The organism is Streptomyces sp. 3MP-14 (genome assembly GCF_006334905.2).
Taxonomy (GTDB): Bacteria; Actinomycetota; Actinomycetes; order Streptomycetales; family Streptomycetaceae; genus Streptomyces; species Streptomyces triticirhizae.
The window spans coordinates 114145-225930 of the sequence record NZ_VDLZ02000009.1 but is presented as its reverse complement, the minus strand read 5'-3'; the positions used below and the strand labels follow the sequence as shown (position 1 = coordinate 225930).

Genomic DNA, 111786 nt, shown 5'->3' with positions numbered 1-111786 from the left:
TCCGACCGACCTGATCACCCAGCTGATCACCGACCAGCCGCCCCCCGAGGCGGAGAAGGCGAGCGCCGAGCTGGAGGCGCTCGCCGAGCAGGGGGTGCGCGTCTCCGTGGTGGGCGCCGGGGTGCCGCCGGCGGCCAAGTCGGCCACCGAGCGGGGCGATCCGGTCCGCCGCGATCTGCCGCTGCCCGCGCCACGGGCCACGGGCCATCCGGGGCTCGGCGGCTCGACGCCGCCGATGGGGCAGCGGGTCTCCGACCTGGCTCCCCGCCGCCGGTAGCCTCCGGCGGTTTCGCGGACGCCGCGCGGCCCTGGGGGCCGCGCGGCGGTGACGCTGTGCGGCGGTGCGGGCTGGTTGTCGACGGGTCGGTTGCTAACGGGCTGGCCGCCCGGGCGGGTTGGGCGGCGGTTGGTTTGGCGACGGGCTGTCGTTGGACGGTTCGCTGCGCGGCGGTTCGCTGCGCGGGGGTGGGGCCGGTCAGGTGTGTTGGCGGATGCTGGCTGGCCGGCGGTCTTTTCCGGCGTGATGGCGGCTGGCCGGCAACGGGGCGGCTGCCCGGGCCGGTTGGGCGGCGGTTTGGTTGGGCGACGGCCTGTCGTTCGGCGGTTGGTTGCGTGGCGGCGGGGGCCGGTCAGGCGCCATGGCGCTTGGTCGGGTGGCCTGGGGGGCGACGTCCGCGCAAGGGCCGTGCGAGCCTGGGCAGTTGAACGAATCGTTCAACTCTCGACGGGCACCTAGTAAAAGGGTCCCTCACCCCCTGCCCGGAAGCCGACAAGGCGCGGACTACCCCACCGGCAGGCGATGTTCGCGCGGCAGCGTGGTCGTTGACCGAACTCCGCAAAGCGCCGCACCCGAAACGACGACTGGCACGGCCCCGTTGAGTCGTCCGACGATCGGTCATGTCCGAGACGGGCGACATGCCGGGGCAGGCCGGCGAAGCCGGTGCGCGCTACGCACGCCCCCAGCGGCCGGCCGTCCCCCAAAGAACGCCGCGGTCCCGCGCCCGGAGGGCACGCACCGCCAGAGCTGACCCCCGTTCGGCAACGAACCCCACCTCCCGGAAGCCGCGCCCCCCTTCCCAGCCAGCCTCCTGCCGCTATTCGTTACGCCCGCACCCGGCTGGTCGTGTGCCATGTAGGCCCGGCGTCGTGGTCCGCGCCAGAGCCCCCACCACACCGCAGGGTCTCGTCGACCAACAAACGGCCAGTCGGGCTGCCCCGCACCGGCCACCGGCCCGCAGACAAACCCCGCACCACCCGCACCCCCGGCGCCTGGCCATCCGGCCAGGCGCCGGCGTCAACGGGGCCGTCTCCTCGTCAGTCCTTGATCTCGCAGATCACCGCGCCCGCCGAGAGGGAAGCGCCGACCTCGGCCTTGAGGGCGCCGACGGTGCCGGAGCGGTGCGCGTTGATGGGCTGCTCCATCTTCATCGCCTCCAGGACGATCACCAGCTCGCCCTCCTCGACCCGCTGCCCCTCCTCGACCGCGACCTTCACCACCGTGCCCTGCATCGGCGAGGGCAGCGCGTCGCCGGTGGGCGCCGCGCCCCCGGCGCGCTTGCTCGCCTTCCGGCGCGCGGGGCGCGCGCCGCCGGCCACGGCCGCCCGCGCCAGCGGCATCGCCAGCGTCGCCGGCAGCGACACCTCAAGCCGCTTGCCGCCGACCTCGACGACCACCGTCTCCCGGAACCCGTTCTCCTCGGCCTCGCCGGGAACGGCCTGGAACGGCGGCAGTTCGTTGACGAACTCCGTCTCGATCCACCGGGTGTGGACGGAGAACGGCTCGCCCTCCCGCCCGTTGACCTCGGGCGCGAACGCCGGGTCCCTGATCACCGTGCGGTGGAACGGGATCACCGTCGCCATGCCCTCGACCTGGAACTCGGCCAGCGCCCTGGCCGCCCGCTCCAGCGCCTGCCGGCGGGTGGCGCCCGTGACGATCAGCTTGGCCAGCATCGAGTCCCACGCCGGGCCGATCACCGAACCCGACTCCACGCCGGTGTCCACGCGGACGCCCGGCCCGAGCGGCGGCACGAACGTGCTCACCGTGCCGGGCGCGGGCAGGAAGTTGCGCCCCGGGTCCTCGCCGTTGATCCGGAACTCCAACGAGTGCCCGCGCAGCGGCGGGTCGTCGTACCCCAGCGCCTCGCCCTGCGCGATGCGCAGCTGCTCGCGGACCAGGTCGATGCCGGTGACCTCCTCCGTCACCGGATGCTCCACCTGGAGCCGGGTGTTGACCTCAAGGAACGAGATGGTGCCGTCCTGGCCGACCAGGAACTCGCAGGTGCCGGCGCCGACATAGCCGGCCTCGCGCAGGATCGCCTTGGACGCCCGGTACAGTTCGGCGTTCTGCTCGTCCGTCAGGAACGGCGCCGGCGCCTCCTCGACCAGCTTCTGGTGGCGGCGCTGGAGGGAGCAGTCGCGGGTGGAGACGACGACCACGTTGCCGTGCGTGTCGGCCAGGCACTGGGTCTCGACGTGGCGCGGCCGGTCCAGGTACCGCTCGACGAAGCACTCGCCCCGGCCGAACGCGGCCAGCGCCTCGCGCACCGCCGAGTCGTACAGCTCCGGGATCTCCTCCAGGGTGCGGGCCACCTTCAGGCCGCGACCGCCGCCGCCGAACGCCGCCTTGATGGCGACCGGCAGGCCGTTCTCGCGGGCGAACGCCACCACCTCGTCGGAGCCGGAGACCGGGTCCTTGGTGCCGGCGACCAGGGGCGCGCCGGCGCGCTGCGCGATGTGCCTCGCCGCGACCTTGTCGCCCAGCGCGCGGATCGCGTCCGGGGACGGGCCGATCCAGGTGAGCCCGGCGTCGAGGACGGCCTGGGCGAACTCCGCGTTCTCGGACAGGAATCCGTAGCCCGGGTGGATCGCGTCCGCCCCCGCGACGGACGCGGCCCGCAGGACCTTGTCGATATCGAGATAGCTGGCGGCGGGCGTGTCACCGCCGAGTGCGAACGCCTCGTCGGTCGCCCGGACGTGTAGCGCGTCCCGGTCCGGCTCGGCGTAGACGGCCACGCTGGCGATGCCTGCGTCGCGGCAGGCACGGGCGACCCGCACGGCGATTTCGCCACGGTTGGCGATGAGCACCTTACGCACGATGGCTCCCTCCTTGGAACAAAGCGATTTTAGGTACTGGCGACACCCCGCAACGAGTCGCCCACAGGGGTGACCTTGCCCACACGGACGGTGAGAGGCAGCGGCCAAGAGCGCTTGCAACCTTGCTATACCAAGGTACGCGCCGTTTTCGGGGCCATCGGGTGGCCGGTTCGCGGGACCTCGCGCGGCACCCGAGGTCAGGGCGCCGCGCCACCCGATGTTGTAGGAATCCCATAACGGTTGACGGGATTCTTTGCCGCCGCGCGGGGGCTTGTCGGTGGCGTTACCCGGCAGTAGCGTGCGCGGCGTGCACCGAGGCAGACGAAGCGTGACGGCAGTGGCGGCCGTGGTGGTCATCGGGTTGGCGGCGGGTCTCGGCCTGCTGCACTGGATACTCGGGCTGGCGGCCGACCGCCAGGAGATGTCGATCGCCGGGCTTTCGCCCAACGCGATCAGCGCCGGCGCGTGGGCCGGCGGCGGAACGCTGGCCGCGTTCCTGCTGTGCTGCGGCGCGCTGTTGGCGCGGATGGCGGTCAGCGACCGGCCGCCGGGTCGGGTGGCGCGGGCGGCGCTGGTGGGCGCCGCGTGCCTCCAACTGGTGCTGGGCGCGCTGGCCGTTGGCCTGGTCGGCTGGGTGGCGTTCACGGGACTGATGGTGGTCTTCGGCCTGTTGGTGGCGAGCCTGCTGCTGTACCCGGCCGAGGGGCTGGCCGGGCGGCGCTCAGCTCGTCCACAGGTCCGTGACGGCGATCCCGGCGCCGGCCAACAGGCGGCGCAGCAGCGGCAGGGAGAGCCCGATGACCGTGCCGTGGTCGCCCGTGATGCCCTCGACGAACGGGGCGGACCTGCCGTCGAGGGTGAACGCGCCCGCGACGTACAGGGGTTCGCCGCTGGCCACATAGGCCGCGATCTCCGCGTCTGACGGCTCCCCGAAGTGGACGGTGGTCGAGGCCACCGCGCTCGCGCGGTGCCCGCCGGCCGTGTCGATCAGGCAGTGGCCGGTGCGCAGCACCCCGTCCCTGCCGCGCATCGCCTTCCACCGGGCGGTCGCCTCCTCGGCGTCCGCCGGCTTGCCCAGCGCGACGCCGTCGATGTCCAGTACCGAGTCGCAGCCGAGGACCAACGCGCCGGCCGCCTCGGGGCGCCGGGCGACCGCCTCCGCCTTGGCCTCGGCGAGCAGTTGCGCGAGCGCCTCCGGCTCCTCGACGGCCAACGCGTCCTCGTCCACGCCGCTGACGATCACCTCGGGCGCGAGGCCCGCCTGTCGCAACAGGCCCAGTCGGGCCGGCGACTGCGAGGCCAACACGAGGCGTCGCGCCGGGCGGTGCGGGCCGCCGGTGCTTTCGTTCTCCGCGTTCATGAGCCCGAGGTTAGCCGCTGCCGCTCGACGGACACTTGGGCCTTGCCGGCCGGCCCGCAGTCGACCACGCGCCGTGGCTGTCCCTGGACCGTTGTCGTCCGCCCCCCGTCCCGGATGCTTCGCGCAGTTCCCCGCGCCCCTCAGCGCCCACGGACCTCAGGGGCGCGGGGAACGGTCGTCGGGGCCGGAGTCGACGATGCGCCGTGGCCGCCCGTGGACCGTTGTCGTCCGCCCCCCGTCCCGGATGTTTCGCGAAGTTCCTCGCGCCCCTCAGCGCCCACGGACCTCAGGGGCGCGGGGAACGGTCGTCGGGGCCGGAGTCGACGATGCGCCGTGGCCGTCCCCGACCCGAGGCGGGCCACCACCGCAGGTCGTTCCCAGCCACGTAGTCGACGCCGACAACCGCAACTCCCGTGCAGGATGGCTCTATGTCCCAGAGGTCGGCAGCAGCCTCCGAGAGCATGGGATGCGCTCTCGCAGGCATAGGTGCAGCGATAACGGCAGTCCTGGCAGCGCCACGGGCTGAGTTCAGCTTCGACGGAGGGTTCGAGAACCATGCCCGTGATCTGGGCGTGGTGTTCGTCGAACTGCCGCTCATCGTGCTTGGGGGCGCTCTGGTTCCGCTCTTCGCCTGGATGCTGACCAAGCGATGGGTGCATCAACCCTGGCTCGCGGTCATCGCAGCCGTGCTCACGCTCTCGCTCGGGATCTTGGGAGTCTTGGAGTGGTGGACTCCCCGCCAGCATCCGGACCCTGGCTACGGCCCCGGGAGCTGATCCAATCGCAGGGAGCTTGACGGGCACCGTTGTCGTCCGCCCCCCGTCCCGGATGCTTCGCGCAGTTCCTCACGCCCCTAAGCCGCCACGGACCTCAGGGGCGCGGGGAACTGCGCGAGCAATCGGGGGTGTCCCGCACTCGACCACGCGCCGGGACCGCCCCGGACCGTTGTCGCTCACCCGGCAAGGGCCCCATTGACCTCGGTGGTCAGCCGGTCCGCCGCGTCCAGGGTGGTGGCCAGCGCAGCGACCCCGGTGCCGGGTGCGCCCAGCAGGCCATGGACGCGGGGGGCGAAGTCGACCGGCGCGCAGGGGAGTTGGCCGGTGGCGGCCACCGCCCCCTTCTCGTTGAGCAGCCACGCGCGGGCGTGCGCGTGGAGGGCCTGTGTCCACAGGCCCACCGCCCGGAAGAGGCACCCCGCGACATACGCCGCGTCGCCCCGCGCCGCGCCCTTGCGGGCGCCGGCGAGGATGAACGGCGCCTCCCAGCGGGCGTTCTCGATCAGCGCGGCCCGCAGCGGCTCCGGATAGGCGAGCCCGCGCCGCAGCGCGGCCAGTTCGCCGGTCGGGTCGGCCAGGACCCGGGCCACCGCCAACTCCCCGACGTAGGCGTGGGAGTAGACGCCGAGCGGGTGCCCGGCCTGGTGGCCGACCTCGAACCGGCCGGCCCGGCACTCGGCCAGGGCGCGGCGCACCCGGTCCAGGTCGCGGTAGATCCAGTCCACCGCCGCGCCGTTCACCGTGAGCCACGCGCCGCCGTCCACCCAGGGGCCCCAGCCGCCCGGCTCGGTCACCTCGACCTCGCCGCCCGTCGCCTCGGCGGCCAGCGCGCGCAGCGCGGCGGTGTCCAACGGCGGCCGGTAGTACAGGCCGAGGTCCCAGTCCGAGCCGGGGGAGTGCGTTCCCCGCGCCCGGCTGCCGCCCAGGCAGACCCCGACGACGCCGTCCACGGCGGCCAGTCGGTCCGCGAGCGCCGCCAACGCGTCCAGGGGTTCAGGGTGTTCCGGGTGCTCCGGCTGTTCCATGGGGCCCAGACTGCCCAACGGGCACGGCCGGCGCGAGCCGATTAGCCGGGCCGTCCCCCGGCGGGTGACGCCGGCTCCGCGCCCCAGTCCCAGAGGGCCTGGAGGACCGGGCCGAGGCGCCGGCCGTGCGGGGTCAGCCGGTAGCTGACGGTCGGCGGCCAGCCGGGCCTGCGGTCGCGGATGACGACGCCGGCGGCGGCGAGTCGGTGGAGCCGGTCGGTGAGCACCTTGTCGGAGAGCGCGGGCAGCGCGGCGGACAACTCGCGGTAGCCGAGCGGCCGTTCGGCGGCGAGCAGTTCGCGCACCACCAGGGTCGTCCACCGGCCGCGCAGGGCGGCCAGGGCGATCTCCACCGGGCAGTCGGGTCTTGGGCGTCGGGTCGCGGCCCGCGCGTCGTCCGGGAGTCCCGGGCGGTGGCGCACCGTTGGGTGAGTCACGAGGCGGCCTCCTACGGTGCCGGTATGAGCGAACGAGCAGTGGAACGAGCCGAGGCGCGGCGGGACGACGGTAGCGCGCGGTGGTCGGTGGCGCGGGAGGCGGAGCAGGTGCCGGAGGTGTTCGCGGCGCGGTTCAACGGGCCCGAGCCGGCCGCCGCCGTGGCCGGGATGTACGAACCCGAAGCGGTGTTCGTCGCCCCGGACGGCCAGGTGGCGCGGGGCGCGGCGGCGATCGCCGAGGCCAACGCCGGCTTCCTGGCGCTGCGTCGGCCGATCGCGGTCCGGCCGCGCAGCGTCACCGTGGCCGGCGAGGTGGCGTTGCTGGTCGTGGACTGGGAGTTGGCGGGCGAGGGGCCCGGCGGCCGGGTCGGCGGAACGGCGACCGACGTCGCCCGGCGCGGGCCGGACGGGATCTGGCGCTATCTGATCGACCACCCCACCGGCGGCGGGACCCTGGACGGGCCGGCAACCGGCTGAGCGGCCGAAACGCCGCGCCGCGCGGCCGGTCAGCCGCGCGGCGCCACGCTGTCGCGGACGACCAGCGTGGTCGCCAGCTCCACGCGCGGGCTCTCCAACTCCTCGCCGTTCATCAGCCGCACCAGGGTGCGCAGCGCGCTGCCGCCCATCTCCTTCAGCGGCTGGCGGACCGTGGTGAGCGCGGGCGCGACCCAGCGGGCCTCGGGCAGGTCGTCGAAGCCGACGACGCTGATGTCCTCGGGAACGCGCAGCCCGGCGCCGGCGATCGCCTCGTAGCCGCCGATCGCCATGTGGTCGGAGCAGATGAACAGGGCGGTCGGTCGGGGGCGGCGCTCCAGCAGGGCCCGCACCTGTTCGGCGCCGCTGGCCCGGTCGTAGGTGCCGTGCCGGACCAGCTCCGGGTCGACCTCCAGGCCGGCCGCCGCCATCGCCGAGCGGTAACCGGCCATCCTGGCGCGGGAGTAGAGGTGTTCCGGCGGGCCCGTGACCAGCGCGATCCGCTGGTGGCCGCGCTGGAGGAGGTGCTGGGTGGCCTCGTAGGCGCCGGCCCAGTTGGTGGTGCCGACGGACATCACGTCGGGCGGCGGGTCGCTGAGCGGGTCGATCACCACGCACGGCACCCGCGCCTGGGCCAGCCGGCCCAGCTGGTCGGGGGTGGGCTCGATCAGCCCCAACACCACGCCGGCGCTGCCGCGTTCGAGCACCCGGTCCACCCAGTCCTGCGCGCGGTGGTTGGTCGCGGAGGCGGAGGAACGGGCGACCGAGATCGCCACATGGACGCCGGCCTCGTAGGCGGCGGCCTCCATCCCGCTGGCGACGCTGGCCGGCCAGGACCCGTCGAGGCCGCTCATCACCAGGTCGACGGTGCGCACGGCGGTGGCGTCGGGCGCCGCCGTGCCGCGCCGGACGTAGTGGTGCTGGCGCAGCGCGGAGTCGACCTTGGCGCGGGTGTCGCGGGAGACGTCGTCGCGTCCGTTGAGCACCTTGGAGACGGTGGAGACGGAAACGCCCGCCATCTCGGCGATGTGTGCCAGCGTAGGGCGGGTCATACTACTCTCCGTCACGGGTCCCTGCTCTGCTGTTCTGTTCTCAGCGGTTCCGTTCTCAGCCGTTCCGTGGTCTGCCGTTTCGTGGTCTGCTGTCCCGACACCTTTCGCCTCACTGTAGCCCCCGGGTTGACGGCCCCCGCCCGTCCCTCTAGCTTCCCTACCGGTTCTTTGCGAAAACTGCCCGGCGGGATCGCCGATGACGGGAGAGCCCATGTCGTCCCAGCCCACACACCGGCCCGACCCGCTGCGGGTGGTCGTCTGGTGCGAGGGCCGGCCCGAGCGGGTGGACCCCGAGGTGGCCAGGCGGTATCCGCACGGCATGAACGGGGCCATCGCCGAGGGCGTCGAGGAGCACCTGGGCGCGCGGGTGCGGGTCACCACCGCCGATCTTGACCAGCCGGAGCACGGGCTCGACGAGGAGACGCTGGCCGCGACCGACGTGCTGACCTGGTGGGGGCAGCTGGCCCACCGGGAGGTGTCCGACGAGGTGGTCAAGCGGGTCCACCGCCGGGTCCTGGCCGGGATGGGGCTCGTGGTGCTGCACTCCGGTCATCTCTCCAAGATCTTCCGCAGGTTGCTGGGCACCTCCTGCACGCTGCGCTGGCGGGACGCCGCCGAGCGCGAGCTGGTCTGGACGGTCGATCCGACGCATCCCGTCGCCGCCGGCGTTCCGCACCCGCTGGTGATCGAGGAGCAGGAGACCTACGGCGAGTTCTTCGACATCCCCGCGCCCGACGAGCTGGTCTTCGTCAGCTCCTTCGCGGGCGGGGAGGTCTTCCGCAGCGGCTGCGCGTTCCGGCGCGGGCTGGGCCGGATCTTCTACTTCAGCCCCGGCGACCAGGCGTATCCCGTCTATCACCACCCGGACGTGCGGCGGGTGATCGCCAACGCGGTGGCCTGGGCTGCGCCCGAGGCCGTCACCGAGCCGCCCCGGCTGACGCACAGCGAGGCCGGCTGGTTCGAGAGGTCGTCCGGCGCGTGAGCGCCGGGGCGGCGCCCGCCCCGGGCCGATGCGGGGCGGGCGCCGCGCTGTGGGTCCGCACCCGAGGTGTGGCCACCCGTGCCTGCGGGTGGCCACACCGGTGGGCCGGGTGAGGCCCGTCACCGCGCCTTACGGCTCGGTGACGCCCTGACCGATGAACTCGACCCAGTTGACGTTGAGTTCACCGCTCGTCTTGACGAAGTACAGCGGCCCAGAATCGGTGAGCGAGTCGCCGCCGAGCGCGCCGGTGAAGTCCTGGTAGACCTGCCAGTCCCCGGTGGACTCCATCTCGATGGTCGCCACGGTCGGCCCGGTGTCCGGGTTCCCGGTGCGGACCTCGACCGTCGCGCCCAGCTGGTTGGTCGCCGCGCGCAGCCCGACCTCGTCGATGTTGGTGAGGTTGGTCGGCTCCCACGCCCACCAGTCGCCGTTGTCGATGTGGCCGATGTTCTTGCCGCCGCCGGCCGAGTCGCCGGTGTCCTCGACGGAGACGCCCGGGTCACCGCCGCCGCCGGCCGACTCCAGGCGCCCGGTGGCGTCGAAGTGCTCGGCCTCGCGGTGCTTGGGCTGGAGCACCAGCACCTCGGTGGTGGTGAGCGGCGGCGCGTCGCCGTTGCCCTGGTCGGTGTAGGTGACGGTCACGGTGCCGAAGATGTTGGCGCCGATGTGCCCCTCGTCGCCGGGCAGCGGGAACGTGCCGGAGCAGCCACGGTGTTGCTCGTAGCCGTGGGAGTGCTCGTCGTGGCCGAGTGCCGGCTGGACGACCACGTTCTGGCAGTCGATCTCGCCGTCCTCGGGGTCGGTCACCGTCACGTCGTAGGCGATGGTGTCGCCGAACGAGAAGAACCCGCCGTCGACCGGCCCGTTCACCGTCACCTCGGGGGCGGTGTTGCCGGAGGTGATCTCCAGGTTGGAGACGGCGGTGCGGCCGTCCGCGTCGGTCACGGTGAGCCGGGCGGTGTACTTGCCGGGATCGGTGTAGGTGTGGCTGGCGGTCGGCCCGGTGGCGTCCTCGGTGCCGTCCCCGTCGAGGTCCCAGGAGAACGTGACGTCCGAGCCGTCCGGGTCGTGCGAGCCCTCCGAGTCGAAGGCCACCTCCAGCGGCGCCGGGCCCGAGGTCCGGTCGGCCGTGATCCGGGCGACCGGGGAACGGTTGCCCTGCACGTAGTCGACCCGGTAGACGCCGGAGTCCGCGTTGTCGCCGCCGAAGCCGCTGCCCCACTCGATGACGTAGAGCGCGCCGTCGGGCCCGAACTGGAGGGCGTGCGGCCGGTTGAACGACATCTCCTCGAAGATCCGGGTCACCGAGGAGACCTGGTCGCGGCCCTCGTCGAGGGTGACCTGGAAGAGCCGGCTGTCGTTCCAGTCGGCGAAGACCACCGAACCGTCGAACTCCTCGGGCCACTTGCGGTCCGAGTCCAGCTCCGCGTCGAACTGGTAGGCGCCCGAGGTCATGGGCGCGCCGCTGCCGCCGATCTCCGGGGAGCCGGTGGTGGACTTGCCCATCCACAGCTCGGCGGGGATGGCCGGCGGCAGCTCGGCGACGCCGGTGTTGTTCGGCGAGTCGTTGACCGGCGCCGAGCAGTCGAACGTGTCACCCGAGGTGCCGGTCGCGAAGTCGTAGTCGTTGTAAGGGGTGTTGTCGCCCACGCAGTAGGGCCAGCCGTAGAAGCCGGGCTCGTTGACGATGTTCCACTCGACGCGCCCGTCCGGGCCACGGTTGGGATCGACATTGCCCGCGTCGGGTCCGTAGTCGGCGACATAGAGACCGTCCGTGGTCGGGTCGATCCCGATCCGGAACGGGTTGCGGAAGCCCATGGCGTAGATCTCGGGCCGGGTGTTCTCGGTGCCCTCGGCGAAGAGGTTGCCGTCCGGAACGGTGTAACTCCCGTCGTCCTGCGGGGTGATCCGCAGCACCTTCCCGTTGAGGGTGTTGCTGTTGGCCGAGGTGCGCTGGGCGTCCCAGGCGGCGCGGCCCTCCTGCTCGTCGATCGGCGCGTAGCCGTCCGAGGCGAACGGGTTGGTGTTGTCGCCGGTCGCGATGTACAGGTTGCCCTGGGTGTCGAACTCCAGGGCGCCGCCGGCGTGGCAGCACTCGTCGCGCTGGGTGTCGACGGTCAGCACGACCTGCTCGCTGGCCAGGTCGAGGGAGTCGCCCTCGACGGTGAACCGCGAGACCCGGTCGACCGGCTCGTCGGCGGCCGGCGAGTAGTAGAGGTAGAGCCAGCCGTTGTCGGCGAAGTCCGGGTCGAGGGCCAGGCCCAGAAGGCCGAACTCCTGCCCGGTGTAGACCGGGACGGTGCCGGCCGTCGAGGCGGCGCCGTCGGTGCCGATGACCTTCACGTCGCCCTTGCGGTCGATGTAGAAGACCCGCCCGTCCTCGGCGACGGCCAGCTCCATCGGGTTGCTGGTGTTGTCGTCGAGGGTGACCTTCTCGAAGTCCTCGGCGAGCGGCTGTTCGCCGCCGCCCGGTTCGCCCTCGCCGCCGCCGGCGTCGCCCGAGCAGTCGGCCTCGACCGCGCCGGCCGCCGTTTGGATGCCGCCCAGCAGGTGCGCCAGGAACTCCGGCTCGGCGTAGGACTCCTGGGTGTGCCCCATCCCGGTGTACCAGGCGCGGCCCGCCTCGACGTCCTGGCACCAGGAGATCGGGTGGTCCTCGCCCATGGTGCCGCCGCTGTAGCTGCCCTCGTCGAGGGTCGCCAACACATGGGCGCTCTCCCGGGGGTTGGGCGCGTAGTTGTACCACTCGTCGTGCCGCTCGAACTCGGCGGGCAGCGTGGCGGTCGAGGGGTGGTCCGGGTCCTCGACGGTGACGGTGGCCTGCTGCGGCTCGGGGTGGCCGGCGAAGTAGCCGCCGACCAGCTCGCCGTACCAGGGCCAGTCGTACTCGGTGTCGGCCGCCGCGTGCACGCCGGCGTAGCCGCCGCCGCCCGCGATGTACCGCTCGAACGCGGCCTGTTGGTCGTCGTTGAGGACGTCGCCGGTGGTGGACAGCCAGATGACCACCTCGTACTGGGCCAGCTCCTCGTCGGTGAAGACCGCCGCGTCCTCGGTGGCGGTCACGTCGAACCCGTTCTCCGCGCCGAGGGTCTCGATGGCCTCGATCCCGGCCGGGATGGAGTCGTGCCGGAACCCCTCGGTCTTGCTGAACACCAGGGCGTTGAAGGTCTCTTCGCCGTGCCCCGGGTGGGCGACGGCGACGCCGGCACCGACCGCCAGGGCGACCGCGACGGCGCCGACCCGCGCCGTCGGTCTGAGGATGCGTCTTCCGAGGGATCGCCCTCCGAAGACCTGCTTCGCTTGTGGTTTCAACACGGCTCCTCACAGGAGGTGGGGGTGGTGTGCGCTCTCCTTGCGGTTCCGGGGCGGGTCCCCGGACGTTCGGCCCCTGTGGTGCGCCGGGGCTCCCCGGAAGGGGAGCGGCCCGGTTCCCCGCGTGCGGCGGGTGCCGCGTGCGGGAAGCTCAACGGGTGGGTGGCGTGGGCGGGTTGGGCTGGTCGGGCGGGTTGGACCGGTTCCGGGTGGCCGCCGGGCGGCGGGTTGGGGGTGGCCGGCCGTTCATGGGTGCTCGGGCGTTCGTCGGCCCTCGGGTGGTCAACGGCTGGCCCACAGCAGGCCCCTCTCGACGAGGGCGCGCGCCTCGGGGACGCGCAGGTCCTCCGGGCCGTGCCCGACGGTGGAGACGAAGACCCGGCCCCGGCCGAAGCGCCGCGTCCACACGGCGGGGATGACGGCCGGCCGTTCGCGGGTCTCGTCGGGCGGGAAGGTGACGGTGGCCAGCACGTCGTTGAGTGGGTCGCCGTGCACCCAGTAGGGCGGGCTGTTCACCTCGAACGGGCCGAGGCCGGCCGCCACCGGGTGCTCGGCGTGCTCGGCCGTCGGGGTGACCAACTGGCGTCGCGGCGCCGGGACTTCGGGCACCCGTTGGCCGCCGACCAGCAGCGGGTAGCCGGGGTCCTCGCGGAAGGCGTCGACGATGCCGCCGTGCCAGCCGGCCAGCCCGGTGCCGGCGCGGACGGCGGCGGCCAGGCCCGCGCTCTCGCCGGCGGTGATGTCGCCGCCGGTCCAGCACTGGACGATCAGGTCCGTGCCCGCGAGCAACTTCTCGTCCTCGTAAGCCTCCAGGGTTTCCTCGACGAGCACATGGAAGCCGTGGGAGGTGAGGAACGGCAGAAAGAGGTTGGTGGTCTCCCTCGGCCGGTGGCCCTCCCACCCGCCTCGGACCACCAGCGCCTGCCGCCTTCCGGGAGCCATCGCCCCGCTCCATCCTCGAAAAGTTTCGAAAGAAATCGCTTCAGGTCGGAAACGATAGGAACGGCCGTGACGCCCGTCAAGACGCGGGACGGACCCGGGATGGAAAGTTTTCGAAAACCGGTCGGGGCGCCGCGCGGGAGTGCGCGGGCGTGCGCGGACCTGGGTGCTTGTGGGGGTGGTCACGGGTCCTGGGACGTGAAGGGCTAGAGTGCCCGCCCGTGACCGAACTCTCCGCCCACCTTCCCGCCCACCTTCCCGCCCACCTCCGCGCGACGGCCGACGCCTACGACGGCGTCGCCGCCCGCTACGCCGAACTCTTCCGCGACGCGCTCGACGGCCAGCCGCTGGAACGCGCGGTGCTCGCCGCGTTCGCCGACCTCGTGCGGGCCGCCGGCGGCGGAGGTGGCGAGGGCGGCGAAGGTGGCGAGGGGGGCGGTGAACGGCCGGGCCCGGTCGCCGAGTTGGGCTGCGGGCCGGGGGCCGTCACCGCGCACCTGCGGGACCTGGGTCTCGACGCCTTCGGCGTGGACCTGTCCCCCGCGATGATCGACCTCGCCCGCGAGGCGTACCCCGACCTGCGGTTCGAGGTCGGCTCCATGGACGAGCTGGACGCCCTGGGCGTGGCCGACGGCGGGCTGCGGGGCGTCGTGTCCTGGTACTCGCTGATCCACACCCCGCCGGCCGAAGTGCCCCGGTTCCTCGCCGAGTTCCGCCGCGTTCTCGTGCCCGGCGGCCTCCTCCTCCTCGGGTTCTTCGGGTCCGAGGACGAGTCCGTGACGCCCTTCGACCACAAGGTGACGACGGCCTACGGCTGGCCGCTCGACGCCCTGGCGGAACGGGCCGGGGCGGCCGGCTTCACCGAGATCGGCCGCCTCCGCCGCGAGCCGGTCGGCGAGGAACGCCGCCTTCCCCTGGGGTACCTGCTGCTGCGCGGGCGCTGACGCGCGGGGTTGGGTCCGGCGTCGCTTAACGGGGAGCCTCGAACGCGAGCCTGGGGTTGGAGGCGGGCGGCTGGGGTGAGGGTGTAGAGGGCTTCGAAGCCGGCCTGCCGGTGCCGGGTGCGTGTCGAACGCGTCCCCAGAGCACGCCGTGGGTGTCGCGGTCGGCGGCGGTCTTGTCGGCGTAGCGGTGCCGGCGAGATCGGGCCGGAGTAGCACGCGGGATACGGTGACCTCCTCGCCGGCCCAGTGGGTGGCGGGGCGGGCCGATGGTGGGTGCGGGGTTTTTCCGCGCGCCGGTGGCCGGTGCGGGTAAGCCCGACTGGTCGCCGTCGGTCGACGAGACGCGCCACGGGGTGGAGGCTCTGGTGCGGACCACGACGCCGGCCTACGTGGCGCACGATCGGCCGGGTGCGGGCGTAACGAATGGCTGCGATGGGCTAACTGGGAAGGGGAGGGCGGTCTTCCGAGGCGTGGGTTCGTTGTCGCAGAGGGCGGTGGGTGATGCGGTGCGTGCCCTCCGGGCGCAGGGACCGCGCCGAGTTCGAGGGACGACCGGCCGGTGGGGGCGTACGTGGCGCGCACCGGCTTCGCCGGCCTGCCACGGCGCATGGCCCGTCTCGGATGTGACGACGCGTCGGACGACTCACGGCGCCGGTGCCGGTCCTGGGCTCAGACGGGCGGTGGATGGTGCGTTCTGCCAACGACCACGCTGCCGCGCGAACAACGCCTGCCGTCCTGGTAGTCCGCGCCCTGCCGACTTCCAGGCGGGGGGCCTCCTTTCCTGGGTGCCCGTCTGGAAGTGAACAGTTCGTTCGACAACCGAGGCTCGCACGGTTCACCCGGCCGACCAGGACGTCTCGTTGGGATCTTCGTGGAGCCGCGCCCCCGCTGCCGGCTGGACGGGGGCGCTTTGTCGGCTTCCTATCCTCAGCCCGGCCAGAAGCTGGTGCGCCAGGCGTGCGGGCCCGGCGCGGGGAGCGGGCGCGGCGGCCTGGGCGCCGCCCAGGCGTTCGCCCGCGCCGGCTCGGGCGCCGCCGCGCGCCCGCGCAACGCCGCCAGCGTCGCGGCGATGGCGGCGGCCAGTTCCTCGGGCGTGGGATTGCCCCGAACCACAGTGATCACAACGGGTCCCTCCTGACGGTTACCTGTGCACCTGTGAACGCGCGAGAGCGAAAGCGGCCCGCTGACGCGGGTCCCCCGGCCTCCGGCCGAACATCCTGATCCCCGGCGAACTCGGCCGACGACCCAACGGCCACCGGGTCCTTGGCCCCGCCCCGGCCGGCCGACCCGGCCGCCAGCCCGCATCGGCGACCGGGTCGGCCGGCCGCAAGGCAGCCCCCGGCCCCGGCCGGGCCGCGCCACCACCCAACTCGGTGGGAAGGCCGCTGGCCGCGAGGCCATGCCCGCCCTGGGCCGGCAGGCCACCCACCAGCATCCGGCCACGCGCGGCGACCACCCCGCCACCACCACCGACCCGTCCGGCCGCCAGCCCGGCACGCCTCCCGGCGACCGGGCCGCCACGCCATCCGCCGGCCGCAGGCCCGCCGGCCCTGGCGGCCAGCCAGTCCGCACCGGCGACCGGGCCAGCCCGGCCGTCCGGCCGCAGTGCCACCGGCCCTGAGCGCCAAGCCGCCAAGCCGCCAAGCGTCCGGCCGAACTGCCGGTCGCAGCCCGCCCGTCCACCAGACCGGCCGCCAGGCCCACTTGCCGGCCGCAGGTCCGCCGCCCTCGGCGGCCAGCCTGCCACCACCACCGGCCCGTTCGGCCGGCACACCGCCGGCCGGAGGCCCCGGTGACCGGGTCGCCGGGCCCATCCGCTGGCCGCAGGCCCGCAGGCCCGCAGGCCCTGAGCGCCAAGCCGCCAAGCTGCCAAGCCTCCGGCCGAACTGCACCCGCCGCCCCGGCGGTACTCCCGGCCCAGGCCACCCTGGCTCCGGCCGCAGCCCGCCGGCCCGTCCGTCCAGCAGACCGGTCGCGCTGCCGGCCGCCAGGCCCATACGCCCGCCGCAGGTCCGACGTCCTCGGCGGCCAGCCAGTCGGCACCGGTGACCGGGCCAGCCCGGCCCGCCGGCCGCCAAGCCTCCGGCCGAACTGCGGCCGCAGGCGATCCCGCCGGTCGCAGGCCGCCCCTGTCCCCCGGCGGCACTGCCGGCCACCAGGCCCACCGGCCCCGGCCGGGCCGCCAGACTGGCCGAACTGCCGCCCGGCCGCCACGCCATCCGCTGGCCGCGGGCCCACCGGCCCGGGCGCCAAGCCCCCGGCCCCGCCGAACTCCCGCCGGCCCGGCGCCACGCCCCCGGCCGCCGGGCCATCCCCGGCCCTGCCGAACCCCCGGCCGCCAGGCAGAAACGGCCCGCCGGCCTCCGGCCGCACCGCCGGCCGCAGGCCCACCGCCCCCGGCCGCCAGGCCGGCACGCCTCCCGGCCGCCAGGCCGAAACGGCCCCCCGGCCGCCAGGCCGGCACGCCTCCCGGCCGCCAGGCCACCGCCCCCGGCCTCCGGCCGAAACGGCCCCCCGGCCGCCAGGCCGAAACGGCCCCCCGGCCGCCAGGCCGAAACACCCCCCGGCCTCCGGCCGAACCCCCGGCCGCCAGGCCGGGCAGCCGGCCGGCCCGCAGGGCCGGGCGTCCCCGAAAGCCCAACGGCAGTGTCACAGCGGGATGTTGCCATGCTTCTTCGGCGGCAGCTGCGCCCGCTTCCCCCGCAGCGCGCGCAGCCCACGCACGATGTGCCGCCGGGTGTCGGACGGCGCGATCACCGCGTCCACATAGCCGCGTTCGGCCGCGACATACGGGTTGAGCAGCGTCGCCTCGTACTCGGCGGTCAGCCGGGCCCGTTCGGCCTCCCGCTCGGGGCCCTCCTCGATGGCGGCCAGCGTTCGGCGGTGAACGATGTTGACCGCGCCCTGAGCGCCCATGACCGCGATCTGCGCGGTGGGCCAGGCCAGGTTGAGGTCGGCGCCCAGGTGCTTGGAGCCCATCACGTCGTAGGCGCCGCCGAACGCCTTCCGCGTGATCACCGTGATCAGCGGCACCGTGGCCTCCGCGTAGGCGAAGATCAGCTTGGCGCCGCGCCGGATGATGCCCTGGAACTCCTGCTCGGTGCCGGGCAGGAAGCCGGGCACGTCGACGAAGGTCAGCACCGGGATGTTGAACGCGTCGCAGGTGCGCACGAAGCGGGCCGCCTTCTCGGAGGCGTGGATGTCCAGGCAACCGGCGAACCGCATCGGCTGGTTGGCGACGATCCCCACCGAGTGGCCCTCGACCCGGCCGAAGCCGGTGACGATGTTGGGCGCGAACAGCGGCTGGGTCTCCAGGAACTCGCCGTCGTCCAGCACCCGTTCGATGACCTCGTGCATGTCGTACGGCTGGTGGTCGAAGTCGGGGATCAGCGCGTCGAGTTCGGCGTCGTCCTCGGTCACCTCGGTGACGTCGCCCGGCTCGGGCCCGGCGTCGGCCGGCAGGACCGGCGGCTCGCTGAGGTTGTTGGACGGCAGGTAGGACAGCAGCGCCCGGACGAACTCGACGGCGTCCTTCTCGTCCCCGGCCATCTGGTGGGCGACGCCGGAACGGGTGTTGTGGGTGCGGGCGCCGCCCAGCTCCTCGAAGCCGACCTCCTCGCCGGTCACCGTTCTGATCACATCGGGACCGGTGATGAACATGTGTGAGGTCTGATCGACCATCACCGTAAAGTCCGTGATCGCCGGCGAGTAGACCGCGCCGCCCGCGCAGGGCCCCATGATCAACGAGATCTGCGGCACCACCCCGGAGGCGTGCACGTTCCTGCGGAAGATCTCCGCGAACAGCCCGAGCGCCGCCACGCCCTCCTGGATGCGGGCCCCGCCGCCGTCGTTGATCCCGATCACCGGGCAGCCGGTCTTCAGCGCGAAGTCCATCACCTTGACGATCTTCTCGCCGTAGACCTCGCCCAGCGAGCCGCCGAAGACCGTGAAGTCCTGCGAGTAGACGCAGACCGGGCGGCCGTCCACCGTGCCGTAGCCGGTGACCACCCCGTCGCCCAGCGGCCGGTTGGCGTCCATCCCGAAGGCCGTGGAGCGGTGCCGCGCGAACTCGTCCAGCTCGGTGAACGAGCCCTCGTCCAGCAGGAGTTCGATCCGTTCCCTGGCCGTCAGCTTGCCCTTGGCGTGCTGGCGTTCCACGGCCCGCGCCGAGCCGGCGTGGGTCGCCTCGCTCACGCGCCGGCGGAACGCGGCGATCTTGCCGGCGGTACCGGTGACCTCGGGTTCGGCCTCCACGCGGGTCCTCCTCGTGCTTGCTCGTGCCCCTCGTCCGGCCAGGCCAGGGGCCCGCCGGGCGGCGAACGTACGGCGTTCGGCTACCGCAGCGTAGGTTAACGGGCCCGGCCGCCGACCGTGGGTGCGACGTTGGTCACCGCAATAGGCTGACGACCATGAGCACATCTCCCGGCCGCTGGTCCGACCTCGACCGCCCCCCGCTGCGCGCCGAAGCGCTGCGCTCCGCGCTGATCCGCCCCGGCGGCCTGTGGACCCGGCTGCGGGTGGTGGAGACGACGGGATCGACCAACGCGGACCTCGCGGCCGCTGCCGCCGCCGGCGAGGCGGCGCCCGGCGAGGTGCTGGTCGCGGAGGAACAGACCAGCGGGAAGGGCAGGTTGGGGCGCGGCTGGAGCGCGCCGGCGCGCTCCGGGCTGTTCTTCTCGGTGCTGCTCGACCCCGGTCCCGAGGTGCCGGCCGAGCGGCTGCCCTGGCTGCCGCTGCTGGCCGGCGTGGCGGTGGCCGGCGCGCTGTCCCGCGCGGCCGGCGTGGACACGGCGCTCAAGTGGCCCAACGACGTGCTGGTCACGGTCGAGGGCGAGGAGCGGAAGCTGGGCGGCATCCTCGCCGAGCGGACGCCGACCGGCGCCGTGGTGCTGGGCGTGGGCCTCAACGTCTCGCTGCGCGCCGACGAGCTGCCGGTGCCCGGCGCCGGCTCGTTGACGTTGGCCGGCGCCGCAGGCACCGACCGCGACCCGCTGCTGCGCGCGGTGCTCCGCTCGTTGGACGCCTGGTATACCGGCTGGGTGGCGGCCGGCGGCGACCCGGCGACCGGCGGCGACCCGGCCGTGGGCCCGGTCCGCGACGCCTACGCCGCCGGCTGCGCGACGCTGGGCCGCGCGGTGCGGGCCGAGCTGCCGGGCGGCGGGGAGCTGCGCGGCACGGCCGTGGCGCTGGACGGCGAGGGCCGGCTGGTCATCCAGGAAGCGGACGGCGCCCGTCGCCCGGTCGGGGCCGGTGACATCGTGCACCTCCGGGCGACGTGACTCAGGGCACACCTGCCGTAGGGTTGGTGGTCGGGGACCCCGGTTGCTCCTCGGGGGGCCGGGGGAGACGGATCGTCCCCGGTCGCCGGGGGTGTGCGGCGGGGGTCCCGTGAGTACCCGAGCACCACAGGACCGCGCCAGCGGGGCGCGGCGAAGCGGAACGGTAGGACAGTGCGCGACGTAGGGAATGCCCCACTCCCCGCGAGTCTCCCCGCGAGGCCGGGCGGTGACCGTGGCCGGGTCTGACCCTGGTCCGCCAGAGCCTGCCGAGGGCGAGGACCCCCTCGCGTTGCGCATCGAGCAGTTGATCCTCGGCGCCGAGCGGCAGTACACCCCGTTCCAGGCGGCGCGGGCCGCCGGCGTTCCGATGGATCTGGCGTCCCGGTTCTGGCGCGCGATGGGCTTCCCCGACATCGGCCAGGCCAAGGCGCTGACCGAGGCCGACGTGCTGGCGCTGCGGCGGCTGGCGGGCCTGGTGGAGGCCGGGCTGTTGAGCGAGCCGATGGCGATCCAGGTGGCGCGGTCCACCGGGCAGACCACGGCGCGGCTGGCTGACTGGCAGATCGACTCGTTCCTGGAGGGCCTGACCGAGCCGCCGGAGCCGGGGATGACCAGGACCGAGGTGGCCTATCCGCTGGTCGAGCTGCTGCTGCCGGAGTTGCAGGAGTTCCTGGTCTATGTGTGGCGCCGGCAGCTGGCGGCGGCGACCGGCCGGGTGGTGCAGGCGCAGGACGACGTGGAGATGGTGGATCGCAGGCTGGCCGTCGGCTTCGCCGACCTGGTCGGCTTCACGCGGCTGACCAGGCGGCTTGAGGAGGAGCAACTCGGCGAGCTGGTCGAGGCGTTCGAGACCACGGCCGCCGACCAGGTGGCCGCGCACGGCGGGCGGCTGATCAAGACGCTGGGCGACGAGGTGCTGTTCGCCGCCGACGACGCGGGCACGGCCGCCGAGATCGGGCTGCGGCTGGTGGAGACCCTCGGCGAGGACGCGACGATGCCGGAGCTGCGGGTGGGGATCGCGTTCGGCACGGTGACGACGCGGATGGGCGACGTCTTCGGGAACACGGTGAACCTGGCGAGCCGGCTGACCTCGATAGCGCCCAAGGACATGGTGCTGGTGGACGGCGCGCTGCGCGAGGAGCTGACGGGCGCCGGGCTGGCGCCGCGTTCGGAGAAGGCGGCGGCTGACGCGGGGAACGGGTTCCGGTTCGCGCTCCAGCCGCTCTACCAGCGGCCGGTGCGGGGGCTCGGCATCGTGGAGCCGTGGCTGCTGACCCGCAGGGAGTGAACGGGCCGGGCGGTGGCTGGGGGCGTGGCCCGGCGGTGGCGGTGGCGCCCGGGCGTCGCGGGGGCGTGGCCCGGCGGGGCGCGGGGGCCGATAATGCCGCCCATGGTCGAGGAGCGGGTTGAGCGGTACGGGGAGTGGATCGAGCTGCGGCGCGACGCGGAGACGCGGGTCGCGACGCTGCTGCTGGACCGGCCGGAGGCGATGAACGCGCTCTCCGCCGAGCTGGCGGCGCGGCTCGCGGAGGCGTGCGCGGCGCTGGCCGCCGACCGCGTGACGCGGGCGGTGGTGCTGGCCTCCACGCACGAGCGGGCGTTCTGCGTGGGCGCCGACCTCAAGGAGCGGAACCAGCTGGACGACGCGGGGCTGCGGCGGCAGCGGCGGGTGCTGCGGGCCGCCTTCGGCGGGCTGCTGGCGCTGCCGATGCCGGTGATCGCGGCGGTGCGGGGCTATGCGCTGGGCGGCGGCTACGAACTGGCGCTCAGCTGCGACCTGATCGTCGCGGATGAGGGCGCGGTGGTCGGGCTGCCGGAGGTCTCCGTCGGGGTGCTGCCGGGCGGCGGCGGGACGCAGCTGCTGCCGCGCCGCGTCGGGGCGGCCAGGGCCGCCGAGTTGATCTTCACGGCGCGGCGGGTGCCGGCGGCCGAGGCGCTGGAGCTGGGCATGGTGGACCGGCTGGCGGCGGCCGGGGCCGAGCGGGCGGAGGCGCTGGAGCTGGCCGGTCGGATCGCCGCGCACTCTCCGGTGGGCGTGCGGGCCGCCAAGCGCGCGCTGCGGCTGGGCCACGGGCAGGACCTGGCCACCGGCCTGGAGATCGAGGACGCGGCCTGGAACGAGGTGGCGTTCTCCGCCGACCGCGTCGAGGGCGTCGCCGCGTTCAACGAGCGCCGCACCCCCGACTGGCCGGGCCTGGACGGCTGAGCCCCGGGGACCGGACGGCTGAACCTCCCCGAACCGGGCGGCTGAACCTCCCGGAACCGTTCGCAAAGCGGACAGGGAGTAGCTGAAGGTAACAAAGCGGGGGAACGCGCCCTAGCCTGGCTGCATGGCTGAGCAGAGGCTGTGGGCGGTGGTCGATCTGGCGCGCGGGATGGCCGCCGAGCGCGGGCTCGCGGAGGCCGCACGCGCCGGCGCGGAGCGGGCGTTGCGCGCCCTGGACGGCTCCTTCGCGGCGATATCCGTGCGGGAGCGCGAGACCGGGCGGGCCGGCACCACCCGGCTGCGGGTGCTGGTCAACGTGGGGGAGCTGGCCAGGGGCGAGGAGCCGTTCCCCGAGGCGGAGTTCCGGGCCGGGGAGGTGGGGCTCAGGCCGGCGGGGGAGCGGGCGGTGCTGACGGAGGCGGGCGGCGCCGGCCCGGAGGCCGACTGGCTGCGGGCGCGGGGGCGCGGCTGTGCGCTGGTGGTGCCGATCCTGGTGCACGGCGGGGTGTGGGGCGAGCTGGTGATCGCCAGGGGGCGCGAGGAACCGGCCTTCACCACCGAGGAGTTGGCGTTCGCGCCGGCGCTCGCCGCCGTGCTGGCCGCCGGGCTCGCGCAGTACGAACGGCTGGTGGAGATACGCAGGTTGGCGTTCACCGACGCGCTGACGGGGCTGGCCAACCGGCGCGCCGTCGACCACGCGCTGGCCGAGGCGCTGCGCGGCCACCGGGAGCGGGGCGCGGTGCTCACCCTGGTGGTCTGCGATGTCAACGGGCTCAAGCGCGTCAACGACACCCATGGCCACGCGGTGGGGGACCGGCTGCTGATCCGGTTCGCCGGCGTGCTCTCCCGGGCCGCCGAGCGGCTGCCGGGGGCCCTGGCCGCCCGGCTGGGCGGGGACGAGTTCTGCCTGTTGGCGGTGGACGCCGACCCGGCCGAGGTGGAACGGGCGGCCGCCGAGGTCTGCCGGGGCGCCGCGGCGCTTGAGTTGAGCGAGGGCGTGGCCTGCGGCGTCGCCTCCACCGTCGCGGTGCCGGGGCGGCTGCGCTCGGGGCGGCGGCTGTTCCGGCTGGCCGACGCGGCGCAGTACCGGGCCAAGGCGGCCCGTTCGCCGGCGCCGGTGGTGGCCGGGCGCGGCGACTGGGAGCGGGTGGTGGCGCTGGCCGGCGGCCCGGGCGGCGCCGAACGCCGGGCGTTCCGGGGCCGCCACCGGCCGCCGGTGCCGGACCGGCGGGGGAACCCGTGAGCCGGCCCGTTCCGTGGTCAACCGATTCACTCTTCTAGGCTCGTGAATATGAATATGCCAAGCGCGCGTATGCCCAGCGTGGTGCTCCACTCCACCCCTCCCACCGCCGCCGAGGTCCTCGCCGTCGCCCGGGGGAACGTCCTCGTCGAGCTGGCCGACGACGCGGTGGCCGCGATGGACGCCTCCCGCCGGGTCATCGACGAGCTGGCCGCCGCCCCCGAGCCGGTCTACGGCGTCTCAACGGGCTTCGGCGCGCTGGCCGTTCGCTCCATCGCCCCCGAGCTGCGCACCCGACTTCAGAGGAACATCGTCCGCTCGCACGCCGCCGGGCTCGGCCCCCGGGTCGAGCGCGAGGTGGTCCGGGCCCTGATGTTCCTGCGGCTGAAGACCCTCGCCTCCGGCCACACCGGCGTCCGCGCCGAGGTGGCCCACGCCATGGCCGCGCTGCTCAACGCCGGGATCACCCCCGTCGTCCACGAGCACGGCTCGCTCGGCTGCTCCGGCGACCTGGCGCCGCTGGCCCACTGCGCCCTGACGCTGCTCGGCGAGGGCCAGGCCGAGGGCCGGGACGGCGAACTCCACTCCGCCGCCGAGCTGTTGGACCGGCACGGCATCGCCCCCGTCGAACTCCGCGAGAAGGAGGGCCTGGCGCTGCTCAACGGCACCGACGGGATGCTCGGGATGCTGCTGCTGGCCTGCGAGGACCTCGGGCGGCTGCTCACCAGCGCCGACGTCACCGCCGCCCTCACCCTGGAGGCGCTGCTGGGCACCGAACAGGTCCTCGCGCCCGAGCTGCACGCCGTGCGCCCCCACCCCGGGCAGGCCGCCAGCGCCGCCAACATGCGGCGGGTGCTGGCCGGTTCCGGCCTCACCGGCCACCACCAGGACAGCGCGCCCCGCGTGCAGGACGCGTACTCCGTGCGCTGCGCGCCCCAGGTCGCCGGCGCGGGCCGGGACACGCTGGCGCACGCCCGCGCGGTCGCCGAGCGCGAACTGGCCGCCGCCGTCGACAACCCGGTGGTGGTGGACGGCCGGGTCTCCTCCAACGGCAACTTCCACGGCGCCCCCGTCGGCTATGTGCTGGACTTCCTCGCCATCGCCGTGGCCGACCTGGCCTCCATGGCGGAACGCCGCACCGACCGGCTGCTCGACCGGCACCGCTCGCACGGCCTGCCGCCGTTCCTCGCCGACGACCCGGGCGTGGACTCCGGGCTGATGATCGCCCAGTACACCCAGGCCGCCCTGGTCAGCGACCTCAAGCGGCTGGCGCAGCCGGCCTCGGTCGACTCCATCCCGTCCTCCGCGATGCAGGAGGACCACGTCTCGATGGGCTGGTCGGCGGCGCGCAAGCTGCGCACCGCGCTCACGCTGCTGACCCGGGTGCTGGGCATCGAGTTCTACGCCGCCACCCGCGCCATCGAGCTGCGGGCCACCGCCGAGCTGCGCCCCGCGCCCGCCACCCGCGCCGTGCTGGCGGCGGCCAGGGGCGGCGGCCTTGAGGGCCCGGGCGCCGACCGCTTCCTGGCGCCGGAGCTGGCGGTGGCCGAGCACCTGGTCGCGGACGGCTCCCTGGTGCGCGCCGCCGAGTCGGTGACCGGCCCCCTGGCGTGACCGGAACGCCGGGCCGGCGCGGGTCCGTTGTACCCGTTTCGGCAAAGCGTCGGCAAAATCTCGGCATCGGCCGGCAAAGTTCGCCCGGCGAAAGGCCCGGCCCTCGAACGGGAGGGCCGGGCCTGCGGGTTGGGGGTCTGCGGGGGTTCGGGGGGCGATGTCCGCTTCGGCTAGCGGCTCCCCGGGTCCAGCGGCTGGTCCAGCGGGATGACGGGAGAGGTGGAGGCGGCGTCGTCAGCCTCCGAGTAGGCCGACGGCAGGAGCCAGACGATGCCCAGGATCAGGGCGGCCACCATGCCGCTGACCAGGGATCGGCGGTCCAGGCCGCGAGTTTGACCGTCCACGGGGTGCTCCGATGTGTTGCTGCGTACCGGCGGCGTGGAATGCGATGTTACGGCCCGGTGCGGGTCGCGGGGAAGAGCCGGGGGCGCGGGGTCTTACGCTCCCCGTCATGAGCGAAGAGCTGTCGCCAGGGGCGCGTCACGTTCGGGTTCGGGTGGAGATGGTGCTGGAGATCGCGGAGCCCGACGAACTCGTGTCCGCCGCCTGGTCCCGGATCGAGAGCGACGAGCTGATGCCGGCCGAGGAACGGGAGGAGGCCGCCCGTGCCGTCTCCCGCGACGAGGCGGAGGCGGTCGCCTACCTGATCGACCCCGTCGACCTGGTGGACGAGGTGCCGGGCGTGGTGCTGGCCCAGGCGTCCTGGAGCAGCGAACGGGCCGCGTTCGACCCGGACCTGGCCTGGGACGGCGCGGACGCCGACCTCGACGGCGACCTTGACGAGGACGCCGACCTGGACGGCGATCTGGCCGGCGGCCTCGACGAGGACGGCCTCGACGCGCTGGGCGAGGGCCCCGACGACGGCGGGCTCGACGAGGACGCCCTGGACCACGAGGAGTGGGGCGACGAGCCGGCCGCCGATCCGTTCACCGACCGGCCGGGCCGGCCGGACCGGCTCGACGGCCTCGACCGCCCCGAGGGGCACGAGGAACGGGGCCGCTAGCCGGTCCTACTCCTGCTCCCCCGCGGTGGCGCACAGCGCGCGGTCCACGAGCTCGCTGGCGGCCTGCTCCTGGGCCAGCATCGTGTCGGGCGAGCCGGCCAGGGCGGTGGACATGGAGACGGTGACGGCGCGCTCCCCGTCCCCGGTGGCCCCGTTCAGCGTGATGTAGCCGCTCTCGCCGCCCTCGTGGCTGAAGTAGCTGCCCCCGCAGGACAGCGGCCGCTCGACCAGGCCGAGGCCGTAGCGCCCTTCGGGCCAGAACGTGAGCATCTCCTCGTTGACCGGGACGGTCTCCCGCATCTCGGCCAGCCGCTCCGGCGGCAGCAGCTCGCCGCCGAGCAGCGCCAGGAAGAAGCGGTTGACGTCGGCCGTGGTGGAGACATGGCCGCCGGGGTCGGGGACGAGCGCCTCGGTGACGTCGACCCGCTCGCCGGACGGGAAGACCTCGTAGGCGCGGGCGTGGGGCTCGCGGAGGGTGGGGGTCTCGCCCGGCAGATAGGTGTGGTCCATGCCGAGCGGCGCCAGAATCCGGTCCTCGACCTCCCGGTGCCACGGGCGGCCCGTGACCTCCTCGACGATCAGATCGAGAAGGACATAGCCGGTGTTGGAGTAGCCCCACCCCTCGCCGGGCGCGAAGTCCGGGGCGTGGCGCGTCGCCCGCGCGACGATCTCCCGTGGGGTGTACGTGTCGTACCGGTGCGCGCGGTACTCCTCCGGGGTGGCGTGCCCCGGCAGGTCGTCGTGGAGACCGCCGGTGTGCTGGAGGAGCTGGCGGACGGTGATCCGGCGGCCGTCGTTTCCGTTGCCCGCCACCAGGCCGGGCAGCCAGCGGTCCACGGTGTCGTCGAGCGACAGCGCGCCCTCGTCGACCAGTTGCAGGACCACGGTGGCCACCAGCGCCTTGCCGGTGCTGGCCATCCGGAAGTAGCCGTCGGCCGGCACCGGGCGGTCCGTGCCGACCTCGGCGACGCCGCTGATGGCGACCAGGTCCGCGCCGGCGCCGGTGCTGACCCGGGCCTGGACGCCGGTCACGCCCAGGGCGTGGAGCGCTTCGGTGTCCCGGCGCAGGTCGTCCGCCCCGTAGCCGGCGGCGGGCGGCTCCCGGTCCGCGCCCGTGGCCCGGGCTGTGTCCTGGGGGGAGTCCTGAGCTGGTTCCGCCGGCAGTTGGAGGGCGACCGCCGTCCCGACGGCGAGCAGGGCGGCGGTGGCGGCGGCGAGCGACCACCGGCGGCGGCGAGGTGTCGGTGTGGATCTCATGGCGCCACGCTAGGTAGGCGCCCGGTCGCCAGTCGCTACCACCGGCTGCCGAACGAAGGCTACAGCTGGCTGTAGTGCCGCACCGACGCCCGTTACCTAGGGTGAAACGCACGGGGCCGCTCAGGGCCCCACAGGTCACGACAGAGGGGACAGGTCACGTGCTCAGCGCGGCTCGCGAACGCCTGGCCGGAACGTGGCGCGCCGCGCGCTACCTGCTGGGCACCCTGGTGGCCGCGACGGCGACGCTGCTCGCGGCGCCCCTGCTGTGCGTTCCCTCGCTGGCGCAGCCCTGGGCGGAGTGGCATCGGCAGCGCGCCGGGGCGCTGCTGGGGCGGCCGGTCGAGCCGCGCCCGCGCGCCACCCGCCGAAACCTCCTGTGGCTGGCGACCCAGGTCGGCACCGGGCTGCCGGCCGGCCTCCTCGCGCTGCTCCTGCTGGGCAACCTGCTGCTCACGCCCGTGGTCGCGGCGCTGTGGTGGGCGTTCTCCCCGGCGCCCTGGCTGCCCGTGATCAGCGTTCCCCTCACCGACTGGGGCACCGCGCTGTCGCTCGGCCTGCTCAACCTCCTCGCCCTGGCGGCGCTGGCCGCGCTCGTCCTGGCGCCGCTCGCCCGGGCGCACGCCAGGATCTGCCTGGCCGTCCTGGCGCCGTCGCCGGCCGAGCAACTGGTCGAGCGCGTCGGCGAACTGACCAGGACCAGGGCGGACGTCCTCCAGGCGCACAGCGCGGAACTCCGCCGGATCGAACGGGACCTGCACGACGGCACCCAGGCCCGGCTCGTCGCCATCGCGATGCGGCTGGCCGTGGCCGGCGAGAGCCTCTCGAAGAGCCAGGAGGCCGCCGCCGTCCTGGTGCGGGAGGCGCACGCCGAGACCGAGGACGCGATGACCGAGCTGCGGTCCGTCATCCGCACCATCTATCCCCCGGTGCTGGCCGACCACGGCCTCGCCGGCGCGCTCAGCACCCTGGCCACCAGGGCCGGGGTGCCGACCCGCCTCGACGTCGGCCCGCTCGGCGAGGTGCCGGCGGCGGTCGAGGCGGTCGCCTACTTCGCCGTCACCGAGGCGCTGGCGAACGTCGCCCGGCATAGCCGCGCCACCCGCGCCTCGGTGCGCGTCACCCGCGAGGGCGCGCTGCTCCGGGTGGAGATCGCCGACGACGGGGCCGGCGGGGCTGACGCCGCCCGGGGCTCGGGCCTTGACGGAATGCGCCGCCGCGCCGCCGCGCTGGACGGCGGCATGGAGATCAGCAGCCCGCCGGGCGGGCCGACCGTCGTCACCGTGGAGTTGCCGTGCGCGTAGTGATCGCCGAGGACAACGTCCTGCTGTCCTCGGGGCTCGAACTCCTGCTCAACTCGCAGGGGTTCGAGGTCGCCGCGATCGCGGCCGACGGCCCCGGCTTCCTGGCGGCGGTCGAGGTCCACCGCCCCGAGGTCACCATCGTGGACGTGCGGCTGCCCCCGACCTTCCGCGACGAGGGCATCCGGGCCGCCGTCCAGGCCCGCCGCGACCATCCCGGGCTGCCGGTCCTCGTGCTGTCCCAGTACGTCGAGCAGGTCTACGCGGGCCGGCTCCTCGCCGACGCCGGGGGCGGCATCGGCTATCTGCTCAAGGACCGGGTGAGCCGGGTCGGGGAGTTCACCGACGCGCTGCGCCGGGTGGCCGGCGGCGGCACCGCGATGGACCCCGAGGTCATCGCCCAGCTGCTCGCCGCGCGCGGCGATCCCGTCGACGCCCTGACGGCGCGGGAGCGCGAGGTGCTGGCGCTGATGGCCGAGGGCCACGACAACGCGACCATCGCCCGACGGCTCGTCATCACCGAGAACGCGGTCCACAAGCACATTGGCAATGTTTTCCTCAAACTTGGCCTGGCGGTCGGCGACAGCGGCCACCGCCGCGTCCGCGCCGTCCTGGCCTATCTGCGCCACCACGGCGGCGGTGCCGCGCCGGAGCCGGGCACCGCGCGCCCACCGGCCTGAACGGGCCAGCGGCGGGCGTTGCCCCCGGCGGCGAGCCGGCGTGAGCGGGTGGTGGCGGCGGTGCGGTGCCGCCTCGGCCCACCGCGTCGGTTCCTGCGGGGCGGTCGAACGGTGCGTCGACCGTCGACGGTGCGTCGACCGGCCCGAACCGGTCGACGGCCGGAACCGGTCGGCGGCCGGAACCGGTCGGCGGCGGCCGGCAGTTGCTCGCCCGGCGCGCGTGCGGGGCTCGCGCGCCGGCGCGCTCCGTCGAGGCGCCGGCGCATGGCGGTGGCTCGCGACTGCCCGCAACAATTCACCCCCGAGCTTTCACTTATGGTGGAACAGGCTGCCGCTTTACCGCGTTCTTTCCTACGTGCCCTCCCTCGTGTCCTCCCGGGAGGCGCGGCAGCGGACGACGAGCGATGCGGATGAGTTCTGATGGTTGATGTCATGCGGCGCAGGGGCCTCACAGCGGCGGCGGCGCTGCTCTGCGGGGTGCTGGCGCTGACGTCCTGCGGCGGCGGAGGCGACGACTCGGACGGCGCCGAGCAGACGGAGCAGTCGGAGGCCGACCAGGCGGCCGAGGACGCGAACACCTCCTCGGCGGTGATCTCCATCACCCCGGAGGACGCGGCCGAGGGCGTCGGGATCAACGACGACGTGGCGGTCGCGGTCGAGGACGGGACGCTGGACGAGGTGGTACTCACCGCCACCGAGGCCGGTACCGAGGTACCGGGCACGGTCTCCGAGGACCAGACCTCCTGGCAGCCCGACGAGCAGCTGGACCGCGCGACACGCTACGAGCTGTCCGTGCAGGCCAGCGACGCCGAGGGCCGCGAGGCGCACCAGGTCGCCACCTTCACCACCATCGCCCCGGAGAACAGCTTCATCGGGTACTTCACGCCCGAGGACGGCGCCGAGGTCGGGGTGGGGATGCCGGTCTCGCTCAACTTCGACCAGGAGATCACCAACCGCGCCGCCGTTCAGCAGGCCGTGACGGTCACCGCCAGCAGCGGCCAGGAGGTCGTCGGCCACTGGTTCGACGGCACCCGCCTCGACTTCCGGCCCGAGTCGTACTGGGAGGCCGGCACCACGGTCAACGTCTCGCTGGACTTCGACGGCGTGGAGGGCGCCCCCGGCATCTCCGGCGTCCAGGACCGCGACTTCAGCTTCACCGTCGGCCGCGCCCAGATCAGCACGGTCGACGTCGAGGCCAAGCAGATGGAGGTCGTGCGCGACGGCGAGCCGCTGCGCACCGTGCCGATATCCGCCGGCAGTGAGGAGAACCCGACCTACAACGGCCAGATGGTGATCTCCGAGAAGTACGAGGAGACCCGGATGGACGGCGCGACCGTCGGCTTCACCGACGACGACGGCGAGGGCGAGTACGACATACCCGACGTCCCGCACGCCATGCGGCTGTCCACCTCCGGCACCTTCGTGCACGGCAACTACTGGGCGCCGGACAGCACCTTCGGCTCCGCCAACACCAGCCACGGCTGTGTGGGCCTCAACGACGAGCAGGGCGCGGACGACCCGGACCAGGACGGCGCCTGGTTCTTCGAGGAGTCCCTGATAGGCGACGTGGTCGTGGTGATCAACTCCCCGGACGAGCTGATCACCCCGGAGAACGGCCTCAACGGCTGGAACATGAGCTGGGACGACTGGGTCGCGGGCAGCGCGATCTGATCCACCGGAGCGCGGCCCGCGAAGCGGGGCGGGGCCGCCCGGAGGGCGGCCCCTCGACGGGGCGGCCCGCCGGGCAGCGGGGCGCGTCGCCCGGCGGGGCCGGGGCCCCGTGGCCTGATCTGCCGGGCGCCCGCGCCGACTTGACGCCCCTGACGGGGCCGGGCACCCGCCGCCCGTGCCGGACTCGCCGCCCGTGAAGTCCCCGGCGTGCCCGTGCCGGCCCCGCTGACCCGGGGCCCGCGAAGGGCCCCGGCGCTCCCGCGATGGCCCCGGACCCGGGGCCCGCGAAGGCGCTCGTGCCGGACTCGCCGCCCGTGAAGTCCCCGGCGCTCGCGCCGACTTGGCGCCCTGACGGAGCCGGGTCCCCGGGGCCCGCGCCGGACCCGGGGCCCGCGCCGGACCCGGGGCCCGCGCTGGGCCCGGGGCCGTTACGGGGGGCCGGAGGCACGGATGGCGTTTCGCCCGATGTCGGACACGAGCGGTACGCCCCCCGTTCATCGCGTCCGGATGGGGTGCCCTGGTGATATCCAGAACCAGCCCACCCCCCGCCCTCGTCGCCGCAACCCGCCGCCGCTTCCTGACCGTTACCGGTGCCGCCGCCGCCCTCGCGCTCACCGGTGCCCTGCCCGGCATCGCGTCCGCGTCGGCCACGACCGGCGCCTCCCGCCTCCCCGCCGACCCGTTCACCCTCGGCGTCGCCTCCGGCGACCCGCTACCCGACGGCGTTGTCCTGTGGACCCGCCTGGCCCCGGACCCGCTCGCCCCGTTCGGCGGCATGGACCAGCGGGACCACCGGGTGGACTGGGAGGTGGCCGCCGACGAACGCTTCCGGCACGTCGTGCGGCGCGGAACCACCACGGTCCGCGCCCAGTTCAGCCACACCGCGCACGTCGACGTCCGGGGCCTGCGGCCGTGGCGGGAGTACTTCTACCGCTTCCGCGCCGGCGGGTTCGTCAGCCCGGTCGGGCGGACGAAGACCGCGCCGTCCCGCGACCAGCTCGTACCGCGCCTCTCCCTCGCCTTCGCCTCCTGCCAGGCGATCTGGGAGGGCTGGTACACCGCGCACCGCGACCTGGCCGCCCGCGCCCACGACGTCGTGCTGTTCCTCGGCGACTACATCTACGAGTTCGGCATCGACCGGGGCATCCGCCCGACCGACGGCGACGAGCGCAACACCCGCGAGTCCGTCACCCTCGACGACTACCGACAGCGGTACGCCGCCTACAAGTTGGACGCCGACCTCCAGGCCGCGCACGCGTCCGCCCCGTGGATCGTCGTCTTCGACGACCACGAGGTCGTCGACAACTGGGCGGACCTCAGCGCCGGCAGCGCCCCCGCCGACGAGTTCCTGGTCCGCCGGGCCAACGCCTTCCGCGCCTACTGGGAGCACATGCCGCTGCGCGCGCCCCAGTTCCCCGAAGGCCCCGACATGCGGCTGCACCGGCGGCTGCGGTACGGGCGGCTCGCCGAGATCTCGATGCTCGACACCCGTCAGTACCGCGACGACCAGGCCAACGGCGACGGCACCAAGCCGCCCAACGAGGCGACCGCCGACCCGGCCCGCTCCATCCTGGGCTTCCCGCAGGAACGTTGGCTGCTCGACGGGCTCACCGCGTCGCGGTCGCGCTGGAACATCCTCGGGCACCAGACCGCCATCACCCTGCTCGACACCGTGAGCGGCCCCGACGTGGCCGTCCCCATGGACACCTGGGACGGCTACAGCGCCTCCCGCGACCGGCTGCTCGGCGGCATCGCCGAACGCGGCATCAGCAACGTCGTCAGCCTCGCCGGCGACCTGCACCGCAACATCGCCGGCGACCTCGCGCTCGACTTCACGGACCCCGACTCCCGCGCGGTGGCGACCGAGTTCGTCGGCACGTCCATCACCTCGGCGCTGGACGGCGAGGACCTCGACGCCGGCGGCCGCGTCCTCCTCGACGAGAACCCGCACATGAGGTTCGGCAACTTCCAACGCGGCTACGTCAGCTGCGAGATCACCCCGGACCTGTGGCGCTCCGACTTCCGGGTCTGCGACCGGGTCACCGTCCCGGACGGCACCGTCAGCAGCCGCACCGTCCTCGCCGTCGAGAACGGCGTCCCCGCCGTCCAGCAGGCGTAAAGCCCGAGGAGCCCACCATGCCCAGCACCGTCCGCACCACCGTCCGCACCACCGCCCGCACCACCGCCCGCACCGCCAGCCTGCTCGCCGGCGCCGCCACCGTCGCCCTCACCGTCACCGCCGCCGGCCCGACCGCCACGGCGGCGGGCGCCGGGCGTTCCGACGTCGTGCTCTCGGCCGCGCCGACCAGCCTGACCGCCAACGAACTCCCGTGCCTGCCCACCTCGTTCGACGTCACCCTCACCAACACCGGCCGGCAGCCCGTCTTCGCCGATGCGACGCTGGCCGCCGACGCGCCGATCGACCTCAGCCACACCGTGTTCTCCACCTACCTCCCGGCCACCGACCCCGACCAGCCGGTCTCCCGCACCGTGGACGTCCGCGTCCCGTCGGGCACCGAGGCCGGCAGCTACGACGTGACCGTCACCAGCGGCCGGCAGCGCGTCGTCGTCCCCGTCACCGTCGAGCCCGTCCCCGAGCCGGGCCCCGGCGCCAACCTCGCCTACGGCCAACGGGCCACCGCCTCCTCCACCCATGGCAGGTTCACCGCCTGCGGCGCCGTGGACGGCGACAGCGACTACCTCAACTGGTCGACGAAGACCGGCTGGAACGACGCCGACAGCGGCAAGTTCCCCGACTGGCTGGCCGTCACCTGGCCGGAGCCCGTCGAACTCGGCCGCGTCGAGACCGTCACCTACGGCACCCCGTCCCGGCCCGCCGCGCTCCAGGGCATCAAGGACTTCGACGTCCAGATCAGCTCCGGCGGCGAGTGGCTGACCGTCGGCACCCACCGCGACAACACCCTCGACCGAGTCGTCACCACGTTCGACCCCGTCACGACGGACGCCGTCCGGGTCCTCGTCCACGCGTCGAACAGCGGCGACTACTCCCGCATCCTGGAACTGGAGGCGTACGCACCGCAGTAGCGACCGGTGCCCCGGCCGGCGCCGGGGCACCGCCCGCGCCCTCTCGGCCACCGGTCCCGCTCAACCGTCGGCCGCCGGGCCAGCGGCGCTGACGAGCCCCGACTCGTAGGCGCTGATCACCAGTTGCGCGCGGTCCCGCGCACGCAGCTTGCTCAGCAGCCGACCGATGTGGGTCTTGACGGTGCCGCTGCTGAGGTGGAGATAGGCGGAGATGTCGGCGTTGGACAGGCCACGTGCCACCAGCACCAGGACTTCACGCTCGCGCTCCGTGAGGCCGTCGAGCGAGGAACCTGGCGCGCGGTGGGTGGGGGGAAGACGGGCGAACTCGGCGATCAGGCGCCGGGTCACCGAAGGGGCGAGAAGGGACTCCCCGGCGGCGACGGTGCGGATGCCGGCCAGCAAAACCTCGGGAGAGGTGTCCTTGAGGAGGAAGCCCGCCGCCCCGGCCCGCAACGCGCCGTACACGTACTCGTCGAGGTCGAAGGTGGTGAGGACGAGCACCCGGGTCCCGGCCGTCTCGGCGGCCCCCACGATGTGCCGCGTCGCCTCGATGCCGTCCATGCCGGGCATCCTGATGTCCATCAACACCACGTCCGGGCACAGCCGCCGGGCACCCTCGACGGCCTCGGCTCCGGTGCCGGCCTCGCCCACCGCCGTCAGCCCGGGAGTGGTGTCGACGAGCACCCGGAAGCTGCCTCGGAGCAGGGGCTGGTCGTCGGCGACGAGTACCCGGATCGGTTCGGTCACGCGGTCGGCTCCTTCCGGCTCCCGGCCGTGCCGTGCGCGGGTTCGGGCGGGAGAAGCGCCGACACGGCGAACCCGCCGCCCGGCCGTGGCCCGGCGGCCAACGTCCCGCCGTACAGCATCACGCGTTCGCGCATCCCCACGAGTCCGTGACCACCCGCGAGTTCCGCCCGGTCGGGCACGGCCGCGCTCCCGGCACCGTCGTCCGTCACCTCTACGCGGGCCTCGCCTCTCGCGTCGACGGTGATCGTCACCCGGCAACGCGCTCCGGGACCCGCGTGCTTGACCACGTTCGTCAGGGCCTCCTGAACGATCCGGTAGACGGCCAGCGCCCTCCCCGTCGGCAGGCCGACCGCGAGTCGGGTGCGGAGTTCCGCGTGGACGCCCGCCCGCTCGGCACGCCGGACGAGGGCCGGCAGGTCGTCCAGCCCGGGAGCGGGAGCCGTCTCGGCCAAGTCCGGTTCCCGCGTTGCCCGTTCAACGGTGTCGCCGCGCCCCCCGGCGGTGTCGCCGCGCAGCACTCCCAGGGCGCGGCGCATCTCGGTGAGCGCCTCCCGGCCGGTCCGCTCGATCGCCCGGACGGCGTCGCGGGTCTCCCGAGGGCGGGTGTCGGCCACATGGTTGGCCACCGCCGCCTTGACGACGATCACGCTCAGGCTGTGCGAGACGATGTCGTGCAGTTCCCTGGCGATGCGCAGCCGTTCCCCGGCCAGTGCCTCCTCCGCGAGACGACGGTCCCTCCGGGCCGCCCGGGATCTCCGCTCGCGCACGACCCGCCCCGCGACCCACGCGGCCCCGACGATCAGCCAGACGACGGCGGCGGTTCCGGCGGCCTCCGTCCACGGGCCCGACGGCGTCAGGACCCCCTCGCCGGTGATGACCGCGGCCGCCGCGACGACCCAGGTCAGGGCGAGCGCCGCCGAGGCCCGGCGGGTCGGCTCGACGAGCGCCACCGGGTAGACGGCCAGGGCCGTGGCGAGGTACGGGTCACGCGTGATGTCGAGCAGGGTCGCCGTCGCCGAGGCACCCAGGACCACGGCCAGGACCGGCAGCGGCCACAGGCGCCGAACGGCCAGCGGCACTCCGACACAGCCGGCCACCAGCCAGCCCAGCCACCACGGCCCGGAGAACCGGGGCAGACCGTCCGAGGCACCCTGGCCGGCCAGCGCCACATAACCGGCCGTCACGACGGCCGCCGCGCAGGCGTCGACCCCCAACAGGTGCGCCCCGCCCGGCCGATGTCGCCCCGTTCCCCGCTCCGTTCCCCGCTCCGTTCCCCGCATCGCTCGACGATAGCGACCGCCGCTCATCCGGCCCGCCCGAGGAGGAACATCGCGACACCCACGGCGGCCAGCAGGAGAAGCCTTCCGGCGACCGTGGTCGCCCGTGGGGTCCTTCCGTCGCGCAACGCGGCCACGCCCAGCGGAACGAGCGCGACGCACAGTCCGGCGGCGGCGGCGATCGACAGGGGAGTCGTTCCCTTGAGCACCCCCAGCGGCATCGCCGACGCCAGAGCCAGGGCCGCCGCACCGGGCAGCCGCAGCACCCCGGAGCGGTAGGCGCCGACGGCCAGCAGGAGCCAGCCGCCCATGACGGCCGCGTTCAGCGTGCTGAAGAGGTGGAAGGCGCCGTAGGTGTCACCCACCGTTCGCGTCGCCGCTGCCGCCCCCCGCGCGGCCACCAGCTGGAAGGCCAGATGGTCCACGCCGGCGTGGAACGCCCGGGCGAAGAGTCCGAGGACCGTGAGCACGCCGCCCCACAGGGCGAGTTCCCGGAACCTCTCGCCGATCCTGGCGGCGAGCAGCACAACTCCCGGCCAGAGCAGCACCCACCCGGCGGACACCAGGGCGTACGAGGCCGCCATGAGGTCCGGATGCCGTTCGTACGCGCTCAGTTGCGCGGGAAAGAAGAAGTCGAAGCGCAGGCGCAGCACCATGCCGGTGAGCAGCAGCGGCGGGCCGATGACGAGGGAGGCGCCGCCCACCCAGCGTCCCGGAAAAACGGGGTGCGGAGCGGCGGTTGACGCGGTCGTGACGGTCGTGACGGTCATGGGGCAACGATGCGCCCGCCGCACGGGCCGCGTCGTCGGAGCCAGGTCCACGGTTCCGGATCGGACCGTGGTCCTACCTGCCCGGCCTCGGGTCCCCCTCCGGTCCGACGCCCGGTGCGCGGCACCCGTTGGAGTCGTCTTGGTCAACGGGCGGCGGCCGGGCGGGAGTTGTCCAGAGCGAGGTGGACGGCCAGGCCACCGAGCACGCTGCCCATCACATAGCGCTGGGCGCGCAGCCAGCCCGGACGCCGGCCGAGGAACACCGCGATGGCGCCGGCCGCCAGCACGCACGAGCCGTTCACCGCGACGCCGACCACCACCTGGACACTGCCCAGCACGAAGCCCTGCACCATCACATGACCCGCCTCCGGGTCCACGAACTGCGGGATCAGGGACACGTACATCAGGGCGATCTTCGGGTTGAGCAGGCAGGTCATCAGCCCCATCGTGAACAGCCGCCGCCGCGACTCGGCCGGCAGCTCCCGCCGCGCGAACACCGAGACCCCGCCCGGCCGCAGCGCCTGCCACGCCAGCCACCCGAGATAGCCGGCGCCGGCCAGCTTCACCGCGAGATACAGGCCGGGAACGACGGCGAAGACGACGGAGAGGCCGAGGTTCGCGGCCGTGAGATAGATCAGGAACCCGAGCGCCACCCCGCCGAGGGACGTCAGCCCCGAGGCGCGGCCCTGGGTGATCGACCGCGACACGAGGTAGAGCATGTTCGGCCCGGGCGTCAACGCCATCCCGAGCGCGACCGCGGCGACCCCCGCCAGTGCGCCTGTTGTGATCATGTGCCCAGAATCCCCGAGGTGGGTGGCTTGCACCAGTGAAATCTTCTGCGGGGGATGCGGAAGCACTGCTTAACCCTCCGGGGTTTCGGGGGTGTGCGCCGGCCGGTGGCAGCCGGCCGGCTGCCACCGGGGCGGGGTGCCTGGCGGCGGGCGCGGGTTGGTCCCACCCACCCACCCTGCTGTCCGCCTCCGGCGGGGGCCTGCCGCCTCCGGCGGGGGTGTTGGCCTGCGGCGGGGAGCGGTTGCGCCTGCGGCGGGGTGTTGGCCTCCGGCCGGGGTCGGGGGCCGGCCGGGGGTTTCGGCCTTCGGCCGGGGAGCGGGGCCGCCTCCGGTGGGGGAGTGGTCTGCCTCCGGCGGGGGCCTGCCGCCTCCGGCGGGGGTGTTGGCCTGCGGCGGGGAGCGGTTGCGCCTGCGGCGGGAAGCGGTCCCGCGTCCGGCGGGTTGGCCTTCGGCTGGGGTCGGGGGCCGGCAGGGGGTTGGCCTTCGGCCGGGGAGCGGGCCCGCCTCCGGTGGGGGTCTGGGTCAGGGGCCGGTGGGGGCCTTCGGCATTCGGCGGGGTTGTTGGCCCCCGGCGGGGAGTGGTCCGGCCTCGGTGGGGAGTGTTGGCTCGCGACGGGGGGTGTTGGTCCCTGGCGGGGGCTTGCCCTTCGGCCGGGGCCGGGGCCTGCGGGGCCTTCGGCGTTTGGCGGGGAGCGGTTGCGCCTGCGGCGGGCTCTTGGCCTTCGGCCGGGAGCGCCGTGCGGTGTGTGTCGCGGGTCTTCGGCCGGGAGGTTGGCGTCTGGCTCGGCCTTGGGCCGGGGTCGGGGGCCGGTGGGGGCCTTCGGCGGGAAGCGGTTCGCCTCCGGCGGGGGGCGGGGTCGGAGGGCCGGTGGGTGCCCTCGGTCTCCGCAGGGGGAGCGGTTGTGCCTCCGACGGGGGGTTGGCCTGCGGCGGGCTTTCGGTCTTCGGCCGGGGGCGCCGTGTGGCGTTCTGTTGGGGGCCTTCGGCCGGCGGGTTGGCGTCTGCCGGGAGACTCGCCCTTCGGCCGGGGAGCGGTTCTGCCTCCGGCGGATGTTGGCCTTCGGCCGGGGCGCCGTGTGGTCGGCCGCCGGGGGAGGTTCGCCGGTTGGCGTTGCGCTGCGGGCCTTCGGCCGGGGAGCGCCGTGCGGTGTTGCCTTGCGTGGCTTCGTCCTTTGATCTCCGGCGGTCCGTTGTGCTCGCCGGTTCGGTCCGGTGGGCTAGGTTCAACGCCCCTTCGGAGGACCGCCGTTCGGCGTTGCCACCGTGCCGGCGGGGGCCCCTTCGTGGCGCCTCCGGCCAGCGGTGGAGGCATCCGCTCATGTCCGGGGACAACCCTTCGGTCGAACTCCGCCTCTGCACTGATCTGTTGGCCGGCTCTCACCCGCGAGAGAGCGGCGCCAGGGTCCGAACCTCCGGTCGGCCGGCGCAACGGCCCGGCCGCAGGCCGCTGTTGTGTCGCGGCGCGACAGGGGTCCCGTCACCGGGCCGGCTACCAGGCTCCGGCGGGCCAGGCGTCCGACCGGGCCGAAGGCCGGTACGCGGCTTGCGCCATAATGAGCCGCCATGATGAGCCGACGGCCTGCCGGGGTCGGCGGCGCCGGCGGTACCGGCAGTGCCCGGGAACGCTCCCCGTGCCCGGCACGTTGCGGCCCCGCCGGGTAACAGCCGCCTGCGGCACGGGCGTTGAGCCCACCGGCGGCCTCCCCTGACGGCGAGTGGTCGCCGCCCCGCCCCTCACGCCCGCGCAGCGGGAGGATCACCTCGCTTGCCTCGCCGTCGGCGAGCACGGGGGCCGGGGTGCACACGGTCTCCCCGGACGGCAACGCGTGGCGCGAGGATCGCCACGCCCCGTCCCAGGGGGGAGTCCGACGCCCAGATGGCGTGATCCCCGTCTCTGCCGCGCACGACCGTGAGGCTGGTCAGCCAACGGCACCGCGCTCCTGAAACGAACCGGCCGCGCCCAGACGCCCAAGCCGCACTACCGGCCGCGCCCAAGGCCCCCCACCGGCCGCCCGCCCCCGGCGGGCCGGCCGGCCGTCCCCGAAGGCCCAGCGCCCAGCGCCCAGCGCCCAGCGCCCAGCGTCACCGCTGGGAGAACGACCGCTCCCCGTGCACCGCCAGCTCCGCCAGGACCGCCTCGGGGTCACCCGCCTCCACCAGGTCCAACAGGTGCCGGTGGCGGGCCACATGGACGTCCAGGTCCTCGTAGTAGCGTTCCCGAACGTACAGGTTGCGCGCCATGCACAGCAGCAGCTGCCGGTGCAGCGAGGCGTAGATCTCGTCGATCCTCCGGTGCCCGGCCAGGGCCACCAGCGAGGCGTGGAAGGCGTAACCGTTCTCCACCAGCGCCGCCCGGTCCTCCCGTTCGGCCGCGCGGTCCATCCGTTCCAGGGCCGCCCGGCAGGCGGCGAGGCGTTCGGGGAAGCGGACGGGCACGCCGAGTTCGACGGCGGTGCGTTCCAACGCCGAGCGCAGCGTCAGGATCTCGTAGACGTCCTGCTCGGTCAGCGTGGTCACCGTCGCGCCCCGGCGGGGCTGGACCAGGATCAGGCCCTCCTGCTGGAGCAGCCGCATGGCCTCGCGCAGCGGGGGCCGGCTGATGCCCAGGCGTTCGGTGAGGCTCAGTTCGATCAGCCGCTCGCCGGGCCCCAGCTCGCCGGAGAGGATCATCTTGCGGATCGCCCCGGCGGCGAGTTGCACCAGGCTGGGCGGGTCCAACTGGCCGTTCCCCGGAGGGTCTTCGGGGGACGATGCCTGGGGGCTGACACGGGAGGCCATGGGCAGCCTTTCTGGGCTTCAACGGATCTCACATTGTGCCGATCGCGTGGCCGGCGGCAAGGACGCCCACGGCGGCGGCACTTCACCGCGACCGGCGCGCGCCGCCCGGAAGGGTGGCCCGGGCACGCCGCGTTGGTGCGCGGTCACGCCAAGGATTACATCGTTCCAGGGGCTTGTCGCCGGTCCGTGCCTATTGTAGACAATAGGCCAGCCAACGGGATTCGAGTCGACTGAGGACTGAGGACTGAGATCGATGGAGAAAGCTGAGCTGCTGCGCCTCTTTGACGGCCTGCGCGTCGCCGACGTGCGGGACGGCATGGACTGGGCGGGGCTGCACGCCAAGGGGACCGTCTCGCCCGAGATCACCCCGCTCTACCAGGGCGCGAGGTTCACGGGCATCGCGCGCACCATGAGGTTCCGGCCGACGGAGAAGGCGGTGCCGCCGCTGACCCCCGAGGAGTACACCGAGTGGGCCGGGCGCTGGTACCGCGAGCTGTACCCCAACAAGATCACCCCGACCATCGAGCAGGGCGACATCGTGGTCGTCCAGTCCGCCGGCCTCCCGGTGGGCGAGATCGGCTCCAACAACTCCCTGGAGTGGCACGCCGCCGGCGCCACCGGCATCGTCACCACCGGCGGCGTCCGGGACACCGACGAGTGCGTGATGCAGCAGGTGCCCATCTTCTGTCGCTACCGCGCGCAGCCGATGGTGCAGGGCCGCGTCGAGTTCGACGCGCTCCAGGTGCCGGTGGACGTCGGCGGGGTGCTGGTGCGGCCCGGCGACATCGTGGTCGCCGACGGCGACGGCGTGATCGCCGTTCCCGTCGAGCACGCGGTCACCGTCGCCAAGTACGCCCGGCAGGAGTTGGAGAACGACAAGATCGGCCGGCGGGCCCTCTACGAGAAGCTCGGCCGCCCGCTGGACGACACCGTCCGCTGAGGCCACGCCCCGGCGGCGATCCGTCCGCCGGGGCCCGCCCGCAGGACCGTTCCGACGCAGCGGTCCACGCACCGGTCCGCCCAACCGACCCGCCCAACCGCCCCGTTCCCGTGAGGAGTTCACCATGGCAGCACCCGAACGCGCCCACGCCCGCGTCGGCTTCGTCGGCCTCGGCAACCTCGGGCTGCCCATGGCGCGCACCCTCGCGGCGGACGGCTGGCGGCTGGCCGTGCACGACGTGGCGCCCGGCCGCGAGGTGCCCGAGGGCGCCGAACGGGTCACGTCGGCAACGGAGTTGGGCGACTGCCAGGCGGTCTGCCTGGCGGTCCCCGACGACGCCGCCGTGCTCGGCCTGCTGGACGGCCCCGACGGGCTGCTGGCCCGGCTCGCGCCCGGCTCCCTGGTGCTGGTGCACAGCACCGTGCTGCCGGCGACCGCCGGCGCGCTGGCGGAACGGGCCGAGGCCGCCGGGATCGGGCTGCTCGACGCCCCGGTCAGCGGTGGCGCCGAACGGGCGGCCGACGGCACGTTGACCGTGATGGTCGGCGGCAGGGCCGAGGTCGTCGCCGACGCCCGCCCGCTGCTGGAGACCGTCGGCGACGAGGTGCGCCACGTCGGCCCGGCCGGGGCGGGCGCGGCGGTCAAGCTCGCCAACCAACTGATGATGTTCGCTGCCCTGGCCGGCGCCCACGAGGCGCTCGACCTGGCGGCCGCCCACGGCGTCGCCGCCGAGGAGGTGCTGGCCGTCGTCGCCGGCTCGACGGGGGACTCCTGGGTGGCACGCACCTGGGGCTTCTTCGACCGGGTCGCGCACGCCTACGACGCCGGCGCCACCCCGGTGAGCGAGCGTCCCTGGAGCAAGGACCTGTGGGAGGTGACGGCGGCCGCCCGCGCGGCCGGCGTCCGCCTCCCGCTGGCCGGGCTCCTCGCCCAGACCATGGCCGACCGCGTCGAGGAGCACGCGCGCGCGGCCGAGGAGCGCGACCGGCCCTGAGCCGGCGCGCCCTCCCGACCCCACGCCGATGTGGAGGTTTCTCGATGCGGCAACACGACCCCGGCGCGGCCGGGACCCCGGTGACGGCCGGGCCCCCGGACCCGCCACAGGAAAGGCCACCGGCCAGACGCACCGGCCGCCGCGCGGCGGCCGACAACCGGGCGGCCTACGCCTTCCTGACCCCCTGGCTGATCGGGATGCTGGTCTTCACCATCGGCCCGATGCTCTTCTCGCTCTATCTGGCGTTCACCCGCTACGACCTGTCCTCGGCCCCCGAGTGGGTCGGACTGGCCAACTTCGAGCGGATGTTCACCACCGACCCGCGCTACTTCGACTCGGTGAAGGTGACCCTCACCTATGTCGCCTGGTCGGTGCCGCTGCTGCTCGCCGTCTCGCTCGGCCTGGCGCTGCTGCTCAACCGGGGGATGCGCTTCCTGACCGGCTACCGGGCGCTGTTCTACATGCCCTCGCTGATCGGCGGCAGCGTGGCGGTGGCCGCGCTGTGGCGGCAGATCTTCGGTGAGGAGGGCATCGTCAACAAGGCGCTGTCGCTGGTCGGGATCGAGCACAGCAGCTGGGTCGGCGATCCGAACTCGGCGCTGCACACCATCGTGATCCTCCAGGTGTGGACGTTCGGTTCGGCGATGGTGATCTTCCTCGCCGGGCTGCGGCAGATCCCGCAGGAGCTGTACGACGCGGCCTCCGTCGACGGCGCCGGCACGCTGCGCCGCTTCCGCAGCGTCACGCTGCCGATGCTGTCGCCGCTGGTCTTCTTCAACCTGCTGCTCAGCGTCGTCAACGCGTTCCAGGCGTTCACCAGCGCCTACGTGGTGAGCAACGGCACCGGCGGGCCCTCGGACTCCACCCTCTTCTACACCCTCTACCTCTACGAACAGGGCTTCGCCCAGCTGAACATGGGGTACGCGGCGGCGATGGCCTGGGTCCTGGTGCTGGGCCTGGCGCTGTTCACCGGGTTCCTCTTCCTCAGCTCCCGCTACTGGGTCCACTACGGAGATGAGCGATGAGCGGCCACGCCAGCACGTTGAAGGGGCCGCGAGCGAGACCGCGCCCGGCCGGAAGGCCGCGTCGCCCGCTCTTCGGCAACCGGCCCACGCGCAGCCCGCTGCTGCGGGCCCTCGTCAAGCACAGCGTCATGATCATCACGCTGACGCTGATGCTCTACCCGCTGCTGTGGATGTTCGGCGCCTCGCTGCGCCCCGACAACCAGGTCTTCACCACCCTCGGGCTGTGGGGCTCCGACCTCACCCTGGACAACTACGCGAACGGCTGGTCCGGCGGCGACCAGTTGAACTTCTCGCGGTTCTTCTTCAACTCGCTGACCATCACGGTGCTGTCGATCGTCGGCAACCTGCTGGCCTGCGCGCTGACCGCCTACGCCTTCGCCCGCCTCGACTTCCGTTTCAAGAAGACGCTGTTCGCCCTGGTCATCGGCACGCTGCTGCTGCCGTACCACGTGACGCTGGTGCCGCAGTACATCCTCTTCAACCAGCTGGGCTGGGTGAACACGATCCTGCCGCTGGTGGTGCCGAAGTTCCTGGCCACGGACGCGTTCTTCATCTTCCTGATGGTGCAGTTCATCCGCGCCCTGCCGTCCTCGCTGGACGACGCCGCCCGGATCGACGGCTGCGGCCACTGGGGGATCTTCTGGCGGGTGGTGATGCCGCTGTCGATCCCGGCGCTGGGCACCTCGGCGCTGTTCACGTTCATCAACACCTGGAACGACTTCCTCGGTCCGATGCTCTATCTGACCGAGCCCGACAGCTGGACCGTCTCCCAGGGGCTCGCCTCGTTCCTCGACGCGACCGGACAGTCCGCCTACGGCTCGCTGTTCGCGATGTCCACGCTCTCCCTCGTGCCGGTGCTGGGCTTCTTCGTCGCCGCCCAGAAGCTGCTGGTCGAGGGCATCGCCACCAGCGGGCTGAAGTGAGGAGAAGACCCATGGCACACGCGACGCTCCGCACCCGCCCGCTGCTGGGCCTCGGCCTCGGGCTGCTGATGACGGTCCTCGCCGGCTGCGGCCAGTCGCTGCCCGACCACAGCGCCGACGAGCTGAGCGGCCGGGGCGACGTGGCCGGCGGCATCCGCTTCTCCTGGTGGGGCTCGGCCAGCAGGAACGACCGGACCAACGCCGTCGCCGACCTCTTCGAGGCCGAACACCCCGGCGTCGAGGTCAAGCGCGAGGCGGCCGACTTCGGCAACTACTTCAAGCGCCTCAACGTCCAGGGCGCCGGCCGCAACATGCCGTGCGTCACCCAGCTCCAGGCCCGCACCCTGGGCGACTTCACCGCCAGGGACGCGCTGCTGCCGCTGGACCCGATGATCGAGTCGGGCGCCATCGACGTCAGCCACATCCCGGAGGCCGTGCTGGACACCGGCCGGGGCGAGGACGGCAAGCTCTACATGCTGCCGACCGGCGCCGCCTACGACGCGCTGATGGTCAACGAGACCCTCGCCGAGGAGGCCGGCGTCACCCTCCCCGAACCCGGCTACGACTGGGACGACTACGTCACGTTCCTCCGCGACGCCGCCGAGGGGCTGCCCGACGGCGTCCCGGCGACCGCGCTGCGCGGCGGGCTGCCCAACTACTTCATCGCCTACGTCCAGGGCCTCGGCGAGCAGATGTTCGACGGGAACCAGCTGGGCTTCTCCCGTGAACTCCTCGTCGAGTACTGGGAGATGTGGGAGGAGATCCGCGCCGAGGGCCTCACCAACAGCCCGGCGGCCAACGCGGAGGAGCCGCCGTCGCCCGAGGCCAGCTATGTGGCCAGCGGCGACGTCCTCTCCGACAACCGGCCGGGCAACGCCCTCACCCCGATCCAGGGCACCCTCGACGGCCAGGGCGAGGGCCAGCGGATGACCAGCCTGCCGCTGCCCAGCGGCCCGGCCGGCCAGGGCAACGTGCTGATCACCTCCGGCCTGTCCATCCCCCGCAACTGCGCCAACCTGCCGACCGCCGCCGCGTTCCTCGACTTCTGGGCCAACGACCCGCGCAGCGGCGACACCTACGCCTCCGACAACGGCGCGGTCACCAACACCGAGCTGCTGCAACGGCAGTTGGACGACCCCGAGCTGCCCGACCTGAAGAAGCGCGAACTCGCCCTCTACCAGCGGATCGTGGCCGACGACCCGTCCATCGTGCTCTACCCGCCGGGCTATCTCGCGGTCTTCGAGTCCGCCTTCACCCGCGCCTACGAGGACGTGGCGTTCGGCAACCAGACCGTGCCCGAGGCCGTCGACACGTTCTTCGCCGAGGCCAACGACGGCTTGGCCCGCTAGCGGTGGCCGGCCGCCGGGACCCCGCCCGGCGGCCGGCCACCCGACCAGCCACGGGCCGAACCAGCGCACCGACCAGGAAGAGACCTCATGTCCGATCACGCCAGGGACGACGACACCGCCGCCAGGGACGACACGGCCGCCAGACACCACGCGGCGAACGAAAAGCGGCCGCGCGGCGCCGCGTTGGCCGGCATCCGGGTGGTCGACCTCACCCAGGTGATGGCGGGCCCGTTCTGCACCATGATCCTCGCCGACCTCGGCGCCGATGTGATCAAGGTGGAGAACCCGGGCGGCGGCGACCAGACCCGCCACTCCTGGGGCGAGACCGACGACGGCCGGGACAGCACCGCGTTCTTCGCGCTCAACCGCAACAAGCGCAGCGTGCTCCTCGACCTCAAGACCGAACGCGGCCTCGCCGACCTGCACCGCATGGTCGCCACCGCCGACGTGGTGGTCCACAACTGGCGCCCCGGCGTGGCCGAACGCCTCGGCGCCGACCACACCACGCTCAGCGCCATCAACCCGCGCCTCGTCTACGCCGCGATCTCCGGCTTCGGCACCACCGGGCCCTACGCCGACCGCCCCGGCTACGACCTGATCGCCCAGGGCATGGCCGGCGCCATGTCCGTCACCGGCGAGCCCGACGGCAGGCCGGTCAAGAACGGGCTGCCCGTCGGCGACCTCGGTGCCGGGATGCTGCTGGTCAGCGGGATACTCGCGGCCCTGCTCCACCGGGAGCGGACGGGGGAGGGGCAGCGCGTGGAGACCTCGCTCTTCGAGGCGGTGCTGGCGATGTCGGTGTGGGAGTCCACCGAGTACTGGGCCACCGGCGCGCCACCCCGCCCGCTGGGCTCAGCCAACCGGATGTCCGCGCCCTACCAGGCGCTGCGCACCGCCGACGGCTACCTCACCATCGGCGCCAACAACCAGCGGCTGTGGCAACGGCTGTGCGCCGCGCTGGAGTTGACGGAACTGGTCGACGATGCGCGGTTCGTCACCAACATGGACCGGATGCGGCACCGCGACGAGTTGGCCGCACTGCTGGAGGAACGCCTCGCCGCCGACACCACCGAACGGTGGGTGGACGCGCTGCTGGCCGCCGGCGTCCCGGCCGGCCCGATCCAGGACTACGCGCAGGTCCTCGACCACGACCCGCAGGTCGCGGCGCGGGAACTGGTGCGGGAGGTGGACCACCCGGTCGCCGGCCGCGTGAAGGTGCTGGCCCCGCCGCTGCGCCTGAGCGCCTCCCCGGCGGCCATCCGCCGCCACCCGCCGCTGATCGGCGAACACACGGACGAGGTACTGGCGGAGCTGGCCGACCGGGCCGCGCAACGGCCCGACCGGGACGGGGAGGAGGCGCCGTGAGCCAGGCGCGGCCCGAAGACGCCGTACACATCACGCGACGGGACGCCGTCGTCGAGATCCTGCTCGACCACCAACCACGGCGGAACGCGCTGACGTTCCGCATGTACCAACAGCTCGCCGCCGCCTGCGAGATCGCCGACCGGCCCGACGTGCGGGCCGTGGTGCTGCGCGGCGCCGGCGGGGCCGCGTTCGCCGCCGGGACGGACATCCGGCACTTCACCGAGTTCCCGACCGAGCCGGAGGCCGCCGCCGAGGCCGGCCTCGCCTACGAGCGGCGCGTCGGCGCCGTGTTGGCGCGGCTGCTCGCGCTCCGCGCCCCGCTGGTCGGCGTCGTCGAGGGGCCCGCCATGGGCGGCGGGCTGGCGCTGGCCGCCGCCTGCGACCTGCTGCTGGCCACCCCGGACGCCACCTTCGGCGCCCCCGTCGCCCGCACCCTCGGCAACTGCCTGCCCGCGCCCGTCGTCGCCCGCCTCGCCGACCGGCTCGGCACCGCGCGCACCATGGCGCTGCTGCTGACCGCCCAACGCCTCGACGCCCGCGAGGCGTTGACCGCCGGCTTCGTCCACCGGCTGGTGGCGCCCGAGGAGCTGCCGGCCGCCCTGGACGAGCTGCTGGAACGGCTCTGCTCCCAGGCCCCGTTGACCCTCGCCGCGCTCAAGGAGACCGAGCGCAGGCTCGGTTCGGCCGCCGCCCGGGTCGACACCGACGACCTGCTGCGCCGCTGCTACGGAAGCCGCGACTTCCGGGAGGGCGTCGCCGCCTTCCTCGACCACCGCACGCCCCGTTGGGAGGGCCGCTGACCCATGCCGACCATCGACGCCCACCACCACTTCTGGCGCGTCGCCCGCCAGGAGCAGCCCTGGCGCGACCCGCACCACCACGCCGCCATCGCCCGGGACTTCGAGCCCGAGCACCTGGCCGGCGAGCTGGCCGCCGCCGGCGTGGACGCCACCGTGCTGGTGCAGTCCGTCGACTCCGCCGACGAGAACGACCGGCTGGCCGCCTACGCCGCCCGCGCCCCGTTTGTCGCCGGGCTCGTCGGCTGGCTGCCGCTGGCCGAACCGGCCGCCGCGCACCGCGAGTTGGACCGGTTCCGCGCCGACGCCCTGTGCGGCGTACGGACGTTGGTCGGCCGCGACCCGCTGCGCTGGCTGCGCCACCCGGCGACCGTCGAGCTGTGCGAGCGGCTCGTCGAGCGCGGCCTGTGCTGGGACGTGGTGCCCGTCACCCCGGAACAGGTCAGCGCCGTGGGGGAGTTGGCCGAGGCGGTGCCCGGCCTGCGGATCGTCGTCGACCACCTGGCCAGGCCGCCCGTTGAGCGCGGCGCGCCCGGCGAGGCGGCCGACTGGTCGGCCCGGCTGGCCGCGCTCGCCGCGAACCCGGGTGTCGCGCTGAAGGTGTCCGTCGGCATCGACGTCCTCACCGCCTGGGAACGCTGGGACGCCGCAGCGCTGCGCCCGTTCGTCGCCGAGGCGGTGCGGCACTTCGGCCCGGATCGGCTGATGCTCGCCAGCAACTGGCCGGTCTCGCTGCTGCGCCGCGACTACGGCGGAACGCTGGCCGACCTCACCGCCCTGCTCGCCGACGCGGGCCTCGACGAGGACGGGCTGGCCCAGGTCCGTGGCGAGACGGCCGCCCGATGGTATGGGGTGGCCGCATGACAGAACGAGACTTCTCCCAGCGGCAGCTCGTCACCTTCGACGGGCACACCCCGCGCGTCGCCGACTCCGCCTGGCTGGCGCCGAGCGCCACCCTGATCGGCCGGGTCACCGTCGACGAACGGGCCTCCGTCTGGTTCACCAGCGTGGCGCGCGCCGACGCCGAGACGATCGGGATCGGCGCCGGCTCCAACGTCCAGGACGGCTGCGTGCTGCACGCCGACCCCGGCTTCCCGACCCGGCTGGGCGCCGGGGTCTCCGTCGGCCACCGGGCGGTGGTGCACGGCACCGTCGTCGAGGACGACGCGCTGGTCGGGATGGGCGCGGTGCTGCTCAACGGCTGCCGCGTGGGCCGTGGCGCGCTCGTGGCGGCCGGCGCGGTGCTGCTGGAGGGCACACAGGTACCCCCGGGCAGCCTGGTCGCCGGCGTCCCTGGAAAGGTGCGGAGGGAACTGACCGAGGAGGAGGCCGCCGGCCTCCGCGCGACCGCCGAGCACTACCGGCGGCTCGCCGAACGCTATCGGGCCCTGGGCCCGGGGAACGAGGGGGAACCCCCATCATGACCGACACGTCGCCGCAGCCCGCCGAACTGCCCACCCCCACCAGCGAGTCGACGCCCGCCGGCGAGTCGACGCCCGTCGGCGAGTCGACGCCCGTCCCGGAGACGGCCGCCGCCACCGCCGACACACCGGCGCCGTTCGAACTCGGCGCGCTGCTCCCGCCGTTGCTGCCCGAGGACGCCGACCGGGCCGTGCTCGTCGGCCGGGTGTGGGACCCGGCCGTCGCCGGCCCCTGCGTCGTCACGCTGCGCGGCGACCGGCTCGTGGACCTCACCCCGCAGGCGCCCACCGTCAGCGAGCTGCTGGAGCGCCCGGACGCCGCCGCGTTCGTCCGCGCGGCGGGGGAACGGGCCGACGCCGGGCGCTCCTTCGACCTCGACGCCGTGCTGGAGGCCACCCTCGCCGGCGACCGCGACCGGCCGCGCCTGCTCGCCCCCTGCGACCTCCAGGCGCTCAAGGCGTGCGGCGTGACGTTCGTCCGCTCCATGGTGGAGCGGGTCATCGAGGAGCGCGCCAAGGGCGACCGGGGCGGCGCCGCCGAGGTGCGCGAGCGGGTGCTGGCCGCGATCGGCGGCCGGCTGGAGCACCTGGTGCCGGGCTCGCCCGAGGCCGCGCGGGTCAAGGAGGTGCTGACCGCCGAGGGCCTGTGGTCGCAGTACCTGGAGGTCGGCATCGGCCCGGACGCCGAGGTCTTCACCAAGGCGCCGGTGCTCTCCGCCGTCGGCGCCGGCGCCGAGATAGGCGTCTGGAGCCGCTCCGAGTGGAACAACCCGGAGCCCGAACTCGTCCTCGCCGTCGACTCCGTGGGCCGCGCCGTCGGCGCCACCCTCGGCAACGACGTCAACCTCCGCGACGTCGAGGGCCGCAGCGCGCTGCTGCTCGGCAAGGCGAAGGACAACAACGCCTCGACGGCCGTCGGCCCGTTCCTGCGGCTCTTCGACGAGGAGTTCACCCTCGACGACGTGCGGTCGCTGGACATCACGCTCACCATCACCGGCCGCGACGGCTTCCAGTTGGAGTCCGTCAGCTCGCTCTCCGAGATCAGCCGCGACCCGCTGGACCTCGTCGCCCAGACCATCGGCCGCCTCCACCAGTACCCGGACGGGCTGCTGCTGTTCACCGGGACCATGTTCGCGCCGACCCAGGACCGGGACGCGCCGGGCGAGGGCTTCACCCACCACCTCGGCGACGTGGTGCGAATCGCCACGCCCCGGCTGGGTGCCCTCGTCAACGTCGTCACCCACTCCGAGACCGCCGACCCCTGGACGTTCGGGGTGCGCGCGCTGATGTCCAACCTCGCGGAACGGGGGCTGCTCACGTGACCGCACAACCCAGGGTGGTCGTCGCCGACCAGGCGTTCGGCCAGGTGACCCACGAGCGGGCGGCGGCCGAGCGGTTCGGCGCCGCGTTCGCCGAACACCACTGCACCGACGAGGCCCAGACGGTGAACGCGGTGCGCGGCGCCGATGTGGTGTTCCTGAACTTCGCCCCGATGGGCCGCCCCGCGCTCGCCGCCCTCGCCCCCGGCGCCACGGTGATCCGCTACGGCATCGGCTACGACAACGTGGACGTGGCCGCTGCCCGCGCGTTGGGCGTGCGGGTGGCCAACGTGCCCGACTACGGGACCGAGACCGTCGCCGACCACGCGGTGGCCTGCCTGCTGGCGCTGCTGCGCCGGCTGCCGGCCTACGACCACGCGATCCGGGAGTCCGGCTGGGCCAGGCCGGCCGACGTCGGCTCGTTGCCGAGCCTGGCCGCCACCACCGTGGGGCTGGTCGGCACCGGCTCCATCGGCCTGGCGGTGCGGGAGCGGCTGCGCCCGTTCGGCTGCCGCGTCCTGGCCAGCGACCCGTACGCCGACCCGGCGGCGCTGGCCGCCCGCGACATCCAACGCGTCGAGCTGCCCGAGCTGTTGGCGGCCTCCCACGCGGTGACCCTGCACGCGCCCGCCACGCCGGAGACGGTCTCGCTGCTCGGCCGGGAGAACCTGGCGCTGATGCGGCCCGGTGCGGTGCTGGTCAACACCGCGCGCGGGGCGCTCGTCGACCACGCGGCGCTCGCCGAGGCGCTGGCCGCCGGCCGGCTGGCCGGGGCCGCCCTCGACGTGCACGACCCGGAGCCGCTGCCGGCGGACTCGCCGCTGCGCGGGCTGCCGCAGGTGATCCTCACCCCGCACGCCGCGTTCTACTCGGACGAGTCGCTGGACGCGTTGCAGCGGCTGGCCGCCGAGGAGGCCGCCCGGGCGCTGGCCGGCGAGCCGCTGCGCTGCCGCGTGGCGTGAGACGGGGTGGGGTGCGGGTGGTGTGTTGGGTGCGGGGTTTGTCTGCGGGCCGGTGGCCGGTGCGGGGCAGCCCGACTGGTCGTTTGGTTTGTTGACGAGTGTTGTGGGTGGGGGGTTGGGGTTCTGGCGCGGGCTACTACGCCGGGCCTAGATGGCGCACGATCGGCCGGGTGCGGGCGTAACGAATGCCGGCAGGAGGCTGGCTGGGAAGGGGGGCGCGGCTTCCGGAGGGTGGAGTTCGTTGCCGCCGGGGTGATCGGGAATGGCGGTGCGTGCCCTCCGGGCGCGGGGACCGCGCGGAGTTCGGGGGACGGCCGGCCGCTGGGGGCGTGCGTAGCGCGCACCGGCTTCGCCGGCCTGCCCCGGCATGTCGCCCGTCTCGGACGTGACCGATCGTCGGGTGTCTCACGGGGCCGGTGCAGGTTGTTCTGGTGGGGCGGGCGGTGGGTGGGGTGTGCGGTCAACGACCACGCTGCCGCGCGAACATCGCCTGTCGTCTCGGTATCCCGCGCGCCGCCGACTCCCGAAGGCGGGCGCGCGGGGGTGGGGGACTCTTTTTCTAGGTGCCCGTCTGGAGTTGAACAGTTCGTTCAATCCGGGACGGGCCCGTTCTTGAGGTGGTTGACGAACGCGGTCCAGGCGGTAGGGGCGAAGACGAACGCGCCACGCGCGCGGTCCTTGCTGTCCCCCACCGCGATGTCCCCGGCCTCGACGGTCTGGATCTCGACACACTCACTGTTGTCTTCGCTGTACGACGAGCTGCGCCAGCAGTTCACGGGGAGGTGGTGCCGGATCATGTCGATTCCCGTCCTTGTTCCGATGGTCCCATCAGGCGTTGAACGCCCCGGACTTCGCCGCGTTGATGAACGCGGTCCATGCGTCAGGGGAGATGGCGGTGTGGCCGGCAGCCCGGTCCTTGGTGTCGCGAACGGCGACCGCAGGCCCGTCGGCGATCGTTGCCACCTCGACGCAGTTGCCGTCGCTGGCGTGTAGCTGCTGGTGCGCCACCCGGTGGCGCCGGAGGTGTCGATCGGCTTCGTCATCTCGAACCAACTCGCTTTCGTGACCGGTGAACCAGCTCAGCACCATTGCGCGACAGCCGCCGGCGGCGGTCAAGGCGCGAAGTGGACGAGTTGTTGAACGACCAACGCGGCCCCACCCGTTGGTGGGGCCGCGCGGTGTTGGGTTGTCTGTCGTGGGGCGCCGAGGGTCAGTCGGCGTCCCGCTTCAGGTGGTTGACGAACGAGGTCCAGGCGGTGGGCCCGAGGACGAACGCGCCTCGCGCGCGGTCCTTGGTGTCCCGCACGGCGACGATGCGTTCGCCGCTGAACCTTGCTACCTCGACGCAGTTGCTGTTACTGGCCGTGTAGCTGCTCGTGCGCCACTCGGCGTCCTGGGGTGCGACCGGGGGTGCGTCGGCCGACTCTGTCATCTCAGACCAGCTCGCTTTCGATACGTTGAACCAGGTCGAGGGTATCGCGTGGCGGGAGAGCCGCAGCGGTCAAGTTGCGGAACAAGCGGTTGAGCCGCCTGGTCACCATCAGGTCATCATGCGTTCGGAGGGTGGCCTCGGCGGACTCCGTGAACGCCACGTCCCCGTCCTCGTCCTTCTCGGAGGTGAAGAGCGTGAACGCACCGGTGCTGGTGGCCTTTCCTCCCGCCTCGAACGGGATCACGCGCAGCTCCACATGGGGGAGTTCGGCAACTTCACGAAGCTTGCGAAGCTGTTCTCGCATCGCCTCGGGACCACCGACCTGGAGGCGCAATGCCGCTTCGGTCATCACCACTTCGAGGAATAGAACGTCGTCCTCGTACAGACGCCTCTGCCGACGCATCCGTACTTCGACCAACTCTTCCACCTGGTCAGGACCCAGGGCGGCATAGCCGCCGGCGGTGACCGCGTGGGCGTATGCCTCGGTCTGGAGAAGGCCAGGGATGATGACGGTCTGATACTCGCGGCATCGACTCGCCTCCGCCTCGTACGCGATGAACTCGCTGTAGTTCGTGCTGATCACGTCGTTGTAGGCGTGCCACCACGGTGGCACGCGCTGCCTCGCGCGCTTCATCAGAGCTTCGAGCTCCTCCGCCTGTGTGTCATCCACCTCGTACAGCTCCATGAGGCCCTTGAAGTCCTTGGGTGTGCAGGCCCGCTTGCCCAACTCAATCCGGCTGACCTTCGAGTTGTGGCACTCCAGGTGCGCACCCACCTCCTCGGTGGTGAGCGCGTGGTCGTCGCGGAGCTTCCGCAACGCCGCGCCCAGGCGACGGCGAGCCGTGAGGGGGCTGACCTTGGAAACCGCAGCCATGTCCGAACTTCCTCCCATGAGTTGGAGCGCTTGCAGCCTACGCAGCCGCAACCGTGTTGGGGGCCTTTCTCACTCTAACGAGGGAATGCCAGACGGAGATTTGGCAGATTGCCAAACAGTCCGTTGACGGGCCGCCACGAAGCTGCGCATGATGGCGGCACGACGCTGCGCGCTCACCGGGTGACTCCCCGAAGTGGGCCTTCGTTGGCGCGCCTTGGAGGTGTTCTCATGCTCGTTCCTGTACGTCGTCCCGCTTCCGGCCAGTACGACCACAGCTGGTCGTTAACGGTCCACACCACCGAGATCGAGCGGTGGCGTCACCGGGTCGGGATGGCTCTCACCGACTGGGATGCCTCGCGGGAGGCCGTCGAGTTGGCGCGGTTGGGGGTCAGTGAGCTCCTCGCCAACGTGGTCAAGCACACCGTGAACCAGCGGTGTTGTCTGCGGCTGGTGCGGGTGGGGGGCGATGTCGTGGTGCAGGTCTTCGACGAGTCGAAGGAACTGCCCGTGCTGCGGACGCCGGAGTGGTGTGCGGAGGCGGGGCGGGGGTTGTGGCTGCTGCGGGAGATGGCGGACGGGTTCGGGTTCATGCCGATGCCGTTCCGCAGTGGTGGGTCCTGCCGGTTGGGGAAGGTCGTGTGGTTCGCCTGCTGGGGCGCTGTCCCGGAGGGTCAGGGCGGGTGACGGCGGCCGATTCCGGGTGGGAGTTCATGCTTCCGCTGCCCGGGCGGTGGGGGACCAACGCGTGGGTGGTGGGGCCGTGTTGGTTCTTCTGTGGTCATCAGGTGACGGCGGTGGTGTGGATCGGGGCGGTCTCCACCGTGGGGGCGCACGCTCCGCTGTACGCCTGCGGGACCTGTCTGGACTAACTGCACGCGATGGTCTGGGACTTCGCCGAGTCGGGGTGGAAGGCCCGCTACCGGCGGGCGCGGACGGTGTTCGGGCGGCGGCTGCGGCGGTTGGCCGACGTGTATCAACCAACGGAGACGAAGGGGAGCGGCGGGGGATGACCGAGATTGTTCGGGGCGCGGAGTGGGTGTTGTGCCGGGAGCGGGGGCCGGGGGTGCCCGAGGGCATCTACGGGGCGGAGTGCATGAGCTGCGAGGCCCGCTCTCCGCTGTTCGACGACGACGAGCTGCCGGTGGCGGTGTGGTCGCTCCAGCACACGGCCGAGTTTCCGGAGCACACGTTGTTCCTGGCGCGGACCGAGCGGCACTGGCGGGTCGTGCCCCGCCCACACGACCCGGCCCCGGCCCAACGCCCGGACACCGGCGGGGTGTTGGGGCCGGCGTTCGTCGGGCTGATGTGCCTGCTGACGGCGCTGTCCGGCCTGCTGCCGGCCCTCACCAACTGACCAACCAAGTCCAGCAAGTCAACTCATCTACACGAGACAAGGGTTTCTCATGCGTACGACGATTGTCCGCTCCACCGTTCCGTTCACCTTCCACGTGTTGGCGACCACACAGTCCAACCACGTGTTGATGGTGCGGGGGAAGCGGGAGGGGATGGACGACGGGTGGGTACTGCCGCACGGCACCGTGCCCCAGGGCCGCTGCGTGATCCTGGCCGCCCGGGAGATGCTGATGAAGCAGACCGGATGCGACCGCTCCCTCGCCGAAGTCCTCGCCATGACCCCGACGACCGACGAGGACGGCACGCTCGACGGCTTCTCCTACGTCCTGGACGGCGGAGTGCTGCCGGAGGTCCCCGACAACGACCCCACCGAAGGCGCGAGTTGGGTGCCCATGCGGGAGCTGCACGAACCGCCCGCGCTCTACCAGTACGCCATCATCGCCGCCGGACAACGCCGCCGACTCCCCCTCCTGATCAACGCCGACCGCCCCGAAGCCGCCTTCAGCTGACCAACCAGCCGAACCGGCACGCCGCCGGGGCCCGCCCAACCGGGCCCCGACCGGCAAAACCTGGACCCCCCGGCGCGCCCGCCTTCGGGAGTCGACGACGCGCGGACTACCACGACGACAGGCGATGTTCGCGCGGCAGCGTGGTCGTTGACTGGCGCCCCGTCCTGCCGGCGGAGTGGAGCGGCGGGGGCCGTCCCTTTCAGTCGCCCGACGATCGGCCACATCCGAGACGGACGACATGCCGGGGCAGGCCGGCGAAGCCGGTGCGCGCCACGCGCGCCCCCAGCGGCCAGCCGACCCCCGAACAAGCCGCAGTCCCTGCGCCCGAAAGGCACGGTCGCCAGAGCTGGCCCCCGTTCGACAACAAACCCCACCTCCCGGAAGCCGCGCCCCCCCTCCCAGCCAGCCTCCTGCCGGCATTCGTTACGCCCGCACCCGGCCGATCGTGCGCCATCTAGGCCCGGCGTCGTGGCCCGCGCCACAACCCCAACCCCCCACCCACAACACTCGTCAACAAACCAAACGACCAGTCGGGCTGCCCCGCACCGACCACCGGCCCGCAGACAAACCCCGCACCCAACACACCACCCGCACCCCACCACCCGTTCCCCCCATTCCCCGACGCCGGCCATGACCCCGGAGGTCATCGACACCCCGGGCCCGCCGCCCGCAGGATGGGGCCATGTCCGGGGGAGCGACCCCGGGACCACCCGGGGACACCCGGCGAACGACCCAGTCCAGGAGGCCACCATGACCGCCTACGCCCTCGCCCGGCTGCTGCCCACCGAGCAACACCCCGACGTCATCGCCTACATCGAGCGCGTCCAGGCCACCTTCGCGCCCTACGGCGGCCGGTTCCTGGTCCACGGCGCGCAGGTGGAGGTCGTCGAGGGCGACTGGGAGGGCGACGTGGTGTTGGTCGCGTTCCCCGACCTGGACGCCGCCCGCGCCTGGTACGCCTCCGACGCCTACCAGGAGATCCTTCCGCTGCGCACCCGCCACATCCCCGGTGACCTGATCTTCCTGCCCGGCGTCCCCGAGGACTACGACGCCTCGAAATTCGCCGCCAAGCTGCGCGCGAGCCTCCCCGCCTGAGGCGCCCGCCGGAACCCGCCGGAACCTGCCGGAACCCGCCGGAACCTGCCGGAACCCGCCGGAACCCGCCGGCCCGCCCAGAGAACCCCGTCCCCACTCCAGCCCTGGTCAAGCGCGGGCAAACCGCCGGCCAGGGCTTCACTTCGCGTCGATGAAGTCGGCCCGCCGGCCCGCCCGTCATCCCGCCGGGGCGGTGAGTGTCGGGCGAGTCTCCGTCGAAATCCGCCCGCAGGGCAGAAGGGTGGCGCCTCGTCAGCACTCCCTGCACAGACGGGCGAAACCACCTGATGGATCTCACGCGACGTCGTCTCCTCGGCCTGGCCGGCGCCTCCCTCGGCGGAATCGCCCTGCACGCGGCGGGTTTCAGCGCCGGCACCGCCTGGGCGGCGCCCCGGTTCGCCGGCGACCCGTTCGCCTTCGGCGTCGCCTCGGGCGACCCGCTGCCCGACGGCGTGGTGCTGTGGACCCGGCTGGCGCCCGACCCGCTGGCGCTGGACGGCCGGGGCGGGATGCCGGAGCGCGTGGTGGCCGTCGAGTGGGAGATCGCCGAGGACGAACGTTTCACCCGACGCGTCCGCCGGGGCGTCGAACAGGCCACGCCCGAACTCGCCCACTCCGTGCACGCCGAGGTCACCGGACTCGCCCCGGGACGGGAGTACTTCTACCGGTTCCGCGCCGGCGGCGACCTCAGCCCCGTCGGCCGCACCCGCACCGCGCCCACCGACCCGGCCGCGCTCACCTTCGCGTTCGCCTCCTGCCAGTGCTGGTACGAGGGCTTCTACACCGCCTACCGCCACATGGCGGCCGAGGACCTGGACCTGGTGCTGCACCTGGGCGACTACCTCTACGAGTACGGCGTCGGCGAGACCGGCGGGGTGCGCGGCGTCACCCTCGACGCCTCGTTCCAGCGCGAGACGTTGACCCTGGTCGACTACCGCAACCGGCACGCCCTCACCCGCCTCGACGCCGACCTCCAGGCCGCGCACCAGGCGTTCCCCTGGGTGTTGACCTGGGACGACCACGAGGTCGAGAACAACTGGGCAGGAGACTTCGCCCAGTTGGACACCGACGGCTACCCCGACCAGGACCCGGAGGCGTGGCGGGCCCGCAAGGCCGCCGCGTTCCAGGCGTACTACGAACACCTCCCGCTGCGGCTGCCGCAGCGACCCAACGGTGCCGAGGCCCGGATGTACCGGCGGCTGGCCTTCGGCCGGCTGCTGGACCTGCACGTCCTGGACACCCGCTCGCACCGCGACGACCAGGTGTGCGGCGACGGCATCAAGTCCGACTGCGACGTGGAGCGTTCGGCGCCCGAGCGCAGCATCCTCGGCGCCGAGCAGGAACGTTGGCTGCTGGACGGCGCCGGCCGCTCCGGCGCCACCTGGAACGTGCTCGCCAACCAGACCCTGGTCGCCCAGGTCGACCAGAACCCGGACCCGTTCGTCCACGCCTCTGGCCTCGACATGTGGGACGGCTACACCGCCGCCCGCGACCGGCTGTTGACCGGCCTGTGGGAGCGGAACGTCGCCAATCCGGTGGTCGTCACGGGCGACATCCACCGCGCCGTGGTCGCCGACCTCACCCTGGACTTCGCGGACGAGAACGCCCCGGTGGTGGCGACCGAGTTCGCCGGCACCTCGATCAGCTCCGGCAAGGACGGTGCCCCGACCGACGAGATCGGCGCGGCGTGGATGACCGGCGGGGTGAACCCGCACCTCAAGTGGCACAGCGCGCAGCGCGGTTACACCGTCGTGCACGCCACCCCGCAGGCGCTCACAGCGAGTTACCGGGTGACGCCGGTGGTCACCGTGCCCGGCTCCGGAATCCAGACGGTGGCCGCCTTCGGGGTCGCCGCCGGACGCCCCGGCGCGCAGCCCCTCTGAGCCGGCGACGCCGACGCCGCACCCGGCCCGCCGGAGCACCGAAATCGTTTGCCGTCCGTCGAAGTCGTTCGCGAACGTGTCGAACTCCGCGCGGCCGGTTTCGCTGACATGTCCACGGGTAACGGGCACGTCAACTATGGGAGCGCTCCCGTGACTTGAACCCCCCACGACGGAAGGTGGCGACCGAGGATGAACCGAGAACGAGGCGGAGGCGGCGCCGGCGGAGCCCGCGCCGGGCGCCGTTGGACCGCGCGTGTGGTGGGGCTGGTCTCGGCCGTGGCGATGCTGCTGCTGGTGCCCTGGGCCGGCGGCGCCTCCGCGCACGGCTCCGTGATCGACCCGCCCTCGCGCAACTACGGCTGTTGGGAACGCTGGGGCGACGACTTCCAGAACCCGGCCATGGAGCAGGAGGACCCGATGTGCTGGGCCGCCTGGCAGACCGACACCAACGCCATGTGGAACTGGAACGGCCTCTACCGCGAGGGCGTCGCCGGCGACCACCAGGGCGCCATCCCCGACGGCCAGCTGTGCAGCGCTGGCCTCACCGGCGACGGCCGCTACGCGGCCATGGACACCCCGGGCAACTGGAAGACGGCGAACGTCGGGACCAACTTCACCGTCGACCTGCACGACCAGGCCCTGCACGGGGCCGACTACCTGCTGGTCTATGTGACCAAGCAGGGCTTCGACCCGACCACCGACGAACTCGGCTGGGGCGACCTGGAGTTGCTCGCCGAGACCGACCGCATCGCGCCCAGCTCCCACATGCTGGTCGACGTCTCGGCGCCGGGCCGCAGCGGCCACCACATCGTGTACACGATCTGGCAGGCGTCGCACTCGGACCAGTCCTACTACATCTGCTCGGACGTGAACTTCGGCTGAGCCAGCGCCTGTTGACCGTTCGCCCCGCCGGCCCGGGTCACGGCCGGCGGGGCGAACGCGCGTCTGGCCGGCCGGAGGTTCACCGGGCGTAGTTCTCGGCGAACTCCCCGCTGGGCGGGATGGGCGTGATGACGTCGACCAGCACGTCGTTGGGGTCGGCCACGATGAAGTGCCGCTGCCCGAAGTCCTCGCTGCGCAGCTCCAGCACGGGCTTGAGCCTCTCGGTGACCACCAGCCGTTTCCACTCCGCGTCCACGTCCTCGACCTCGAAGTTGAGCAGCAGCCCCCGCGCCGGCGCCCGGTACGCCTCGGGCAGCGTCGGGTGGGTGTGGTCCAGCAGCGCCAACTCGTGCCCGGCGCCCGCCGGATGGCGCAGGCTGACATACCAGTCCGTCTCGAAGGTGGTCTCGAAGCCCAGCAGCCGCGTGTAGAACGCGTGGGACTCGGCGAGCCTTGCCGTGCAGATCACCGGATAGAGGCTGGTCAGACGCATGATGAACCCTTTCGCATACCGTCGGTATGTGAAGCAGGCTAGGGGCGTACCATCGGTATGTCAACGAGGGGGAACGTCAGCGAGGGGAGTGCGCGATGGAGCGGCCGGGCGTGCGGGCGCGGCAACGGGAGCAGACCCGGCGGACCCTGCTGCGGGAGGCGGAGCGGCTCTTCGCCGAACGCGGCTACGCCGCCGTCGGGTTGGCGGAGCTGGTCAGCGCGGCCGGGGTGACCAAGGGCGCGCTCTACCACCACTTCCCGGGCGGCAAGGCCGACCTCTTCCGGGCCGTCCTCGCCGAGGTGCAACGGCAGGTCGGCGACCGGGTGGCGGCCGCAGCCGAGGCCAGGACGGACGCCTGGGAGCAACTGGTCGCCGGCTGCGAGGAGTTCCTGGCCGCCGCCACGGCACCCGGCACGGAGCGCGTCATGCTGGTGGACGGCCCGGCCGTGCTCGGCTGGGCCGAGTGGCGCGCGATGGACGAGGCCGCCTCCGCGCGCCACCTCGGCGAGGCGCTGACCGCCCTGGTCGAGGCGGGCCGCATAGCCCCGCAGCCCGTCGCGCCGCTCGTCCACCTGCTGTCCGGGGCGATGAACGAGGCGGCGCTCTGGCTGGCCTCCGCCGCCTCCGGGCCCGAGGACCTGGCCGCCACCACGGCCGCGCTGCGCCGGATGCTCCGGGCGCTGCGCGCCGACTGACGGCGCGCGGCGTCAGGCGGACTGGACGGGCCGGATCGTGGCGTACCCCTGCCCGGGCCCCGGCCGGAGCAGGGACTTGCCGGAGAAGACCAACTCCGCCAGCGGCAGCGGCCGATGGTAGAAGTTCAGCGAGGTCGGCGCGCCGAAGATCTCCGCCGATGCCAGGAAGAACGGCAGCTCGGCGAGGAGATACCGCACGGCCCGCCGCAGGCGCTCGGTGGTGAACGGACCCTCGAACCCCTTGAGCGTCAGCACCTCCCGGCTCATCTCCGCGCAGGTGTCCCACAGGACCTCGTCCTCGGCCAGCGCCTCCTCGCACTCCACCAGCCGCTCCCGGTAGACGGGATGGGGCACCAGCTCCGACATCCGGTGCAGGCCGTCGCCGGCCCGCCGCCCGCCGACGCTGTCCCAGGCCCGGGTGACGCGGTTGTGGAGCACGTTGGTCTCGGCGCGCGCCTTTCTCGCCGCGCGCCGCGCGTCGTAGTCGAGGGCCAGATAGGTGTGCTCCAGCGCGGAGTCCGGCACGACGACGTCGACGCGGGCGAACTCCGCGCGGAGCCAGTCGAGCAGGACGGCCAGCCGTGCCTCGTTGAAGTAGCTGTTCCCCGGGCTCACCCCGAACACCACGTGCTGCCGCCGCTCCCAGACCGCGCCACACGCCTCCGAGAACGGCTCGACGACAAACGAACGCCGGTGTAATCGCGGCCGGTTGGGCCCGTTGCGGTGTGCGTCGCCGCCCGGCCCGTTCCGGTCCGCGTCGCCCGGCCCGTTCCGGTCCGCGTCGTCGGCCGCGTCGCTGGCCGTGTCGTCGGCCGTGTCCCCGTGGGCCGCCATCAGGTCCACCGACCGCTGCCGGGAGGCTCGGTCTCCCCGAGGTGTCGCCGCCGCAGCTCCTCCCGGACGATCTTCCCGGTGCCGGTGCGCGGCATGGCGTCGGACGCGATCACGACCGGCTTCGCCAGCGCGGGCAGCCCGGCCGTCGCCCCGGCCCAGCGCTCCTCGTCGAGCGTGCCGTCGGGCGTGCCGACGACGGGGACCGGCGGCCCTTCGGGCACCGTCAGCAGCGCCACGTCGTGCCCCGCCGGCAGCCGGTCCACGAGGATGTCCTCCTGCTCCAGGTAGCTCATGCCGGGGACGTGATTGACCTCCCGGTCCAGGAGCCGCAGGCTGCCGGTCCTGCTTCTGATGCCGATGTCACCGGTGTTCCACCACTCGCCCCTGACCTTCTCCGCCCAGCGCTCGGGCTCGCCGTAGTAGCCGACGCACCGGGCCTTGGTGCGCGCCAGGACCAGCCCCGGCTGGCCGTCGGGCACCGGCGCGAACGTTTTCGGGTCCACCACCCTCAGCTGGGTGAACCCGGGCATCGGCCGCCCGACCTTCCGGGGCCCCGGCAGCTCGTCGCGCCGCCGGTTCGCGGTCCGGCGCGAGATGAACGTCATGCCCATGCCGCCGGTCTCGGACTGCCCGTAGCCCTCCCGCCACACGGGGAACCGGTGGCGGGAGGCGTTCAGGAACGTGCGGATCAGCGGCCAGCGCACCGCGTCGAAGTTGCCCACGAACATGCGCACCGACGCGAACGCCCCGCCGCGCCGGTCCCCGGCCAGCCCCTCCAGACGGGAGTAGTCGATCGGCAACGCCTCGATCACCGTGGGCCGGTGCCGCTCGAAGAGCGGGCCGACGACCTCGGGATCGCTCTCGCTCATCACCAGGACCTTGGTCGGCGCGAGCGTCAGCACGGAGTAGATCCAGGTGAACGCGCGGGCGTGCACATACGGGCAGAACATGGCCACCGTGTCGTTCCGCCGGAACGTGATCGGCGGCAGATGGCGGCACTCCAGCCGGGCCATCTGGCCCTGGAGCTTCTCCGGGGTGTACATGATCAACTTCGGCACGCCCGTCGTGCCCGACGTGTGGGTGAGCATCATCAACTCGTCGTCGGGGCGCGGGTCCGGGGGCGGATCGGCGCTCCCGTACAGCTCGGCGAAGGGCGTCGCGCCCGGCACGCCGCCGTCGAGCGACACGGTGCGCTCGGCGAAGGCGGTCAGCGAAGCCCCGCCGTCTCCCTTGTCGGTCAGCAACCTCCGGTTGCTGACCAGCAGCTTCGGCTCGGTCCGCTTCAGCAGCGCCAGCGCCGGGTCCTTCGGCAGCAGGCCCGACAGCATGACGGGCACCGCGCCGATTCTGATCCCGGCGGCGGCGAGCAGCAGGCAGTCGAGATGGTTGTCCTTGTACACCGCGACCCGGTCGCCACGGCGAACCCCCGCCGCGTGCAACGCGCCAGCGGCATCCCGCACGCACTGGGCCAGCGCCTCGATGTCGAGCACCCGCTGCCCGGTCGGATCGATGTCGAAGGGGCGGTCGAGCCGGAAGACCATCGGCTTTCCGAACTCCGCCCTGCGGTCAAGGAGAAGCCCCAGAGACGACTTCCACAACTGCATGGTGCGCACCCGTTTCCCCCTTTGTTCATGGAATGAACGCGGCGTCCGGAACCGGCCGCCGGTGCGGCGCCTCGGGTCATTCCCGGTAGGCGCTGAGCAGAAGACTCGGCGGGCTCTCCAACAGCCTTTCCATGCGCGTGTCCATGTTGCCCGAAGTGTCGGAACACACCATCTCCTCCCAGGTGATCCGGGTGAATCCGGCGGATTCCACGGCCCGTTCGAGGGTTTCCGGGAGCCAGTGGTGCACGCGCAGCGAGGCGGGCGGCGTCACGGGAATGGTGATCGTGTAAGGATCTCCCTCCCGGAGGTTTGGAGGGCGGTCCACCAGGAAACCGAAGTCCCGCACCACCTCCGGCTCGCACCGCGCGTTCCCGACATAGGCGAGCAGCCTGCCACCGGGCGCGAGCTGCGAGCCGATCCGCCGGCACATGGCGGCCAACGTCGTCCAACTGTCCGCGTAGTGCAGCACGTTCACGGCGATGACCAGGTCGAACGGGCCCAGCTCCGGCATCGTCGCCACATCGTGCACCAGGTACCCGACGCCCAGCGGCCGGTCCTCCTCGGCGGCCCGCGCCAACCGGATCATCTCGGCGGAGGAATCCGTCCCCACCACCTGATCGGCGCCCAACTCGGCCACCATCCGCGCATAGTGGCCGTCACCGCAGCCCACGTCGAGCACCCGCATTCCGCGCGGCGAACCCAGGGCGCGGAGAAACGAGGGGAACTCCACGTTTTCGCGGAGGAATCCGATGGCCTTCTCGATATCGGCGAGTCGTGCGGCAAGCGTGTCGTACTGCGTCACCGTAGCCCCCTCCCTGCGGCCAAGGGCCACCCACTGTCGCATACCGCCAGTTGTGCGGCCAGAGGGCGGCACATCCCCTGCGAACAACCTCGACGAACGGGCACATGCGGAATGGCGTAAAGCAGACGGGTCCCTCGGGAGTCCGTTTCTCCTTCTGTGCTCTGTTGTTTCCGCATTTCTGTGCCGCCCGCCCCCGGTGCGGTGGGGGACGGTGGTGCGCACGATTCCGGTGAGGCGGCCGGGACGAGCGGACGCGGGCCGCGCCCGGACCGTTCCGAGACACCGCGCCCGCGCGGCACCGCCACGTTGTTTCGCGGGCGGCGGAACGTTCGCACCGTTCCTCCTCCCGCTCCCGCTCCTACCCTGGGAGGGTGAGCAGCAGCCAAGCGCCAGAACCAGCCCGTGTCCGAGACCGTTCCGCTGCCGGACCACGGCGCGGGATCGGCTTTCTGCGCCCGGTGCCCGCCCCGAGCCGGGTCCGCGAGCCGCTCTGGCGGCACGTCGTGGGCGAGGTGCTCCGCCGCGAACGCCTCGCGCGCGGGCGGACGTTGAAGGACGTCGCCGAGGACGCGCGGATCTCGATGCCGTACCTCTCCGAGGTGGAACGGGGCCGCAAGGAGGCGTCGTCCGAGGTGCTGGCGGCGGCCGCGCAGGCCCTCGGGCTGCGGCTCGCCGACCTGCTCGCCCTGGCCCACGCCCGCCTCGCGCCGGACGCGCCGGACGCGCCGGCGCCCGAACGCGCCGTGGTCGACGCCCCGTTGACCGAAGCGCCGTTGACCGAAGCGCCCGCGCCGGCGGAGCAGCCGGCGGACCTGCCCGCCGCCGCACCCGCCGCCGAGGAACCGGCCGACGGGCGCGCCACCTCCCTGCTCGACCTGCGCCGCCGCGCCGCCGGCACCGCCCCGCCGCTGGGCGGCGGCGCGGTGCTGCTCGCGGCCTGACCGGCCGAACCCGGCGCCGGCGCCCGGGCGTCGCACGCGCCGGGGCGCCCGCGCTACGCCGGGCGCTGCCGGCGGCTCAGCACATGGTCGGCCAGCCCGTACTCCACGGCCTCCCGCGCCGTGAATACCCGGTCGCGGTCCATGTCCCCGCGCAGCTTCTCCACGTCGTGGCCGGTGTGGTGGGCGAGCACCTCCTCCACCTGGCCCCTGATGCGCAGCATCTCCTTGGCCTGGATGGCCAGGTCGGCCACCGTGCCCTGCCGCCCGCCGCTGACCGGCTGGCCCAGCAGCACCCGCGCGTGGTCCAACACGGCCCGCCGCCCAGGCTCCCCTGCCGCCAGCAGCACGGCGGCCGACGAGGCGGCCTGGCCCACGCAGTACGTCGCGATCGGCGCGTTGATGAACGACATCGTGTCGTAGATCGCCATCAGCGAGGTGGGCGAGCCGCCGGGGGAGTTGAGATAGATCGAGATCTCCCGGTCCGGGCTCACCGACTCCAGGTGGAGCAGCTGCGCGATGACCACGTTGGCCACCCCGTCGTCGATCTCCGTGCCCAGGAAGATCACCCGGTCCGACAGCAGCCGGCTGTAGATGTCGAAGGCCCGCTCACCGTTCGGGGTGCGCTCGACCACGGTGGGAATCGTGTACTGACCCATCTCAGAACCCCGTCCTGCGCTGCGACTCCGGGCGGACGTCGGCGAGCGAGGTCACCACCCGGTCGATCATTCCGTACTCCCTGGCCTCCTCGGCCGTGAACCAGCGGTCCCGGTCCCCGTCCCGCGCGATGGTCTCCACGCTCTGGCCGGTGTGCTCGGCGGTGATCCGCTCGATCGTCCGTTTGGTGAACTCCAGGTTCTCCGCCTGGATCGCGATGTCCGCCGTCGAGCCGCCGATCCCGGCGGACGGCTGGTGCATCATGATCCGCGCGTTGGGCAGCGCGTACCGCTTGCCCGGCGCGCCCACGGTCAGCAGGAACTGGCCCATGCTGCCCGCGAACCCCATCACCAGCGTGGCCACGTCGTTCGGAATGAGCCGCATCACGTCATAGATCGCCAGCCCCGCCGTGACCGAGCCGCCCGGGCTGTTGACGTAGAGCCGGATGTCGTTGCGGGGGTCCTCGGCGGACAGCAACAGCAGCTGCGCGCAGACCCGGTTGGCGGAGACCTCGTCCACCTGCGTGCCCAGGAACACGATGCGCTGCGTCAACAGCCGCGCGTTCAGATCGTCGTCGAACCGCGTCGCCTGGGTGTCCCCCTCGGCGGCGGTGACCGGTGCCGTCATCACACTCCTCCTCCACTTCCTCCGACGCCCCCGACCGGGAACGCCGCCCTCCCCACCCACCCTCCGCCCCCACCCCATCCGCCGTCCCCCGTCTCGCCTCCCAGCAGATCTGCCGCGGGCAGAGCGGAGCGCCCACGCACGCGTTTCGTTCAGCCCTCTGTGGCGCGGCGAGAGGCCGGACCCGTTCGCCCATGCCCCGGGCCACATGGCGGCGGGCCATGGGGTGGCCGTCGTGCCCCGCGACGCGGAACTGACCACACAACAGGCCGCCGGCCCGCTCGACGTCTCACGACCGTTCCTGATCGGGCTGCTGAGGGCCGGCGAGATCGAGTACCGCACCGTCGGCACCCACCGCCGCATCGCGATGACCTCCCTGCACGACTACCTGGGTCGGGACGACCAACGGCGGCGGGACGCGGCGGACGAACTGACGCAGCTCGGCCAGGAGATGGGACTGGCATACGCCCTTCGCTGAAGAAAGGCGTCCGTCCGGGACTGGAAAGTGATCGGCTACGAACGCCTGATAGCCAGCGTTGACCTTCCCGCTCCTGATGACCGTCGCGTGCTCGCGGCGGCGATCCGTTCCCGCGCCCAGGCGATCGTCACGTTCGATTCGGCGCACTGTCCTGCCGGGCACCCGTCCGCCTGGGGCACGGTGGGTGACGTGCCGGACGGCCTGGAACGGGACGGACCGGTGGCGGCCACCGCCGCCCTGCGCGCGATGGAACCCTGACCCTCGGGCGGAGCCGGCCCCCCGGGGCCGGGACGTTGGTCCCCGGGACGCCGGCGATACACCTAGTCGACGGGGCAGGCCAGGCCCGTGCCGCCGAGGCCGCAGTAGCCGCGCGGGTTGCGGTCGAGGTACTGCTGGTGCCGTTCCTCGGCCGGGTAGAACGGGAAGTCCGCCTCGGCGACGATCTCCGTGGTGATCGGGCCGTAGCCGGCCTCGGTGAGGATCTTCTGGTACGTCTCGCGGGTCTCCTCGGCCGCCTCGCGCTGGGCGGGGGAGCGGTGGAAGACGAGGGAACGGCAGTGGGTGCCGACGTCGTTGCCCTGCCGCATCCCCTGCGTCGGGTCGTGGCCCTCCCAGAACACGCGCAGCAGGGTCCGGTAGGAGACCTTCGCCGGGTCGAACACCGCGCGCACGGTCTCCGCGTGGCCGGTGCGTCCCGAGGCGACCTCGGTGCTGATGGGGTGCGGCGTCGTGCCGCCCTGGAAGCCGGTCAGCGTGGTCCACACCCCCTCCGTCCGCCAGAAGCGGCGCTCCGCGCCCCAGAAGCAGCCCAGCGCGAACTCCGCGATCTCGAAGCCCTCCGGGTAGGGCCCGAGCACCGGCGTGCCGAGCACGCGGTGCCGCTCGGGGATGGTGAACATCGGCTCGGAACGCCCGGGTAACGCCTCCTCGGGAGTGGGCAGGCGGTGGGTCAGGTCGGTCAGCATCGTCGGCGCATCCTCAAGTCCTCGACGGCGGTGGCCCGTTCACGGCACGCGGTCCGCTCACGACACCGAGGAACCAAACGGCCCCAGCCCCTTCCCTACCCGCCCCCAACCCCCCACACCACCACCTTTTCGGCCGAGGCGGGTGACCCGTCACGGATGCGGCTCGGGTACGAGCGGTGCCGAGCCGGGCCCGTCCTGCGCGAGCCGAGCCCGGGGCGTCCGTTGAGCCGGGCCGTTCATAGCGCGCGCGGCGTTGTCGATGAGTTCCTTGTAGGTCATCACCTCGACGCGGTTCACATGGGAGTTCAGCCGACGGAACGTGTCGCTGATCTCCGTTTCACTCACCTCGGGGTGGAGTGCCGGATGCCCGATCAGAACGGTCGCACTCGCGCGGCGCGTCTCGATGCCGAACTCCTCACGTATCGCTGGTCGGTGTTCGTCCAAGCCGACCAGGTAGTTGACCGCCTGACTCACCGCATCGTGAACCTCGGCGGTGGGGACCCAACTGCTCCGGTGCCTCTTGACGATTGAGAGCTTGGGATTCATGGATCTCTTCAACTCGACGATGTGGAGCGCGCCATCGCCTCGAATAAGTGGAATGTCAACCTCGTCGCCAGGCACGAGCCTCCGTTGCACCGCTTGATCGACATACTGTCCGCCGAAGATCCAGTACTGCCCCTCAAGCGCTCGCTGAAGGTCCAACTCGCTCGCGGCAGGGTCCTCCGCAACGCGACGGAGTGATTCCAACCCCTCCCAGCGGCGCTTGAGTTCGGCTGCTCTGAGGAGCAGTTGTCCCTCCTCGTCGCTCGCCAGCACCGCGAGTGCCTCCGGTGACGACGCGATCCGGTGCGCTACCTGTTGTGGATCTTCGATGTCGATGCGCTCGCGCAGCACTTCTTCGAGCCACGCTGCCGTTTCCGCCTGCCCCCGGAGGATGCTGAACCTTCCGGGCGCACTCTCCGACGGCCGCATGAAGCGGGCGTCTTCACTGATCTGGACGACGTGTGCCATCACCTCTTGCGCGGTAGCTCCCGGGTGATCTCTCAGATAGTCGTTCCCGGTTTGGCCGAAGAACTGCAATGCGGCTGACAGGGTGTTCGAAAGGAAGTCTCCGTGCGCGGTGCGTGGTTCGTCGCGCATCCGGAAGAGGCGATACCTCTCCTCGAAATCAGGCCTGAGGATGCGGTTCTCGGCGTAGTCCAGTGAATCGAGGAGAAGGCGAACGATCTGCCACTCCTCAGCGGCGCCGGCCGTTGCCCGCGCGTCCTTCAACAGCTCCAGGAGCTTGCGCCCACCACGCCGGTCGCGCCCGGGACCGCCCACCATGTGCGTGAGCACCCGCCCCAATGCCGCCCTGACGTCGGCATGTTGTGCTGCATCCATCGCGCCCTTCACCTGAAGCTCAAGGGCGAAGTCAGACCTGACACTCATGCCGTTGATTATGCTAGGAAAGGCCCGGTGCTGTGGGTCGGTTGTGAAAACGCGCGAGGATCAGCCCGATCGCCCCCGGGGCGCCGAGGCGTCGGGCGGGGCCGGCGGCGTGCCGCCCCCGCACGCCTTCTAACCTCGGCGGAGGGACGCCAGAACGCGACCGCGCTCCGCCGCGAACTGGCGCGAGAGTTCCGCATCGCCGGTGATCGTGAAGGGCAACGAGACCTCGATGTTGGTCTCCTGGGAGTACCAGTCCACTTCGGAGAACTTGTCGAACTCCGAGACCGTGAGTTCCACGAACTCGCGGAATTCCCGCACCGGGTTGTTCGCGTGGTCGGCAGTCAGCTGGAACAGCCGCGACACGGCGGCCGGTGGTCTGGCCGAACGGAGGTCGATCGCCCAGTCCATGCATCCTTCGTAGACGCCAAGAAGTCGATGGGCCGTGTGCTCGATCACGGCGGCATCCCCGGAGCTTCCTGGCCTTCCGAAGGCCAGTTCCTGCATCTGTGGGGAGAGCCAGTGGTTGATTTGTTCCACGATGTCGATGATGTAGTGGAGGGCGCTCTCCGCATGGTCGACAGCCGACTCCGCGGACATGAAGACCTGTCCGCTGCCCGGGCTACCCATCCTGTGGTCCAGCCTCTCCCAGGGGTGGGATTCTGCTCGCTGCGGGCGGCGTATCCGGCGGCACCCACCCCCGGCCCCCCGAACGGGTGACGGGCCGGACCCGTCACCCTCGAACCACCGCTTCCGCCGCCCCCCGGCCGGTCAGGCCTTCGCCACCCCCACCGGGCACGACAGCCCGGTGCCGCCGAGGCCGCAGTACCCCGCCGGGTTCTTGTCGCGGTACTGCTGGTGGTACCGGTATCTCAAAGGCGGTAGGTCCCTCCCTCGCGGAGCTGACGTGAGCCTGATCCCACTCGTCCTCATCAGGGAAAATCAGATACTCTGATCCCATGAGGACGATGACGGCGACGGAGGTCGCACGCAACTTCGCCTCCGTGCTCGACCGCGCCGAGCACGGGGAGACGATCGTGATCACGCGGGGCGGGCGACGACTGGCGACGTTGGCCCCCGCACCCGCCGGCAACGGCGCGGCGATCAAGGCGTTCCTGGCGTCGCACCCGGTCGACGAGAACTTCGCGGACGACGTGGCCGCCGCTCGACGCAGCGTCACCGACGAGATGAGCGCGACATGGCACGACGACTGATCCTGGACACGGGCGTCGTCATCGGGGCCGAGCGTGGCCACGCCGGTCTCGCGCGGGTGCTCGACGAGGACGACGATGTGACCATCGCGGCCGTGAGCCTGGCCGAGTTGCAACTCGGGGTGGAGCTGTCCGAGGGGCAACGTCGTGTGCGGCGGCAGGAGTTCGTCGACGGCGTGCGCGCCCTGATCCCGGTGGAGGACTACACGGACGATGTGGCGCTTGTGCACGCCCGGCTGTTGGCTCATGTGCGTCGCGAGGGAAAGCCTCGCGGCGCCCACGATCTGATCATCGCCGCGACCGCCGCCGCCACGGCCAGGACGCTGCTGACCACCGACGGCAAGGCCGCGTTCGACGATCTGCCCGGCGTGCGCGCGGCCGTCACGCCCGCCTGAGCCCGCCGGGCAAACGGGGCCTCAGGCCTTCGCCACCCCCACCGGGCACGACAGCCCGGTGCCGCCGAGGCCGCAGTACCCCGCCGGGTTCTTGTCGAGGTACTGCTGGTGGTACCCCTCCGCCGGGTAGAACGGGCGCGGCTCGGCCGGGGCCAGTTCGGTGGTGATCTCGCCGTAGCCCGAGTCGCTCAGCACCTTCTGGTACGCCTCGCGCGAACGCTCCGCGATCCGCTCCTGCTCCGGCGAGTGCGTGTAGATCGCCGAACGGTACTGCGTGCCCACGTCGTTGCCCTGGCGGAAGCCCTGCGTCGGGTCGTGCGACTCCCAGAACACCCGCAGCAGCTCCTCGTAGGAGACCTTCGCCGGGTCGAAGACCACCCGCACCGCCTCGGTGTGCCCGGTCATCCCGCTGCACACCTCCTCGTAGGTGGGGTACGCGGTGTGGCCACCCTGGTAGCCGGCGAGCGTCGTCCACACGCCGGGCGTCTGCCAGAAGCGGCGCTCCGCGCCCCAGAAGCAGCCGAGGCCGAAGTCGGCGACCTCAAGGCCCTCCGGGTAGGGGCCGAGCAGCGGGTTCCCCAGCACGGTGTGCGTCTCGGGCACCGGGTACGGGCTCCGGTCGCGGCCCGGCAGGGCCTCGTCGCTGGTCGGCAGGCGGCTCTTGAAGGTGTACAGCATGATCTCGTTCTCCTCGCTCCTCGGTCGTGATCCGCCCGGCTGGCTACCGGCCGGCGATGGCGATGGCCCGGTACGCCGCGTACTCGGTCGCGGGGTTCTCGCCGTCGACCCAAGGGATCGCCCCCACATAACCGTCGATGGCCCGCACCTGTTCCGCCGCCTCCGGGTACCGCTCGGCGCGCACCAGGAAACACAGCAACAGATGGTGCACGTGCGGCTGCACCGGGTGGTCATCGCGCACATGCGTCAACGCGAACTGGGCCGCCTCGATCGCGTCCGACACCACCGCCCCCTGGTACATGCCGGGCGAGTGCTGGAGGTCGGGCAGGTGGTCGTAGACGGCGAACAGCGGCAGCGCCGGCAGCAGGCTCCCCGGCTTCGCCGCGCCGGCGGCCGCGGCGGCGAAGCCCTCGGCCTCCTTGCGCGAGCCGTGCCACTTCTCCGAGAGGTAGGGGAGCGCCGCCAGGTGCCCGCCCATGTGCTGCGGATCACGTTCGGTCACCCGCTGCCACACCGCGTCGAACTCCTCGCGCGAGTAGTCGAGACCCCGCGCGATGGCCAGCTCCACGATGTGCGGGATCGGGTCGTCGGGGGCCAGCTCGGTGGCCTCGGCGCAGACCGCGCGGGCCTCCTCCAGGATGATCCGGTACTCGGCGGCGCCGGGGTCGGCCATCGCCTGCCACACCAGGAACTGCGCGTACACCTGGGCGCCGCCCGGGTCGCGCGGCTCCTCGCCGCGCCAGCGGCGCAGCCAGCCGGCGTCGGGGCGGCCGTCGTCGGGCGTGCCGCCCGCCGCGCGCCAGCCGGCCAGCTCCATCGCGGCCGCGCCGGCCAGCGACTGCACGCGCTGCCACCGCAGCTCGCTGTCGTCGGTGATCGCCAGCAGCTGCCCGGCGGGACGCCAGTCGCCGGAGGCGCGGACCTCGTCCAACGCCTCGACCAGCGGGTCGTCGGGCCCCGGCAGCCGCACGTCCAGCTGGTCGACGGGGACGAGCCCGGCCCTCGGGCCGGCGGCGGCGTCCCCGGGCTTGCCCAGCGAGATGCCGGACCCGGCCGGGCCGGTCGCGGCGTCCGCCTGGGCGGCGGCCCGTTCGAACTCCTGCCGTTCCCTGCGGCGGCGCAGCGCCGGCAGCACCACCACGCCGAAGATGGCGGTCAGGGCGATCAGCAGGATCAGGGCTTCCATGGCGGAGTCGCTCCCCCTCGTCGCTTCGGGTCCGGCCGACACGCTCCCGCGCTTCCCGCGCGGGCGGCGCGGTGGTGGCGGAGTGTGTGCGGGGCATGAACACCCTATGTCGCCGGGCCCGGGGGCGCGGCGAACGGGCGTTCCTGGTGCCTGACTCCACGGTAAGGCCACTACCGTGAGCCCATGAACGAGCAGTTTGTGGGACGGCGCTTCGAGACGTTGGCCATTCACGCGGGGCAGGAGCCCGACGCGTTGACCGGCGCCGTGGTCCCGCCCATCCACCAGGTGTCCACCTACAAGCAGGACGGCGTCGGCGGGCTGCGCGGCGGCTACGAGTACAGCCGTTCCGCCAACCCGACCCGCACCGCGCTTGAGGAGAACCTCGCCGCCCTGGAGGGCGGCTCCCGCGCGCTGGCCTATGCCTCGGGGCTGGCCGCCGAGGACTGCCTGCTGCGCACGGTGCTGAAGCCGGGCGACCACCTGGTGATCCCCAACGACGCGTACGGCGGCACGTTCCGGCTGGTCGCCAAGGTGGTCGAACGGTGGGGCGTGGCCTGGTCGGTGGCGGACACCTCGGACCCGATGTCGGTGCGGGCGGCGATCCGCCCGGAGACGAAGGTGGTGTGGGTGGAGACCCCCTCCAACCCGCTGCTGGGCATCACGGACATCGCGCTGATCGCGGACCTGGCGCACGCCGCCGGCGCGCGCCTGGTGGTGGACAACACCTTCGCGAGCCCCTACCTCCAGCAGCCGCTGGCGCTGGGCGCGGACGTGGTGGTGCACTCGACGACGAAGTACCTCGGTGGCCACTCCGACGTGGTGGGCGGCGCGCTGGTCACCTCGGACCTGGCGCTGGCCGAGGAGTTGGCGTTCCACCAGAACGCGATGGGCGCGATCGCCGGCCCCTTCGACTGCTGGCTGGTGCTGCGCGGGATCAAGACGCTCGCGGTGCGGATGGACCGGCACTGCGCCAACGCGACGCGGATCGCGGAGATGCTGGCCGCCCACCCGAAGGTCGCCGACGTGCGCTACCCGGGGCTGCCCTCGCACCCGGGGCACGAGACGGCGGGCAAGCAGATGCGGGACTTCGGCGGGATGGTGTCGTTCCGGCTCGCGGCGGGGGAGGAGGCGGCCGTCGCGCTGTGCGACCGGACCGAAGTCTTCACGCTGGGCGAGTCGTTGGGCGGCGTGGAGTCGTTGATCGAGCACCCGGGGCGGATGACGCACGCCTCGGCGGCGGGCTCGGCGCTTGAGGTGCCGGGGGATCTGATCCGGCTCTCGGTGGGCATCGAGTCGGTCGACGACCTGCTCTCCGACCTGGGGCAGGCGCTGGCGGCGGTCTGAGCCGCGCCTTCCGGCCCGGGGCCCGGAGCCGCACGGGCCCCGGTGCCTGCGGGGCCGGCTGTTCAGGGGCCGGGGTCGAGGGGCCGGCCGTGGAAGCGGGCGATCGAGGCGTTGAAGCGTGCCAGGAGCGCGCGGAAGTCCGCGCGCTCCTCCTCGGTCCAGTCCTCGGTGAGCAGCGCCATCAACGCCCGCCGCGAGGCGCGCACCTCCTCCAGCCGCTCCCGGCCGGGCGGGGTCAGGTGCAGCAGCACGGCGCGCCCGTCCTCCGGGTCGGCGGCGCGGCGCACCAGGCCCGCGTCGACCAGCGGCGCGACCTGCCGGGTCACCGTCGACGAGTCGATGCCCATGCCGGCGGCCAACGCCTTGACGCCGGTCGGGCCGCCGACGTCCAGGCGGCTCAGCAGCAGGTATGCGGCGCGGTCCATCGAGTTGCGGGCCGGGCCGAGGCCGCCGAGCCGGGTCTGCTCGGCCCGGCGGGCGAAGACCGCGACCTCGTGTTGGAACGCGTCGAGCAGTTCGTCGCCCCGGGGCACGTCCCCGGCGACGTTCCGGGTCGCGTTCCGCGTGGCGCCGGGCGGGGCGACCGGCGCGGCCGGGGGCGGGGACTGGGGAGGGGTGTGTTCAGGCGTCATGTCCGGTCTGGGGTAGCGGGAGCGGGACGGGGGGCGCGTGGACGAGTCCTCAAGCGTAGCCGCCGTGGGCGGGCCCCGTTCCCGGCGTCGCCGGGTCCCGCGCGCGGCGGCGTTGGCCGGCCCGCCGCGTCCCCGGGCGCCCGCGCGCGGGGCGCCTGCGAGACTGGTGCCATGCCCACGCACCGCCGGCCCACCCTGGAGGACGTGCTCGCCGCCCAGAAGACGCTCTCCGGGGTCACCCGGGTGACCGCCCTGGAAGGCAGCCGTTACCTGAGTCAACTGATCGGCGCCCCGGTCCTGTTGAAATGCGAGAACCTCCAGCGCACCGGCTCGTTCAAGCTGCGCGGCGCCTACAACCGGATCGCCGCCCTGACGCCCGAGGACCGGGCGCGCGGGGTGGTCGCGGCCAGCGCGGGCAACCACGCGCAGGGCGTCGCCCTGGCCGCCTCGCTGCTCGGCGTCACCTCCACCGTCTTCATGCCGGTCGGCGCCCCGCTGCCCAAGGTCGCCGCCACCCGGGAGTACGGGGCCGGGGTGCGGCTGGTCGGCCAGCTCGTCGACGAGACGCTTGCCGCCGCCACCGCCTACGCCAGGGAGACCGGCGCGGTCTTCATCCACCCCTTCGACCACCCCGATGTCGTCGCCGGGCAGGGCACGTTGGGGCTGGAGGTGCTGGAGCAGTGCCCCGACGCGCGAACCGTCGTGGTCAGCGTGGGCGGCGGCGGGCTGCTGGCTGGCGTGGCGCTGGCGATCAAGGCGCGGCGGCCCGAGGTGCGGATCGTCGGGGTGCAGGCGGAGGGCGCGGCGGCCTACCCCAGGTCGCTGGCCGCCGGCCGGCCGCTCTCGCTGCCCGGGGCGGCCACCATGGCGGACGGAATCCGCGTCGGGCGGCCGGGGGACGTGCCGTTCGAGCTGGTCGCCGAACTGGTGGACGAGGTGCGAACGGTCTCCGAGAGCGCGCTCTCCGGCGCGCTGCTGCACTGCCTGGAACGGGCCAAGCTGGTCGTCGAGCCGGCGGGCGCGGCGCCGGTCGCGGCGCTGCTGGCCGAGCCGAGCGCGTTCGAAGGGCCGGTCGTCGCGGTGCTCTCCGGCGGCAACGTGGACCCGGTGGTGCTGGAACGGACGCTCCGCCACGGCATGGCCGCCGCCGGGCGCTACCTCTCGCTGCGGCTTCGACTCCCGGACCACCCGGGGGCGTTGGCCGCGCTGCTGGGGGTGTTGTCGGTGGTCGACGCCAACGTCCTGGCGGTGAACCACGTCAGGACCGATCCCCGGCTGGCCGTGAGCGAGGCGGAGGTCGAGCTGTGGCTGGAGACGAAGGGGCCGCGTCACTGCGACGAGGTGGTCGTGGCGCTGCGCGAGGCCGGATACGGCGTGCTCTCCTGACGGCCCACCGTGGCGAACCCTGCCGCCCCGGCGGAACCCCGGGCGCGCCCCCGCCGGTGTTCCGTCACCCGGCATTTCCCGCGCCCTCCCGCCGGCGCACCGTCATCCTCCCTGCCGCGCCCGCCCGTTGGCGCGGCCCCGGGGGCCGCGCGGCCGGCGCGCGTCGCGCGTCGCGCGCGCCCGCGGAAAAGAAAATCCGTGCGCCCCTGCCGCGCTCCATTGAGTACTATCGCGATACATCGTGTCCGCCTAGACTGGCGAGGCCAACACCACACCGGCCACTCTGATCCCGAGTCCCACAGAGGAGAGCGCACATGCCAGCCGCCATCTACGCCGAGGGTCTGGTAAAGACCTTCGGCGACGTCCGCGCGTTGGACGGCGTGGACATCGAAGTCCCCGAGGGGTCGGTCCTCGGCCTCCTCGGACCGAACGGCGCGGGCAAGACCACCGCCGTGCGCGTGCTCACCACCCTGCTCCGGCCGGACAGCGGGCGGGCCGAGGTCGCTGGCATCGACGTCGCCACCCACCCGCAGCTGGTCCGCCGTTCCATCGGTCTCTCCGGCCAGTTCGCCGCCGTCGACGACTACCTCACCGGCCGGGAGAACCTCCAGATGGTCGGCCAGCTCTACCAGCTCACCTCGCGGGACGCGCGCCGGCGCGCGGACGAGCTGCTGGAGCGGTTCAACCTCTCGGACGCCGCCGACCGCACCGCCAAGACCTACTCCGGCGGGATGCGCCGCCGGCTCGACCTGGCGGCGGCGCTGGTGGTCAGCCCGCCGGTGATGTTCATGGACGAGCCGACCACCGGCCTCGACCCGAGGAACCGCATGGCCCTCTGGGCGGTGATCGAGGAGCTGGTCGCCGGCGGCACCACCCTGCTGCTCACCACGCAGTACCTGGAGGAGGCCGACCATCTGGCCGACACCATCGCCGTGGTGGACCACGGCCGGGTCATCGCCCGGGGCACCTCCGACGAGCTGAAGAGCCGCTCCGGCGGCGACGTGGTGGAGGTCGTGGTCCACGAACGCGAGCACATCCCCGTCGCCGAGCGGGTGTTGCGCCGGCTCGGGGACGGCGACACCACCCTGGTCGAGCACACGCGCAAGCTCAGCGTCCCGGCGGCCGGCGGCGCCAAGCTGCTCGCCGAGGTCATTCGCGAACTGGACGGCGAGGGCGTGGAGATCGACGACATCGGGCTGCGCCGGCCCACCCTGGACGACGTGTTCATCTCCCTCACCGGCCACGGCGCCGAGGACGGCGAGGAGCCGGCCGCCAAGGCGGCCGACGTCGAGACGGCCGACAAGGAGGGGAAGAAGTGAGCATCACCGCTCAGGAGCCGAGCCCGCAGCCGATCGCCAGGTCGGGGGACCGCGTCTCGTTCCGGCAGGGCTGGCGGGACTCGATGGTCGTCGCCAAGCGCAACCTGCTGCGGATGCTGCGCATCCCCGAGGTGGTCATCTTCGGGCTGGTGCAGCCCATCATGTTCGTGGTGATGTTCTCCTACATCTTCGGAGGCTCCATCACCCTGCCCGGCGCGGGGACGGACGCGGGCGCCTACCGCGAGTTCCTGATGGGCGGCATCTTCGCGCAGACGGTCACCTTCGCGGTCGCCGGCGCCAGCGCCGGCATCGCGGAGGACATGCAGAAGGGCATCATCGACCGCTTCCGCTCACTGCCCATGGCGCGCGGCGCGGTGCTCACCGGCCGGACCTTCGCCGACCTGGTGCAGACGGCGGTGATCCTGCTGGTGATGTCGCTGGTCGCGCTGCTGGTCGGCTGGCGCATCCACGACGGCATCGTCAACGCGCTTGGCGCCTTCGGCCTGTTGCTGCTGCTGGGGTACGCGTTCACCTGGATCGGCGCGCTGATCGGCCTGTCCGTCCGCACCCCCGAGGCGGCCACCTCCGGCGGGCTGGTCTGGCTCTTCCCGCTGACCTTCATCTCGGTGGCCTTCGTTCCCTCCGAGAACATGCCCTCGCTGCTCCAACCCGTCGCCGAGTGGAACCCGTTCAGTGCCACTGTGCTCGCCGTCCGCGAGCTGTTCGGGAACCTCCCGCCCAACTACCAGGCCCCCGACGTCTGGCCGATGCAGCACCCGGCACTGGCTTCCCTGCTCTGGTCGATAGCGATCATCGCGGTCTTCCGCACCCTCGCCGTCCGCAAGTACAAGCGCGCCGCGAGCTGAACCCGGTGCCGGCTGGGGCGCCGGGGTGCGTGGCAGGGCCGTCCCCGGTGTGCGACGTGCCCGTAACGAGTTGGTCGAAATCGGCGTGAGGGGGTGTCAGCCGGGGCAGGCCAATTCCCCGGGCGCTTCCGGGCGTTACGGCACCCTTCGGGGTGCCTTGGGGCGCGCCGGGGCGCGCGTGGGCGCGTTCCGGCGCCCGCGCACACGCCCGCGCGAAGGCTGCGGGCCGGGGAGAGAACCGGGGAAGAACCGGGGAGAAGACGAGGGGGGACGCGGATGGCAGTGGAGACGGCGACGCTCGACGAGCGGCACCGGGCGGAGGTCGAGCGACTGCTGCGCGGCGCGGCCGAGGAGGAGGAACGCCGCTCGGAGGGCAGGGTCTCGGCCGAGCAGCTGCTCCAGCGCGCCGGCGCCTCGCTGGACGAGATCCTGCGCCCGGCGCGCGAGGAGTACGCGGCCTTCCGCGAGGCCGAACGGGACAGCGCGCCCAGCCGGTTGGCCGACCGCTTCGCGCCCCGCTTTCTCGGCGGCCTGGCCGCCGCCGTGGTCTGCGCCGCGCTGGCCACGGTGCTCCTCGTCGGCTCGATCAACGACTCCGCCGCGACCGCCTTCACGGACGGCGTGCTGGTGGCCGGCGCCGCCGTGCTCGGCTTCGTCGTCCAGGCGTTCCTGGCGCACCTCTGGTCCGCCGAGCGGCACGCCGGCAGCCGCCACCAGCCGGGCGGCGTCGACCAGTTGCGGCTCGCCTGGCTGACGGCAGTCGAGGTGCGCGGCATCCGCCCCTACCTGGAGCAGCAGCGGGCCGTCGCCCCCAGGCGAGGCGCGATCGGCGGCCCCAGGTCCGGCGGCGCCCGCACCTCCCGCACCACCCGCACCACGGACCGCTCCGCGAGGGCCCGCAGCCGCTCCGTGTTGAACCGTTCCTTCGACCGACTGGCCGACCTGGAGCGCCCGTTCATCGGCCGCCGCCGCCAACTCGGCCAGATCGTCCAGTGGGTCAACCGGGACCGCGCCAGCACCGAGACCCGCCCCACCGTGGTGGTGCTGCACGGCGCCTCCGGCTCCGGCCGCACCACGCTCGCCGGCTGGGCCGCGCAGGAGACCCGCGAGCTGTTCCGGGGCGCCTGCCTCGTCGACCTCAGGGGCCAGAGCCAGGACCCGCTGCCCACCAGGGACGCCATCCTGCACCTGATGAACCGGCTGGGCGCCCCCCGCGACCAGCTGCTGTTCCGCGAGGGCGTCGGCCGCGCCGCCGACGCCGGCCAGCTGGGCCGCCTCGCCGAGCGGTACCAGCAGCACCTCACCGACCTGCCCGTGGTGATCATCCTCGACGACGCCACCGACGCCGAGCAGGTCTGCACCCTGATCCCGGCCCGCTCCCAGTCCCTGGTGCTGGTCACCGCCGCCGAGCCGCTCGACATCTCCCCGTCCTTTCCCGCCTCCGTCCACCAGCTGCCCATCGAGCCGCTGGACGACGAGGCCGCCGAGGAGCTGCTGCGCGCCTCCGTCACCGACGGCGGCCGCATCGCTCCCGGGGCGCGCGACGACGAGAGCTGGCGCGCGGTCAACGAGCTGTGCGCCGGCCGGCCCATACTGCTGCGGCTGGTCGGCTCGGCGCTCGACGAACGTTCCCCCACCGCGCTCGCCGAGGACCTGGCGGCCTGGGGCCCGGTCGGCGAGGGCGGCATCGACCCCGCCGAGCGCGCCCTGCGGCTGCGCTACGCCGACCTGGAGGAGACCACCCGCCGGCTGCTGCGCCGGCTGGCGCTCGCCGGCCGCGCCAGCCTCGGCGCCCGCGCCGCTGCGGCCCTGCTGGACGTCGGCCAGCAGGAGGCCGCCCACCAGCTGGAGCTGCTGGCCCAGGCCGGCCTGCTCAGCCGCACCCGGGGGAACCGCTACCGCCTGCACGAGCTGATCCGCAGGTTCGCCCGCGCCCGGATGTACGACGAGGACAGCGACCGCCAGGTCTCCGCCGCGCAGGAGCGGCTGATCCGCAGCTACGCCGAGCTGGCCGACACGGTGATCCGGCTGGTCGACGGCAAGACCTCGACCCGCGCCGACCTGCTGCCGGCAGCGGCCGGCGGCCACGGCTTCACCTCGCTGGACGCCGCCCTGCGCTGGCTGGACGACGAGACCAGCTTCATCACCTCCACCCTCCGCTACGCCGACGAGCGGGTGGACCGCCAGGCCGTGCAACACCTGCTGGGCGCCCTGTGCGACTACTGCCTGCTGCGCGGCGACCTCTACCGCCTGGGCGAGCTGAACGAGCTGGCCGAGGCCGTCGACCAGGGCCTGCTGACCCGTTCCGTTCGCTGGCGCACCGGCGTCGCCGCCCGGCAGCTCGGCGAGCTGGACAAGGCCCGCTCCACCCTGACCTCCGTGGTCTCCCTCTACCAGCAGGCCAGGCACGAGGCCGGCACCGCCCGCGCCCTGCGCGACCTGGGCATCACCCTGCAACACCAGGGCCAGCTGCGGGAGGCCGTCGAGAAGCTGCGCCAGGCCCTCGACCTCCAGGACGGCGAGCACCTGGCCGGCGACCGGGCCTGGACGCTGCACGCCCTGGCCGCCGCCGAGCGGGAGTGCGGCCGGGTGCTGTCGGCGCGCCGGCTGCTCGCCGAGGCGCTGCCGTTGCACCAGGCCAGCGGCAGCGTCCACGGCGAGGCGTGGACCCGGTTCCAGCTGGGGCAGACGCTGCTGTGGCAGGGGCAGATCGCCGACGGCGAGCGGGAACTGCGCCTGGCGCTCGACCTCTACGAGCGGTCCCGCGACGTGCGGGGCGTGGCCTGGGCCATGAGCCAGCTGGGCCTGGCCAGGGTCTACGACGGCGACGACGCGGCCGCCGTCGACCAGCTGCGCGCCGCGCTCGTGCGCCACCAGGAGACGGAGGACGCCAGGGGCGAGGCGTGGACGCTCTACTACCTGGGCCAGGCGCAGGAGGAGGCCGGCGACACCACGTCGGCGGTGCGCACCCTGGAGCGCGCCCGCACGATGTTCAACCGGATGCGGGACGTCTACGGGCTGGCCTGCACCCGGCACCACTCCGCCCGCGTCACCCGCGACAGCCGCGCGGAGAGCACCGGCTCCCTGCGCAACAGCGGCTTCGCCCGCCAGCTGCTGACCGACGCCCGGCGGGACTTCCAGCGGATCGGCGTCGGGCACGGCGAGGCGTGGTCGGCGCTGGAGCTGGCCGTGATCGAGGCGGGCAACGAGCGGCTCGGCCAGGCGTTGGAGCTGACCGGCGAGGCGCTGGCCCTGTTCACCGCCGGCTACGGCGACGACGCCCCCGACCAACGCGGCCGGGACTGGGCGCAGTTCCTGCGCTGCACCCTGCTGCCGCTGGCCTCGCCCGGCGGCTCCGAGGTAGGCACGGCGGTGGCCCAGGAGGAGCTGGCCGAGCTGCTGCGCGACGACCATCCGGCGCGCGACCCCAGGCTGACCGACGCCGCGCACTCCTTCGCGCTGATGCTGGAGCGCGAGCAGGGTCCCGAGGCGGGCTGGCCGGCCTGGCGCCTGGGCATGGTGCCCAGGCGCGCGGCCCGCGACATCGTGGGCGCCCTGCCCGCGCGGGAGGAGAGCCGCCCGTAGACCGGGGCGGCCCGGGATCGGGCGGCCGGCCCGTTCCCCGGGTCGGGCCGCCCGGTTGAGGTCAGGAGGAGGTGGCGGCGGATCGGTCCGTCGAGGACTCCTCGGCGGCCGGCTCGCCGCCGTCGCGCCGCTTCCCGGCGCCCTCCTCGAAGTCGATCCTGCCCAGGTGGCGGCTCATCGACCTCAGCAGCACCCAGACCCCCACGCCCAGGACGGCGAACACGATGAAGCCCAGCACCCCCGGGGTCACCGTGTACTCGGTCAGCTCCTTGGCGAGCGGAGTTACGTCAGTCATGACGTCAATTCTGGCGGATACCGGCGAACAGGTCCGACTCGGGTAGCGACGTATCGACCAGCGACCGCGCCAGCTCGAAGTCCTCGGTGGGCCAGACCTCCTGCTGGATCTCCATCGGCACCCGGAACCAGCCGCCGTCGGGGTCGATCTGGGTGGCGTGTGCGATCAGCGCCTTGTCCCGCACCGGGAAGAACTCCGCGCACGGCACCCGCGTGGTCAGCTGCCGCTCCGGCATCGAGGACTCGTCCCACCGTTCCAGCCACTCCTGGTACGGCGACTCCAGGCCGCGCGCCAACAGCGCCTCGTGCAGCGCCACGGTGCGCTGCTTGTTGAAGCCCTGGTTGTAGTACAGCTTCGACGGCGTCCAGGGCTCCCCGGACTCCGGGTAGCGCGTCGGGTCGCCCGCCGCCTCGAAGGCCACCATCGAGATCTTGTGCGTCATGATGTGGTCCGGGTGCGGGTAGCCGCCGTTCTCGTCGTAGGTGGTGATCACCTGCGGGCGGAACGAGCGGATCAGCCGCACCAGCGGCTCGGCCGCCTCCTCGACGTCCCGCAGCGCGAAGCAGCCCTCGGGCAGCGGCGGCAGCGGGTCGCCCTCCGGCAGCCCGGAGTCGACGAAGCCCAGCCACTCCTGGCGCACGCCCAGAATCTCCCGCGCCTCGGCCATCTCCCTGGCCCTGACCTCGTGGATGTTCTCCTCGATGTAGGGGTCGCCCTGGAGCTTCGGGTTGAGGATGGAGCCCCGCTCGCCGCCCGTGCACGTGGCGACCAGCACCTCCACGCCTTCCGACACGTACTTGGCCATCATGGCGGCGCCCTTGCTGGACTCGTCGTCCGGGTGGGCGTGCACCGCCATGAGGCGCAGTTGCTCTGTCCCGGGTGTCACGGCTTCCCCGGCTGTCACGGCTGTCAAGACTGGAATCCTCGTCGTTCGATCCTGTCGTCTCGGCCCTGGAGACGCCTTCTATAGTGACGGATGGAGCGAGTGCCGGTATTCCCCGGCCGTCGCCCCGTGGACGTTGGCGACGCCGGAGGACTCCGGCGTGGCCTGGCCCGAGCCGAGACCGAGAGGAGGCCGCCATGTCCCGCACGCACCCCGGACTGCCGGAGGGCCGTTACGGACGCGCCACCTCCCGGGACGGCGCGACGGACCGCCGGCTGCGGCTGGTCGGCCTGGTGCTGGGCGTCGCCCTGGTCGCCTTCGTCGCCTGGGCCGGCTTCTCCTATATCGGGGAGCAACGGGTCACCGGCGAGTTGACCGGCTTCGAGGTGACCTCCGACGCGGAGATCAGCGTCCACCTCGCGGTCCGCAAACCGGCCGACACCGAGGGCGTCTGTACGGTGCGGGCGCAGGCGGAGGACGGCCTGGAGGTGGGGCGGGGCGAGTTCCGCTTCGACCAGCCGGACGACAGCCTCCACCAGGCGGTCACCCTCCGCACCACGGGCCGGGCCACCTCGGCCGAGCTGATGGGTTGCTCGGCGGCCGGCCAGGAGGAATAGCGCCGGCGACGCGGTGACGGGCCGTCAGGGAGCCCCGCGTTCGGCCACAACCCGTCCCGGGTTTGTGGCTCAGCGCGCAGGGTAATCCTTCCGCACATCGACCGTTTCGTTGTTAGAGTCGATATTTCGATCGATGATCCGCCCGCCCAGGAGCGCACACGTCCGGGACGGGCCTTGTTTTTATCCCCTCTTGCTACCCGAGGAGCACCTGTGACGCAGACCAGCGACACTGTCACCTGGCTGACCCAGGAGGCGTATGACCAGCTCAAGGCGGAGCTGGATCACTTGTCGGGTCCTGCCCGCGTCGAGATCGCGAAGAAGATCGAGGCGGCTCGTGAAGAGGGCGATCTCAAGGAGAACGCCGGTTACCACGCCGCCAAGGAGGAGCAGGGGAAGATGGAGGCGCGGGTGCGCCAGCTGACCCAGCTCCTGGAGACCGCACAGGTGGGCGAGGCCCCCGCCGACACCGGCGTGGTGGCCCCCGGCATGGTCGTGACGATCGCCTTCGACGGCGACGAGGACGACACGATGACTTTTCTGCTGGCGTCGAGGGAGTTCGCCACCTCGGACATCGAGACCTACTCGCCCCAGTCCCCGCTCGGCGGCGGCGTGTTGGGCAAGAAGGTCGGCCAGGAGGGCTCCTACGAGCTGCCCAACGGCAGCACCGCCAGGGTGAAGGTGCTGGAGGCCAAGCCGTACCAGGCCTGACCCCGCCCGAAGAGCCGATCCGCCCACGCCCCCCTCATTTCGTTTCCCCGGGCACACGAGGGGGGCGCTGCCATGTCCGGGGGCGGCAGGGGCCGTTCCCCCGGCGCGCAACGGACGCGGCCGGCGCCCGGCGCGACCGCTACCGTGCCGGCTCGACGCCCAGCAGTTCCAGGAAGGCGTCGGCCGCCGGGGTGTGGCCCTCCCGGCCCCAGATCACATACTCGGCGCGGGCCGGCGCGTCCGTGATGTCGATCGTGACCAGTCCCGTCAGACCCGCGACGAACGACGGCGGCAGCAGGGCCACGCCCAGCCCCGCGCGGACCAGCCGGACCAGGTAGTCCGCGTTGGTCACCTCGAAGGCGACCTCGCGGGTGAGGCCGGCGGCGGCGAAGGCGAGGTCCGACTGGGCCCGGCCGGCGGTCCTGGCCGGCAGGTCGACGAACGCCTCCGAGGACAGTCGGGCCAGGTCGACCGAGGTCTCGCCGGCGAGCGGATGGTCCGGGGAGACGACGGCGGCCAGTCGCTCCCGGCCCAGCTCGCGGGCGTTGACGCCCCGGGGGCTGGCCGTGACCGGGATGCCGAGGAAGGCGACCGTGATCTCGCCCTGTCTGACCTGCTCGACGAGTTCGTCGCTCGCGCCGACGCTGAGGCTGATCCGGGCCTTCGGATGGCGCCGGTGGAACTCCCCGAGCGCGGCCGGGACGTCCACCGCGGCGACGGACGGGATCAGCCCCACCGTGAGGCGTCCCCGCACCTCGCCGACGGTGGCCGCGACCTCGGCGGCGGCCAGCTCCGCTGCCTCCAGGCACTGGCGGGCGGCGGGCAGGAAGGCCGTGCCCGCCGGGGTCAGCCTGACCCGGCGGCTGGTGCGTTCGAAGAGCCGTGCGCCGAGTTCCCGCTCCAGGCGCGCGATCTGGTGGCTGAGCGCGGACTGCACCACCAGGCAGCGTTGGGCGGCCCTGGTGAAGCTGTTCGTCTCGGCCACCGCGACCACGTACCGCAGCTGTTGAAGTTCCATCGATCCATCGTGATATGAGATGCATGGCGTGACAAGCATGTGTTGGACTCATTGATCGGTCCGGTCCGAGACTGGTGGCGACCGCACGCGGCCCCGTGTTCCCAGGGTGACTTCCCGGGGGAGGCCGCCGATCGGGCCTCGTCGACGTGCCCGGGTGCGGCATCCGACCCCCTTGCGGAGAGACGAGATGACCGTTCGAGAAGAGACACCCCCGGCCGTCGCCGCGCCCGGGCCCGCGTCCCCGGCCCGGGGATGGCTGGGCGTGGCCGCGATCACGGCCAGTCTGTTCGTCTTCCTCACCACCGAGCTGATGCCGATCGGCCTGCTCACCCCGCTCAGCGAGAGCCTCGACGTCTCCGTCGGCGCGGCGGGCCTGATGGTCACGGCGCAGGGCGTCGCGGCCGGCCTCGGCGTCCCGTTCCTCGTGGCGTGGACCCGCCGCGTCAACCGGCGCCGCCTGCTGACCGCGCTGCTGGCCGTCCTCGCCGTCGGCAACCTGATCACCTCGGTCGCGCCCGGCTACCCGCTGATCCTGGGCACGCGCCTGGTCATGGGCTTCGCCAGCGGCGTCTTCTGGGCCATCGGCGTCAGCATGGCCATGCGGATCGTCCCCGAGCGGCACGCCAACCGGGCCGCCGCCGTCGTGATGTCCGGCATCTCCGTCGCCACCGTCGTCGGCATCCCGCTCGGCACCCTGCTGGAGAGCGCCACCGACTGGCGCGCCACCTTCCTGATCTGGGCCGGGCTCAGCGCCCTGGTGTTCCTCGCCGTCGCCCTCGCCGTCCCCTCGCTGCCGTCGGCGAACGCGGTCCCGGTCCGCGAGGTCTTCGAACTGCCGGTCAGGAACGTGCCGTTGCGCGTGGTCCTGGTCATGGTCGCGCTCTTCGTCCTCGGCCACTTCGGCGCCTACACGTTCGTCCGGCCCTACCTGGAGGAACGGGCGTCCGCCTCCGTCGGCTTCGTCACCGTCGTCCTGATCGTCTTCGGCGTCGGCGGCGCGGTCGGCAACTTCGTCGGCGGCCAGACCGTCGCCAGGAGCCCGCGCGGCAGCTTCGTCGGAGGCGGCCTGGCCCTGGTCGGCGCGCTCGTCCTGCTGCTGACCGGCGGCGCGCACGCCGCCGGCGTGATCGCCGCCATGGCCCTGTGGGGCGTGGCCTTCGGCGTCGTCCAGCTCAGCCAGATCAACATGACGCTCGCCGCCGCGCCCGAGACCTTCGAGGCCGCGATGTCGCTCAACACCATGGCCTACAACACCTGCATCGCCCTGGGTGCCCTCGCCGGCGGCCTGCTGTCGGACCACACGGGCGTCTCGGGCGCGGTCTGGCTCGGCGTCGTCCTCGTCGCGCTCGCCGTCACCCTCCGCGCCACCACCGGCCGCCGCCCACCGCAGGTCCCCGCGGCGTGCTGAACGGCGGGCGCCTGCGGCCTGCGGGGCGGGAGCGGCTGGCGGGGGCCGTCAGATGGTTCCCAGGTCCACGTCGACGGGGAAGGGTGTCGTGGTCTTCACCGCGCCGGTGAACATCTCGCCGTCCCGGTAGGCCTTGCTGGCGGGGTCGAGGATGTGGGTGTAGACGATCGGGACACCGGTGGCGGCCTGTTCGACCCGCCAGTAGAAGGGGATGCCGGCCGTGGCGTACTGGTTCACCTTCACGATCCGGTCGGTGGTCTCGGAGCCGGGTGAGACGACCTCGGCGACCAGGAGCACGTGTTCGGGACGGGTGGGCGTGACATCGATCGTTTCCGCACGGTAGACGACAACGTCCGACCGGCGGTTGACGAGGGGAACGTCCTGGAGGCGGACGTCGATGTCGGTGTCGGCGTTCCACTCCGGGCCCGACGCGGCGTCCAGGGCGTTGGCCAGGACGCGGGCCAGCCGGTTGTGCCGCTTGGATGCGCTCGGACTCACGACGACCATCCCGTCCACGATCTCGATGCCGGCGCACTGTTCCTCGGGCCAGGAGTCGTACTGCTCCGCGCTGATCTGGGTGTGCATCCAGGCGGGCGTCACCATTTCGGCGGTCACGGGGTACCTCCTCCGAGGAGCGAGCCGGGCCTCGACAGTTGCAGCGCTGCCGTGTTCAGCCTACTGGCCCTGGGGGCTCCGCCGGCGGCGGGCGGGCGCCCCCGCGCTACGCCAGCTGTTCCGTCAGCCGCCCCGGGTCCGTCGTCGGCTCAAGGCAGACGAAGCCCCGGCAGACATAGGCCGCCGGGCGGCCGTCCCGCAGCGGCCGGTCGGCCAGCAGCGGCGGGGCGTCCGCCGCACCCGGCTCGCCCCTGGCCACCACCGCGCCGGGCGCCGTCGCCCGCAGCGCCGCGCGGTGCAGCTCCTCCGTCGCCGGGTCGTCCGCCCGCCCGACGACGGCCACCTCCCTCGGCCCGTCCACCGCCGCCTCGGCCACCGCCAGGCCCCAGCCGACGAACCGCGCCGCGCCCGAGGCCAGCGGCGTGACGATGCCCAACGCCCGTTCCGCCGCCGCCCGGTGACGGTCGCTGCCGGTGTAGGCGGCGTAGCTCAGCAGCGCGCCGGTGGCCGCCGTCCAGCCGGACGGGGTCGCGCCGTCCGTGGGGTCCTGGGGGCGGCGGATCAGCCGTTCCCCGTCGTCGGCCGTGTCCCAGAACGCGCCGTCCTCGCCGGTGAACCGGGTCAGCACCACCTCCAGCAGCGCCCCCGCCTCCGTCAGCCAGGCCGCCTCGCCGCTCACCGCGTAGAGCGCCAGCAGGCCCTCGGCGAGGTCGGCGTAGTCCTCCAACACCCCGGCGCTCGTTCCGGCGACGCGGTCCCGCGAGGTGCGGGCCAGCCGGCCGGTGGCGTCGTCGCGGTGCACGTCCAGCAGCAGCCGGGCCGCCCGGGCGGCGGCGGCCACCAGGTCGGGGCGTTCCAGCAGGCCGCCGACCTCGGCCAGCGCCGCGATGGCCAGGCCGTTCCAGGCGGCGATCACCTTGTCGTCCCGCTCGGGGGCCGGCCGCTCGCGGCGGGCCGCGAGCAGCCGGTCCCGCGCCTCGGCCGGCGGCGCCTCGCCGGGCAGCCGCAGCACCGAGGTGCCGCCCTCGAACGTGCCGGCCTCGGTCACCCCGTACCGTTCCGCCGCCTCGGCCCCGGCCTCCGGCCCGAGCGCCTCGGCCAGCTGCGCCGGGGTCCACACATAGGCCGCGCCCTCGGCGTGCCCGCCGTCTGACGTCTCGCTGTCCGCGTCCAGCGCGGACGCGAACCCGCCCTCGGGCGTGCCGAGTTCGCGCACCACGAAGTCGGCCGTCTCCAGCGCGACCCGCCGCGCCAGCGCCGATCCTGTGGCCCGCCACAGGTGCAGATAGACGCGGGCCAGCAGCGCGTTGTCGTAGAGCATCTTCTCGAAGTGCGGGACCACCCAGGCCGCGTCCACCGAGTAGCGGGCGAAGCCGCCCGCGAGCTGGTCGTAGATCCCGCCGCGCGCCATCGCCTCGCAGGTGCGCTCCACGATGGCCAGCGCCTCGCCCGACCCGGTACGCGCGTGGTGCCGCAGCAGAAACTCCAGCACCATCGACGGCGGGAACTTCGGCGCCCCGCCGAAGCCGCCGTGCCGCTCGTCGAACTCGCCGGTCAACGCGCCGACGGCCAGGGCCAGTTCGTTCTCGCCCGGCGGCGCGGGCGCCCGGTAGTCCAGCCGCCGCCCGGCCAGCTCGCCGGCGATCCGGGCGGCCACCTCGCCGACCTCGCCCCGACGCTCCCGCCAGGCGGTGACGACGCCCTCCAGCAGCTGACGGAACGACGGCAGCCCGTGCAGCGGGCGCGGCGGGTAGTAGGTGCCGAAGTGGAACGGCTCCCCTTCGGCCGTCATGAACACCGTCATCGGCCAGCCGCCCTGCCCGGTCGCCGCCTGCACGGCCTCCATATAGATCGCGTCCACGTCCGGACGCTCCTCGCGGTCCACCTTCACCGCGACGAAGTGCTCGTTCAGGAACGCCGCGACCTCGGGGTCCTCGAAGCTCTCCCGCGCCATCACATGGCACCAGTGGCAGCTGGCATACCCCACGCTCAACAGCACGGGCACCTCGCGACGCCGCGCCTCCTCGAACGCCTCCGGCGTCCAAGGCCACCAGTCCACGGGGTTGGCGGCGTGCTGGAGGAGATAGGGCGAGGTCGTACCAGCCAACCGGTTCATGCGCCCCAATCTCTCACAGCGCACCACCACGTCAGCGGGACCGTGGCGGGGCGTCAGGTGAGCAGGCGACGGCGGTAGCCCTCGGCCACCGCCGAGGGAGGAAGACGCCGTTTCCGCGCCCCTTTCCCCGCGCCCCGTTCCCCGCGCCCCGTTCCTCAGGACGTCGGGCCGTCGGGTCGTGCGGCCGTCAGGTCGCGGGTCAGGGCGTCGATCGTGCGGTCGACGAGTTCCGTGACGTCGGTGTCCGGTTCGGTGGCGGCCCAGTGCAGCAGCGCCTCGCGGAACGCGCCGAGGATCGCGCCGACCAGGACCCTGGTCTCCAGGGAGTCGGGACCACGCCCGGTGCGCGCGGCCAGCGCCCTCGCCAGGGCGGCCCGGCCGGGGCCGGCCATCGCCTCGTGCAGCCGGTCGCGGATCGACGGCACGGACGCGATCAGCTCCATCCGCTGCCTGGCCCTGCGCAGCGCGCCCGGGTCGGACCTGGCGCGCTCCACGCCGGCGTGCAGCGCGTTCCGCAGGGCGGTCAGCGGCGGCTCCTCGGCCGCCCTGGCGGCCAGCTCCTCGCTCAGCGGGCGGACGGAGGCGTCCTCGCTGAGGACCAGCTCCTCCTTGGTCGGGAAGTAACGGAAGAACGTGCTGGTCGAGACGTCGGCCGCGGCGGCGATCTGGTCCACCGTGGTCGCGTCGAAGCCCTGCTCGGCGAAGAGCCGGTAGGCGGCGTCCCTGATGGCCCGCCGGGTGCGGAGCTTCTTGCGTTCCCGCAGGCCGAGCGGGGAGACGGCGCAGGTGGCGTTCATCGCGGTCAGCCTCCGGTGTCCGGTTCGGCGTGGGGAAGCCCCGCCTGGGAGAGCCTGGTGGCCGAGGCGGGGGTGCTCCTGGCCAGCAGCCAGGCGGCCAACAGGCCGGAGAGCAGGGCCAGATAGCCGCAGACGAAGAGGGCCACGCTGGTGGCGTGGGTGAAGGCGGCGTCGGCGGCGTCGGCCAGCTCCGGGTGGTTGAGGGTCTCGGCCCACTGGTGGGCGGCCGTCACCGACCTGCCGGCCTGCTCGGCGGCTTCGGGCGGCAGCCCCTCGGTGCGCAGCCCGCTGCGGTAGCTGTGGGCCAGCAGGCTGCCCAGCAGCGCGACGCCCAGCGCCGAGCCGAGCAGCCGCATCGTGCTCAGCATCCCGGAGCCGATGCCGAACCGGTCGGGCGGCAGCGCGTTCATCGCCGCGTTGACCGCGGGCACCATCGCGAGGCCCAGGCCGAGCCCGGTGATGGCCAGCCAGATCGCGAGCTGTCCCTCGCCCGCGTCGGCCAGCACCGAGCTGCCCAGGAAGCCGGCGAACGACAGCATCACCAGGCCGCTGGCGACCACGGCCCCGGTGCCGAAGTGCCGCACCAGCGGCCCGCAGCCGCGCACCGTCAGCAACAGCCCAGCCAGCAGCGGCAGCAGCCGCACGCCGGTCGCGAACGAGTCGTGGCCGCGCACCGCCTGGAGGTACTGCGGCAGGAAGAACAGCAGCCCGGCGAGGATGAGGCTGGCCAGCGCGCTGAAGAGGACGGGCCAGCCGAACGCCGGGTCGCGCAGCAGCCGCAGGTCCACCATGGGGCGGCGGCGCCGGCTCTCCCGCAGCAGGGCCCAGGTCAGCAGCGGCAGCGGGGCGCAGAGCGTCAGCAGGATCAGCGGCCGGTCCCAGCCGCGTTCGGCGCCTTCGATGACGGCGTAGAGCAACGAGCCGATGCCGAGCGCGAGCAGCGCGGTGCTCAGCGGGTTGACGCGGGCCGCGTCCGGGTCGCTGGACTCGGGCAGCAGCAGCCAACAGGCCACGGCCGCCAGGCCCAGCACCGGCAGGTTGACCAGGAAGAGCGCGCCCCAGGGGAACTCGTCGAGCAGCCAGCCGCCGACCAGCGGCCCGATGGGCATCCCGGCGGCGAACGTGGTCGCCAGCACGGCCAGCGCCTTGGGGCGTTCCGCCGGCGGGAAGAACGTGGGCAGCAGCGCCACGGTGAGCGGCACGATCAGCCCGGCGCCCAGGCCCATCAGGGCGCGGGCGACGAGGAGTTGGGCGGTGCCGCCGGCCAGCGCGCCGAGCGCGGAGCCGAGCAGCACGATGCCGAGCCCGACCAGCAGGGTGCGGCGGCGCCCGAAGCGGTCGCCGAGCAGGCCCCCGGGCAGCACGGCGGCGGCGTTGACCACCAGGTAGGCGTTGACCACCCACTGCTGTTCGTCGGTGCCGATGCGCAGGTCGGCGGAGAGGGTGGGCAGCGCGACGTTGAGGATCGTCAGGTCGAAGCCCAGGGTCAGCGAGATCAGCCCGAGCGCGGCCAGCGCCCACCAGCGGCGCGGGGCGCGGGGGCCGGTCATGGACATCCGGTTCGTCTCTCGTCGGGCCGCCGCCCTCTACGCGGGTGGCTCATGGGGTGATTCTCAAATGATAGTGACTCCCAGATCCGGCCGGTCCGTCAAGGCGGTTTTGCCATGCCTTGGGGCTGCTCATCTGAGCTGCTCTAGACACAGACGAGAAGTCGGGTCAGTATCAGATGAGCGGCCCATCCCTTCGGATGAGCGGCCGGTGTCGGGTTGGCGCGGTGCGACGCGACCGACCGGGCGCCAGCGCTGGCCGGGGCGTGCCCCGGGACCACGCGGAAACAACCCTCAAACCCTCAACCCTCAGGAGCGAACGCGATGCTGACCTCAGCTCCCGTCGCCGCCCAGGCCCCCACCCGGCACGCGAGACTGCTGGCGTGGGTGGCCGAGATCGCCGAGTTGACCCAACCCGACCAGGTCGTCTGGTGCGACGGCTCCCAGGAGGAGTACGACCGCCTCTGCGACGAGCTGGTGGCACGGGGCACCTTCCGTCGGCTGGAGCCCACCCGCCGGCCCAACTCCTACCTCGCCCTCTCCGACCCGAGCGACGTCGCCCGCGTCGAGGACCGCACGTTCATCTGCTCCGAGCGCGCCGAGGACGCCGGGCCCACCAACCACTGGCTGGACCCGGCCGAGATGCGGGAGATCTTCGCCGGCGAGACGGGCCTCTTCCGGGGCGCGATGCGCGGCCGGACGATGTACGTGGTCCCGTTCTGCATGGGCCCGTTGGGCTCGCCGCTGTCCGCGCTGGGTGTGGAGATCACCGACTCCGCTTATGTGGTGACCGCGATGCGCACCATGACCAGGATGGGCTCGGCGGTCCTGGACGAGCTGGGCGACGACGGCGACTTCGTGCGGGCGGTGCACTCGGTGGGCGCCCCGCTGGCCGAGGGCGAGGCGGACGTGCCCTGGCCGTGCAACACGACCAAGTACATCTCGCACTTCCCCGAGAGCCGCGAGATCTGGTCGTTCGGCTCCGGCTACGGCGGCAACGCGCTGCTGGGCAAGAAGTGTTACGCGCTGCGCATCGCCTCGGTGATGGCGCGCGACGAGGGCTGGCTCGCCGAGCACATGCTGATCCTCAAGCTGACCCCGCCGGACGACCGCGAGCCGCGCTATGTCGCGGCGGCGTTCCCCTCGGCCTGCGGCAAGACCAACCTCGCCATGCTGCGGCCCTCGCTGCCCGGCTGGCGGGTGGAGACCGTCGGCGACGACATCGCCTGGATGCGGTTCGACGAGGACGGACGGCTGCGCGCGATCAACCCGGAGGCCGGCTTCTTCGGGGTGGCCCCCGGCACGGGCGAGCAGACCAACGCCAACGCGATGCGCACGCTGTGGGGGAACGCCGTCTTCACCAATGTCGCGCTCACCGAGGACGGCGACGTGTGGTGGGAGGGCATGACCGAGGAGCCGCCGGCCCGGCTCACCGACTGGCGCGGCCAGCCCTGGACGCCGGACGCGGGCCGGCCGGCCGCGCACCCCAACGCGCGGTTCACGGTGCCGGCCGCGCAGTGCCCCACCATCGCGCCCGAGTGGCAGGACCCGGCCGGGGTGCCGATCTCCGCGATCCTCTTCGGCGGCCGCAGGGCCAGCACGGTGCCGCTGGTCACCGAGTCGCTGTCCTGGCGGCACGGCGTCTTCCTGGGTGCCAACGTCGCCTCCGAGAAGACGGCCGCCGCCGAGGGCACGGTGGGCGAGCTGCGCCGGGACCCGTTCGCGATGCTGCCGTTCTGCGGCTACCACATGGGGGACTACTTCGCGCACTGGCTGGCGATGGGCGAGCGGGCGAAGGACCCGGCGGCGCTGCCCCGGATCTTCTATGTCAACTGGTTCAGGAAGGACGACGAGGGCCGCTTCGTCTGGCCGGGCTTCGGCGAGAACATCCGGGTGCTGAAGTGGATCGTGGACCGGCTCGACGGCCGGGCCGAGGGCGTCGAGACGCCCGTCGGGCGGCTTCCCGGACCGGGCGAGCTGGACATCGAGGGGCTCGAACTCACCGCCGAGCAGCGGGCGTTGCTGCTGGAGGTGGACGCCGAGGCGTGGCGGGCCGAGGCGGAGCTGATCCCCGAGCACCTGGCGACCTACGGCGCGCACACGCCCGAGGGGCTGTGGGAGGAACACCGGGCCCTGGTGGCCCGGCTCGACGGCCGGACGGCCGGCTGACCCGTCCGGGCAGCCAGGCGAATCCGGCCGTGGGTGGACGGCGCCGCTCGGCGCGGGCGCCGTTCACCCCGCTCGGACGGGCGCCGTTCACCCCGCTCGGACGGGCGGCGTTCGGCCCGCTCGGACGAGCGGGGCCGAACGGTCAGAACTGGGCGTAGCCGTCCAGGAAGTTGCCGATCCGGTCGATCGCATCGCCCAACTCGTCGGCGGGCGGCAGGGTGACGACGCGGAAGTGGTCGGGCTCGGGCCAGTTGAACCCGGTGCCGTGCACGATCATGATCTTCTCGGCGCGCAGCAGGTCGAGCACCATCTGCCGGTCGTCCTTGATCTTGTACACCTTGGGGTCGAGCCGGGGGAACGCGTAGAGCGCGCCCCTGGGCTTGACGCAGGTGACGCCGGGGATGCTGGTGAGCCGCTCGTAGGCGACGTCCCGCTGTTCCTTGATCCGGCCGCCGGGGAGGACCAGCTGCTCGATCGACTGGCGCCCGAACAGCGCGGCGGCGACGGCGTGTTGGGCCGGCATGTTGGCGCACAGCCGCATGTTGGCCAGGATCGTCAGGCCCTCGATATAGCTGGTGGCGTGGTCCTTGGGGCCGCAGACCGCGAGCCAGCCGCAGCGGAAGCCGGCCACCCGGTAGTTCTTGGACAGCCCGTTGAACGTGAGCGTCAGCAGGTCGGGGGCGATCTGGGCGGTCGAGGTGTGGGTGGCGCCGTCGTAGAGGATGCGGTCGTAGATCTCGTCGGAGCAGACCACCAGCCGGTGGCGCCTGGCCACGTCGGTGAGCTGGCGCAGCATCTCCTCGTCGTAGACGGCGCCGGTGGGGTTGTTCGGGTTGATGATCACCAACGCGCGGGTGCGGTCGGTGATCCTGCGCTCGATGTCGGCGATGTCCGGCATCCAGTCGGACTGCTCGTCGCAGCGGTAGTGCACGGCGGTCCCGCCGGCCAGCGCGACGGAGGCCGTCCACAGCGGGTAGTCCGGGGCCGGGACCAGCACCTCGTCGCCGTCGTCCAGTAGGGCCTGCATCGACATCTGGATCAGCTCGGAGACGCCGTTGCCCAGGTAGACGTCCTCGACGGAGAGGTCTATCCCCTTGGTCTGGTAGTGCTGCATCACCGCGCGGCGGGCGGAGAGCAGGCCCTTGGCGTCGCCGTAGCCGTGCGCCTCGGCGACGTTCCGCAGGACGTCCTCCAGGATCTCCGGCGGGCAGTCGAAGCCGAAGGCGGCGGGATTGCCGGTGTTGAGCTTGAGGATGCGGTGACCTGCCGCCTCCAGCCGCTGCGCCTCGTCGAGAACCGGGCCCCGGATCTCATAGCAGACGTTGGCGAGCTTGGTTGACTGGATCACCTGCATCATGCTCGTTACCTTACGGCCGTGTAACGGTGGGCGCCCTGTGTTTTCGCCCACCCGAGGGGGCCGCTCGGGGGTGGGAGCGGTCAGTCGTGGTGCTGGCGGATGCCGCCCTCCAGGGTCCTGGTGACCCGCTCCAGCGCGACATGGCGCGGCAGGTCGTCCTCGGCCATCGCCTCCCAGCCGGCGGAGATCAGGTACCACAGGGAGCGGACGAACCACTCGGGCTCGATCTCGGGGGCGAAGTAGCCCTCCTGCTGGCCGCGTTGGAAGAGCACCACCATCGGGACATGGGCCCGTTCCCAGCCGGCCTCGCCCCACTCGGCGTTGGAGAGCGTGACCTCGTTGAAGAGGAAGTTGACCCGGTAGCCGAGGTCGAACATCGCCCGCACCAGCCGGCGGAACGCGTCGGCGACCGGGCCGTCGTCCAGCCTGGCCTCGTCCACCGCGCGCTGGGTCGCCTCGGCGCAGTCGTCCAGCAGGGCGTTGATCAGCGCGGAGCGGTCGGCGAAGTAGCGGTGCAGCGTGCTGCGGCCGACCTCGGCGGCCCGGGCGATATCGCCGAGCGAGGCGGACCCGTCCTCGGCGAGGACCTCGATCGCCGCGTCCAGGATCGCCCGGCGGGTGCGGGCGAGGGTTCCCGAGGTGGAGGAGACCGTCGCTGCCATGCGCTCCATAGTAAGTGCGCGAAGTATGGGGCGAGCCTGTTCCGGGGTGGAACATCTCGTTCTGGTGTGGGACGCTGTGTCTCATGATGAATCCAACCGTCCCGCCATCGGTGGGTGAAGGACCGCCCGTCGCTCCGAACGCGGTGGCGCTCCGTCCGCCGCTGCACCGGGTGGAGCGGCGCGCCGTCGCGCTGTGGGCGGCGCGGGCGCTCGCCTGGACGCTGCCGCTCGTCGCGGCACTGGGGGCGACGCACGCGCTCTGGTCGGCGGCCAGGCCGTGGACCGGGCCGCTGCTGCTGGCGGCGGCGGTGCTCGTTCCGCTGCACACCGTGGTGATGCCGCTGTGGCGCTACCGGGTGCACCGCTGGGAGAGCACGCCCGAGGCGGTCTTCGCCGCCGAGGGGTGGATCGTGCGGCAGTGGCGGATCGCGCCCGTCTCCCGCATCCAGACGGTGGACACGGTGCGCGGCCCCGTCGAGCAACTGCTGGGGCTGGCCACCCTCGTGGTCACCACGGCGTCCTCCAGCGGGGCCATCGCGATCCGGGGGCTCGACCCGGAGGTGGCGCGGGCCGCCGCCGACCGGCTCGCCGAGATCACTCGGCGCACGCCGGGGGACGCGACATGAGCGCGGCGGAGGCGGCGCGGGATGTTCCGGCGCGCGGGGTCACGGCCCGGGCGCCGGCGGACGGTCCTTCGGCCGGTCCTTCGGCGGCCGAGGTGCCGTGGCGGCGGCTGGACCCGAGGCTGATCTGGGCGGACGCGCTGCGCGTGGTGTTGTCGATGCTGCCGGGCGGCGTGGCGCTGTTCCTCTTCGAGGCCAGGGACGCCATGACCGTCTGGCCGCTGCTGGGGCTGGCGGCCTGGGGGCTGTGGGGCGCGGGGGGCGACGTGGTGCGCTGGCTCACCACCAGGTACCGGGTCACCGAGACCCATCTGGAGCGCCGCACCGGCCTGTTGGTGCGCAGCCACCGGGCGGTCGCCCGGGAGCTGATCCGCACCGTGGACGCGGACGCCCGGCTGATCCACCGGCTGGCCGGGGTCCGCCGGGTCACCGTCGGCGCCGGCCAGACGACGACGGCCCTGGAGTCGGCGCTCACCCTGGACGCGCTCTCCCGGGAGGCGGCCGAGCGGCTGCGGCGGGAGCTGACCGGCGCGCCCGAGGAGCGCACGGATGAGGCGCCCGCGCTGGCCGAGTTCGACTGGCGCTGGGTGGTGCACAACATGTTCGGCATCTGGGGGCTGGTGACGGCCATCGGGCTGCTGTGGGGCGCGTACTTCACGGCCGGCGCCTTCGGGGGCGACCCCGGCGGCTGGCTCGACTCGGCGCGGGACGCGCTGGGCCTGGGCACGGCCGGGTCGGTGGCCGCCGGCTTTGCCGGGATGGTGGTGCTGGGCGCGGTCGGCATGGGCGGCCAGTTCCTCACCGGGCAGGCGCACTTCCGGCTCACCCGGGAGCCGGGCGAGGACGGCGGCAGCGTGCTGCGCACCAGCCGTGGCCTGTTCCGCACCCGGGAGGTGGCGCGCGACGAGTCCCGTACGCGCGGGGTCTCGCTCTCCGAGCCGCTGCTGTGGCGCTGGCTGGGCACCACCGACACCAGCCTCATCACCACCGGCGTCTTCTGGTGGAGCGAGGGCGTGACCATCCTGCCGCGCGGGCCGCGCCGGGTGGCGCTGCGGGTGGCCGCCGAGGTGCTCGGCGACGACCCGTTCGCCGCCCCGCTCGTCCGGCATCCGAGGTCGGCGGCGCGGCGGCGGCTGGCCTGGGCGCTGTGGGTCACCGGCGCGGCCGGGCTTGCGGCGGCGCCGTTGGGCGAACGGGCCTGGCTGGTCGTGCTGTTGGTGCTCGGGCCGCTGGCGCTCGGCGTGGCCTACGCCGGCTACCGCGCGCTGGGGCACGCGGTGACGGGACCGTGGCTGGTCTTCCGGGCCGGCGCGCTGTCCCGGGTCACCTCGGCGCTGCGGCGCGGCGCGGTCAGCGGGGTGTGCGTCCGGCAGTCCCCGCTCCAGCGGCGGCTCGGCCTGGCGACGGTGCGGGTCAGCACGGCGGCCGGGGACGGGGCGTACGCGGCCAGGGACCTGGCGGTGGCCGACGCGGTGCCGCTGGCGGTGGCGGCGCTGCCGGCCGTCGCGTCGTTCCGGGCGCCGGCGGAGGCCCAGGGGCAGGTCGGGCGGGGTGGCAGCGTGCCGGCGGCGCGCATAGGGTCGGGGCGACCCGCCCCCTGACCCGGGAGTCGCCGCATGGCCGGTCCGCTCGACCAGCTCGCGCAGGAGATCGTGGACAGCCGGTTCAAGGGGCTGCCGCCGGACGCCGCCGGGCTCACCGTCGGCGAACTGGCCGCGCAGCGCCGGGACTTCCGCACCGGCGGCTTCACCACCCCGCTGCTGACCGCCTCGGCCGACGCGCTGGAGCACAACCTGCGCACCCTCGCCGCGTTCGCGGACCGGCACGGCCTGGTCCTCGCTCCGCACGGCAAGACGTCGATGGCGCCCGCCCTCTTCCACCGGCAACTCGCCCTCGGCGCCTGGGGGATCACCCTCGCCGTGCCGCACCAGGCGCGGGTGGCCAGGGAGTTCGGGGTCGGCCGGATCTTCCTGGCCAACGAGGTCGTCGACGCGGCGGCGCTGCGCTGGCTGGCCGGGGAGCTGGCCGCCGACCCCGCGTTCCGCTGCGTGGTCTACGTGGACTCGACGGCGGGCGTCGCGCTGATGGACGCCGCGCTGCGGGCGGCCGGGGCGGTCAGGCCGCTGGAGGTGGTGGTCGAGCTGGGCACCCCCGGCGGCCGCAGCGGGGTGCGGGACGCGGACGCGGCCGCCGCCGTCGCGGACGCCGTCGCCCGGACGGGCACGCTGCGGCTGGTCGGCGTCGCCGGGTACGAGGGCGAGCTGCCGGGCGCGGACGCCGCCTCGGTGCGCGCCTGGCTGGACCAACTGGGCGCGCTGGCGGCCCGGTTCGACGCCGAGGGTCGGTTCGACGAGAGCGCGGAGATCGTGGTCAGCGCGGGCGGCAGCGCCTGGTTCGACGTGCTGGCCGAGTCCTTCGCGGCGCTGCCGCCGCTGTCCCGGCCGGTGCTGCGGATGCTGCGGGCCGGCGCCTATGTCAGCCACGACCACGGGCGGTACCGGGAAGTGACCCCGTTCGTGCGGGTGCCGGACGAGGGCGCGCTGCGGCCGGCGTTCCTGCTGTGGGCGCAGGTCGTCTCGCGGCCCGAGCCGGGGCTCGCGCTGCTCAACGCCGGCAAGCGGGACATCGCCCACGACCTGGGCCTGCCCGAGGTGGTCGAGGTCAGGGCGGCCGACGGCGCGGCCCGGCCCGGCGCCGGGCTGACCGTGGCCCGGCTCGCCGACCAGCACGCCTTCCTGCGCGGCGCGGACGACGCCGAACTGCCGGCGGTGGGGGAGTGGGTGGCGCTGGGCATGTCGCACCCGTGCACCATCTTCGACAAGTGGCCCATGATCCCGGTGGTCGACGCGGAGGGCGCCGTCGTCGAACTGCTGCGCACGTTCTTCTGACGGCCGGCCGCCGGTGGTTCGGCCGGTTCGGCCGGTTCGGCCGGTTCGGCAGGTTCGGCCGGGTTCGAACGGCGCCGGCCCGAACGCCCCACCGACGGGCGGGCGTTCGGGCCGGCGGTCCGGGTGGCGGTCCGGGGGCCGCACGGGTTACGGCAGGCCGTCGACGTGCGGTCCCACGGTGTCGGACCAGGCGTTGCCGGCGTGCGCGTCCCAGTTGACGGACCAGGTCATCGCGCCGCGCAGCCCCGGGTAGGTCTGGTCGGGCACGAAGGAGCCGCAGTTGGTGCCCAGGGCCAGGCAGTCGAGCGCGTCGTTGACCACCTGCGGGTCCACATAGCCGGAGCCGGCGGCGTTCGGCGTGGCCGGCACGCCCAGGCCCACCTGGGATGCGTCGAGGCCGCCCTCCAGCTGGATACAGGCCAGCGCGGTGAGGAAGTCCACGGTGCCGGCGGAGTACACCTGGCCGTCGCAGCCCAGCATCGAGCCGCTGTTGTAGTACTGCGTGTGGACCGCCGTGAGGAAGTCCTTGGTGTTCAGGGCCAGTTGGAAGTACTCGCTGGTGGTGTTCTGCATGTCGAGGGTCTGCGGGGCCATCGTGTACACGAGGTCGTCGCCGACGCCGGCGTGGATGGCCTCCATGGCCTGCGACATGTAGGTGGCGTTGATGCCGTGTTCGAGGTCGATGTCGATCCCGTCGAACCCGAACTCGTCGATCAGGCCCAGCGCGGACTCGGCGAACGCGTTCGCCGAGGCGTCGTCGTTCACCGTCACCTGGTCCTCGGCGCCGCCGACGGACAGCACCACGGCGACGCCCTCGGCCTGCTTGGCCGCGATGTCGTCCCTGAACTCCTGCTCGGAGCCGTAGCCGAGCACCGGGTCCAGCTCGAAGTCGATCTGTCCCGGCGTGGCCGTTGAGGAGGCGAAGGAGACGGCGATGATGTCGTACTGCGGCGAGACCTCGCCGAGCTTGAGGATCGTGGAGCCGTTGTCGAAGTTGTGCCAGTAGCCGGTCAGGGTGTGCGCGGGCACGGCCGTCGGCGCCGGCGCCGGGGACTCGGAGGTGTCGGCGCCGGCGCCGACCGCCGAGGCCGCGCCGACCAGGCCGGCCGCCAGCAGCACCCCGGCCCCGACGGCCGCGCCGAGCCGGAGCGCCGGCCGTCGGCGCCGGCGGTGCGCGGCGCGCGCGGACTGCGCGGCGGGTTCGGCGCGTTCGGCCTGCTCGGGTGGGGACTGGTGCCGGTTCTCGTGCGAAGTGAAGCTGTCCACGCTCGCCTCCGTCAGCAGATGTGGGGGGAACTCCCGGTCCTGGCACGGGCCCTGGGGCCGGCCAGGAACGAGAGGTGTCACGGGGGGAAACGGTGGCCACCGTCGAGCAGCAGATTGGTCCAGACCAGCGGGGGCTGTCAATGGTCTGGACAGGACCGGACGAGAAGCGCGCCGAAGCGTTCGTGAACTGTCGGTCGCGGTCGGTGGTGTTCCGCCGTCGGTGGGAGTCGATAGGCTGCCCAACGGGCAGAGAACGCAGGACAGCAGACGGGTCCTCAGCACACACGCCACACGGCACAAGGGGGTTGGGATGTCGATCGCCATCGCGGTCACCAGCGCCGACCTGGTGCTGCCCCCGACCGACCAGCACACCCCGGGCGCCCATGTCCTCACGCCGCCGGACCAACAGGACTTCCCGGCCGCCCTGGACGAGATCGGTCGCGCCCTCGACCAGCACGGCTATCTGATAGCGGTCTACCCGACGACCACCCCGTTGCCCACCGTGCAACGGCTGCACGCGGTCCGGGCGATGCTGGAGACCGACCGGATGGCGCTGCTGCCCAGCGCCCTGCCCCCGTTGGGCACGGCCGTGCTGATCCGTCAGCTGCGCCAGCTGTCCGTCTGCGACTTCAGCCCCGGCGTCCTGGGCGCCTCCGCCCGGCTGCTCGCCCACTACATCTACGCCGGCGCCCTGCTGGCCTCCGGCAGCAAGCTCGCCAAGGTCCCCGTCACGCTGCCCGCCTCCCAGGAAGGGCCCCGCCCCTCGGGCCGCTCCTGCGCCGTACTGGCCGGCCCGACGCCGCAGTTGGTCCGCCCCGAGGGCGGCGCCACGCTCACCGGGCCGCAGTTCTCCACCTCGCTCACCTACGCCACCGGCTCCCTGGGCAGCGAGTGGGTCACCGGCACCCTGGCCAGGCGTTGGCAGGTCCAGGCGCTCCACCCGGTGCCGCTGCCGGGCGAGTCGGCCGCCTGGTGGGCCACCGGCAAGCTGGTCGAGTTCGCCGCCGCCGTGCCCGACGTCTCGCTGCTCTACCAGATGGTCAGCTCGATGCGGCAGGAGGCGTGCCACTGGTGCGGCCTCACCCTCATCGGCGACCGCTGCGCCTTCTGCTCCTCGCCGCTGGTGCCCATGGAGCGCCGGCCCCGGGCCATCCCGCCGAGCCAGCGCAGGGCCGCCCTGGCCTCGGGCCCCACGGCGGCCCCCGCCGGCCCGTCGGGTCCCTCGGGCCCGTCCGGCCAACCAGGCCCGTCCGGCCAACCAGGCCGGCCAGGACTGCCCGTCCAGGCCGGATGAGCGGCGGTGCTCCCCATGCCACGTCCCACGCCCACCGCATCCCACGACGCCGCAGCAGGCGGACCCGGAGAAGGTAGACCCCCTACATGAACGCTCGTCAGCGGCGCGGCCTGCTCCTGCTGGTGCTGTCCCTGGTGCTCGCCCTCGGGGCCTTCGCCGGGGTGGTCGCGGTCATCAACGACGTGGAGTCCAAGGTCGGCCCCGAGACCACGGCCTACGAGCTGGCCGAGGACGTCGAGCCCTACCAGGAGGTCACGGCCGACCAGCTCACCGAGGTCTCCATGCCGGAGCGGTACGTCCCGGACACCGCGATAACCGACCTCGACCAGCTGGACGACAAGGTCGCGGCCGGACCGCTCCGCGAAGGCTCCCTGCTCCAGGCCGACATGCTCTCCGACCGGCCCGAACTCGACCCCGGCCAGCAGGAGATCGCCGTCATGATCGACGCCTCCACCGGCGTCGCCGGCAAGATCTACCCGGGCGCCACCATCAACATGTACGCGGCGTTCCGGGTCAGGGAGCGCGACGGGGGCGAGGAGGACGAGTTCGAGATCGTCCGCCTGATGGTCAACAACGCCGAGGTCATCGAGGTCGGCGAGCTGACCGAGGTGGACGACGAGGACCGCGCCACCATGGAGGCCGTGCCGATCACCTTCGCGCTGGACAACGCGGACGCCCAACGCGTCACCTACGCAGAGGCGTTCGCCGAACAGGTGCGGCTGGCCCTCGTCGCCCCCGGGGAGGAGACCGAAATCCCCCCGGAGGAGCGCACATACACCATCATGGGCGACATCGTCGGCAACCCCCATGCCGGTCTCGACGAACTGTTCCCCTAAGGAAGCAGGTGGCACCGTTGACGACCCGGATTCTGCCCGTGGTGGGCGACTCGGACACCGCCCGCTCCCTGATAACGCTGCTCAGCCAGCTGCCGGACAGCGAGCCGCTGCGCCCCGTGCCCGACTCCACCACGCTGCTCGACACCCTGGCGGCGCTGGTCCACGAGTCCCTCACCGGGCTGCCCGAGGTGGTGGTGATCCACGAGGCGGTGGGCCCGCTGCCCGCCCTGGAGGTGATCCGCGAGGTCGCGCTGCGCTTCCCGGCGGTGGGCGTGGTGCTGGTCTCCGGCGAGCCGACGCCCGGGCTCTACGCGGCGGCGATGGACGCCGGCGCCCGTGGCCTGGCCGGACTGCCCGCCTCCTACGACGAGTTGGCCGGCCGGGTCGCCGCCGCCGCCCAGTGGGCGGTCGGGATGCGGCGCCACCTGGGCGCCGGCGAGACCGTCCAACAGGGCCCCGGCGGCCGGATCGTCGCCGTCTGCGGCGCCAAGGGCGGCGTCGGCGGCACCCTGCTCGCCACCCAACTCGCCCTGGCCGCCCAGCGCTCGGGCGGCTACGAGCGGGGCGTGGCGCTGATCGACCTCGACCTGCTCTGCGGCGACGTCGGCTCCTACTTCGACGTGCAGTTCCGCCGTTCCGTCGCCGACCTCGCCGGCATCGCCGACATCACCCCGCAGGTGCTGGCCGAGGCCACGTTCACCCACGAGACCGGCCTGTCCATGCTGATCGCCCCGGCCGAGGGCGAGCGCGGCGAGGACGTCACCGACGCCACGGCCCGGCAGCTGCTGACCGCCGTGCGGTCCCGGTTCGACGTGGTCGTCGTGGACTGCGGCTCCCAGATGAACGGGGCCAACGCCACCGCCGTCGAACTCGCCGACGCCGCCGTGCTGGTGACCACCCCCGACGTGATCGCGGTGCGGGCCGTCAACCGCATGGTGCGGATGTGGGACCGGCTGCGCATCCGCAAGGCGCAGGACACGTTGACCGTGATCAACCGGCACTCGCGCGCCAGCCACATCCAGCCGCAGCTCGTCGCCCGGATCACCGGCACCCAGGTCGCCAGGAACGTGATCCCCGCCGCCTACAAGGAGCTGCGGGAGGCGCTGGACGCCGGCCGGGTGCAGGACCTCGACCCGCGCGGGCAGGTGCGGCGCGCGATGTGGGCGCTCGCCGCCGAGTTGGGGCTCGCGCCGCCCCCGTCCGCGCCCTCGGGCCGCCGCCGGGGGAGAAGGTCGTGACCGCGCGACCCGCCGCCGGGCGGCGCCGGCCGCGCGGCGACCGGGGCGCGGCCATGGTGGAGTTCGCGGGGCTGTTTCCCCTGGTGCTGCTGATGATGGCGGTGATCTGGCAGTGCGTGCTCATCGGCTACACGTTCTCCCTCGCGGGGAACGCCGCCGACGAGGCCGCCAGGGCCGCCGCCGCTGCCCGGGGCGACCCGGGCGGCGCCTGCGCCAGCGCGGCCGAGGAGCATGTGCCGAGCGCCTGGGAGATCACCGTGGACTGCCCGCTGGAGGGCGAGGTGCGCACCGCCCGCGTCGGGTTGAAGGTGCCGGTGCTCTTCCCCGGCGCCTTCGACCTGCCGATGACGGTCACCGGCACGGCCGGCGCCGTCGAGGAGGGCTGAGCCCATGCCGCCGCGCCGCCGCCCACGGCTCGTGCCGCCGCGCCGCCGCCCGCGTGCCGCCGGTCGCTTCAGGTGGGCCGCCCGCCGCGCCGCCGCGCGCGGGTCGGAACGGGGCGTCACCGCCGTCGAGTTCGCCGGCTGGCTGCCGCTGCTGGTCACCGTGGCGCTGGCCGCGCTTCAGCTCGGCCTGGTCGGGTATTCCGCCCTCCAGGCCGGTTCGGCCGCCAGGGCCGCCGCGCGCACCGCGGCCCAGGAGGAGATCGAGGACCAGTACGCCACCAGCGGACGGGCCGCGCTCAGCGGCGCGCTCGCGGAGAACGCCAGCTTCGAACTCGACCCGTGCGGCGACGAGGCCACCGTCACCGCCAGCGTGGAGATCCCGACGGTCCTGCCGTTCTTCGACGGCCTGGGCCGCGCCTCCCGGACGGTGACCATGCCCTGCGACTGACCACCGCCGCCCGCCCGTTGCCCGCCGCCGACGACCGCCCGTTGACCGTTCCCGTCCCGCCCGTTGACCGTTTCCGACCCGGCTCCCGATGGAGGTGCGATCCGAAGGTGAAGGACCGTTCGATGGGCCTGCGTTCCCGCGTGCACGCCCCCGACCAGCCCGCCGGCGGCGGCCTGAGCGACGGCCGGCTGGTCGCCGTCTACCGGGCCAAGCTGCTGGAGGAGATCGACCTCGCCGAGATGTCCTCGCTCGACCTGAGCGAGCGCAGGGACCGGCTGGAGCGCGTGCTCGGCCACATCCTCAGCCGCGAGGGCCCGGTGCTCTCCACCCAGCAACGCGCCCTGCTGATCCGCCGCGTGGTGGACGAGGCGCTGGGCCTCGGCATCCTGGAGCCGCTGCTGGAGGACCCCTCCATCACCGAGATCATGGTCAACGGGCCCGACCAGATCTATGTGGAACGCTCGGGCCGGGTCGAGCGCCTGCCGCTCGGCTTCGCCTCCGAGGAGCAGCTGATGCAGACCATCGAGCGGATCGTCTCCGCCGTCAACCGGCGTGTGGACGAGTCCAACCCGATGGTCGACGCCCGGCTGCCCACCGGCGAGCGGGTCAACGTGATCATCCCGCCGCTCTCCCTCTCCGGCGCGACCCTCACCATCCGCCGCTTCCCCCGCGCGTACACGCTGCCCGAGCTGATCGGCTTCGGCACCCTCGACGAACACCTGACGGCGCTGCTCGCCGGGCTGGTGCGGGCCAAGTGCAACGTGATCGTCTCCGGCGGCACCGGCTCGGGAAAGACCACCCTGCTCAACGCGCTCAGCGGCCTGATCCCCGAGGGCGAGCGGATCGTCACCGTCGAGGACGCCGCCGAACTCCAGCTCCAGCAGAGCCATGTGATCCGCCTGGAGTCCCGCCCGCCCAATATCGAGGGCAAGGGCGAGGTCACCATCCGCGACCTGGTGCGCAACTCGCTGCGGATGCGGCCCGACCGGATCATCGTCGGCGAGGTGCGCGGCGGCGAGACCCTCGACATGCTCCAGGCCATGTCAACGGGGCACGACGGCTCGCTGGCCACCGTGCACGCCAACAGCGCGGAGGACGCGCTGCTGCGCCTCCAGACCCTGGCGTCGATGTCCGAACTCCAGGTCCCGTTCGAGGCGTTGCGCGACCAGATCAACAGCGCGGTCGACGTGCTGGTGCAGCTGGTGCGGCACCCGGACGGCACCCGCAGGGTCGCCGAGGTCGCCGTCATGGCCTCGCACGGCAGAGAGACCTTCCGGATCGCGACGGTCAGCGAGTTCCGCGCCCTGCCGATGACCGAGGACGGCCGGGTGCCGGGCCACTTCCTGCACCACCCGCTGCCGAGGGCCCTGGCCCAGCGGCTGCACCTGGCGGGGCAGCCGGTCCCGCCCGCGTTCGGCGTCCAGCTCGACGACGACCGGCTGGCCACCCGGGAGGCGAACTGACCATGAGCGACCTGTCGTTGCTGGCCCTCGGGCTGACGCTGCTCGCGCTGACCTGCGGCGTCGCCGGGCTGCGGCTCTACGGCTCGGGCCGCGCCAGGCAGCGCGAGCTGCTGACGCGGCTCGCCGGCGCCGGCTCCGCCGCCTCCGAGGCGGCCGGCGCCGGGTCGTCGGGCGGCGGGCGGCGGCGCCGCTTCGACCGGCTGGACCGCCGGCTGCGCGGCACCGACTTCGGGCGGCGGCTGCGGCTGAAGCTCCAGGCCACCGGGCTCGACCTGAGCGTCGGCGAGTACGCCGTCTATGTCCTGGCCGGGATGGCCGCGCTCTGGCTGATCGCCTCCGTGGTGCTGGCGCCGTTCTTCGGGCCGGTCTTCGCGCTGGTGGCGCTCTGGGGCGGCAACGTCTTCCTCAGCTGGCAGCGCGCCAAGCGCACCGACCGGTTCATCAGCCAACTACCGGAGCTGGCCCGGTTGATCGCCAACGGCACCGCCGCCGGGCTGGCGATGCGCACCGCGCTCTCCATGGCCGCCGAGGAGATGGACGACCCGGCGGGCGCCGAACTCACCACCGTCGCCAACCAGTTGGCCGTAGGCCGCTCCCTGGAGGAGGCCCTGGGCGAACTGGACGAGCGGCTGCCGTCGCGCGAACTCACCGTGCTGGTCACCACGTTGATCCTGGCCAACCGGGCCGGCGGCACCATCGTCTCCTCGCTGCGCAACCTCACCAACACGCTGGAGGAACGCAAGGAGACCCGGCGCGAGGTGCGCACCATGCTCGCCGAGATCAACGCCACCGCCGTTACCATTCCGCTGCTGGGCCTGGGGGCGCTGCTGATGATCAACAGCATGTCGCCCGGCGCCCTGAGCCGGGTCACCGGCAGCCCGGGCGGGCAGATCGCGATGCTGGTGGCGCTGGGGCTCTATGTGGTGGGCTTCGTCGTGGTGCGGCGCTTCGGGCGCGTCGATGTGTGAGGGCCCGTGGGCGGGTGAGCGCCTGTCGGTGGACGGGACGGACGGACGGGAGAACGCACGGTGGCACTGCTGCTCGGCCTGCTGATGGGCGTGGCCGTCTTCGGGATCGTCGCCGCGATCCGGATGATGCGCTCCGGCACCCCGCTGCCGGCCGACCTGGCCCTGGCGTTGGAGATCGGCTCCACCCGCGTCTCGGTCAGCGGCTCCGCCGTGGACCGGCTGGGGATGCGCTTCGCGCCGCTGGTCCTGCGGCTGATGGGCCGCGCGGCCGTGGACCGCAAGCGGCGGCGGATCGACCTCGCCGGCCACCCCGGCGGGTTGACCGTCGACCGGTACGCGGCGCGGCGCGCGGTCTACGGCGTCTTCGGGCTCTGCACGGCGACCCTCTTCGTCGTCGCCGGCTTCCCGCTCTTCGCGCTCTTCGCGCTGGCGTTCGGCGCGTTCGCCGCCGACGCCACCATCTGGCAGGGCGTGCGCGAGCGGCGCGAGGTGATCGACCGCACGCTCCCCGACTTCCTCGACGTGCTGGCGGTCGTGGTCTCGGCCGGGCTCAGCTTCCGGCAGGCGCTGGACCGGGTCTCCGCCCGTTACCAGGGGCCCTGGGCGGACGAGATACAGATCACCCTGCGCCAGATGGACATGGGCGTCTCGCGGCGCGAGGCGTTCGACGCGCTGCGCCGGCGCAACGACTCCGAGCCGGTCAACCAGTTCGTCACCGCCCTCCAGCAGGGCGAGGAACTGGGCGCGCCGATCGCCGACACCCTGGTGCAGATCGCCCGCGACATGCGGCGCACCGACGCCCAGAACGCGCGCCGCCGGGCCGCCAAGGCGATACCCAAGGCGACGTTGGCCACCCTGGTGTTCATGGTGCCCGCCACCATGATCATCATTGTGACCGGGATGATCCTCGGCTCGGGCACGGACTTCGGCGAGGTGCTCGGCCGTTGAACGGCCGCCGGCCGCGCGGCGGTTGCGCGGCGGCGGCGGTTGCGCGGCGGTGTGCCGGCTGTTACCAACTCGTAGAAGAAACGGGACGAGTCACCGCGTAGGCTCGTCAGGGAGGGGGTGCACTCATGGCTGACGGCGACATCGATGTCACATACCAGGACATGCACGATGCGGCGGACTACCTGTTGGAGGCCAAGGACGAGATCCTGGCCAAGCTTCAGACGCTCCGAACGTACATCCAGGACCTGGTGCGGGACGGCTATGTGACCTCCGCGTCCTCCGTCGCGTTCGACCAGTCCTACGACGAGTTCAACACCGGCGCGCGTGAGGCGGTGGAGGCGTTGCAGGGCATGGCCGACTTCCTGGACGGCGCGGCCGACGGCTATGCCGACCTCGACCGACAGCTGGAGGAAGGGTTGCGCGAATAGCCACGGGTAGGCTGCTGGGGGCCCGTGTGCGCGCGGGTCGCCGGCGCGGGACGCCGGTGGTGTCGCCGGGGCGGAGCCGCTGGCGCGTGGAGAGCGGATGGGCCCGGGGGCCGGAGGGGAGCGAACGCCATGACCGACAAGTGGGTCGATGCCGTCACCGTCGAACGTGAGGGCTTTCGAATCAATGTGCCCGACTCCTGGTGGGAGTTCGACCTCAGGCCGGAGACGCGGGACAACAGCATCCGGCGGATGGTGGACGAACGCGTCCGCGCCAACCCGGAGATGGGCGAGCACCGCGAGCTGATCGCCGGCTTCCTGCGCAAGCAGGCCAAGCACGCCTGGGACAACGGCTCGGTCTACTGCGGCTGCATGGCGCAGAGCTTTGGCGACGGGCCGCCCATCACCGCCACCGTGACCGTCTCCATGATCGGGGCGCGGACCTCGTCCGGCGAGATCCTGCCCACCGACCCGGCCTCCATCGTCGGCCAACTCGGCAATCGGGAGGCGAAGAAGCCGGGCGACGCGTGGCGGGAGGTCTCCGTCGTCGAGATCAAGGACGTGGGGCGCGCGGCGCGCACCAAGGGCATCGAGGACATCAAGGTGCCCAACGACAGCAGAACCGTCCGCGCGGTGCTGATGCAGACGTTCATCCCGGTGCCCGGCGACCAGCAGGCGGTGGCGCTGGTCTCGGGAAGCAGCCAGGTGCTCGACCTGGCCGACTCCTTCTTCGACGTGTTCGACGCGATCACCTCGACGTTCCGCTTCGTCTGACCCGGCTCTCCGGTTCGTGGCGTTCTGGTTCTCGGGTCTCGGGTCTCGGGTCTCGGGTCTCGGGTCTCGGGTCTCGGGTTTCTAGGTTCTAGGCTCAGGTTTCTGGTTTCTGGTTTAGGGAGGGGAGGGGCACCTCATGTCCAGCGAAGACAGGCTTGCGATTCCGCTCGCCGAACTCCGGGAGTTCGCGCCGCAGTTGCGCTCCGTCAAGGAGTACATGAACAGGACGGGCGACACCTTCGACCAGTACAACGACTCCTTCGGCGACGACCGGATCGTCAGCGCCCTGGACGACTTCGTCAGCGGCTGGAAGGACGGCCGCAGCGACATCAGCGAACAGCTCACCGGCCTCGCCGAGATGACCGACACCGTGATCACCACCGTCAGTGACTACGAGGACGAGCTGGCCCGCAGCCTCCAGGAGGGCGGCGGCGGCGAGGGCGGCGGCGGTGGCGGCGGCGAGCAGCAGGCCGTCTGAACAACGGGCCGTCTGAACCACCCTGGCCCGCGCGGACGCCCGCGCGGGCCGGGTTTCCCGGCGGCCCAACCCGGCACCCGCCGACGCGGTTTGGTCGGCGACCGGGGTGGGCACGACCTCCTTGCCCGGTGCGGCGCGCGTGCGTCACCGGTCGCCCTCGTCCCGGAACCGGCCGGCCCCGCCGGCCAACCGCGGGCGATGGCCGAGGTCTTGCTGACCGACAGGCACCGGATGTGGCACAGTCAGTGCCGGAAGCTGTACGGGTTCGCCTGCGGGAGGGGGTCGGGCACAGTGTGTCCCACGGCCAACGGACGCCCCAGGGGCGGCCGTTGCCCGCTGCTCCGGACTTCCGCACCCTCGTCCCCGCGCTACCGTGGTAGCCGGAGGGGCACGGCCACCGCCGCAGGCCCGGCTGAACCGGCGTCAGCCGGAGGAGAGGGACGCCATGAGCAGGCTGTTGTCGTATGTCAGACACACCATCAACGCACGACTCCGCCCCCACACCGGCGACCGAGGCGCTGGCTTCGTGGAGTACGCGGGCCTGCTGCTCCTGATCGCGACGGTGGTGGTGGCGGTGGTGTCGTTGAACATTCACGTCGAGGTCGGAAATGCCGTGTCCGATGCGGTGGGCGACATCCTGGAGTAGATCTCCGGGGGAATTCCCGGGGCGCGGTCTTTCCGCTCTATATCTGGATGATCACCGGCCTGTTGACTGTCGCGTTCCTCTTCTTCGTGTTCGCCCAGGCGGCGGTGACCCGCGCCTCAGGACAGTCGGCCGCGGACGCGTCCGCACTCGCCGCCGCGCGTGAAGCGCGCGACCACCTTTACGAGGGCTTTCTCGACGCCTTGGGGAACGAGGACGAGGACCCCGGCGACATCCTCGACGGCGACTGGACCCGCACCGACGCACCGTGCGACGTCGCCGCCCCGCGTTTCGCTGAGCGCAACGGTGCGGTGGTGACCAGCTGTGTGCCGGACGAGTCGGACACGAGTTACACGGTGCGCGTGCGGACATCGGAACCCGTGGGCGAGTCCATGCTTCCCGGCACGGAGAACGAGTACGGGGAGGCAGAGGCAACCGCCGTGGTACGTGGTCTCTGCTCTCTCACCGAAGAGGAGGAGGATCGTGTCGAACTCAGCTGTGACGAGAATCGAGACTGGTCCTTCGATCCCGGGGACGAGGACGAACTGCCCGACGCCCGGGACATTTTCCGCGTTTATTTGGAAGACTGACCGTCGACGAGCAATCAGACAAAGGACAAGCGCCCGATGGACCTCCGTGATAGCAAGTCGCGTCTCATCCTGATCGTTGTCGCGCTGGGCGCAGCTCTGGTGATCGCCGTGGCGAGTTGCAGTGGCGGTGGTGACGACGACGGTGAGCCGGCAGCGACCCCCAGCGGTGAGAGCGAGGCCCCGGAGGACGAGCCGTCAGAGGACGACGGCGCCGGCGGCGACGAGGAGGACGACCAGGACGGTGGTGAGGAGCCGGAGGTTCTCGCCGAAGTCACGGGCGAAGAGGACATCACCCTGACCATCACCAGCGCGGAGCGTGAGACCGGCGGATTCCTGACGGTCGAGGGCACGCTGCGGAACGGCGGCGGCGACAGCTGGAGTGACATCGCCTGGGCGGGGGGAGAGCGGGAGCTGGCCGGCAACGCGTTCTCCATGGCGGGGGCGACCCTCACCGCGCGGGAGGAGGGGAAGCGTTACCTCATCCTCCGGGACACCGAGGGGCGTTGCCTGTGCACCAACTTCGGGCTGCGGCTGGACGCCGGGGACACCGTTACCTGGTTCGCGCAGTTCCCCGAGCCCGACCCGGAGACGACCGAAGTCGACTTCCAGATCGGGCAGATGCCGCCCGCCACCGTCGAGATCCGCTGATCGAGCACCACCCATCTGATCCAGAGAACTCCAGAGAGGCCGAGAGATGCACGCGTACCGCCGCCCCGGCCGGGTCGCCGTGGTCGCCACGACCGCCGTCGCCGCGTGGGCGCTCGGCGCCCCGATCGCGGCGGCCGACGACGAGGAGCCCGTCGAGCAGCCGCCGGGCTACGAGGCCCCGCCGCCCCCCGAGATCGACCCGGAAGCCTCCGGCCTGATGCTGACCGACGGCGCCACGCTCGCCGAACCACGCGTTCTCGACGTGAAGTTCATCGTCGAGGACCTGGGCGGGGCCCAGCCGGACGAGCCCGAGGACGAGGCGTCCGAGGAACCCGACCCCACCGAGGAGCCGACCACGCCCCCCGAGGAGGACGACGGGCAGGAG

Annotated in this window: 107 protein-coding genes and 2 pseudogenes (2 of these 109 cut by a window edge); 66 read left to right on the top strand and 43 right to left on the bottom strand. The window is 73.1% G+C overall.

Annotated features, from left to right (window positions below):
* Window positions 1–277: the end of a DeoR/GlpR family DNA-binding transcription regulator gene (locus FH609_RS17040; RefSeq protein ID WP_193317920.1), read on the top strand. The gene continues 638 nt to the left of window position 1, outside the view; only the last 277 of its 915 coding nucleotides appear in the window; its start codon lies beyond the left edge, outside the window; it ends in the stop codon at window positions 275–277.
* Between the two features lie 1037 nt (window positions 278–1314).
* Here FH609_RS17040 and FH609_RS17035 read toward each other — a convergent pair.
* Together FH609_RS17035 and FH609_RS17025 are read right to left on the bottom strand one after the other, a co-directional pair.
* Complete coding sequence (locus FH609_RS17035) at window positions 1315–3093, bottom strand: acetyl/propionyl/methylcrotonyl-CoA carboxylase subunit alpha (RefSeq protein WP_139668407.1); 1779 nt, start codon at window positions 3091–3093, stop codon at window positions 1315–1317.
* A 721-nt stretch (window positions 3094–3814) separates the two neighbouring features.
* On the bottom strand, window positions 3815–4453 hold the full coding sequence (locus FH609_RS17025) for a Maf family protein (RefSeq protein ID WP_139668405.1): 639 nt from the start codon (window positions 4451–4453) through the stop codon (window positions 3815–3817).
* A 428-nt stretch (window positions 4454–4881) separates the two neighbouring features.
* Here FH609_RS17025 and FH609_RS17020 point away from each other — a divergent pair, with 428 nt between their 5' ends.
* A complete protein-coding gene (locus FH609_RS17020) occupies window positions 4882–5229 on the top strand; it encodes a hypothetical protein (protein WP_226961745.1) in 348 nt (115 codons plus the stop codon).
* Window positions 5230–5405: 176 nt separating this feature from the next.
* Here the strand turns inward: FH609_RS17020 and FH609_RS17015 are convergent, their stop codons facing one another.
* Both FH609_RS17015 and FH609_RS17010 read right to left on the bottom strand, forming a co-directional pair.
* Window positions 5406–6254, bottom strand: coding sequence for a nucleotidyltransferase domain-containing protein (locus FH609_RS17015; protein ID WP_193317919.1), 849 nt, complete (start codon window positions 6252–6254; stop codon window positions 5406–5408).
* 41 nt (window positions 6255–6295) lie between these two features.
* Complete coding sequence (locus FH609_RS17010) at window positions 6296–6691, bottom strand: winged helix-turn-helix transcriptional regulator (protein WP_139668403.1); 396 nt, start codon at window positions 6689–6691, stop codon at window positions 6296–6298.
* Window positions 6692–6715: 24 nt separating this feature from the next.
* On the opposite strand from FH609_RS17010, the gene FH609_RS17005 reads away from it, so the two are divergent.
* On the top strand, window positions 6716–7168 hold the full coding sequence (locus FH609_RS17005; RefSeq protein WP_139668401.1) for a YybH family protein: 453 nt from the start codon (window positions 6716–6718) through the stop codon (window positions 7166–7168).
* Window positions 7169–7197: 29 nt separating this feature from the next.
* Here the strand turns inward: FH609_RS17005 and FH609_RS17000 are convergent, their stop codons facing one another.
* Complete coding sequence (locus FH609_RS17000; RefSeq protein WP_139668399.1) at window positions 7198–8217, bottom strand: LacI family DNA-binding transcriptional regulator; 1020 nt, start codon at window positions 8215–8217, stop codon at window positions 7198–7200.
* A gap of 196 nt (window positions 8218–8413) precedes the next feature.
* Here FH609_RS17000 and FH609_RS16995 point away from each other — a divergent pair, with 196 nt between their 5' ends.
* Window positions 8414–9199: a ThuA domain-containing protein gene (locus FH609_RS16995; RefSeq protein WP_226961744.1), complete on the top strand. Its 786-nt coding sequence runs from the start codon at window positions 8414–8416 to the stop codon at window positions 9197–9199.
* A 129-nt stretch (window positions 9200–9328) separates the two neighbouring features.
* Here FH609_RS16995 and FH609_RS16990 read toward each other — a convergent pair whose 3' ends face one another.
* Both FH609_RS16990 and FH609_RS16985 read right to left on the bottom strand, forming a co-directional pair.
* On the bottom strand, window positions 9329–12511 hold the full coding sequence (locus FH609_RS16990) for a ThuA domain-containing protein (RefSeq protein WP_226961743.1): 3183 nt from the start codon (window positions 12509–12511) through the stop codon (window positions 9329–9331).
* Window positions 12512–12793: 282 nt separating this feature from the next.
* On the bottom strand, window positions 12794–13453 hold the full coding sequence (locus FH609_RS16985; RefSeq protein WP_139668397.1) for a ThuA domain-containing protein: 660 nt from the start codon (window positions 13451–13453) through the stop codon (window positions 12794–12796).
* Window positions 13454–13671: 218 nt separating this feature from the next.
* Here FH609_RS16985 and FH609_RS16980 point away from each other — a divergent pair, with 218 nt between their 5' ends.
* Window positions 13672–14394 (top strand): class I SAM-dependent methyltransferase, encoded by a 723-nt coding sequence (locus FH609_RS16980; protein WP_139668395.1) that lies wholly within the window; start codon window positions 13672–13674, stop codon window positions 14392–14394.
* Between the two features lie 927 nt (window positions 14395–15321).
* Here the strand turns inward: FH609_RS16980 and FH609_RS31125 are convergent.
* Together FH609_RS31125 and FH609_RS16965 are read right to left on the bottom strand one after the other, a co-directional pair.
* Window positions 15322–15516, bottom strand: coding sequence for an acyl-CoA carboxylase epsilon subunit (locus FH609_RS31125; RefSeq protein WP_193317918.1), 195 nt, complete (start codon window positions 15514–15516; stop codon window positions 15322–15324).
* A gap of 1527 nt (window positions 15517–17043) precedes the next feature.
* On the bottom strand, window positions 17044–18648 hold the full coding sequence (locus tag FH609_RS16965; protein ID WP_193317917.1) for an acyl-CoA carboxylase subunit beta: 1605 nt from the start codon (window positions 18646–18648) through the stop codon (window positions 17044–17046).
* Window positions 18649–18803: 155 nt separating this feature from the next.
* On the opposite strand from FH609_RS16965, the gene FH609_RS16960 reads away from it, so the two are divergent.
* The 5 genes from FH609_RS16960 (at window position 18804) to hutH (ending at window position 24733) form a co-directional block, all read left to right on the top strand.
* Window positions 18804–19673: a biotin--[acetyl-CoA-carboxylase] ligase gene (locus FH609_RS16960; RefSeq protein WP_139668388.1), complete on the top strand. Its 870-nt coding sequence runs from the start codon at window positions 18804–18806 to the stop codon at window positions 19671–19673.
* Between the two features lie 226 nt (window positions 19674–19899).
* Window positions 19900–20961, top strand: a complete 1062-nt coding sequence (locus tag FH609_RS16955; RefSeq protein WP_226961742.1) for an adenylate/guanylate cyclase domain-containing protein — start codon at window positions 19900–19902, stop codon at window positions 20959–20961.
* 102 nt (window positions 20962–21063) lie between these two features.
* Window positions 21064–21879 carry an enoyl-CoA hydratase-related protein gene (locus tag FH609_RS16950; protein ID WP_139668384.1) on the top strand — a complete coding sequence of 272 codons (816 nt, stop codon included), beginning with the start codon at window positions 21064–21066 and terminating at the stop codon, window positions 21877–21879.
* Window positions 21880–22003: 124 nt separating this feature from the next.
* Window positions 22004–23122 carry a GGDEF domain-containing protein gene (locus tag FH609_RS16945; protein ID WP_139668382.1) on the top strand — a complete coding sequence of 373 codons (1119 nt, stop codon included), beginning with the start codon at window positions 22004–22006 and terminating at the stop codon, window positions 23120–23122.
* 69 nt (window positions 23123–23191) lie between these two features.
* Window positions 23192–24733 carry a histidine ammonia-lyase gene (gene hutH, locus FH609_RS16940; protein ID WP_139668566.1) on the top strand — a complete coding sequence of 514 codons (1542 nt, stop codon included), beginning with the start codon at window positions 23192–23194 and terminating at the stop codon, window positions 24731–24733.
* A gap of 170 nt (window positions 24734–24903) precedes the next feature.
* Here hutH and FH609_RS31120 read toward each other — a convergent pair whose 3' ends face one another.
* Window positions 24904–25077 (bottom strand): hypothetical protein, encoded by a 174-nt coding sequence (locus FH609_RS31120; RefSeq protein WP_193317916.1) that lies wholly within the window; start codon window positions 25075–25077, stop codon window positions 24904–24906.
* A gap of 107 nt (window positions 25078–25184) precedes the next feature.
* Here FH609_RS31120 and FH609_RS32300 point away from each other — a divergent pair, with 107 nt between their 5' ends.
* Window positions 25185–25736 (top strand): hypothetical protein, encoded by a 552-nt coding sequence (locus FH609_RS32300; RefSeq protein ID WP_319789600.1) that lies wholly within the window; start codon window positions 25185–25187, stop codon window positions 25734–25736.
* Between the two features lie 6 nt (window positions 25737–25742).
* Here FH609_RS32300 and FH609_RS16930 read toward each other — a convergent pair whose 3' ends face one another.
* On the bottom strand, window positions 25743–26993 hold the full coding sequence (locus FH609_RS16930) for a serine hydrolase domain-containing protein (protein ID WP_139668380.1): 1251 nt from the start codon (window positions 26991–26993) through the stop codon (window positions 25743–25745).
* Window positions 26994–27151: 158 nt separating this feature from the next.
* Between FH609_RS16930 and FH609_RS16925 the strand changes: the two genes are divergently transcribed.
* From FH609_RS16925 to FH609_RS16905, 5 genes are all read left to right on the top strand, one after another.
* Complete coding sequence (locus FH609_RS16925) at window positions 27152–28294, top strand: sensor histidine kinase (RefSeq protein ID WP_226961741.1); 1143 nt, start codon at window positions 27152–27154, stop codon at window positions 28292–28294.
* Complete coding sequence (locus FH609_RS16920; RefSeq protein WP_139668378.1) at window positions 28285–28971, top strand: LuxR C-terminal-related transcriptional regulator; 687 nt, start codon at window positions 28285–28287, stop codon at window positions 28969–28971. The genes FH609_RS16925 and FH609_RS16920 overlap by 10 nt, the downstream gene beginning before the upstream one ends.
* Before the next feature lie 420 nt (window positions 28972–29391).
* Complete coding sequence (locus FH609_RS16915; RefSeq protein WP_139668376.1) at window positions 29392–30642, top strand: L,D-transpeptidase; 1251 nt, start codon at window positions 29392–29394, stop codon at window positions 30640–30642.
* A gap of 520 nt (window positions 30643–31162) precedes the next feature.
* Window positions 31163–32761 carry an alkaline phosphatase D family protein gene (locus tag FH609_RS16910; protein WP_226961739.1) on the top strand — a complete coding sequence of 533 codons (1599 nt, stop codon included), beginning with the start codon at window positions 31163–31165 and terminating at the stop codon, window positions 32759–32761.
* A 17-nt stretch (window positions 32762–32778) separates the two neighbouring features.
* Window positions 32779–33687 (top strand): NEW3 domain-containing protein, encoded by a 909-nt coding sequence (locus FH609_RS16905; RefSeq protein ID WP_139668374.1) that lies wholly within the window; start codon window positions 32779–32781, stop codon window positions 33685–33687.
* Window positions 33688–33747: 60 nt separating this feature from the next.
* Here FH609_RS16905 and FH609_RS16900 read toward each other — a convergent pair whose 3' ends face one another.
* The 5 genes from FH609_RS16900 to FH609_RS16880 all read right to left on the bottom strand — a co-directional run bounded on the left by FH609_RS16900 (window position 33748) and on the right by FH609_RS16880 (window position 39990).
* Window positions 33748–34434 (bottom strand): response regulator, encoded by a 687-nt coding sequence (locus FH609_RS16900; RefSeq protein WP_139668372.1) that lies wholly within the window; start codon window positions 34432–34434, stop codon window positions 33748–33750.
* Entirely contained in the window at window positions 34431–35714 is a 1284-nt protein-coding gene (locus tag FH609_RS16895; protein WP_139668370.1) for a sensor histidine kinase, read from the bottom strand. The genes FH609_RS16900 and FH609_RS16895 overlap by 4 nt, the downstream gene beginning before the upstream one ends.
* A 23-nt stretch (window positions 35715–35737) precedes the next feature.
* The gene (locus tag FH609_RS16890) at window positions 35738–36481 is read right to left on the bottom strand and encodes a hypothetical protein (RefSeq protein WP_139668368.1); all 744 of its coding nucleotides are present in this window, start codon (window positions 36479–36481) and stop codon (window positions 35738–35740) included.
* Window positions 36482–36624: 143 nt separating this feature from the next.
* Window positions 36625–37272: a LysE family translocator gene (locus tag FH609_RS16885; RefSeq protein ID WP_139668366.1), complete on the bottom strand. Its 648-nt coding sequence runs from the start codon at window positions 37270–37272 to the stop codon at window positions 36625–36627.
* Between the two features lie 2082 nt (window positions 37273–39354).
* Window positions 39355–39990: a GntR family transcriptional regulator gene (locus FH609_RS16880; RefSeq protein WP_226961738.1), complete on the bottom strand. Its 636-nt coding sequence runs from the start codon at window positions 39988–39990 to the stop codon at window positions 39355–39357.
* A gap of 313 nt (window positions 39991–40303) precedes the next feature.
* On the opposite strand from FH609_RS16880, the gene FH609_RS16875 reads away from it, so the two are divergent.
* From FH609_RS16875 to FH609_RS16825, 11 genes are all read left to right on the top strand, one after another.
* Window positions 40304–40990, top strand: coding sequence for an RraA family protein (locus FH609_RS16875; protein WP_139668361.1), 687 nt, complete (start codon window positions 40304–40306; stop codon window positions 40988–40990).
* Window positions 40991–41114: 124 nt separating this feature from the next.
* Window positions 41115–41984 (top strand): NAD(P)-dependent oxidoreductase, encoded by an 870-nt coding sequence (locus FH609_RS16870; RefSeq protein WP_139668359.1) that lies wholly within the window; start codon window positions 41115–41117, stop codon window positions 41982–41984.
* 44 nt (window positions 41985–42028) lie between these two features.
* Window positions 42029–43009, top strand: a complete 981-nt coding sequence (locus FH609_RS16865) for a carbohydrate ABC transporter permease (RefSeq protein WP_139668357.1) — start codon at window positions 42029–42031, stop codon at window positions 43007–43009.
* A 128-nt stretch (window positions 43010–43137) separates the two neighbouring features.
* The gene (locus tag FH609_RS16860) at window positions 43138–43932 is read left to right on the top strand and encodes a carbohydrate ABC transporter permease (RefSeq protein WP_226961736.1); all 795 of its coding nucleotides are present in this window, start codon (window positions 43138–43140) and stop codon (window positions 43930–43932) included.
* Window positions 43933–43943: 11 nt separating this feature from the next.
* The gene (locus FH609_RS16855) at window positions 43944–45281 is read left to right on the top strand and encodes an ABC transporter substrate-binding protein (protein WP_139668353.1); all 1338 of its coding nucleotides are present in this window, start codon (window positions 43944–43946) and stop codon (window positions 45279–45281) included.
* Window positions 45282–45368: 87 nt separating this feature from the next.
* On the top strand, window positions 45369–46646 hold the full coding sequence (locus FH609_RS16850; protein ID WP_139668351.1) for a CaiB/BaiF CoA transferase family protein: 1278 nt from the start codon (window positions 45369–45371) through the stop codon (window positions 46644–46646).
* Window positions 46643–47446, top strand: coding sequence for an enoyl-CoA hydratase (locus FH609_RS16845; protein ID WP_139668349.1), 804 nt, complete (start codon window positions 46643–46645; stop codon window positions 47444–47446). The genes FH609_RS16850 and FH609_RS16845 overlap by 4 nt, the downstream gene beginning before the upstream one ends.
* 3 nt (window positions 47447–47449) lie before the next feature.
* The gene (locus FH609_RS16840; RefSeq protein WP_139668348.1) at window positions 47450–48307 is read left to right on the top strand and encodes an amidohydrolase family protein; all 858 of its coding nucleotides are present in this window, start codon (window positions 47450–47452) and stop codon (window positions 48305–48307) included.
* Window positions 48304–48867: a gamma carbonic anhydrase family protein gene (locus tag FH609_RS16835; RefSeq protein WP_139668346.1), complete on the top strand. Its 564-nt coding sequence runs from the start codon at window positions 48304–48306 to the stop codon at window positions 48865–48867. The genes FH609_RS16840 and FH609_RS16835 overlap by 4 nt, the downstream gene beginning before the upstream one ends.
* The gene (locus tag FH609_RS16830; protein WP_139668343.1) at window positions 48864–50186 is read left to right on the top strand and encodes a fumarylacetoacetate hydrolase family protein; all 1323 of its coding nucleotides are present in this window, start codon (window positions 48864–48866) and stop codon (window positions 50184–50186) included. The genes FH609_RS16835 and FH609_RS16830 overlap by 4 nt, the downstream gene beginning before the upstream one ends.
* Window positions 50183–51145, top strand: coding sequence for a C-terminal binding protein (locus FH609_RS16825; protein ID WP_139668341.1), 963 nt, complete (start codon window positions 50183–50185; stop codon window positions 51143–51145). The genes FH609_RS16830 and FH609_RS16825 overlap by 4 nt, the downstream gene beginning before the upstream one ends.
* Before the next feature lie 590 nt (window positions 51146–51735).
* Here the strand turns inward: FH609_RS16825 and FH609_RS16820 are convergent.
* From FH609_RS16820 to FH609_RS16805, 4 genes are all read right to left on the bottom strand, one after another.
* A complete protein-coding gene (locus FH609_RS16820; protein WP_139668339.1) occupies window positions 51736–51942 on the bottom strand; it encodes a DUF397 domain-containing protein in 207 nt (68 codons plus the stop codon).
* Window positions 51943–51973: 31 nt separating this feature from the next.
* Entirely contained in the window at window positions 51974–52261 is a 288-nt protein-coding gene (locus tag FH609_RS16815; RefSeq protein ID WP_226961735.1) for a DUF397 domain-containing protein, read from the bottom strand.
* Between the two features lie 94 nt (window positions 52262–52355).
* A complete protein-coding gene (locus FH609_RS16810; RefSeq protein ID WP_139668337.1) occupies window positions 52356–52577 on the bottom strand; it encodes a DUF397 domain-containing protein in 222 nt (73 codons plus the stop codon).
* A gap of 1 nt (window position 52578) precedes the next feature.
* On the bottom strand, window positions 52579–53451 hold the full coding sequence (locus tag FH609_RS16805) for a helix-turn-helix domain-containing protein (protein ID WP_139668335.1): 873 nt from the start codon (window positions 53449–53451) through the stop codon (window positions 52579–52581).
* 228 nt (window positions 53452–53679) lie between these two features.
* Here FH609_RS16805 and FH609_RS16800 point away from each other — a divergent pair, with 228 nt between their 5' ends.
* The 6 genes from FH609_RS16800 (at window position 53680) to FH609_RS16775 (ending at window position 59173) form a co-directional block, all read left to right on the top strand.
* Window positions 53680–54135 (top strand): ATP-binding protein, encoded by a 456-nt coding sequence (locus FH609_RS16800; RefSeq protein ID WP_139668333.1) that lies wholly within the window; start codon window positions 53680–53682, stop codon window positions 54133–54135.
* A 322-nt stretch (window positions 54136–54457) separates the two neighbouring features.
* On the top strand, window positions 54458–54805 hold the full coding sequence (locus FH609_RS16795) for a hypothetical protein (protein ID WP_139668331.1): 348 nt from the start codon (window positions 54458–54460) through the stop codon (window positions 54803–54805).
* Between the two features lie 49 nt (window positions 54806–54854).
* On the top strand, window positions 54855–55313 hold the full coding sequence (locus FH609_RS16790) for an NUDIX hydrolase (protein ID WP_139668329.1): 459 nt from the start codon (window positions 54855–54857) through the stop codon (window positions 55311–55313).
* Between the two features lie 750 nt (window positions 55314–56063).
* Window positions 56064–56408, top strand: a complete 345-nt coding sequence (locus tag FH609_RS16785; protein ID WP_139668327.1) for a DUF1330 domain-containing protein — start codon at window positions 56064–56066, stop codon at window positions 56406–56408.
* Between the two features lie 287 nt (window positions 56409–56695).
* A complete protein-coding gene (locus FH609_RS16780; protein ID WP_139668325.1) occupies window positions 56696–58291 on the top strand; it encodes an alkaline phosphatase D family protein in 1596 nt (531 codons plus the stop codon).
* Window positions 58292–58573: 282 nt separating this feature from the next.
* The gene (locus FH609_RS16775) at window positions 58574–59173 is read left to right on the top strand and encodes a lytic polysaccharide monooxygenase (protein ID WP_405378987.1); all 600 of its coding nucleotides are present in this window, start codon (window positions 58574–58576) and stop codon (window positions 59171–59173) included.
* A gap of 79 nt (window positions 59174–59252) precedes the next feature.
* On the opposite strand, the gene FH609_RS16770 is transcribed toward FH609_RS16775, so the two are convergent.
* A complete protein-coding gene (locus FH609_RS16770) occupies window positions 59253–59666 on the bottom strand; it encodes a VOC family protein (RefSeq protein ID WP_139668321.1) in 414 nt (137 codons plus the stop codon).
* Between the two features lie 95 nt (window positions 59667–59761).
* Here FH609_RS16770 and FH609_RS16765 point away from each other — a divergent pair, with 95 nt between their 5' ends.
* On the top strand, window positions 59762–60361 hold the full coding sequence (locus FH609_RS16765) for a TetR/AcrR family transcriptional regulator (RefSeq protein ID WP_139668319.1): 600 nt from the start codon (window positions 59762–59764) through the stop codon (window positions 60359–60361).
* Window positions 60362–60373: 12 nt separating this feature from the next.
* On the opposite strand, the gene FH609_RS16760 is transcribed toward FH609_RS16765, so the two are convergent.
* The 3 genes from FH609_RS16760 to FH609_RS16750 all read right to left on the bottom strand — a co-directional run bounded on the left by FH609_RS16760 (window position 60374) and on the right by FH609_RS16750 (window position 63601).
* The gene (locus tag FH609_RS16760) at window positions 60374–61195 is read right to left on the bottom strand and encodes a tRNA-dependent cyclodipeptide synthase (protein ID WP_139668317.1); all 822 of its coding nucleotides are present in this window, start codon (window positions 61193–61195) and stop codon (window positions 60374–60376) included.
* Window positions 61195–62799, bottom strand: a complete 1605-nt coding sequence (locus FH609_RS16755) for a class I adenylate-forming enzyme family protein (RefSeq protein ID WP_226961759.1) — start codon at window positions 62797–62799, stop codon at window positions 61195–61197. The genes FH609_RS16760 and FH609_RS16755 overlap by 1 nt, the downstream gene beginning before the upstream one ends.
* 76 nt (window positions 62800–62875) lie before the next feature.
* On the bottom strand, window positions 62876–63601 hold the full coding sequence (locus FH609_RS16750; RefSeq protein WP_193317915.1) for a class I SAM-dependent methyltransferase: 726 nt from the start codon (window positions 63599–63601) through the stop codon (window positions 62876–62878).
* A gap of 440 nt (window positions 63602–64041) precedes the next feature.
* On the opposite strand from FH609_RS16750, the pseudogene FH609_RS32430 reads away from it, so the two are divergent.
* Window positions 64042–64305: pseudogene (locus FH609_RS32430) on the top strand (helix-turn-helix domain-containing protein); the annotation flags it as partial.
* Between the two features lie 290 nt (window positions 64306–64595).
* Here the strand turns inward: FH609_RS32430 and FH609_RS16740 are convergent.
* Both FH609_RS16740 and FH609_RS16735 read right to left on the bottom strand, forming a co-directional pair.
* Complete coding sequence (locus FH609_RS16740) at window positions 64596–65198, bottom strand: ClpP family protease (protein WP_139668313.1); 603 nt, start codon at window positions 65196–65198, stop codon at window positions 64596–64598.
* A gap of 1 nt (window position 65199) precedes the next feature.
* Window positions 65200–65823: a ClpP family protease gene (locus tag FH609_RS16735; RefSeq protein WP_139668311.1), complete on the bottom strand. Its 624-nt coding sequence runs from the start codon at window positions 65821–65823 to the stop codon at window positions 65200–65202.
* Window positions 65824–66055: 232 nt separating this feature from the next.
* Here FH609_RS16735 and FH609_RS16730 point away from each other — a divergent pair, with 232 nt between their 5' ends.
* Complete coding sequence (locus FH609_RS16730; protein ID WP_226961734.1) at window positions 66056–66298, top strand: helix-turn-helix domain-containing protein; 243 nt, start codon at window positions 66056–66058, stop codon at window positions 66296–66298.
* Between the two features lie 27 nt (window positions 66299–66325).
* Window positions 66326–66556: a hypothetical protein gene (locus FH609_RS16725; protein WP_139668307.1), complete on the top strand. Its 231-nt coding sequence runs from the start codon at window positions 66326–66328 to the stop codon at window positions 66554–66556.
* A gap of 62 nt (window positions 66557–66618) precedes the next feature.
* Here the strand turns inward: FH609_RS16725 and msrA (FH609_RS16720) are convergent, their stop codons facing one another.
* From msrA (FH609_RS16720) to FH609_RS16705, 4 genes and pseudogenes are all read right to left on the bottom strand, one after another.
* The gene (msrA, locus tag FH609_RS16720) at window positions 66619–67263 is read right to left on the bottom strand and encodes a peptide-methionine (S)-S-oxide reductase MsrA (protein ID WP_139668305.1); all 645 of its coding nucleotides are present in this window, start codon (window positions 67261–67263) and stop codon (window positions 66619–66621) included.
* Window positions 67264–67413: 150 nt separating this feature from the next.
* Complete coding sequence (locus FH609_RS16715) at window positions 67414–68694, bottom strand: Shedu anti-phage system protein SduA domain-containing protein (RefSeq protein ID WP_226961732.1); 1281 nt, start codon at window positions 68692–68694, stop codon at window positions 67414–67416.
* A gap of 129 nt (window positions 68695–68823) precedes the next feature.
* The gene (locus tag FH609_RS16710; RefSeq protein WP_139668304.1) at window positions 68824–69291 is read right to left on the bottom strand and encodes a hypothetical protein; all 468 of its coding nucleotides are present in this window, start codon (window positions 69289–69291) and stop codon (window positions 68824–68826) included.
* Window positions 69292–69462: 171 nt separating this feature from the next.
* Window positions 69463–69555: pseudogene (locus tag FH609_RS16705) on the bottom strand (peptide-methionine (S)-S-oxide reductase); the annotation flags it as partial.
* 95 nt (window positions 69556–69650) lie between these two features.
* On the opposite strand from FH609_RS16705, the gene FH609_RS16700 reads away from it, so the two are divergent.
* A complete protein-coding gene (locus FH609_RS16700; protein ID WP_226961731.1) occupies window positions 69651–69905 on the top strand; it encodes a type II toxin-antitoxin system Phd/YefM family antitoxin in 255 nt (84 codons plus the stop codon).
* Window positions 69890–70297: a PIN domain-containing protein gene (locus FH609_RS16695; protein WP_139668303.1), complete on the top strand. Its 408-nt coding sequence runs from the start codon at window positions 69890–69892 to the stop codon at window positions 70295–70297. Before FH609_RS16700 ends, FH609_RS16695 begins: the two co-directional genes overlap by 16 nt.
* Window positions 70298–70318: 21 nt before the next feature.
* Here the strand turns inward: FH609_RS16695 and msrA (FH609_RS16690) are convergent, their stop codons facing one another.
* Together msrA (FH609_RS16690) and FH609_RS16685 are read right to left on the bottom strand one after the other, a co-directional pair.
* Window positions 70319–70975 (bottom strand): peptide-methionine (S)-S-oxide reductase MsrA, encoded by a 657-nt coding sequence (gene msrA, locus FH609_RS16690; RefSeq protein WP_139668301.1) that lies wholly within the window; start codon window positions 70973–70975, stop codon window positions 70319–70321.
* A 43-nt stretch (window positions 70976–71018) separates the two neighbouring features.
* Window positions 71019–72161, bottom strand: a complete 1143-nt coding sequence (locus FH609_RS16685) for a hypothetical protein (RefSeq protein WP_139668299.1) — start codon at window positions 72159–72161, stop codon at window positions 71019–71021.
* Window positions 72162–72344: 183 nt separating this feature from the next.
* On the opposite strand from FH609_RS16685, the gene FH609_RS16680 reads away from it, so the two are divergent.
* Entirely contained in the window at window positions 72345–73505 is a 1161-nt protein-coding gene (locus FH609_RS16680) for a cystathionine gamma-synthase (protein WP_139668297.1), read from the top strand.
* A gap of 62 nt (window positions 73506–73567) precedes the next feature.
* Here FH609_RS16680 and FH609_RS16675 read toward each other — a convergent pair whose 3' ends face one another.
* Window positions 73568–74137 carry a MarR family winged helix-turn-helix transcriptional regulator gene (locus FH609_RS16675; RefSeq protein ID WP_139668295.1) on the bottom strand — a complete coding sequence of 190 codons (570 nt, stop codon included), beginning with the start codon at window positions 74135–74137 and terminating at the stop codon, window positions 73568–73570.
* Window positions 74138–74308: 171 nt separating this feature from the next.
* On the opposite strand from FH609_RS16675, the gene ilvA reads away from it, so the two are divergent.
* The 4 genes from ilvA (at window position 74309) to FH609_RS16655 (ending at window position 81293) form a co-directional block, all read left to right on the top strand.
* On the top strand, window positions 74309–75523 hold the full coding sequence (gene ilvA, locus FH609_RS16670; protein ID WP_139668292.1) for a threonine ammonia-lyase: 1215 nt from the start codon (window positions 74309–74311) through the stop codon (window positions 75521–75523).
* Window positions 75524–75837: 314 nt separating this feature from the next.
* Complete coding sequence (locus FH609_RS16665) at window positions 75838–76842, top strand: ATP-binding cassette domain-containing protein (RefSeq protein ID WP_139668290.1); 1005 nt, start codon at window positions 75838–75840, stop codon at window positions 76840–76842.
* Window positions 76843–76925: 83 nt separating this feature from the next.
* Window positions 76926–77708: an ABC transporter permease gene (locus FH609_RS16660; protein ID WP_139668553.1), complete on the top strand. Its 783-nt coding sequence runs from the start codon at window positions 76926–76928 to the stop codon at window positions 77706–77708.
* Window positions 77709–77984: 276 nt separating this feature from the next.
* Window positions 77985–81293, top strand: coding sequence for a tetratricopeptide repeat protein (locus tag FH609_RS16655; protein WP_139668288.1), 3309 nt, complete (start codon window positions 77985–77987; stop codon window positions 81291–81293).
* A gap of 61 nt (window positions 81294–81354) precedes the next feature.
* On the opposite strand, the gene FH609_RS16650 is transcribed toward FH609_RS16655, so the two are convergent.
* Entirely contained in the window at window positions 81355–81588 is a 234-nt protein-coding gene (locus FH609_RS16650; RefSeq protein WP_139668286.1) for a hypothetical protein, read from the bottom strand.
* 4 nt (window positions 81589–81592) lie between these two features.
* A complete protein-coding gene (gene mca, locus FH609_RS16645; RefSeq protein ID WP_139668551.1) occupies window positions 81593–82444 on the bottom strand; it encodes a mycothiol conjugate amidase Mca in 852 nt (283 codons plus the stop codon).
* Window positions 82445–82668: 224 nt separating this feature from the next.
* Here mca and FH609_RS16640 point away from each other — a divergent pair, with 224 nt between their 5' ends.
* Both FH609_RS16640 and greA read left to right on the top strand, forming a co-directional pair.
* Window positions 82669–83088 (top strand): DUF4307 domain-containing protein, encoded by a 420-nt coding sequence (locus FH609_RS16640; protein ID WP_139668284.1) that lies wholly within the window; start codon window positions 82669–82671, stop codon window positions 83086–83088.
* 210 nt (window positions 83089–83298) lie between these two features.
* Window positions 83299–83796, top strand: a complete 498-nt coding sequence (gene greA / locus FH609_RS16635) for a transcription elongation factor GreA (protein ID WP_139668282.1) — start codon at window positions 83299–83301, stop codon at window positions 83794–83796.
* Window positions 83797–83935: 139 nt separating this feature from the next.
* Here greA and FH609_RS16630 read toward each other — a convergent pair whose 3' ends face one another.
* Window positions 83936–84814 carry a LysR family transcriptional regulator gene (locus FH609_RS16630; protein WP_139668280.1) on the bottom strand — a complete coding sequence of 293 codons (879 nt, stop codon included), beginning with the start codon at window positions 84812–84814 and terminating at the stop codon, window positions 83936–83938.
* Window positions 84815–85001: 187 nt separating this feature from the next.
* Here FH609_RS16630 and FH609_RS16625 point away from each other — a divergent pair, with 187 nt between their 5' ends.
* Window positions 85002–86222, top strand: a complete 1221-nt coding sequence (locus FH609_RS16625) for an MFS transporter (protein WP_139668278.1) — start codon at window positions 85002–85004, stop codon at window positions 86220–86222.
* A 48-nt stretch (window positions 86223–86270) separates the two neighbouring features.
* On the opposite strand, the gene FH609_RS16620 is transcribed toward FH609_RS16625, so the two are convergent.
* The 4 genes from FH609_RS16620 to FH609_RS16605 all read right to left on the bottom strand — a co-directional run bounded on the left by FH609_RS16620 (window position 86271) and on the right by FH609_RS16605 (window position 91306).
* Complete coding sequence (locus FH609_RS16620; RefSeq protein WP_139668276.1) at window positions 86271–86837, bottom strand: Uma2 family endonuclease; 567 nt, start codon at window positions 86835–86837, stop codon at window positions 86271–86273.
* Between the two features lie 106 nt (window positions 86838–86943).
* Entirely contained in the window at window positions 86944–88953 is a 2010-nt protein-coding gene (locus FH609_RS16615; RefSeq protein ID WP_139668274.1) for a thioredoxin domain-containing protein, read from the bottom strand.
* 155 nt (window positions 88954–89108) lie between these two features.
* On the bottom strand, window positions 89109–89750 hold the full coding sequence (locus FH609_RS16610; RefSeq protein WP_139668272.1) for a TetR family transcriptional regulator: 642 nt from the start codon (window positions 89748–89750) through the stop codon (window positions 89109–89111).
* A gap of 5 nt (window positions 89751–89755) precedes the next feature.
* Window positions 89756–91306: an MFS transporter gene (locus FH609_RS16605; RefSeq protein WP_139668270.1), complete on the bottom strand. Its 1551-nt coding sequence runs from the start codon at window positions 91304–91306 to the stop codon at window positions 89756–89758.
* Window positions 91307–91621: 315 nt separating this feature from the next.
* Here FH609_RS16605 and FH609_RS16600 point away from each other — a divergent pair, with 315 nt between their 5' ends.
* The gene (locus FH609_RS16600; RefSeq protein WP_139668268.1) at window positions 91622–93466 is read left to right on the top strand and encodes a phosphoenolpyruvate carboxykinase (GTP); all 1845 of its coding nucleotides are present in this window, start codon (window positions 91622–91624) and stop codon (window positions 93464–93466) included.
* A gap of 142 nt (window positions 93467–93608) precedes the next feature.
* Here the strand turns inward: FH609_RS16600 and FH609_RS16595 are convergent, their stop codons facing one another.
* Together FH609_RS16595 and FH609_RS16590 are read right to left on the bottom strand one after the other, a co-directional pair.
* The gene (locus FH609_RS16595) at window positions 93609–94820 is read right to left on the bottom strand and encodes a pyridoxal phosphate-dependent aminotransferase (RefSeq protein ID WP_139668549.1); all 1212 of its coding nucleotides are present in this window, start codon (window positions 94818–94820) and stop codon (window positions 93609–93611) included.
* A gap of 83 nt (window positions 94821–94903) precedes the next feature.
* Window positions 94904–95485 (bottom strand): TetR/AcrR family transcriptional regulator, encoded by a 582-nt coding sequence (locus FH609_RS16590; RefSeq protein WP_193317914.1) that lies wholly within the window; start codon window positions 95483–95485, stop codon window positions 94904–94906.
* An 83-nt stretch (window positions 95486–95568) separates the two neighbouring features.
* Between FH609_RS16590 and FH609_RS16585 the strand changes: the two genes are divergently transcribed.
* Genes FH609_RS16585 through FH609_RS16575 form a run of 3 tightly spaced genes read left to right on the top strand, consistent with a single transcriptional unit; the run spans window position 95569 to window position 98996 of the window.
* Complete coding sequence (locus FH609_RS16585; protein ID WP_226961729.1) at window positions 95569–96111, top strand: PH domain-containing protein; 543 nt, start codon at window positions 95569–95571, stop codon at window positions 96109–96111.
* The gene (locus FH609_RS16580) at window positions 96108–97709 is read left to right on the top strand and encodes a PH domain-containing protein (protein WP_139668264.1); all 1602 of its coding nucleotides are present in this window, start codon (window positions 96108–96110) and stop codon (window positions 97707–97709) included. The genes FH609_RS16585 and FH609_RS16580 overlap by 4 nt, the downstream gene beginning before the upstream one ends.
* A 15-nt stretch (window positions 97710–97724) precedes the next feature.
* On the top strand, window positions 97725–98996 hold the full coding sequence (locus tag FH609_RS16575) for an alanine racemase (RefSeq protein WP_139668262.1): 1272 nt from the start codon (window positions 97725–97727) through the stop codon (window positions 98994–98996).
* A 147-nt stretch (window positions 98997–99143) separates the two neighbouring features.
* Here the strand turns inward: FH609_RS16575 and FH609_RS16570 are convergent, their stop codons facing one another.
* Window positions 99144–100115: a chitinase gene (locus tag FH609_RS16570; protein ID WP_226961758.1), complete on the bottom strand. Its 972-nt coding sequence runs from the start codon at window positions 100113–100115 to the stop codon at window positions 99144–99146.
* Window positions 100116–100572: 457 nt separating this feature from the next.
* Here FH609_RS16570 and FH609_RS16565 point away from each other — a divergent pair, with 457 nt between their 5' ends.
* From FH609_RS16565 to FH609_RS16495, 15 genes are all read left to right on the top strand, one after another.
* Window positions 100573–101556, top strand: coding sequence for a hypothetical protein (locus tag FH609_RS16565; protein WP_226961761.1), 984 nt, complete (start codon window positions 100573–100575; stop codon window positions 101554–101556).
* 86 nt (window positions 101557–101642) lie between these two features.
* On the top strand, window positions 101643–102392 hold the full coding sequence (gene cpaB, locus FH609_RS16560; protein ID WP_139668257.1) for a Flp pilus assembly protein CpaB: 750 nt from the start codon (window positions 101643–101645) through the stop codon (window positions 102390–102392).
* A gap of 8 nt (window positions 102393–102400) precedes the next feature.
* A complete protein-coding gene (locus tag FH609_RS16555) occupies window positions 102401–103630 on the top strand; it encodes an AAA family ATPase (RefSeq protein WP_319789598.1) in 1230 nt (409 codons plus the stop codon).
* On the top strand, window positions 103627–104016 hold the full coding sequence (locus FH609_RS16550) for a TadE/TadG family type IV pilus assembly protein (protein ID WP_226961728.1): 390 nt from the start codon (window positions 103627–103629) through the stop codon (window positions 104014–104016). The genes FH609_RS16555 and FH609_RS16550 overlap by 4 nt, the downstream gene beginning before the upstream one ends.
* Window positions 104017–104020: 4 nt before the next feature.
* Complete coding sequence (locus tag FH609_RS16545; protein ID WP_139668255.1) at window positions 104021–104464, top strand: TadE family protein; 444 nt, start codon at window positions 104021–104023, stop codon at window positions 104462–104464.
* Window positions 104465–104586: 122 nt separating this feature from the next.
* The gene (locus tag FH609_RS16540) at window positions 104587–105927 is read left to right on the top strand and encodes a CpaF family protein (protein ID WP_139668253.1); all 1341 of its coding nucleotides are present in this window, start codon (window positions 104587–104589) and stop codon (window positions 105925–105927) included.
* 2 nt (window positions 105928–105929) lie between these two features.
* The gene (locus FH609_RS16535; RefSeq protein WP_139668251.1) at window positions 105930–106895 is read left to right on the top strand and encodes a type II secretion system F family protein; all 966 of its coding nucleotides are present in this window, start codon (window positions 105930–105932) and stop codon (window positions 106893–106895) included.
* 60 nt (window positions 106896–106955) lie between these two features.
* Window positions 106956–107843: a DUF5936 domain-containing protein gene (locus tag FH609_RS16530; RefSeq protein WP_226961727.1), complete on the top strand. Its 888-nt coding sequence runs from the start codon at window positions 106956–106958 to the stop codon at window positions 107841–107843.
* A 125-nt stretch (window positions 107844–107968) separates the two neighbouring features.
* On the top strand, window positions 107969–108271 hold the full coding sequence (locus FH609_RS16525) for a WXG100 family type VII secretion target (RefSeq protein WP_122399723.1): 303 nt from the start codon (window positions 107969–107971) through the stop codon (window positions 108269–108271).
* Window positions 108272–108400: 129 nt separating this feature from the next.
* Window positions 108401–109042 (top strand): hypothetical protein, encoded by a 642-nt coding sequence (locus tag FH609_RS16520; protein ID WP_139668249.1) that lies wholly within the window; start codon window positions 108401–108403, stop codon window positions 109040–109042.
* A 136-nt stretch (window positions 109043–109178) separates the two neighbouring features.
* Window positions 109179–109520: a hypothetical protein gene (locus FH609_RS16515; RefSeq protein WP_139668247.1), complete on the top strand. Its 342-nt coding sequence runs from the start codon at window positions 109179–109181 to the stop codon at window positions 109518–109520.
* A gap of 445 nt (window positions 109521–109965) precedes the next feature.
* Window positions 109966–110166: a hypothetical protein gene (locus FH609_RS16510; RefSeq protein ID WP_139668244.1), complete on the top strand. Its 201-nt coding sequence runs from the start codon at window positions 109966–109968 to the stop codon at window positions 110164–110166.
* A gap of 47 nt (window positions 110167–110213) precedes the next feature.
* Window positions 110214–110753, top strand: a complete 540-nt coding sequence (locus FH609_RS16505) for a hypothetical protein (RefSeq protein WP_139668242.1) — start codon at window positions 110214–110216, stop codon at window positions 110751–110753.
* A 36-nt stretch (window positions 110754–110789) separates the two neighbouring features.
* Window positions 110790–111401 (top strand): hypothetical protein, encoded by a 612-nt coding sequence (locus FH609_RS16500; protein ID WP_139668241.1) that lies wholly within the window; start codon window positions 110790–110792, stop codon window positions 111399–111401.
* A gap of 46 nt (window positions 111402–111447) precedes the next feature.
* Window positions 111448–111786 carry the 5' portion of an OmpA family protein gene (locus FH609_RS16495; protein ID WP_139668239.1) on the top strand. 399 nt of this gene lie beyond the right edge of the window, so 339 of the gene's 738 nt are visible here — the first part of the coding sequence; the start codon lies at window positions 111448–111450; its stop codon lies off the right edge, out of view.

Excerpts from the sequence above, each read along its gene's own strand:
- FH609_RS16870 (WP_139668359.1), top strand. The coding sequence starts at position 41,115 with ATGGCAGCACCCGAACGCGCCCACGCCCGCGTCGGCTTCGTCGGCCTC.
- FH609_RS16595 (WP_139668549.1), bottom strand. The coding sequence starts at position 94,820 with ATGCAGGTGATCCAGTCAACCAAGCTCGCCAACGTCTGCTATGAGATC.
- FH609_RS16915 (WP_139668376.1), top strand. The coding sequence starts at position 29,392 with ATGGTTGATGTCATGCGGCGCAGGGGCCTCACAGCGGCGGCGGCGCTG.
- FH609_RS16640 (WP_139668284.1), top strand. The coding sequence starts at position 82,669 with ATGTCCCGCACGCACCCCGGACTGCCGGAGGGCCGTTACGGACGCGCC.
- FH609_RS17000 (WP_139668399.1), bottom strand. The coding sequence starts at position 8,217 with ATGACCCGCCCTACGCTGGCACACATCGCCGAGATGGCGGGCGTTTCC.
- FH609_RS16655 (WP_139668288.1), top strand. The coding sequence starts at position 77,985 with ATGGCAGTGGAGACGGCGACGCTCGACGAGCGGCACCGGGCGGAGGTC.
- FH609_RS16770 (WP_139668321.1), bottom strand. The coding sequence starts at position 59,666 with ATGCGTCTGACCAGCCTCTATCCGGTGATCTGCACGGCAAGGCTCGCC.
- FH609_RS16520 (WP_139668249.1), top strand. The coding sequence starts at position 108,401 with ATGACCGACAAGTGGGTCGATGCCGTCACCGTCGAACGTGAGGGCTTT.
- FH609_RS16545 (WP_139668255.1), top strand. The coding sequence starts at position 104,021 with ATGCCGCCGCGCCGCCGCCCACGGCTCGTGCCGCCGCGCCGCCGCCCG.
- FH609_RS16695 (WP_139668303.1), top strand. The coding sequence starts at position 69,890 with ATGGCACGACGACTGATCCTGGACACGGGCGTCGTCATCGGGGCCGAG.
- FH609_RS16785 (WP_139668327.1), top strand. The coding sequence starts at position 56,064 with ATGACCGCCTACGCCCTCGCCCGGCTGCTGCCCACCGAGCAACACCCC.
- FH609_RS16890 (WP_139668368.1), bottom strand. The coding sequence starts at position 36,481 with ATGACCGTCACGACCGTCACGACCGCGTCAACCGCCGCTCCGCACCCC.
- FH609_RS16850 (WP_139668351.1), top strand. The coding sequence starts at position 45,369 with ATGTCCGATCACGCCAGGGACGACGACACCGCCGCCAGGGACGACACG.
- FH609_RS16540 (WP_139668253.1), top strand. The coding sequence starts at position 104,587 with ATGGGCCTGCGTTCCCGCGTGCACGCCCCCGACCAGCCCGCCGGCGGC.
- FH609_RS16740 (WP_139668313.1), bottom strand. The coding sequence starts at position 65,198 with ATGGGTCAGTACACGATTCCCACCGTGGTCGAGCGCACCCCGAACGGT.
- FH609_RS16615 (WP_139668274.1), bottom strand. The coding sequence starts at position 88,953 with ATGAACCGGTTGGCTGGTACGACCTCGCCCTATCTCCTCCAGCACGCC.
- msrA (WP_139668305.1), bottom strand. The coding sequence starts at position 67,263 with ATGCTGACCGACCTGACCCACCGCCTGCCCACTCCCGAGGAGGCGTTA.
- FH609_RS16625 (WP_139668278.1), top strand. The coding sequence starts at position 85,002 with ATGACCGTTCGAGAAGAGACACCCCCGGCCGTCGCCGCGCCCGGGCCC.
- ilvA (WP_139668292.1), top strand. The coding sequence starts at position 74,309 with ATGCCCACGCACCGCCGGCCCACCCTGGAGGACGTGCTCGCCGCCCAG.
- FH609_RS16800 (WP_139668333.1), top strand. The coding sequence starts at position 53,680 with ATGCTCGTTCCTGTACGTCGTCCCGCTTCCGGCCAGTACGACCACAGC.
- FH609_RS16780 (WP_139668325.1), top strand. The coding sequence starts at position 56,696 with ATGGATCTCACGCGACGTCGTCTCCTCGGCCTGGCCGGCGCCTCCCTC.
- mca (WP_139668551.1), bottom strand. The coding sequence starts at position 82,444 with ATGGCGGTGCACGCCCACCCGGACGACGAGTCCAGCAAGGGCGCCGCC.
- FH609_RS16680 (WP_139668297.1), top strand. The coding sequence starts at position 72,345 with ATGAACGAGCAGTTTGTGGGACGGCGCTTCGAGACGTTGGCCATTCAC.
- cpaB (WP_139668257.1), top strand. The coding sequence starts at position 101,643 with ATGAACGCTCGTCAGCGGCGCGGCCTGCTCCTGCTGGTGCTGTCCCTG.
- FH609_RS16605 (WP_139668270.1), bottom strand. The coding sequence starts at position 91,306 with ATGTCCATGACCGGCCCCCGCGCCCCGCGCCGCTGGTGGGCGCTGGCC.
- FH609_RS16905 (WP_139668374.1), top strand. The coding sequence starts at position 32,779 with ATGCCCAGCACCGTCCGCACCACCGTCCGCACCACCGCCCGCACCACC.
- hutH (WP_139668566.1), top strand. The coding sequence starts at position 23,192 with ATGCCCAGCGTGGTGCTCCACTCCACCCCTCCCACCGCCGCCGAGGTC.
- FH609_RS16535 (WP_139668251.1), top strand. The coding sequence starts at position 105,930 with ATGAGCGACCTGTCGTTGCTGGCCCTCGGGCTGACGCTGCTCGCGCTG.
- FH609_RS16950 (WP_139668384.1), top strand. The coding sequence starts at position 21,064 with ATGGTCGAGGAGCGGGTTGAGCGGTACGGGGAGTGGATCGAGCTGCGG.
- FH609_RS16830 (WP_139668343.1), top strand. The coding sequence starts at position 48,864 with ATGACCGACACGTCGCCGCAGCCCGCCGAACTGCCCACCCCCACCAGC.
- FH609_RS16500 (WP_139668241.1), top strand. The coding sequence starts at position 110,790 with ATGGACCTCCGTGATAGCAAGTCGCGTCTCATCCTGATCGTTGTCGCG.
- FH609_RS16790 (WP_139668329.1), top strand. The coding sequence starts at position 54,855 with ATGCGTACGACGATTGTCCGCTCCACCGTTCCGTTCACCTTCCACGTG.
- FH609_RS16865 (WP_139668357.1), top strand. The coding sequence starts at position 42,029 with ATGCGGCAACACGACCCCGGCGCGGCCGGGACCCCGGTGACGGCCGGG.
- FH609_RS16885 (WP_139668366.1), bottom strand. The coding sequence starts at position 37,272 with ATGATCACAACAGGCGCACTGGCGGGGGTCGCCGCGGTCGCGCTCGGG.
- FH609_RS16660 (WP_139668553.1), top strand. The coding sequence starts at position 76,926 with ATGGTCGTCGCCAAGCGCAACCTGCTGCGGATGCTGCGCATCCCCGAG.
- FH609_RS16930 (WP_139668380.1), bottom strand. The coding sequence starts at position 26,993 with ATGAGATCCACACCGACACCTCGCCGCCGCCGGTGGTCGCTCGCCGCC.
- FH609_RS16590 (WP_193317914.1), bottom strand. The coding sequence starts at position 95,485 with ATGGCAGCGACGGTCTCCTCCACCTCGGGAACCCTCGCCCGCACCCGC.
- FH609_RS16505 (WP_139668242.1), top strand. The coding sequence starts at position 110,214 with ATGATCACCGGCCTGTTGACTGTCGCGTTCCTCTTCTTCGTGTTCGCC.
- FH609_RS17020 (WP_226961745.1), top strand. The coding sequence starts at position 4,882 with ATGTCCCAGAGGTCGGCAGCAGCCTCCGAGAGCATGGGATGCGCTCTC.
- FH609_RS16735 (WP_139668311.1), bottom strand. The coding sequence starts at position 65,823 with ATGACGGCACCGGTCACCGCCGCCGAGGGGGACACCCAGGCGACGCGG.
- FH609_RS16805 (WP_139668335.1), bottom strand. The coding sequence starts at position 53,451 with ATGGCTGCGGTTTCCAAGGTCAGCCCCCTCACGGCTCGCCGTCGCCTG.
- FH609_RS16860 (WP_226961736.1), top strand. The coding sequence starts at position 43,138 with ATGATCATCACGCTGACGCTGATGCTCTACCCGCTGCTGTGGATGTTC.
- FH609_RS16715 (WP_226961732.1), bottom strand. The coding sequence starts at position 68,694 with ATGAGTGTCAGGTCTGACTTCGCCCTTGAGCTTCAGGTGAAGGGCGCG.
- FH609_RS16665 (WP_139668290.1), top strand. The coding sequence starts at position 75,838 with ATGCCAGCCGCCATCTACGCCGAGGGTCTGGTAAAGACCTTCGGCGAC.
- msrA (WP_139668301.1), bottom strand. The coding sequence starts at position 70,975 with ATGCTGTACACCTTCAAGAGCCGCCTGCCGACCAGCGACGAGGCCCTG.
- FH609_RS16575 (WP_139668262.1), top strand. The coding sequence starts at position 97,725 with ATGGCCGGTCCGCTCGACCAGCTCGCGCAGGAGATCGTGGACAGCCGG.
- FH609_RS16840 (WP_139668348.1), top strand. The coding sequence starts at position 47,450 with ATGCCGACCATCGACGCCCACCACCACTTCTGGCGCGTCGCCCGCCAG.
- FH609_RS16775 (WP_405378987.1), top strand. The coding sequence starts at position 58,574 with ATGCTGCTGCTGGTGCCCTGGGCCGGCGGCGCCTCCGCGCACGGCTCC.
- FH609_RS16960 (WP_139668388.1), top strand. The coding sequence starts at position 18,804 with ATGAGCACATCTCCCGGCCGCTGGTCCGACCTCGACCGCCCCCCGCTG.
- FH609_RS16585 (WP_226961729.1), top strand. The coding sequence starts at position 95,569 with ATGATGAATCCAACCGTCCCGCCATCGGTGGGTGAAGGACCGCCCGTC.
- FH609_RS16875 (WP_139668361.1), top strand. The coding sequence starts at position 40,304 with ATGGAGAAAGCTGAGCTGCTGCGCCTCTTTGACGGCCTGCGCGTCGCC.
- FH609_RS16755 (WP_226961759.1), bottom strand. The coding sequence starts at position 62,799 with ATGCAGTTGTGGAAGTCGTCTCTGGGGCTTCTCCTTGACCGCAGGGCG.
- FH609_RS16795 (WP_139668331.1), top strand. The coding sequence starts at position 54,458 with ATGACCGAGATTGTTCGGGGCGCGGAGTGGGTGTTGTGCCGGGAGCGG.
- FH609_RS32300 (WP_319789600.1), top strand. The coding sequence starts at position 25,185 with ATGAGCGAAGAGCTGTCGCCAGGGGCGCGTCACGTTCGGGTTCGGGTG.
- FH609_RS17025 (WP_139668405.1), bottom strand. The coding sequence starts at position 4,453 with ATGAACGCGGAGAACGAAAGCACCGGCGGCCCGCACCGCCCGGCGCGA.
- FH609_RS16675 (WP_139668295.1), bottom strand. The coding sequence starts at position 74,137 with ATGACGCCTGAACACACCCCTCCCCAGTCCCCGCCCCCGGCCGCGCCG.
- FH609_RS16650 (WP_139668286.1), bottom strand. The coding sequence starts at position 81,588 with ATGACTGACGTAACTCCGCTCGCCAAGGAGCTGACCGAGTACACGGTG.
- FH609_RS16510 (WP_139668244.1), top strand. The coding sequence starts at position 109,966 with ATGAGCAGGCTGTTGTCGTATGTCAGACACACCATCAACGCACGACTC.
- FH609_RS16995 (WP_226961744.1), top strand. The coding sequence starts at position 8,414 with ATGACGGGAGAGCCCATGTCGTCCCAGCCCACACACCGGCCCGACCCG.
- FH609_RS16820 (WP_139668339.1), bottom strand. The coding sequence starts at position 51,942 with ATGATCCGGCACCACCTCCCCGTGAACTGCTGGCGCAGCTCGTCGTAC.
- FH609_RS16760 (WP_139668317.1), bottom strand. The coding sequence starts at position 61,195 with ATGGCGGCCCACGGGGACACGGCCGACGACACGGCCAGCGACGCGGCC.
- FH609_RS16610 (WP_139668272.1), bottom strand. The coding sequence starts at position 89,750 with ATGAACGCCACCTGCGCCGTCTCCCCGCTCGGCCTGCGGGAACGCAAG.
- FH609_RS16565 (WP_226961761.1), top strand. The coding sequence starts at position 100,573 with ATGTCGATCGCCATCGCGGTCACCAGCGCCGACCTGGTGCTGCCCCCG.
- FH609_RS16685 (WP_139668299.1), bottom strand. The coding sequence starts at position 72,161 with ATGGAAGCCCTGATCCTGCTGATCGCCCTGACCGCCATCTTCGGCGTG.
- FH609_RS16810 (WP_139668337.1), bottom strand. The coding sequence starts at position 52,577 with ATGACAGAGTCGGCCGACGCACCCCCGGTCGCACCCCAGGACGCCGAG.
- FH609_RS16710 (WP_139668304.1), bottom strand. The coding sequence starts at position 69,291 with ATGTCCGCGGAGTCGGCTGTCGACCATGCGGAGAGCGCCCTCCACTAC.
- FH609_RS16945 (WP_139668382.1), top strand. The coding sequence starts at position 22,004 with ATGGCTGAGCAGAGGCTGTGGGCGGTGGTCGATCTGGCGCGCGGGATG.
- FH609_RS16855 (WP_139668353.1), top strand. The coding sequence starts at position 43,944 with ATGGCACACGCGACGCTCCGCACCCGCCCGCTGCTGGGCCTCGGCCTC.
- FH609_RS16630 (WP_139668280.1), bottom strand. The coding sequence starts at position 84,814 with ATGGAACTTCAACAGCTGCGGTACGTGGTCGCGGTGGCCGAGACGAAC.
- FH609_RS16835 (WP_139668346.1), top strand. The coding sequence starts at position 48,304 with ATGACAGAACGAGACTTCTCCCAGCGGCAGCTCGTCACCTTCGACGGG.
- FH609_RS16580 (WP_139668264.1), top strand. The coding sequence starts at position 96,108 with ATGAGCGCGGCGGAGGCGGCGCGGGATGTTCCGGCGCGCGGGGTCACG.
- FH609_RS16985 (WP_139668397.1), bottom strand. The coding sequence starts at position 13,453 with ATGGCTCCCGGAAGGCGGCAGGCGCTGGTGGTCCGAGGCGGGTGGGAG.
- FH609_RS17015 (WP_193317919.1), bottom strand. The coding sequence starts at position 6,254 with ATGGAACAGCCGGAGCACCCGGAACACCCTGAACCCCTGGACGCGTTG.
- FH609_RS17005 (WP_139668401.1), top strand. The coding sequence starts at position 6,716 with ATGAGCGAACGAGCAGTGGAACGAGCCGAGGCGCGGCGGGACGACGGT.
- FH609_RS16525 (WP_122399723.1), top strand. The coding sequence starts at position 107,969 with ATGGCTGACGGCGACATCGATGTCACATACCAGGACATGCACGATGCG.
- FH609_RS16765 (WP_139668319.1), top strand. The coding sequence starts at position 59,762 with ATGGAGCGGCCGGGCGTGCGGGCGCGGCAACGGGAGCAGACCCGGCGG.
- FH609_RS16895 (WP_139668370.1), bottom strand. The coding sequence starts at position 35,714 with ATGCGGGGAACGGAGCGGGGAACGGAGCGGGGAACGGGGCGACATCGG.
- FH609_RS16600 (WP_139668268.1), top strand. The coding sequence starts at position 91,622 with ATGCTGACCTCAGCTCCCGTCGCCGCCCAGGCCCCCACCCGGCACGCG.
- FH609_RS16700 (WP_226961731.1), top strand. The coding sequence starts at position 69,651 with ATGAGGACGATGACGGCGACGGAGGTCGCACGCAACTTCGCCTCCGTG.
- FH609_RS16515 (WP_139668247.1), top strand. The coding sequence starts at position 109,179 with ATGTCCAGCGAAGACAGGCTTGCGATTCCGCTCGCCGAACTCCGGGAG.